The organism is Sphingobacterium sp. UBA5996 (genome assembly GCF_002429765.1).
GTDB lineage: Bacteria > Bacteroidota > Bacteroidia > Sphingobacteriales > Sphingobacteriaceae > Sphingobacterium.
The window spans coordinates 1-115,343 of the sequence record NZ_DJAS01000024.1 but is presented as its reverse complement, the minus strand read 5'-3'; the positions used below and the strand labels follow the sequence as shown (position 1 = coordinate 115,343).

Genomic DNA, 115,343 nt, shown 5'->3' with positions numbered 1-115,343 from the left:
TCAGAATTGAAATAGTCTACATATCTACTGTTAATAATGAGTTTTAAGCATTACTAACAGTAGATATGTGAAATTTTTTGATTTAATATAAGAAATGGCAAGCATGGATAATTACTGACAACAATAAAATTTGACATTTTTGCTAGGTTATATCTCGGAATGTTTAATGCTTATTTTTTTTGCGGTAGAAATAATTGATAGGGTACAAGTTAATATTATGTTATTTCTAAGTTTTATGTATAAGCAGGTTCAGTCAACATTTGAGCTATGGTTGAAAATGAATTTATAATCTAATTTTTTTGGATTGTCTTGGAAACCTCTTCGGAACATTTGCGTTGTTGACTAGTTCTGTGCCATATATTAATCGGACTTAGGCCAAATAAATACTGCTTTGAGTCTGGTTTGAATCTACCTGTTATCCGCTTGTTATACGGATATCGTACAAATTTAATGCGAATTTGTTTAAGACAAAGCACCGGAGAAAACTTAGTATTATTTAGATAGTAGATCATGCTCTTATAAAACACGAAATGGGAAGTTTTTAAACCTTAATTTCATTTGAAAGCCGGGGTAATTTGTCCGAAAAGCAAATTAAAAATACGAGGTAGTATGAATAATGTAAAAGCTACTTAAATACATCATATTTTGGAGGATATCCTTATTTTGTTTTTTCCGTAAACAAACCTCCCGTTCTCATCTTTCTTTCTTGTCAATTTTAAAGTGCCTTTGGTTCCGTTACAATATTTTAATGCATTTGCTAGAAATAATGGACGTATTGAACCTCCCAATTCTTTTTCACAAGTTTTTAAGATGTTAATGATCTAAATATTTAGGGTCTTCACAGTAGCAAGCTTTTTAAAAAATTGGTCTTGTAAGATCATAAAATGTAGGATTCACTACTGAATCGCATCATACCAATACATCTCATTCAATATCAAAAAGTTTTTAAAAGCGCATAACGATTTAGAGTTACCCAGCTTGTCGAGACCTTTAATATGGTGTAATTTGCTATTTAACAATAATTAATGTATTTTGTGTGAATAATTAATTCTTTTTGTGAAAATTATGATGATATGATGAATAGATCTCTACTTGTATTTTCTGTTTTTTTCTTGTTTCTTGTAGCTGGTTGTAAAAAGTCGGAAGAAAGTGGTGCTGATTCTAAAGCGAGTATTTTGTTTTCGGACAACAATCATGCTGTTAGAGGAAAGGTGACTTACGATTACAATTTGGATAATTGTGGACAGATTAATCTAATTACCGCAGTAAAGGAGGACAACGGTGATTACGCTGAGTTGAAGTTGACTTTACTTCAGAATGGTGCACTGGCCAAGGTGCAGTATTTAAAACAAAATTCGCCGGATGATGGTAATTATTTTGCGCCGCATCTCCAAACGGAGAAATCTTTTAAGATCAAAGATTTCAAATATGATAAAAAGGGAGGCCGTTTGTCCTTTTCCTTTGATGGGAAAGTTTTCAAAAATAATAAACCCAGTGGTGAACGTATATTGGCTGGTAAAGTAGAACTTAACTCAATTCAATACGTCCCATGTGAGGCATTGATATTTGATGTGATGACAGTTAATCCGGCTTTCAACTTTTTCGCTATTCCCGGAACCTCCAATAATTCTGTGAATACTACTGGGGGACCAGATAAGTATAAAGAGTTTGCATACAATGTTTATTCCAACGCTGGTCAGTTTCTGAGCTTGAGACTAGATCGCGATATATCAAAATTGGTGGGCCAAGAGATTGCATTTGACGAAGGAAATAAAATGTTTAATGTACGATATTGGGAATATATTGGACCTTATATGCTCTCAGAATCCTATGGTCCGATTGACAGAAATTGGAAGCGCTTTCAGACAAGAGGAAAGTTAGTTAATATCCAAAAAATGTCTGATAATCGGTATGGTAAGCCTTATTATAGTGGGTTGATCATCATGGATATATTCGATGAGGACCGCATGGTAAAACAGGCTGTTGAATTACCTTTCCATTTATCATCTTGGGTTGATTAATAACAAGGAGGGTACTGTATGAATAACAGATAGTGGGTTTTGTTGACGATTTATTGAAATTAGATCCATATCAAAAAGTATTAATTATAAAAGCCACTAAAGATGTGGCTTTTACTGTTTTCGTGATCAGTTATACAAATTGAATAACTTCCTTATGTTGAATTATAGATACATCAATTTTTGTAATTCTAAAAAAATGTTATAGAAATATATCAAGATTTTTTAGTTGTATTTCAGTAAATTATATGCTATTTTCGTTCTATATTTAATTTGTTTTTTATGAAAAGAAAATTACTATCAATCGCTGCAGCATTGTGTTTTATTGCTGGAGCCAAAGCACAGACTTCTTATGGTCTTAAGGCTGGTGTTAACTTTGCTAAATATAAGATAAGCGGAGGTAATACGACCTATACTTCGGACGCTAATACATCGTTTTATATTACTGGATTTGCAGATATGCCTGTGGCTCCAAACTTTAGCTTACAGCCTGGCGTTTCACTTCAAGGTAAAGGAGGAAAGGTTTCTGCTGGTGAGTTTGGTTTGAATGAGGATGCTAAAGATGATCTGATGTATATTGAGATTCCTTTAAATTTGGTATATTATGTTCCTACCGGAGATGCTGGAAAAGTGTTTTTTGGTGCAGGTCCTTATGCTGGGTTTGGGATTCACGCAAAAGCTAGTAAAGGAAATTATAGTGAAAGCGGAAGTTTTGGCGATGCCGGTATAAAGACCTTCGATGCTGGTTTAAATTTATTGGCTGGTTACAAACTAACAAATGGTTTCTTGATCAATGCTGGTTATGGACTAGGATTAACAAATATGTATAAAGATATCGAAGGGGTCACTTCTAAAAACCGCGTATTCTCAGTAGGTGTTGGATACCAGTTCTAATCAAAAAAATATAAACAACAAAAAAGGGCTTTCTTGCGAAAAGCCCTTTTTTGTTCAGTGATTGAAATCTATCACACTTTGATTTCTACTTCAACACCTGAAGGCAATTCAAGTTTCATCAATGCGTCAACAGTTTTAGCGTTTGATGAATAGATATCCAACAATCTTTTGTAAGCACACAATTGGAATTGCTCACGTGCTTTTTTGTTAACGTGTGGTGAACGTAATACCGTATAGATTTTTTTCTCAGTAGGCAATGGAATAGGACCACTAACAACTGCACCTGTAGGTTTTACTGTTTTTACGATTTTTTCAGCTGATTTGTCAACCAAATTGTAATCGTAAGATTTCAATTTAATTCTGATTCTTTGGCTCATTTTTATTTATTTAAAATGACTGCTAATTAGAGCTATTCACAACTAGCAATCGGTGTTTATTTAATATTTGATTAAAGAACAAAGACAAATTACAACAGTACTTCATCTTTGTTCCTCTATCTATGTTCTATATTATTCTACAGAACCTTTGATTTTACCTTTTGATTTTGCAATCACCTCTTCAGCAACGTTACGAGGAGCTTCTTCAAAGTGATCAAATTCCATTGTAGATGTTGCACGGCCTGAAGTGATTGTACGTAATTGTGTTACGTAACCGAACATCTCAGAAAGTGGAACCAATGCTTTGATTACTTGTGCACCGTTACGTGAATCCAAACCTTGCATTTGACCACGACGACGGTTTAAGTCACCCATTACATCACCCATGTTTTCTTCTGGCGTTAAAACCTCTATTTTCATAATTGGTTCCATTAACACTGGAGAACATTTAGGCAATCCTTCACGGTATGCTTGACGAGCAGCTAATTCGAAAGACAATGAATCTGAATCGACAGCGTGGAATGAACCATCAATCAAACGAACTTTCATTCCTGATAATGGGAATCCAGCTAACACACCATTTTTCATTGAAGTTTCAAATCCTTTTTGAACTGAAGGGATAAATTCTTTAGGAATTTTACCACCAACAATTTCATTAACGAATTGAAGAGGTGATTTTGTTAAATCGAAATCTTCGTCCGCTGGAGAAATAACAACTTTGATATCCGCGAATTTACCACGACCACCTGATTGTTTTTTGAATACCTCACGGTGCTCAGTAGTACCTGTGATTGACTCTTTGTATGATACTTGAGGAGCACCTTGGTTAACCTCAACTTTAAATTCACGTTTCAAACGGTCGATCAAAATCTCTAAGTGAAGCTCACCCATACCAGAGATTACTGTTTGACCAGTTTCTTCGTCAGTTTTTACAACGAACGTAGGATCCTCTTCAGCCAATTTACCAAGACCAATACCTAATCTATCTACGTCAGCTTGAGTTTTAGGCTCAATCGCCAAACCAATTACAGGCTCAGGGAAAGTCATAGACTCTAATACGATAGGGGCTTTTTCGTCACAAAGTGTATCACCAGTTTTGATGTCTTTGAAACCTACAACAGCGCCGATATCACCTGCCTCGATGAAAGGGATAGGGTTTTGTTTGTTCGCATGCATTTGGAAGATACGAGAGATACGCTCTTTGTTTCCTGAACGAGTGTTCAATACATAAGAACCAGCATCTAACTTACCAGAGTAAGCACGGATAAAACATAGACGACCTACAAATGGGTCAGTCGCAATTTTAAAACCTAAAGCTGCGAAAGGCTCGTTTACAGATGGTTTACGTGTGATTTCTTCACCAGTATCAGGATTAGTACCTTTTACAGCCTCGATATCAAGAGGTGAAGGCAACAATTCCATTACTAGATCCAACATGGTTTGAACACCTTTATTTTTGAAAGATGAACCACATACCATAGGAACGATTGCATTATCCAATACCGCTTTACGTAAAGCATCTAAGATTTCACGCTCAGTCAATGAATTTGGATCTTCGAAGAATTTCTCCATCAAAGTCTCATCATAACCAGCTACTGCTTCTAATAATTTCTCACGGTATTCAGCAACCTCGTCCACCATGTCTGCTGGAATTGGAACTTCTGTAAAAGTCATTCCTTTATCATGCTCATTCCATACGATACCACGGTTGTTAATTAAATCAACAACACCAGTGAACGTATCTTCAGCACCGATAGGTAATTGTAATGCTACAGCATCAGAGCCTAGCATTGATTTTACTTGACCAACAACTTTTAAGAAGTCAGCACCTGAACGGTCCATTTTATTAACGAAACCGATGCGAGGTACTTTGTAATTATCAGCCAATCTCCAGTTAGTCTCTGATTGAGGCTCAACACCATCAACCGCAGAGAATAAGAATACTAATCCGTCTAATACACGTAATGAACGATTTACCTCAACCGTGAAATCCACGTGTCCAGGAGTATCGATTACGTTTACTTGGTATTTATTACCACGGTATTGCCAGAAAACTGTCGTAGCAGCAGAAGTAATTGTGATACCACGCTCAGCCTCTTGCTCCATCCAGTCCATTGTTGAAGCACCTTCGTGAACCTCACCCAATTTATGGTTTACACCTGAGTAGTAAAGGATACGCTCAGTTGTTGTAGTTTTACCAGCATCGATGTGGGCAGCGATACCGATATTTCTAGTGAATTTTAAATCTCTTGCCATAATATTTTTAAGCAGCGGACCTTAATGGTCTTATGTGTTTAAATGTAATGTTAAATAAGTACACCGACCTTGATAAAAGATTATTTTTATCGGAGGTCGGTGTAATCATATTTTTTTGAATGTCTTCAAAATTAGAATCTGAAGTGTGAGAACGCTTTGTTAGCTTCCGCCATTTTGTGCGTATCTTCTTTCTTCTTAACAGCAGCACCTTCACCTTTAGAAGCTGAAATGATTTCTCCTGCTAATTTCTCGAACATTGTTTTTTCACCACGTTTGCGAGCGTATGAAATTAACCATTTCATACCTAAAGCGATTTTACGGTCTGGACGAACCTCCATAGGAACTTGGAAGTTTGCACCACCCACACGACGTGATTTAACTTCAACAGCAGGCATAACGTTGTTTAAAGCTTTTTTCCAAGCTTCTAAACCGCTTTCTTGTGTTTTTTGTTCTACTAATTCTACTGCATCGTAAAAAATAGAATAAGCGATAGATTTTTTACCATCTACCATCATATTGTTTACGAAACGTGTTACCTGAACGTCGTTAAACTTTGGATCAGGTAAAATGATTCTCTTTTTCGGTTTTGATTTTCTCATTTTTCTTTCCTCCGTTTAATTATTTCTTTTTACCTTTTGCTGGAGCTGCAGCTGCTTGTCCTGGTTTAGGACGCTTAGTTCCGTATTTTGAACGACGTTGGTTACGACCTGCTACACCTGAAGTATCTAATGCACCACGGATGATGTGGTAACGCACACCTGGTAAATCCTTAACACGACCACCGCGGATCAAAACGATCGAGTGCTCTTGTAAGTTGTGACCTTCTCCAGGGATGTAAGCGTTGACCTCTTTACCGTTTGTTAAACGTACACGAGCTACTTTACGCATTGCTGAGTTTGGTTTTTTAGGGGTAGTAGTATATACACGTGTACATACACCTCTTCGCTGTGGACATGAGTCCAACGCTGGTGACTTACTCTTATCAACCAGAGCTACTCTACCTTTTCTAACTAATTGTTGAATAGTAGGCATTTACCTGTTTTTGTTTATAAATTTTGTACCTAAATTATTTTAAGTTCGCAAAGATACTGATTCCCTTTTGAATATGAAATAGTTACTATATAATATTTAGATTATTTTTTCGAAATAGGACCTCTAATTCGTGATTACGCTGTCCTATCCCTATTCGAACCTCTTTTGTCCTGAAATATAGACAGTCATATGCTAGTAATTGGTATATCCTGAATCAACAATAATTTTGGAATAATAGCTGCTGCGGATCTGTTTTCCCTTGGTATTACACTTAATAACAGTCTTTTGCCCGAAATTATTTTTCTACTTGTTTCCAAGTATATTGCCTAGTCTGCATGTTTTTGCGTGCTGTTTGGCAAAGCATTTGATAAATACGGATAAAATTATTTAGTACAAACAGATAAAGTATTCAAGTTATGAAAATGAAAATGAAATTAATGTATGCGGTTGTATTGGCCTTGGTAACCTTTGCTTTTGTTGGATGTTCGAAAGATGATGATAATACTATGCCATCGGAGAATAAAGGGGCTCTTAAGGTTACAGTAACAACTTCTTCATCTTTCACTGTTGACGGAGGAGATGTGTCCGTATCTTGTGGGTCTGCGGGAAGCGATGCAAAGCCACAAACGTGGACCGTAAATGGGACTGCTGGAACAACAGGTCAAGTATTGTATTCGGTTGAAAAAGAATATTTTCAAGGAGGTAAAACTGCTATTTTGGAATCCCCTGCTAATTATTTGACTGCTAGTGTAAATATTTCTGCATTCACAATTAAGCAACCGTTCACACTTACCTACAAAGTTGAGCAGGGAGGGAAAGTAATTGTGGAGAAATCTCAAGAAATCAAGTCTGGTGTAACTCCTGTATCAGTCTCATTATCATATTAATATTTAGTTTTTCTGAGATGTCTCTATAAAAAAATAGGATCTTTGTTTTTTATAATACAAGTGCTGGATTTCTATTACCCTTTTGATGTCTACTATATGTTAAGTTGGTCAAACTACAGCATGAAAAATAGAAAATAAGAAAAGGGTGTTAATTTTCAAAATTAACACCCTTTTCTTTTATTAACTCAACAACGTAAAATCAATCTGCCTTTTATCCAGATCGACTTTCTTCACGCGGATCTGAACCTCATCTCCCAACTGGAATTTCTTTTTCTTCCGTTGTCCAATGATGGCATAGTTTTTCTCGTCAAGCACGTAAAAGTCATCGGTAATATCGCGCAAACGCACCATACCCTCACACTTATTCTCCTCAATCTCTACATACATACCCCATTCGGTCACGCCCGACACAATACCGGTATATTCGGTGCCAATCTGATCCTGCAAGTATTCTGCTTGTTTGTACTTGATCGATGCACGCTCTGCCTCAGCGGCTTTTTTCTCCATTTGCGAAGAATGTTCGGTCATTTTCTCGTAATGCTCTGCATTGATCTTCGTGCCGCCATCCAGATAAAACTGTAAAAGACGGTGTACCATCACATCCGGATAGCGGCGGATAGGAGAGGTGAAGTGTGTATAATAATCGAATGCCAATCCATAGTGGCTTGTTTTCTTCGTCGTATAGATTGCTTTGGCCATCGAGCGCACAGCCAATGAAGTCAGCATATTCTGCTCTTTGCTACCTTCGATCTTGGTCATTAGTGCATTCAAAGATTTGGCCGTTTCCTTATCTGTTTTGATGGTCAATTTATGGCCAAACCGCGCAGCAAATTGAGAGAAGGTAGTGAGTGTTTCTGGATTAGGTACATCGTGAAAACGGTAAACAAACGTAAGCTTGTTTTTTCCGCGCCCTTGTTTACCGATAAATTCAGCAACCTTACGATTGGCCAATAACATAAAATCTTCAATCAGTTTATGGGCATCTTTACGGACTTTGGTGTATACCCCCGTAGGTTTGCCATTTTCATCCAACGTGAATTTTACTTCTTCACTTTCAAAGGCTATTGCTCCATTTTTAAACTTCCGCTCCCGAAGAATATAAGCAAGTTCATTCAATTTCAAAATCTCCTCGCTGAAATCACCCGATCTCGTCTCGATCACCTCCTGCGCCTCTTCATAGCTAAACCGTCTATCCGAGTGAATCACTGTGCGCCCAAACCATTGATCGTGTACATTAGCTTTCTCATCCAGTTCGAAAACTGCTGAAAAACACAGCTTATCTTCATGTGGACGTAAGGAACATACACCATTGGAAAGACGCTCCGGAAGCATAGGAATAACACGGTCCACCAAATAAACCGATGTGCCGCGACTGAAGGCTTCTTTATCTAATTCTGTATCTGGCACCACAAAATGGGAAACATCAGCAATATGAACACCAATTTCATAATTGCCATTCTCCAGTTTCTGAAATGAAATTGCATCATCGAAATCTTTTGCATCTGCCGGGTCAATAGTAAAGGTCGTCACGCTTCTAAAGTCACGTCTTTTCGCAATTTCCTCGTTGCTTATTTCTTCCGAAATCTTATTGGCTTCGGCTTCCACTTTTTTCGGGAATTCCAATGGAAAACCAAAGTCGGCCAAAATCGCATTCATCTCGGTATTGTTTTCTCCTTTGGTACCCAAAACATGTTTTACCGTCCCCACAGGGTTTTTGCTTCCGCTCGGCCAGTCAATAATCGAAACCACTACTTTCTCTTTATCCTTGGCACCATTCAGGTTATCCAAGGGAATGAAGATGTCGTGCAACATCTTGCGATCGTCCGCAATGAAAAATGCAAAATTATTGGAGATACTGATGATTCCCGTAAAATCGGTCTTGGCCCTTTGCAGGATTTCAACCACTTCACCTTCTTTTTTACGGCCGCCTTTTCGTTTTTCAAAAGTATGTACCTTAACGATATCGCCGTGTAGCGCCTGCCTCAGCTTACGTGGGGCAATATAAATGTCATTTTCAAATTCGTCGTCAGGAATGACATAGGCAGAACCATCGGCAGTCATATCGACCTTCCCTGTGACATAAACTTTGAGTTGCTTCAAACTAAACTTGCCTCGCTCGACCTCAACAAAAAGTCCATTTCTAACATTATCATGTAAGATATCGGCAATAGCGACTTTGGAATCGTTATCCGTAAGGTTCAATTTTGAAGACACTTGTTTATAGTTGAGCGGCTTGTTATCTGATTTTTCGAAAATATCGACGATCAGTTGTGTCAAGACCTCTTTATATGGATTATCTTTTTTTGTTTTCATCCAATTTTTTTTCTTAATTATTATTTATTCAGTTGTATCGATCCTATACAGCCTTCGGCTTTCCGCTAACTGACTGCGCGGTAATGGATCGCGCAAAGCCAGTCTTTGGAACGCAACATGAGAGTGTCGGATAGCAAGATCGATGTTACTACAAGGTACAAAAAAAACAGCAGTTGGCACGACAATAACGAGCTAGACGGAGCATCTTCCGATAGCTGATGTATAGACACTTGAACCGACAAATAGTTTTAGATTCGTATAGCCTGATTTATTTTTTGCAATGATTGCACACGCCAAGCGCATTTACCGCTATGGCTTCGAGACTAAAGCCTTCAGGTATAGATACCTTCGGTAAAGTCATGTCTTCCAGACAGTATACAGAATTGCATACCCGGCAAATAAAATGTACGTGTTGGTCATGGTGATCATGTTCTGAACAGTTTGTCGAACACATGGCATAAGTGGCCGTACCATGTAGGTCAAAGATTTTATGGATAATCCCTTTCTCTTCAAAACTGGCCAAAACGCGGTATAATGTGACACGGTCAATATCCTTGCCCAGTAATTTTTCCAGTTCCGGCTGAGAGATAGCCGAATCTTTCCGGGAGATAATTTCAAGTACCTTCAGCCGTGGCTGGGTAACTTTTAAACTATTTCGTTTGAGAATTTCTGGATATACAGTGTTGGAATCTTCCATGGATTTTCTTCGTTAAGCCTTAGATCAAATACAAACTAAGAGAAATTTATGGTCATTTACAAGTTTTAAAAACTGTCCGACGAATTTATTCATCACATTTTTCCCCTTTTACCCTTCGCTAGATGAAACAAAAATAAATCTTTTTCACTAGTCAGCAGAAGCATTAATAAGACAAAAATACGGAATCTGATAAAATAAAGAAAACCGATAAGTTTAAGATTCGTGTCATCTTACTTATCGGTTTTAACGCTATATGGAACTATAGATACCTTATTTTCCTGCAGCTTTAGCGTGATCAGCTAAGAATGTTGCCAAACCGCTATCTGTCAATGGGTGTTTCAATAGGGAAAGGATCGCCGACAATGGACCTGTCATCACATCAGCGCCAATTTTAGCACATCCTAGAATGTGGGCACTGTGACGTACAGAAGCCGCTAATATTTGCGTTGGATAGTTGTAGTTATCGTAGATCAAACGGATATCTTCAATTAGCGCCAATCCATCTGTAGAGATATCATCCAAACGACCGATGAAAGGAGAGACATAGGTTGCACCAGCTTTAGCTGCCAATAACGCCTGACCCGCTGTGAACACCAATGTACAATTTGTTTTAATACCCTTTTTGCTGAAATATTTAATTGCTTTTACGCCATCTTTGATCATAGGAACTTTAACAACAATCTTACTGTCAAGAGCCGCCAATGCTTCTCCTTCTTTGATCATTTCCTCATAAGTAGTAGAAATAACTTCTGCACTTACGTCGCCATCAACGATCGCACAGATCGCTTTATAATGGTTGATTACGTTTTCATCACCGCTAATACCTTCTTTAGCCATTAAACTTGGATTGGTCGTTACACCGTCTAATACGCCTAAATCTTGAGCTTCTTTGATTTGTTCTAGGTTCGCTGTGTCAATAAAAAATTTCATTGTGTATAGTGTTGAATGATAATTATTTGATTATTCTATTGTTCAAAATAATAGTACAAAGTTATCGATTATATTCCACAATTGAAGCATCGATTTTCACCTATTGCATCATTATCTTTGCAAAAAAAGAATCTCTTCGGCTAATTTTTTGTTATACTTTATTATAGTATTATCTTTAACGTATGCAGGTTTTTCGTTCGCTCCATTATAGAAATTTTCGTTTACATGTTATTGGACAGGCAATTTCCCTGATGGGCACCTGGATGCAGCGCATAGCTATCAGCTGGTTAGTCTATGAAATTACGGGATCTGTATTCTGGCTCGGTTTTGTTCAGTTCATCTCCTTATTGCCTTCGCTAATCTTGTCTCCGTTTATTGGAAGTTTTGTTGATAAGCACAAAAAGTATAAATTGGTTTTGATGACCCAAATCGGTCTGATGATTCAGGCCGGTATCTTGACCTTGGTTGTCTATCTCAAGTTGGAGAACGTTTTATGGCTCTCCGCATTAGGCCTCCTCCAAGGGGTTATTAATTCCTTTGACGTTTTAGGACGACAGTCGCTGATGATGCATTTGGTTGGAGATCGTAAAGACCTGCCGAACGCCATTGCGCTCAACTCAACCATTTTCAATGGCGCGCGAATGCTGGGGCCGGCGATAGGGGGAATTTTACTGAGTACCTACGGCGAACTCGCCTGTTTTGCACTTAACTTTATTAGTTTTGTTCCTGTCATCATTACGCTATTGATGATGCGGGTCGACGAAACTCATGTTCAGCTGAGCAAGGGGAGCAATTGGGAAGGCTTGGTCGAAGGTTTTCGCTATCTCAAACGGTCGCCTCATATCTCTTCGCTGATTATCATCATGACTTTTTCTAGCCTGATTGTCATTCCTTACACGTCGTTGCTACCGGCCATAGCCAAAGAAATGTTTCACGGTGATGAACGCACCTTTTCCTGGTTCGAAAGTGCAGCTGGATTGGGAGCGATGATTGGTGCATTTAATATGGCACGTTTAAAATCTGGCACCAATTTGCGGTATCAGGTGATGGGCGCAGCGGCACTGATGGGGATCGCATTATTATTTTTGGCGCATTCAAGCTTGCTTCAGATGGCACTCGTCTATGTCATGTTGGTATCTTTTGCCATGATGATGCAAAATTCAAGCATCAATACCTATATTCAGACCCATGCCATACCGATTTACCGTGCACGCGCGATCTCTTATTACATCATGGCTTTTCAGGGGATTTTCCCGATCGGCACATTGATGATCGGTTCTCTGGCCAGCTATTGTGGCCTGAGAATAACATTATATGCGATGGGCGGGCTAGGTATTATGATAGCAGTCGTTTATTACGGTTATCTCCGATTCCACATCCAAAAACGTTTATTTAAGTTTTAGTTTTCGGGTGCGCAATTTTAGCGTGCGCTTGGCATAATCGATGACAGCACCATAGTCTGCAAAAATATCTCCACCCAATACGCCAATCACAGGATCTAGATGCATTTGTTCGTAGGCATAATTAATGGAACTTAAGTCCAATACCGCAGTATGTAGTTTGTTGATCTCCCATTCGCCAATTTTCAGGCTCGGAATTGCCAGGTTAAAGCTTTCCATTGAATTGGTACCAAGTCCTGTTGATAGTGTTTCAGATGGTTCAAGCTCCAATTGATCCTCTAAAAGATGGCCCAATTGTGTTTTATCAAATACAGTTTTAGAAGCACCTGTATCAATCACCATCTTGAATGAACGGCTATAAATTTCTACATCAACTAAAATGTGCGTGCCTTGGCCTTGTAAATCCAATAATTGAAATGGTACTGTTGTCATACCACCAAACATAGCCAAAAAATCCTTTAAAAAAGAAACTTTGCGCCGCTGGAAGCTTAAAATTGAGCTTGATGCTGCATGGTGTATCTGCACTTTCCCGCTTTTCAACGTTTTCAGGTGGGGAAGCAGGTTTACTAAAAGGAGCAAAGACAATACAGAAAAGATAAAATAGATCCTGAAGGAGAGGGGGCAGAAAGAAATAGGCTGTTATTCGCGTACAACAGCCTATTGTTTTGTCGCCTATAAGGCTTTTATTTCTTTTAATACATTATTCATATTACGGACTGCTTCCGCACTTTTGCGGAATTTTTCTTCGTCCTCTTCATCCAGATGAAGTGGTACGATCCGATCCCATCCTTTTTTATTGATGATAACGGGTACGCCAAGCGTAATATCTTCTTGGCCAAATTCACCTTCCAAATAAACGGAAGCAGTAAATAATTTCCCTTGATCACGGACAATGCTTTCAACTACTGCAGCAGTTGCCGCGCCAGGAGCATACCATGCGGATGTTCCGATTAGGCTGGTTAATGTAGCTCCTCCAACCATGGTTTTGTGGATTATTTCATTCTGCTCTTCCACTGTAAGAAAATCCGTCACAGGAATACTGTTCCACGTGGAGTGCTTAATAAGCGGAATCATCGTCGTATCGCCATGACCACCAATGACTATCGCATTGAGATCCGCAGCCGAAGCATTCAGTTTATCACTTAATTGATATTTAAATCGGGCCGAATCCAAGGTTCCACCCATACCGATGATCCTATTTTTTGGTAAACCACTTGACTTTAGTGCCAAATAAGTCATGGTATCCATTGGATTGGAAACGATGACAATGATAATATCAGGAGAATGCTTCACTAAGTTCTCCACAACCGACTTGACAATATTCGCGTTTGTACCGATTAATTCTTCACGTGTCATTCCAGGTTTACGTGGAATGCCCGACGTAATCACAGCAACAGTAGAACCTGCAGTTGAAAGATAGTCATTCGTTACCCCCTTGATTTTTGATTCAAAACCCAATAAGGCTGCGGTTTGTGCCATATCTTGTGCTTTGCCTTCTGCAAAACCTTCTTTAATATCCAATAATACAATCTCCTCTGCGACATTCCGACGGATTAAATTGTCCGCTGTAGTAGCTCCTACAGCTCCAGCACCAACAATAGTTACTTTCATATGTACTTTATTTGTTTATTTATGCGCTAATTATCCGACTAAGCCCAGGGTGCCTTTGGCAGCTTTATGCCATATAGAATATCCAGCCTATCCTCATCAGTGCTTGTCTCTTAATGCTGCATGGATATTTCCTGAACATTTATGTGGATCAAAAAATAATGCTTGAATTTAATCAATTATTGTCAGTAAACCAATGCCGGCCGTGGGAATAACTCGTTTTTTGACATAATAATATGCCAGGAATTCGTCCTGAGCAAAGAATACCCGATAACATCGTTCCAAGTGTATGACCTACGTAAGACGACCCGAAAAAACAACAGGCTTGAAAGTCATTCAAGCCTGTTGTTACTAGTGCGTAAGCCAGATCGGTCGCCTAGAACGGATAACCGATGGCTAAGTTGAACATCAAGTTGTCTTTACGCCATTTAGAACTTCCAAAGTCAATATCGCTAAATACCCAACGTTCACCTTTTGGGAGATAGGGAATACGGAATGGTATGGACATGTCGGTACGGACGATCAGGAAGGTGAAGTCGAAACGTAATCCCGCTCCACCACCAACTGCTAATTCATTTAAAAAATCCTTACTAAATTTGCCGCCCGGCTTGTTCACATCCTCTCGCTGCAACCAGACATTTCCCGCATCAATAAATGCTGCCCAATGCACAAACCCCGCTAATTTTGCTCTATATTCTGTATTTAGTTCCAATTTAATGTCACCGGTTTGATCCGCAAAGAAAAGTCCATTGCTTAGCTTTTCAGGAGCAACTGTTCCCGGACCAATAGCGCGGGCACCGAAAGCACGGATACTATTAGGCCCCCCCACATAATACTGTTTTAAATAGGGAAGGGAGCGGGAGTTGCCATAAGAATAACTCAAACCCAAACTTACCCGCGATGCAAGTTGTGAATTCTCCGATAACTTTAAATAATGTCGACCATCGCCACTGATCTTGATATATTGTGAAAAATAAGCATCAAACAATTTGAACGTTTTCCCTTTATTAAAATCTGCTCCTTTTATCAGTCCAAGTATGTTTCCCGACAGGTCCAAGTTGCCTTTGAAATAAAATGTATTTTTCAAATGCTGCTTCATGGTGTTTTGAAACGTAAAGTTGTAGTTTGGACCAATGGTAAACTGAGGGTCTATGGCATGTCGCAACGCAGGGATGGTATCCATTTGTTTTTGGTAGTTTTCCGAAATACCTTTAGGCTGAACATAAGTAATCTCCATTAAAGCGAGATCATGCTGTTTCTCTTCAGACTCTTGCCAGATATAGCCGTAATCCAACGCAATCGAATTTAGCGTATAAGCTTTGCGGCGATTTAAAAACTCATAGCGGCCTTTGATATAAGTCTTCGGAATAAAGCGCCTTGAGGGCGAAACTCTTCCAAAGGGAGACAATATGCGAGGAAAAGTCAAGGTCGCCTCTATACCGTAGCGGTAATAACTCGAATTAAGGTCGGCCGATCCTCCCGTCTGGGTTTCATAACCACCGAATACATTAAAGCTCAGTTGCTCAGCACCTTTAAATGCATTTCGTAAAGTCCAGTTGACATTCACCTCAGTACCGTTGTATACCGAAGCCATTTTTCCTAAAAGCTCCACCCGAAGGGACTTTTTGGGTAATGGGGTCAAGTAATAGTAGACATCCAGTGCGTTGGGTACTTCTTTGCTGTCGACAAAATTGTTCTTTACAAATTTCCAGCTATTGAGGTTTACCAAATGACTGATGGTCTGATTGTGGGCATTACGGTTGTATATATCGCCCGGATGAAAGAAGATATGGTTCGCAATAACAGGCTTCCTGTAAAGATGCTGACGGTCTATAAAATAATAGCTGCTATCGTACAGTTCTGCACTCCGTGTGGATCGCTGATAACCAGAGCTTGTTTCTGTATAGTTCGGAAAAATGTAAATTTTATTGATCTTGGATGGGATTTTCGCCTGCGCCGGTGTCTCTTTTTTAACCGTAACATACATATCCACCTTGTTATTCCGGTTCGAACTGTCTACCTGAACCAAGATGTAATCCGGGCTGAAATAATAATAGCCTTTATTTTTAAGATCATTATCGATGCGGTCACGTTCGTTTAAGATAACATCTAAACTGTAGTTCTTTCCTACCTGGAGAAGACTTTGATCAGAACTCGAACGAATATCTTTCCCCAACTGACTATTGCTGTCAACATCAAATTTAACAGACTGTATGCGGTAAATCAGGTTGGGCTTGGCGGTATAATTAATCGTTGCTTTTTTGTTTTCTACTAACGTATCGGATCTCACCTCCGCATTGAAGAAACCGAAATTTTCCAGACGATTGCGCAATAGATTTTCATTATACTCTCGATTGACATCACGCAACAACACGGGTTCTTCACCAATCTTCTTGAAGAATTTTTTTATGATGTTGTTCCCGACTGAATCTCCAGCCATATTATTAAAATATAGCTTGAAAGGTATCCCCACCAGTCGTTTATTCGGTTTGGGCATTAGGGCCTCTTCCAGGCGGGTTGATATCTTTTCCTTATTTTCCTTAGAAATGGTGTCCGACTCGACGATGACATTCCCCTTCACATATAAGCTTTCTCCTTCTTTCAGATTCTTGGTTGACGAGCAGGAGGCTATAAATGCAGCGAATGTTACTATTCCAACACTATACTTTAATCTAACCCGCATGATAACTCCTTTCCTCATCTTCATTTTTTATTGCTGTTGTTCTGATGGTATCTAAATTTGATTTTGGACCATTGCTTTTTGGTAATTTTTTGCTTGAGTCCAGTTGCTGTTTACGTTTCTCTTCTTCTCTTTCCTCCATACGTTTTCTGTATGCTGGACTATGTAGCATCAAACTGTCACGGATGACCGTGCGCACGCTATCACGATAGATTGAGTCGGTTTCCATGCGCTCCACATCGAAACGTTTTCTGAAACTTTTGCTATTCGTATCATAGTACTCTTTGAGTTTTTTTGAACTCATCCAGATTTCCTTAAATCTGTTGTAATCCATATTGATGATAAATCCAATACCTGTTTCTACATATTGGCCCTGAAGTGTAACCTGATATTGATTCTTTCGGTATACCCGTGCAAAATAACGGCCGTCTTGTGAAAGCTGATAATCCAATTGGATATCTCCGGCGATATTATTGGCAGTCTCTCCAGGCCGCGTGTTTCCTTCCACTTCAAAATTGGATCCAATAGTAATTTTTAAACGATCATTTAAGAGCATTTTCGATACACCTATATTCAGATCCGTGCGGGTTTGTCCAGCTCCTGTAGCATAATCCTCTTCTGAAGTTAAATTAAAATCCAGTTCTACTCCTGTAATAAGTTCGGAAGCCAAGCGGTTCAACTGACCACTTAGGAAGGAACTGATACTATTTCTCACAATAGCTTCGGTACCACCGCCACCCGAAAGACTCTCAAATGGATTGGTCGACATAAAGCGCCCCAATACAATAAGTGAAAAGACCTGCTTGTTGAGTTCAGACGGATTTTCACGTAACGTCGTCAATGCATTGTTTACCTTGCTGATTACATCTTGCGAAACAACCGAGTTGTTTTCGTCCAGGTCAATATCAAAATTCAGTTGCGGCTGGAACAATTTGTCTGTAATCTTTAGTAAGACATTGAACGGAATACGTTGCTTATACAAATTGGCATTTTCTGAACCGAGTTGCGTCGCAACAAGCTCTAAAGTCGGTGCTTTCGTCGTATATGCTGCTGTGATATTCAGCTGGGCATCCAATGGATCGCCATTCCAGGTAATGGTGCTTCCTTTTCGGAACGTAAAATCTTTCTTCACAGGGCCAAAACTAAATGAATAGCTTCCCTTGTCAACGGTAAACGTCCCAGATAAAGTTATTTTGCTACTGGCATCGATACCTGCGTTCAGCTCGGCTTCACCCTGGATGTTCAGGGCATCCTGCGAACCAGCATCCAGAAGAATCTTAAATTTAGCATCCTTATCTGTTTGAAGGTTGAGGTCCACATCGATCCCCGTTAAACGGGTGACAGTCATGGAATCTAATTTGGCAAAAACATTTGCTCTTGTTGTATCCCTCTTATCAACAAATTCAACAACCCCTTTACGATCGGCCATTCCTGGATCATCGTTTGGCATGACAAAGGTAAAATCGGTATCATCTAACACTTTGATTGTACCGTCCACGATAGGTTTATCGAGATTTCCGCGAATGCGCAGATTCGAAGTAAGATACATTTTACCATAGAACATGTCATTATCGCTTTGTGTTGAATTGAGCACTTCAAAATTGTCCGTATTGACATTGAGATTAAAATCAAAATCAGTATACGTTGTCGTGGCTATGGATCCCGTCAGCTTAGCAATATTTCCCTTTTTGTCTTCTAATGCAAATTTGGGAAAAGTAATGCCTCTTTCATCCAAATGAATTGTTTCGTTTTTTGCTTTAAAGAGTGCATTCAGCATGGCAATATTAAATTGTGCATCTTTAAAATTAACATCGCCGTTAATGAGCGGTTTAGATGGTGATCCTGTTATTTTCAATTGGCCTTCAAGATTTCCTTTCGAATCTTTAAGATATCCGAGGCTAAATGCTTGCACGGTCTGCATCGAAAGCGGCGCAATATCTAAGGTAAAATCTAAGCTTGCTTCTCCCTGGGGGGGATTCACAAAATCACCATTTAAGACAACATTGTTGCCATTCTCGCTAATACTAATATTGGCATTGTACGTGTTTTCTTTCTCATTATTAACCTTAATATTGACATTCCCAACGGTATCCTGTCCAATATAAAATTTATTGATAACAAGATCCGATACAAATACAGGGCTGCTCTCCAGGCGCGATATGGTCGCCTGACCATTAATTCCACCCCCGAGATCTACGGTTTCGCTTTCGAGCATTTTACTTAATGTCTCAATCCGGAAATTCTTGAACGCAATGTTTATCGGTGAATTGAGTACACTATCCTGCGAAGATATACTAAGCTCTTGTCCCTTATTGCTTAAGATAAATTCATTGGCCTGAATCCCTGTACGTCCAAATTTGAGCACATTGTTTGGATTTATTGTCCATTTGTCGTAATTCAGCATAAGGCCATCCTGCAGTAAACTGAAAACAAATGCCCCATTATCAACACGCATATTTGCACCCAGATGATACTGCTCTTTTTCTTTCTTGTCTTTTATCCATAATCCAAAGTCTAAGTTGTTTTGAATGACTTTGCCACTGAATACCGTATTGACAAGTTCAATATTACTTACCTTGATCTTATTGATCAATGCGGAGTAATACAGTGTACTATCCAGCGTATTGATGTCAAAAGTGACGTTATTGATTTCGGTACCATTATATATTATTTTGGGAGCATCCAACTTGGCGAGAATCGTTTTAGATTGACTGTTAAACATACCGTCCAAGGTGATGTCCGACATGGCTGTTAGTTCCGGTAAAAAATCCTTTATAAACTTCGTTCTGGTCAACTGAGCCGAAAACTCTATATTCTGTGGGTCATATTTTGGTACTTCAACAGCTTTACCGGGTTGGTAGTATACCTGCAGAATGTCCTGTATGGCATTCTGCAATTCCAGAATTTTATATTTACCAACTAGATGAGCATTTAAAAAGTTTGATTTTAGAAGCAATAAATTACGGCTGGTATCGGCTTTTGCTATAAGCGAAATGCTGTCTAAAGAATAATATGCACCACTGTAAAAGATAGATGAATTGGTAATATGTGCTTCACCGTTTAAAAAATTTGGATCCGCTGAACTAAACTTTCCGACGAGTTTACCCTGGTATTTGAACTCGTCATCCATTAACTTTAAATTCTTAAGATTGATGGTATCTACCTGAAGCTCGAAATCCACCTGTGGATATTTGGACTTCATATTCGCTGTTGCATTTAACGTCAATTGAATATTTGGATCAGGACTAACCACAGCCGCTTTGATATCTCCTTTGTCTGCGGTCAGGTTCATGTCGATATTCTGATACCGGTAACCCATGGCGTCCATTCGGTTTACTTTACCATCGAAGTTGGCTACAAGCTTCTTGGGGTCAGTACCATGGCCTTTAATCTTTCCTTCAAAAGAAAGAATGCCGAGGGTACTGTCCATTTTCATGATCTTACCAATGTCGAAATCACGAATACTGACAAAGGCATCATAGGTTGTATCGCGGCCGATCATGCCCACCTTACCATTAAACTTGGCCGTTCCCTTTTCTGTAACCAGCGAAAGATTGGTGTTAAAGGCATTCATACCGCCTTTAAATGTTCCCGTAAGGCCAATCGTATTCGGTAGCTCAATACCGCTCGGAAGTATATTTTTAGAAATTAGTTTTTCGATATCCGAACGGCCTGTCGTCAATTTCTTTAAATTAAGATCCAGTGACATTTTATCCACTTCGGGGAGCCCCCTTAACCGTAGGCTCGCTATGACACGTGTATTGGACAGGGTTTGGAAATCAATTGCTGGAATATTCAGATCATTTACCTTACCCACAACACGTCCATCGATAGCAAATTTTTTGTCCATCAAGGGTTTCATCACCTGCATAGTATCCAAAAAAGGGGCAAAATAGTAAATGTCGCGCATATCGACATGACTCTTTTTGATGTTTGCATTGACGTAGAGGAGTTCCGGTTTTTTTGCAACAATATCCAATGATGGATAGGAGACTTTTACGTAATCCCGTAGGAGCGTACGTGGAGTTTCCGCATACAGATTTTTGATTTCAGCACCAGTATTTGTATACTTAAAATCTCCCTTTAATTGTTTGATCACAAAACCCGAACGATCAGAGGCTACCAGTTCTTTCAAAGATCCACTGATTGAATCGGCACTGTAGTAAAGATCACTTAAGCTGGTTTTCATACCCGGGATCTTAATGTTAAAATAATCAAAACCCTTCATCCGCGCCTGATTGTCATCGCGGTAAGCTAAACTTGTATTATTGATCTGAATATCTTTGGCCGATACAATCCAGTTTACTTTGGTCGTATCTGCTGTAGGTTTAGCTATGCTGTTTGCTTTTTTTAGGACCTTTCCAAAGAGCACACTGTTGTCCGAACCGTCGAGGCTGATTGTTTGAATATCCACAACTTCTTTGTTGAGGTCGATCTTGTTAATGTCTGCGTGAAGATTTTCGACATAAAACTTGGTGTTCAAGAGGCTGGACTGATCTTCATAACGCACTAAGATATTGGTCAAGTCCGCGATCTGTATGCCAACATCGGGAAGCAATGTGGTTGTTTGAGCCGTTTTATCCGTAATGCCAAAGTCCTCAACAGAAGGCGCTGCGCCGTCAACCATCGGCCGCCATTGTTTGATGGTAGCACTCAGACCATCTATCTTCACTTTTGGAAGATTGAAAGCCATATTTTTTGTTAGATCAAACTTCTTAATGTTGGTATTTAGGCTGTTGAGATATACGTCAGCGCTGGTCCCAATTACATCATCGGCATAGACAATATGAAATTTATCAAATTTTACTTTATCGAGGTTGAATAGGAGTGCTGAACTGCTGTCGGCAGTTGGAGTGCTTTCTTTTTGCGATGCAAATGCTTTGACAATATAATCAAAGTTGAACGAACTGTCAGGTAATGTACGGCGAATTTTCGCGGTGATACCTTCTGCTTCTATACTTTGGATTTCAACCGTATTTTTTAGCAGTTTCAGCATATTGATATCCACAGCTATCGATTTTCCAGCAACCAATGTGTCCTTGCTTTGGTCCGCTAAATAGATGTCCTGTAAAACTAGTTTCTTAGGAAAATCGATATTGATGTAGCCGATTTTAACGGGCGTACCAATCTTGCCTTCAACATATTGAGTTACTTTTCCGGCAATATAATTCTGAACCGATGGTATTCGAATTAAAAATACAATTAGAATAGCAAGCGCAATTATTACTCCAATAATCCACAAAATTGTTTTGAAAGCAACTCGGGTAAATCTGTTCAACGTGTAATTTGATTTAAGTATCTATTAATAAAAATTAAAACGGGAAAAAGTTACATCAAATAATTGACCAAACCTGTATAGTCATATAAAGTTTTTTGTTTTTTAATTTTATGTTAATAAAAACATTAAATACCTATCAATTTGTCAAAAAATAGGTATTTAATGGGAATATATGGCTATGCTGAACGAGCTCGTTTGTCTAACATTGAAGCAATTATTCAAGCAATTTTTTATATCTCCCCCAGTTTTCAAAAACTACCCATAGCCAGATAATGAAAAGTACAGCCCAAATAATCAATCCCTGCTGACTATAGAAAATCATGTTATGGGTAAAAATACCAATGAGGATCGGGAAGATGACCAATGCACCCAACGTTCTTGTCTTTGGAAAAATAAATAGTAAACCGCCAATGAGCTCGATAATTCCAATCAGTGGCATTAGCCATTTTATAGCGTTAAAAGCCTCAAATACCTTTTTCATGTCCATATCCATTGGTGGAGCTGGCATATAATGAAAAAGTTTATCCAGGCCCGCATTAATGAATAGCAAGGCAAATAGAATACAAAGTATATTTTTTAAGATTTTCATAGCAGGCAATCTGAGTTGATTAGTTTACTGTTATTGTGGTTGGTGGATCCGTACTGTTGTCTTCGTTGTCATTGTCTTCCTTTTGACTATTGCGTTCCACAGTAATGGTACACTCTGTAAGTAATGCTGCGACTGCTCCAATCGCTGCAAAAACAGGCGCTAAGATCAAGCCTATGGCCCCAACAGTCACTGGAAAGCTCATGATTTCCTTTCCATGTTTGTCCGAAATGCTAATTTTGTTCACGTTGCCCTCAGCAATAATTTCTTTGATTTTCTGCAAAAGGTTTTCACCGTTAATCTGAAATGTTTCTTTAAATCCCATAATCGTATAATTTAAGTTCGCTATTATAAAGTTATTCATTTTTTACAGAATTAGGATAAACTTTCCGGTATTGTTCCATTCGAAGTCAATTTTAAACTACACCAGACTCTCTCGCGAAACAACCATACCTTATTCATTAAGCGCTTTTTAGAAAATCCTTGAAATGAAATTTCCGATACTAAAAGGGAAATTGACGGGGGCATATCCTTAGTAAACCCTGGATACCTCCTCCAGTCTTCACACGATCATTTGTCGTATATACTTCGGTACTCGTACGGTATTTCTTCGGTTACAACCGAAGAAGCACCGTACGAGTACCGAACAAGTACCGAACAAGTACCGAACAAGAACCGAACGAGCGCCGAAGAAAAGGCGAATTTTCTTTACGGGTCTTATACGGGGTCTTATACGGCTATAGCTTTACAGTTTTGTTTAAAAACGTAAAGGAAACATGAATGAACAAGCCTTATCAAGATTTGAATTCGAAGAAGAATTTAAAGAGAAATTAGTAGAGCTGGTGCTTTATAAAAATCTATCAGCAGAACAAACTGCAAAAAAGTACGGACTCCCCAATACGACGATCTTAATCAATTGGATTAACAATTATAAACGCAAATTAGAAAAGGGAGCCGTAACTTTAGTACCTATGGAAAAGCCAGGAACAAAAGACGTTACCGCTCTAAAAAAACGGATCAAGGATCTGGAGAAAGCTTTAGAAAAAGCCAATGTGCTAATTTACGGTCTTAACTTTATGATTGACCATGCTGAAAAGGAGAACAAAATTGCGATCCGAAAAAAAGTGGTACCAAACAATAAAGCTAATCAAAAAGCATGTGACAAGGATGGGAGTCGGTCCACTTTGTAAATTGTTTGGTAAAAGCCGACAAGCTTATTACGATCATATATGGCATCTTCACGACCATACTGATCAGGAAAATCTGGCTGTAGACATGGTTCGCCTTGTTCGCCGTGAACTACCTGGGTTAGGTGGTCACAAGCTTTATAAATGTCTATATACTCCTTTCCGAAGTAATGGAATAAATATTGGTAGAGACAAGTTATACAAGGTGCTCAAAAAACATAGATTATTGATAGACAGGAAAAAGAAGCGTGCGCCAGTAACCACGAATTCAAATCATTCCTATCTGAAATATCCTAACCTAATCAAAGAGTTAGCACCTACGCGTAGTAATGAATTATGGGTTTCAGATATTACATATATTTCAGTAGGCTATGATTTCAATTATCTTTCTCTCATAACTGATGCATACTCGAGAAAAATTATGGGCTATTGCCTTCATCCCCAGCTGACTGCTCAAGGGGCAATTAAAGCTCTGCAAATGGCACTCAAGGAAAAACCGGCCCCCAATACTCTGATTCATCATTCGGATCGAGGTGTGCAGTACTGTTCCTTCGACTATATACTAAGGTTGAAAAAAGCGGGTGTAAAAATCAGTATGACAGAAAACGGAGAGGCTTATGAAAACCCTATTGCAGAAAGAATTAATGGTATATTAAAAACAGAATTTAAACTCAAAAGGGTATTTTCTTCAAGGAGTGAAGCCCTGTTGGAAGTGACTAAAAGTATAGAATCGTATAATCATTTGCGTCCGCACATGAGTTGTGATTTTCTAACACCTGCGGTAGCACATGTAACAGATGTACCATTAATCAAGCGTTGGAAAAACTGTAGGAAAAAATATAAAAGTTTACAAAAAAACAATTAAATTCATAATATCAATTCACCCACCAAAACTGTAAAGTAAGAACCGTATTAGACCTTTTGTAAACCTTTTTCAGGAATGGACAAGGCGGTAACACCTTAAAAAAGTATAATCTAACGGCGAATTCAAGAAGAATGTGGATGTTTCAATTGGGCGGTATGCAAAAAAAAGTCCCGTGCATTACACGGGACCTGATCACCTGTATCGTTTAGGTGTTAACCTAATGTTATTAAACTTTCTTGCAGTATTTTAATCTTAGCTTCTGCGTCAGCTTTTTTGCTTTTCTCGTTTTCGACAATTTCAGGTTTTGCATTTTGTACAAATCGCTCATTAGAAAGCTTCTTGTCTACCGAAATTAGGAAACCCTTTAAGTATTCCAATTCTTTCTCAATGCGTTCACGCTCGGCATCCGCATCAACATTGTTTTCCAAAGTCACATAACATTCATCTTTGCCGGCAAGGAAACTGGCAGCACCTGCAATTTTCTCAGAGACAAAAGTCACGTCCTCCAAATTGGCAATCTTAGTGATGATAGCAATGTATTGTTTCAAGTTGATCTCAGATTGCTGATTGATCGCTAATGGCAACGCAATTTTAGGGGAGATACCTTTAGAATTACGGATATTACGAATCTCAGAAATGATCTGTTGTGCGACAGCGAAATCTTTAATAAGCTGCTCATCAAAGGCATCTGCCGTCGGATAGGGAGCGACGATAATGCAATCTTTCTCCTCTTTTATTCCGAACAATTCGTCGTGCCATAATTCTTCCGTCAGGAAAGGCATGAAAGGGTGCACCAGCGTAAGTATACGTTGAAAAAATGATTTTACCGTGTCTAAGGTTTCGCCAGAAATCGGTGAGCCGTAAGCCGGTTTTACTAATTCAAGATACCAGGCGCAAAAGTCATCCCATACTAATTTATAGGTTGTCATCAGCGCATCTGATAAACGATAATGCTTAAAGTTTTCCTCGATATCGACCAAAGACTGATTTAATCTTGCCTCAAACCAGGCAGCCGCAATTTTATCGGACGCCGAAGCTGGTGCGGCGGTGATTTCCCAGCCTTTAACCAAGCGGAAAGCATTCCAGATTTTATTGGCAAAATTCCGTCCCTGTACACAGAGTTCAACATCGAAAGGTAGGTCATTACCCGCTGGAGCAGTTAATAACATCCCCATTCTCGTCGCATCGGCACCGTATTCGTTCATCAAATCAATCGGGTCAGGTGAGTTGCCCAGCGATTTGGACATTTTGCGGCCGAGTTTGTCCCGTACAATCCCAGTAAAATAAACATTTTCAAAAGGCAATTGTCCGCGGAATTCATATCCTGAAACGATCATACGTGCTACCCAGAAAAAGATGATATCGGGGGCAGTGACCAAATCTTGGGTTGGGTAATAATAATTTATTTCTGGATTTTCTGGTTCATTGATACCATTGAAGACCGAAATTGGCCATAACCACGCTGAAAACCACGTGTCAAGGACATCTTCGTCTTGACGGAGATCTTCTGCTTGAAGATTTGCATTGCCCGACTTTTCTTGCGCTAATACCAGTGCTTCTTCAACTGTTTGTGCAACCACAAAGTCTTCGTTGCCATCGCCATAGAAATATGCCGGTATTTGATGGCCCCACCACAATTGTCTTGAGATATTCCAGTCGGTCACATTCTCCATCCAATTGCGGTAAATATTTTTGAATTTTGTCGGATGAAATTTGATGGTATCATCCATGACATTATCCAAAGCCGGTTTCGCAAGGTCTTCCATTTTAAGGAACCACTGATTGGAGATTTTGGGCTCGATCACCGCACCGGTTCGCTCTGAAGTCCCCACATTATTGGTATAATTCTCAACTTTTTCCAATAACCCCTTTTCCTCAAGCTCTTTCTCAATTTCCTTCCGGACTTTAAAACGATCCATACCAGCATAGTGTAAGCCGTTGTCGTTCAGCTTTGCTTCGTCAGTGAAGATATCCACAAACTCCAGATGGTGTTTTTTGCCGAGCGCATAGTCGTTTACATCGTGTGCTGGTGTAACTTTTAGACATCCGGTACCGAACTCCAAATCTACATATTCATCTTCAATGATGTTCACTTTTCTGCCTACGATCGGTACAATGACTTGCTTTCCTTTTAACCAGGTGTAGCGTTCATCGTTGGGATTGATACAGACCGCTGTGTCACCAAAAATTGTTTCGGGACGGGTCGTTGCAACAACAATGTATTGATCAGTACCATCAACCTGATATTTCAGGTGATATAATTTACCATTTTTCTCTTTATAAATAACTTCTTCGTCGGAAATATTTGTTTTTGCTTCCGGATCCCAATTGACCATGCGGTAGCCCCGATAAATCAATCCTTTGTTATACAGATCTACAAATACGCGGATAACAGATTGATACAACTCTGGGTCCATCGTAAAACGCGTGCGATCCCAGTCACAGGAAGCACCAAGTTTTTCCAATTGTTTCAGAATAATACCACCATATTTTTCTTTCCATTCCCAAGCATGCTTTAAGAAATCTTCGCGGGATAACGATCGTTTGTCAATTCCTTGTTCTTTCAACATAGCGACGACCTTGGCTTCAGTAGCAATGGAGGCGTGATCGGTCCCCGGTACCCAACAGGCGTTTTTCCCCTGCATACGTGCTCGGCGAATCAAAACATCTTGAATGGTATTATTTAGCATATGCCCCATGTGCAACACTCCAGTGACGTTTGGAGGAGGCATCACAATCGTGTAAGGTTCACGTTCGTCAGGGGTGGAACGGAAAAATCCGTTCGCTTTCCAATAGCTGTACCACTTTTCTTCAGCTTCTTTTGGATTATAAGTTTTCGCTATGCTCATTTTAAATTTTCTATTCAAACTTTTAAGGAACACAAAAGTAAGTATTTCTATGTTATTTTCCTTAGTTATCAGCTGATCTTGTGCGCAAACAAAAAGATGCTATCCATCACGTATCGGCAATTCATTCAAACACCATCCTGCTTTAGCAGAAGAGTTTGCTATTTACGCGGTATACTACCTCAGGGGTACTTTATAATTTTTTAATCTTTTATTCATATTACTAAGTAATTAGCCTGTATTTCATGTAAATTAATGTAAATTTGCCTGTTTTATTTTTACGCGAAAGAATGCAACGATTTGCTAAAGAGTTGAGAGCTTTAACACAGTATTTTCTATTCTGGTTAATTATCTGTTTTATAGATAGATTGATTTTTGTTACTGCTTTTTTTGAGAAAATTGGTTTTTCCAATATTACAGAGGTTTTCAGAATTTACTATCATGGCCTCAATCTGGATTTCTCTGCTGTTTCTTACATATGTGCACTACCCTTCCTTGTGTATTGTATATTAAGTTTTTTTCCAAAGCTCAAACCCAAAAGGCGGATCTTGGATGTCTATACCATTATTGTGCTGGTTTTATTTTTTGTGACAAGCTTTATCAATGTCAATATCTACCGGGAATGGGGCGACAAGATTTCCAAGCGTGCGATTGATTCTTTTTTGGCCTCACCTTCAGGAGCAGTAGCTTCGGCAGAAGCCACGCCGGTATTTCTTCCAATCGTCGGCATGGTGATCGGCATATTGTGTGGCTATTTTTTATACCGCTGGATGTTTAAAAAGGTATTCTTTTTCAATATCAAATCTCCGGTTGGTAATATCTTTAAACTGCTCGTCGGAATGTTTGTCCTTTTCACGTTTATTCGCGGCGGTTATGGGCGGGCAACATTAAACCCCAGTAAAGCTTATTATTCGGAAGATACATTTTATAATCATGCGGCAGTCAATACGCAATGGGCTTTTTTACGCGATTTCTTTGCTAAAAATACCAAACTGAAAAACCCATATAGTTACTATAGCGATCAGAAAGAGATCGCAGACAAACTACGGCCCGCCTTTCAGCATCAGCCCGATTCGGCGGTTCAGGTGCTTTCAACGACTCGTCCGAATGTGGTTTTTATTATGTTAGAAAGTTTTGTCGGAGACCTCATCCAGTCCCTCGGGGGGGAGAAGGGAATTACTCCACACATGGAAGAGTTGATCAAAGGGGGGATTTTGTTTGACCATATTTATTCTGCTGCTGATCGATCTGACAAAGGAATGGTTGCGATATTGAGTGGCTTTCCGGCGCAAGGCCCGGAAAGTATTATTAAATATATTGATAAACATGAAAATATGCCTGCAATTGGGCAAGAGCTTGATCATGCAGGTTACGAAACATCCTTTTACCACGGTGGACAAAGTGAGTTTTACAATTTTAAATCGTATATGCTGACACATGGGATAGCTAAGGTTGTGGACAATGCTAATTTTGGCTTGGATGCTGAACGTGCCTCGTGGGGGGTATATGACCATGTGGTTTTTAATCGGATGATCAACGACTTCAAAAAGGAAAAACAGCCTTTCTTTTCTACGATCTTTACCTTGGTCAATCACGAGCCATTCGATTTAAAAAACGGTTATAAATTTGGCAATGCTACCAATGCAGATAAGTTTAGAAGCACAGCATATTACACGGATTCAGTAGTGTATGACTTTATCTCAAAAGCCAAAAAAGAAGCTTGGTATAAGAATACTCTTTTTGTTATTGTAGCTGATCATGGACACCGCCTTCCTTCAGAAAAATGGGAGCTATTCCATCCTAATCGCTTTCATATTCCATTGATTTTTTTCGGAGATGTTATCAAGCCCGAGTTTCGGGGGAAAATTTTCAGCAGAATTGGCAATCAGACAGATTTGGCAGCAACGTTATTGACCCAATTGAAACTTCCAACCGAACGTTACCACTGGAGCCGGGATTTGTTTAATCCAACGACACCTCAAATTGCCTTTTATAATTCCAAAGATGCCTTTGGAGTGATTACTCCAGAACAAGCTGTTTCATTTGATAATGTGGGAAGGATAATCAACTATAGATCGAACAAGGAATATCCAGTGAGCAAAACAGATAGTTTGTTGAATATCGGTAAAGCGTATTATCAAGAGGTATATCGTGAATTTTTAAAATATTAGGACTATGAAATTAAAAGGAGTACTTGCACCGTATTTTGCTGTCGCAATTCGTTTTATCTTTCTTTTGGTCATTTATGCGTTGTTAAGATTGGGGTTTTATGGCATCAATGCCTCCTTATTTCCGCACGTCGATGCGGGTAAGCTCCTGGTGATGTTTGCCGGTGGTGTGCGTTTCGACATTGTAGCCCTGCTGTATTTAAATATTCTTTATATTGTGATGATGACTGTTCCGGGACCGTTTAAGGATAACCGGGTCTATCAGCAAGTCGCGAAATGGATCTTCGTTGTGGTCAATTCAATAGGAATAGCCTTGAACCTGATTGATTTTGCCTATTATCCCTTTACACTCAAAAGAACTACAGGTACAGTAATCGATCAATTTTCAAATGAATCAAACTTGATGAAACTGGCCTTTGATTTTTGTTTGGACTATTGGTATCTTATCGTACTATTGGCTCTTATCGTGTATGGCCTGATGAGATCCTATCAGCTTATTCAGCTGGAAAAGATCAAGAAATATAACTGGAAGTCATTTTTGATCCAAGTACCTTTGTTTCTATTGACCGCCTTTCTTTTCATTGGTGGGGTACGTGGGGGCTGGGCCCATAGCACGCGTCCCATTACGTTAAGCAATGCCGGAGATTATGTAGAAACACCAGAAGAAATGAATATTGTACTGAACACACCATTCAGTATATTGAAAACATTAAAAGCTGTAAATCTGAAACCTGTTCATTATTATTCTGACCAAGAGCTTGAGCAGTTATACAATCCCATTCATATACCAAAAGCAGACCAGCCTTTTGCAAAGAAAAATGTCGTCGTTCTGATTTTGGAGAGTTTTGCAAAAGAACATTTTGGCGAATTGAATAAAGATATCCAAGGTGGAAAATACAAAGGTTATACGCCTTTTTTGGATTCATTGATCCGCCATGCTTACACTTTTACAGATACGTATGCCAATGGGCGTAAGTCAATTGATGCACTACCATCCGTGATTACCGGAATTCCTTCGATAGGTGAACCTTTTGTACTTTCCATATACTCGGGAAATGAAACCACGAGCTTAGCAAAGCTGTTGGGTAAGAAAGGGTATGAGACGGCCTTTTTCCACGGGGCACCTAATGGCAGTATGGGCTTTTCGGCTTATATGAAATTGGCAGGCATTCAGCATTATTTTGGTAAGAATGAATATAACAATGATGCGGACTTTGATGGCATATGGGGAATCTGGGATGAACCTTTTTTGCAATTTGTCGCAAACAAGATCAATACTTTTCATCAACCATTTTTCGTCAGTTTCTTCTCATTATCCTCACATCATCCGTTTAAAGTACCCGAAAAATATCAGGGAAAATTTCCAAAAGGACCTTTGCCAGTACAAGAGCCCATTGGATATACCGATAATGCGCTGCGCGAATTTTTTGCGACAGCATCTAAAATGCCCTGGTACAAGAACACCGTCTTCGTGATTTGTGCAGACCATGCTACTGTAAGCTACCTGCCAGAATATCAAACGGCAGCAGGGGGCTTCCAAATTCCTATTATATTTTATGCACCAGGCGATAACCTAGTTGGCAAAGCGGATAAACTGGTACAGCAAATAGATATTATGCCGACGATTTTAAATTATTTGCATTATGATGAACCTTATTTTGCCTTTGGTTCGGATGCCTTCAAACCGGGTAAGGACAATTTTGTGCTCAATAACAATGCAGGGAGCTATAACCTTTATTATAAAGATTATATGATGTCCTATGATGGACTGAAAGTGACATCATTTTATGACTTAAAGAAGGACCGCTTGATGAAACAGGATCTACTGAAACAGCATCCCGCCGTACTGGATACGATGGAGACCAAAATGAAAGCATTTATTCAACAGTATAACAACCGCATGATTGAAAATAAGCTAACCTACAAAAAGTAGGCTGTCGGTTTTCTAGGTGGAAAACCTTGATCGGATGCTTCTGTCTATAATCAATAGAACCAGGTCGTAAATGATGTAGATCAAGGGTAAGGTGAAGATGACTAGCAGTATAAAGCCCCGGGATTTCTCCTCAAATGAACCGTTGATCAGATAGTTGGCCAGACTGGACCAAAACCAGCAGAAGAAATAGAAGGAGCTTGGAATAATTAGGTTTCCAATAAGCAGTGCATAGCGGTATTTGCCACCTTTGTATTTTAGATAAATACATCGGATATGTAGGTATAACAAAAATAGCGATCCGATCAGCGCAAGCAGTTCCGGGTGTACCCAAAGAATTGCTTTTGCTAACGGGGAGGTCTTCAAGCCGACTTCTATATGGAAACTCTCTTTCTTTTCTACCTGATCAATGTCCCAGTGCATGATTGAATCCGTTTTTAATTTGGAGGTTCCCAAATCCTGTGCAAGGACTTCCATGTCACCGTTTAGGTGGAGATACAGGTCAATTGGGCCAAAGGAAGACCAGTATCTGGAAGGAAATAAGAGGTAGTCAATTTCGTATCTGGTTCGGATATCGCGCCGGTCATAGCCCATATAAGCGCTGTATTGAACCTGAATATTGTTTTCGCCTTTGTGTAGCTTAGCGGTAAAATAAAATGCATCATTCAGCGAGATGCGCTTCCATTCATCGCTGTCGTAGCTGATTTCATAATAGCCATCCTTTAAACGTAAAAAAGGGAACTTCGAATCGGGCTGATCCATCCTCTTTGCTTTAATTTCTTTCTGATTGACAATGACCCGGTCCAATCCATCCATATTTAGCGCGAGAAATACGAGCGGTAATTCGATCTCTTCTTCAGCATGGATATTGTATACAATGCTGAAGTGACTACGATAGTCCGAATGATCATCAGTGCTGTCCAATAAAAGGCGGATGTCGATACGCTCATGGGTGACTTTTACCTTGCCGGCAGGGACGAGCTGTCCTGTTATGCTGTGCGGACTTCTTGGGTTTGCCATGTTGGCAAACAGTGTCGTTACAGTGAGTAATAGATATGCAGCTGTTATTAAAATTTTCATTTTGTTTGATAAGGTCTGCTTAATAATCAATTTCGCGTTTTTATAGGAGCTTTTATGTTATCAAGCCGGCTGTATATAGAGATATGCTTGATCTTTAACAAGATGAAAGTAAAAATTAAAAGGGAGAAATTAAAAAGGCGGTTTATATTCGGCTATCTCTGATTTATATTCGTTAAGTAGACCGTTTCTTTTTTGAAGGTTCTTTCTGGTCAATAAGATCAGACACTTTCAGAAAAAAAAGACCTATACCACAAAGGCATAGGTCTTTTTTATATTTCCAAACTTTATTGCGGTTTAAACACCCAACAATAAACGAGCTGGATCTTCTAATAATTGTTTTACACGTACCAAGAAGCTAACTGATTCACGACCATCAATGATGCGGTGGTCATAAGAAAGCGCGATATACATCATTGGACGGATCACCACCTGACCATTTTCAGCAATAGGACGTTGGATGATGTTGTGCATACCCAAGATTGCCGATTGTGGCGCGTTGATGATTGGCGTAGACATCATTGATCCGAATACACCACCATTGGTAATTGTAAATGTACCACCAGTCATTTCGTCGATCGTTAATTTGTTGTCACGTGCTTTACCTGCCAATGCGGCAATTGCTTTTTCGATCTGCTCCAATGACATGGCATCAGCGTTACGGATAACTGGAACTACCAATCCTTTAGGTGCAGAAACCGCGATTGAAACATCTGCGAAATCAGAATATACAATTTCGTTATCTTCAATACGTGCATTGACAGCAGGCCATTCAGCTAACGCAGTTGTTACTGCTTTTGTAAAGAATGACATAAAACCTAGACCGATACCAAATTTCTCTTTAAAAGTATCTTTATATTTGGCACGTAAATCCATGATCGGCTGCATATTGACTTCATTGAATGTTGTCAACATCGCTGTTTCGTTTTTAACGGCAACTAAGCGTTTTGCGATCGTTTTTCTTAAGGAAGATAATTTCTCACGACGTTCGTTTCTAGAACCCGCCACGGGAGCAACTGTCGCAGCTGGAGCCGCAGCAGGTTTTGCTGCTGGTGCTGCAGCTTTAGCAACGGGTTGAGCTTTTTCGGCATCTTCTTTTGTGATGCGACCTTCTTTCCCTGTTCCTTTTATTGTAGAAGGATCAATTCCTTTTTCTCTTAAGATTTTTGCAGCAGCAGGAGAAGCTGTACCAGCAGCATAGCTATCTGGATCTTCCTCTTTCGCGGCAGCCGCTGGAGCAGCAGTTGATGATGCCTCCTTAGCAGGTGCAGCAGCTGGAGCTGAATCGCCAGTAGGGGCAGCACCCTCTTCAATTGTACAAACAACAGCACCGATTTCTAAAGTATCACCTTCTTGTGCAATGATTCTTAAGATACCTGCTTTTTCAGCTGGTAATTCAAACGTTGCTTTGTCTGATTCCAGTTCGGCGATGTTTTCATCCATCTCCACATAATCGCCATCTTGTTTCAACCATTGTGATAAGGTTACCTCCGTGATTGATTCACCTACGGTTGGTACTTTAATTTCTAAGCTCATATATAATGTTCTTTATTGACAATTGCGTCCTATAGCTAGGACGCAATTGATTTTAAATTGTTTTTATTCGAATGATTTATTTAAGATTGCTGCCTGTTGAGCAACGTGTTGCTTCATATAACCTGTTGCTGTACTTCCACTTTCTTTGCGGGCAACAAAACCTGTAAATGCAATCTCAGTACCCATGAGTTTACGGCAATAATAAGACCAAGCCCCCATGTTTTCGTTTTCTTCCTGAACCCAGACAAACTCTTTTGCTTTTGTGTATTTTTTGCGGATTGCTTTCAATTGATCTGTAGGGATCGGAAACAATTGCTCGACACGAACGATAGCAACATCTTTGCGCTTATCCGCCTCTTGTTTTTCTAATAAGTCGTAGTACACTTTACCCGAACAGAACAATACGCGTTTAACATCTTTTGCTGAAACATTAACATCGTCGATTACCTCTTGGAAAACACCTTCTGTAAAGTCTTTTAAAGGCGACACCACTTTTGGATGACGCAACAATGATTTTGGTGTAAATACAATCAACGGTTTGCGGAACTCGCGTACCAGTTGACGACGCAACAAATGGAAGTAGTTTGCAGGTAAAGTACAGTTGGCTAAGATCATATTTTCATCTGCACACAGCTCCAAGAATCTTTCGATACGTGCTGAAGAGTGCTCAGGACCCTGACCTTCCATACCGTGAGGAAGCATCATAACCAATCCGTTGGAGCGTTTCCATTTCGTCTCTGCACTAGATAGATATTGATCCACAATAATTTGAGCACCATTATAAAAATCTCCGAATTGCGCTTCCCAAATGGTCAATGAATTGGGATTAGAGGATGCATAGCCATATTCAAAACCCAAAACAGCATACTCGGAAAGTAAGGAGTTATAGATGGAGAATTTATCGCCGCCTTTCACATGAGCTAAAGGAACATATTTTTCTTCTGAATCTTCAAGCGTTAATACGGCATGACGGTGTGAGAAGGTACCACGTTGCACATCTTGCCCCGAAATACGCACACGGTTACCTTGATCCAATAATGTCGCGTAAGCCATCAATTCACCCATTGCCCAATCGTATGAATCCGTATCGATCATTTTGGCACGGTCTTCAAATAAACGCGTAATCTTACGGAAGAATTTTTTGTCAGCAGGTAAGGTTGTAATTTCTTTTGCTAATTTCAAAAATAGATCCTTTGCAACTTTGGTTTTATCGGAGGTTGTTAATACTTCACCTTTTTTAGCAGGACGCAATCCTTCCCATGCCCCTTTAAACATCGGAATCTCTTCAGTCAATACCTCAACTGTTTTAGATTCCTCAAATTTAGTCTGTAGTGCAGCTTTAAATTCCTTCTCGATAGTTTTGGAATATGCTTCGTCAATACTTCCTTCGGCAATTAATTTTTTAGCATAAACTTCTTTCGGGTTGGGATGCTTATCGATAAGTTTGTACAACAATGGCTGCGTGAATTTTGGTTCATCGGCCTCATTATGTCCAAATCTTCTATAACATAATAGATCGATAAAGACGTCAGTTTTGTATTTCTGACGGTATTCTACAGCTAAATTGATGGCGTATACTACTGCTTCAGCATCATCACCGTTGACATGGAATACAGGTGAAGAAGTGATTTTTGCGACGTCGGTACAATATGTACCCGAACGGGCATCCTTATAGTTTGTTGTAAATCCGATCTGGTTGTTGATGACAATATGTACAGTACCACCAGTTTTGTAACCATCTAGTTTCGACATCTGGGTTACTTCATACACGACACCCTGGCCAGCAATTGCCGCATCACCATGGATGATGATCGGTGCGATTTTAGAAGAATCTCCTTCGTATTTAAAATCGATTTTCGAACGAACCATACCTTCTACGATTGGATCTACCGTTTCCAGATGTGAAGGGTTAGGAGCCAAACTTAGGTGGACAGATTTGCCATCGTTGGTTTTGACTTCAGAAGAGAAACCCAAGTGGTATTTTACGTCACCACCAAAGTTTACTTCGGGATCGTCGGCATAAGTCTTACCTTCAAATTCAGAAAATACTGACTTGTAAGATTTACCCATAATATTGGTCAATACATTGAGACGGCCACGGTGAGCCATACCGATAACAAATTCCTGAATACCGATTTCTGCTCCTTTTTCGATAACAGAATCTAGCGCAGGGATTAAACTTTCGGCACCTTCAAGCGAAAAACGTTTTTGACCTAAAAACTTAGTACCCAAAAAGTTTTCGAATACAACAGCATGGTTTAATTTGTTTAAGATTCTCTTTTTGGTATCTAAAGAGAATTTAGGCATGTTACGATCCGCTTCCATACGGTCCTGTAACCATTTAATTTTCTCTGGGTTACGGATATATTTGAATTCTGCACCAATGGAACGGCAGTAAGTATCCTCTACCAATTGACGGATGTCTTTTAATGTTGCTGGACCTAAGCCTACTTCAACACCGGCATTGAAAACGGTACTCATGTCTGCTTCAGCAAGACCAAACGTCTCCAATTCCTTGCCAGGATAGTATTTACGTCGCTCACGCACAGGATTTGTGTGTGTGAATAGGTGGCCACGATCGCGGTAGCCGTTAATCATGTTCAGCACGTTGATTTCTTTCAAAACGTGCTCAGGAGTAGCTTCACCTACTGAACTTGTTGTTCCACCAGCATTTTGACCGAAATCAAAACCTTCAAAGAATTTTTGCCATCCGAAATCTACCGATTGGGGATCTTGCTTGTACGATTGATATAAGCCATCGACATAAGCCGAATCAGCATTACTCAAATATGTCAGATTGTCCATTTACAATTAAAACTATGAAATTTGTCAAAGTTATGAATAAAAAAAGAGTTTCTAATACTGAAATTGAATAATTTAATCAATAAATCTATCCAATTCTTAACATTTTTAGCATGATTTTAAAGGGGATTCCGGCGTGCTAAAAAGACCTTTTCCCTCGGAATTATTTATTTCCGAAGAAGATTTATTTAACCATTATTTCATCCAGTTTTGGAAGTCCATTCGGGAAATGAATTTTGATCAATTTTTGCCAATCCAATGCCTTATTATCTTTTTCACTCGTCCCCACGCCAGCGACATGAGACCATTGTCCATATACGGTGGCAGGAGAATAGTCCAGCAGGTGCTCCTCATACCAGGAAGCTCCACGAAGCCAATTGACACCGTACTCATGGACCAAATAACTGGCGGCAATAAAGCGTGCCTGATAGGGAATGTAGCCCGTCTTCTGCAATTGAATCATCACACTGTTTACAAAATCATGCTCTGTACGGCCAGATTTCCATTTATCAAATCGTTCGTCATCGCCGTCTGTGGATGGAAAACCCTGCGGTGCACTAGTTGTAAAGCCCTGTGATTTAAAAAATATATTCGGATATTTTTTTAGCATAAACCTAAAATAATCACGCCAAAGAAGTATGTCAATAATCTTCTCAAACCGTTTGTCCTTTCTGCCTTCACCCAATTTTTTGATATTTTGATATAAAAGGATAGGGGATAAGGCGCCTGAGGCAATAAAAGGACCGAGGATGAGCGGATCCTGATCCGTCTCTGGGTAGGTTGACAATAGCGCATGCATAATACTGAGTGCCGTGTCTTCGCCTCCGAGAATGTAAATGTCGTCGACAGATTTGATCTCCTCAGCTGAATAACCTAAGTCTTTCAGTGAGGGGATTTTGGTGTCCTCTAAATGGGGGGGCGTCAGGAAGTTGGTCGGTAATGGAATCGGTTGCCGGACTAAACTTTCTCGCTCAACTTTTTTCTTGAAAACAGAAAAACCATTGGGTATATCCTTGATCGGAAATGGAAGGTCTTCTTTGTGATAAAGGGTATGACCGATGAAATGCCGGAGATTTATTTTGCTGCTCCAAAGTCCACTTTCTACTTTTTCGGAAATAGAGGTCTCCCGAAGTGCTACTTCGCGGTGGTGATAAACTTCGTGAACTTGATACTTTTGTGCGATTCTAGGGATAATATCTTCAGGCTTTCCCACATAAGTCAACAAGTCGCTACCATGGCTCTTTAATTTTTCTTTTAAAGCCGTGACGGCTTCGATAACAAAGGCCGCTCGCAGAACACCAGTGTTCAAGTTGCCAAACTGATTTCGGTCGAAATATCGCGGGTCAAAACAATAAACGGGGATAATAAATGAACTTTTCTCAGAAGCTTGATAAAAAACCTCATTGTCATGAAGTCTTAAATCATTTCGAAACCAGATCATTGTAGCCCTTTTGTCCATAGAGGTGAAGATAAATACTTTTTAGTGCAGCCTATTTTCAGAAGATTTACAAATATATAAGGATATTGTGTTCTTGAAAGTATTAATTCATGAATTGACAAAAAAAGGACAATGACGGTCGCTACGAGGCTGGCTGAGTCTTTTTTATCGAAAAAAATAAAAATTAGTGTTAAACTTATTTGACGTTTTTCTGTTCTAAAATCAGAGTAAACACAGCTTACTAGCGGGGGTAGGATCATGTTTCATGACCACTATAGTGAGAACGAATTATAAAATCGGGATGGTTTCATAGCCATAAAATAGAGCATTCGAATGAAAAAGGTTTTAATCAGCGGGCTAAATACCTATTTGGGACGACGGGCATCCTGTTATCTGCAATCCAGCGATTTTGATGTGACGGGATTAGTCCGCAACTTATCTCTTTTTAATAGAATCGTGAAAGAACAGGTTACGGCTAAGCTTTTTGAACTCGACCTCTTAAGGAAAGGTGAGGCTTATGAGAATTTTGAAATCTCAGATCTTAATTTTGGAATTTATTTTACCCAAGTCCCTTCGCTGGATAATGATATACAGCTTCAGCTTGAATTGCTCGGTCTGCGCAATTTCGTGGAGCTTTGTAAGCGGGCAGGAAATAATCGTGTTATTTACGTCGCGCGGTTAATGGACGAACATTTCTTGGAGCCTGTGCGCAATCTTCTTGAAAATTTACGTGTGCAATATACCATTGTGATTAAAAGCAGTGTGGTGGGAAAAGAGAGTGTACTGAACCGAATATTTGCTAAGCTTGCGCGACGGCAAACTATATTTTATTGGAATTGGGTGGCTTCCCTAAAGTTTAGGCCACTTCCTCTGCTTGATGTATACCGTTGGCTGCGGGAAATGCCCTGGGAAAATAATTTTATATCTGAGGTCATCTACCTTGGCGGCAATGAGGAAATGACTTTTAGAGGCTTATTTTACCATTTTCTGAACTGCTCATCCGAACGTCCCAAAAAAGAGATCGGTGTGAATAAATTCTTTGCTAAACTTCTGTTAACAAGATTGAATGATATCAATAAAGAAGATATCGATGAGTTTAGAAGAGTGCTTTATTATGAAAAGAATGTCGATAATACTACTTGGCAGAAAATACAGGCATTTGAATTTACCCCTTTGAAAACCTATGTCTGCGTAGACAACTGATGTACCGTTCCGGGGGATATCGAAACAATAGTTTTTATAGCTGTTTTTTAGATAGGTGTTTTCGTATGTTATACCGGTTTTTATCCTGTATAATCAATAATTCTGTTAAATTTGTGGATTGACGTGGTGAAACAGATTTAATATATGGGATACAATAGTTTAGAAGCATGTGTTGCGGATCTTGAAAAGCATGGGCATTTGATCCGTATCAAAGAAGAGGTTGATCCTTATCTCGAAATGGCTGCAATTCATATGCGGGTATTTGATGTTGAGGGACCGGCCTTGTATTTTGAAAATATCAAAGGTACCACATTCCCTGCGGTGTCCAATTTGTTTGGTACGTTAGAACGTTCGAAATTTATGTTTCGCGATTCGCTGGATCACTTAAAGAAATTGGTGGACGTTAAAATGAATCCTGCTGCGGTGCTGAAAAACCCTTTCCAATATATTGGTTCGTCAATGACAGCTTTAGGGGCTCTACCCTGGAAAAGGAAGTCGGGTGCTCCTATTCTTCATGGAAAGACATCCATTAGTAAACTTCCGCAGATTGTCAACTGGCCCATGGATGGTGGTGCTTTTGTGACTATGCCGCAAGTGTATACCGAAGATGTCAGCAAGCCTGGTATCATGCATGCTAATCTCGGAATGTACAGGATTCAGCTTTCTGGTAATGATTATCTACCGGATCAGGAAATTGGTTTACATTATCAGTTGCATCGTGGCATAGGGATACATCAAACAAAGGCAAATGCACTGGGTAGACCTTTAAAGGTGAGTATTTTTGTCGGTGGACCTCCTGCACATCCTTTAGCTGCTGTAATGCCATTGCCGGAAGGACTTTCTGAGATGATTTTCGCGGGCGCATTGGGGAATAGAAGATTCCGTTATTTCTATGATGATGAAGGTTTTTGTATTTCGGCAGATGCTGACTTTGTAATTACAGGTACTGTTTATCCGAATGAAAATAAGCCAGAAGGTCCATTTGGTGACCATATTGGATATTATAGCCTGACCCATCCATTCCCATTGATGAAAGTGCACAATGTGTACCATAAGAAAAATCCGATTTGGTCTTTTACGGTTGTGGGGCGTCCACCGCAGGAAGATACCAGCTTTGGCGCTTTAATCCACGAAATTACGGGAGCAGCTATTCCACAGGAGATTTCAGGCCTTCATGCTGTTAATGCTGTGGATGCCGCTGGGGTACACCCCTTGCTTTTCGCCATAGGTTCTGAACGTTATACGCCTTACCAACGTGTGGATAGACCACAGGAAATTCTAACAATAGCGAATCAAATACTCGGGAAAAACCAGCTTAGTCTTGCTAAATATTTGTTTATTTCAGCGCATGAGGATAATCCGCAACTGGATATTTATGATATTCCAGCTTTTTTGGGGCATATTCTTGAGCGAATAGACCTGACCCGTGATGTTCACTTTCAAACCAATACGACAATTGATACTTTAGACTATTCTGGAGAAGGATTAAATGCGGGCTCAAAGGTCGTCTTTGCCGCTGCCGGATCGAAGAAAAGAACCCTCGGACGTGAATTGCCGTCTCACTTTGAACTGCCGCGGCCATTCAACCAGGCGAAATTTGTGATGCCCGGTGTGATAGCGATCGATGGTCAGGCATTCTCTAGTTATGACAATGAATTGAAGATTATGGAAGAATGGTGCCATGCTGCAGCAGGCAGTTTCTGGGAGGGGTTTCCGTTGGTTGTTTTATGCGATGATGCGAACTTTACCGCCGCTTCGGTCAATAACTTTGTTTGGACAACGTTTACCAGAAGTAATCCTGCATTTGATATTTACGGGATACACAGCTTTACGGATTTTAAACATTGGGGTTGTGAAGGTCCCTTGATTATTGATGCGCGAACAAAACCCCACCATGCTCCGGCTTTGATCAAAGACGAAGCAGTGGAAAAACGTGTTGATCAGCTTGGAGCAAGGGGAAAATCACTGCATGGAATTATTTAAGAACGCCTAATGCCTATTCATTTACAATAAAATTTACAAGGAGCAACCTTAAGATGAAGACAGAAGAATTATTGAATAAAGTAAAAGAAAATGAATTACCCTTTCAGGAAGTGCTGACGCATATTGCTGATCAGTATAGCTATACGCCCAGTGCATTTCAAAATGGGACGTTGAAAAATTTAAAAGAAGAAAATCAAGGGAGTGCAAAAGTGTTCTATTTCGCCAAGCTGAATAATCTGTCTCCCGAAGATACATTGTGTCTTTTTGCCGAACATTATCAGCATGTACTCGATGATCCAGCGGGAGATAGCCATCAGAATATTCGTCAATTTAGGACAAATGGCTGGGATGGGATCTCGTTTGAGCAAGAGGTATTGGTAAAGAAATAATAGCAATCTGAAGGGGGGAAGCTCGAGATGAAATAGACGCTTGCTGTAGCGGCAGTTTCGATTGAGGTGCAAAGTCATAGAAAAAAGAAAGGGCGGTAAACTGTTGTTATCGCCCTTTTTCGCCAGATATATTGCTAACTGTTTGGCTTGCTTAAGGCTTACTTTCGCAATCTTCTTCTTTATTTCCACCAAAGTAAACCATCCAGCAAATGCCGAACTGGTCTTGAAAAGCGCTGTACAGTTCGGCGAAAAATGTTTCTCCGAGGGGCATTTCGACCAACTTTGCATCGGTAGTTAACGCATCATATAATGTCCTTGCCTCTGTCGTGCTTTCACACATGAGCATGACATAGCTGTTGTTTCCTGGAATATAGTGTTGTCCAAAAGCGGGGACAACATCAGCGCCCATCAGCATGCTATCTCCATTGATGGAAATTGCGGTATGACAGATTTTATTTTTTGCTTCGTCCGGAACTGGAGGCATTTGTGGATCAGCAGGAATATCTCCGTAGCGCATGTAACCTGGGTTCTTTGTGTTGAACACTTTTTCATAAAAATTGAAAGCTTCTTCGCAATTTCCGTTAAAATTTAAATAAGCGTGTAATTTTGCCATAATCTCTGATTTTGAATGTACATTACTTTTTGGGCTTCCTATATTCATCTTGCTATCCTATTGAAGCGATTACATGTAGCCAAGAAAGCTTTAGTAAAAATAACCTGAAACCTGCTTAAAAAACTTGCCTTAAGACAAGTTTGAAAAAAATAGCACGCTAATCAGGAAAAGGGCCAATTCCCTTGAGCAATTTCTTTGCGGATACGACTTAAAGAAGTATCAGTAATGCCCAGATAAGAGGCAATATGCTTGAGTGGTGCTTGCTGTATCAATAGGGGTTTTTCTTTCATGAGGTGAAGATAACGTGCCGTTGCCGGTTCGGTAATCATAGCGATAGCTCTATTTTTACTGTGAACAAGCTCTTTTGCCATCCAGGATCGGCCCCATTCCCTAAATCCAGGAATCTGATGAAAGAGTTCCTGAAAATCTTCGAATTTTATTTTCCAAAGACGGGTTTCCACGAGTGCCTGAATATTTTCAACCGTTGGACTGCGTTGAAAAAAGGAGGCCACTTCAATGACTATCTCCTTTTCAATGCAGAATCCGGTAGTTACTTCATTACCATTGAAATCATGTAAAAAAGAACGTGTGAGCCCGTGCTCAATCAGGTAGTAGGCATTTGAAACCTGCCCTTTGGTCAATATAAAGTCGCCCTTTTTGACGGTAATGGGCGCATGTTTTTCAATAATAGCAGTTAATTCCTCTGGTGTGAGCGCTAGCTCGCTGTAAAAGGTTCTGATTGGATCCATGTCCTGGTTATTTGATTATAAGCTCAATTTAATCATTAATGTCCATACCAAGTGCAGATCTGTTGTGTGATTATTTTAAACAAACAAGTGTTTCATTGATAATTTTGTTTGTTTTGAAAACTATTTTTAATAAAAATATAATAAAAATTAAAAATTATTATGAATTTAGTTTTTAATTGTTTTACTTTGTGTCAATAACATAATGTAAAAACGAAATCTTTAAAAAGTTCATAATATGTGTGGAATTATTGGCGCTTTTGAATTAAAGCAACCTGCAAGCTCATTGAGATCTCAAGTATTGGAAATGTCAAAACGTATTCGTCACCGTGGTCCTGACTGGTCGGGTATCTTCACTGGCGAAAAAGCTTTGTTGGCACACGAGCGATTAGCTATCGTTGATCCTAAATCGGGAAGTCAACCTTTGTACAGTCCAGATGGTCAAGTTGTACTGGCAGTTAATGGCGAGATCTATAACCACCATGAATTAAGAAATAGTCTTCCCGATTATGAATTTTCGACACAAAGTGATTCTGAGGTTGTGTTGGCTTTATACTTAGCCAAAGGGCCTTCATTTGTTGACGAATTGAATGGTATTTTTAGTTTTGCACTTTATGATTCGCGTGACGATTCATTTTTTGTTGCTCGTGACCATATGGGGATTATTCCCTTATATTATGGTAAAGATAAAGAGGGGCAGTTGTTTGTCGCATCGGAATTAAAATCACTGGAAGGTTTCTGTGAGACGATCGAACAGTTTCCTCCGGGACATTACTTGTATAGTAAAACCGGAACAGTTCCACAGCGCTGGTACCAACGCGATTGGGAAAGTTATGATACAGTAAAAGATAACGAAACTGATATCGCTGTTTTGCGCAAAGGATTGGAAGATGCGGTGCATCGTCAGTTAATGTCTGATGTGCCCTATGGTGTATTGCTTTCTGGAGGTTTGGATTCATCTGTTATTGCTGCTGTAACGAAGAAGTTTGCGTCTAAACGTATTGAGAGTGACGATCAGGAAGATGCTTGGTATCCTCAATTGCATTCATTTGCGGTAGGTTTGAAAGGTGCCCCAGATTTAATTGCGGCAAAAAAAGCTGCTGATCATATTGGCACGATACATCACGAAATTAATTTTACGATCCAGGAGGGGTTGGATGCTATCCGTGATGTAATCTATCACTTGGAAACGTATGACGTTACAACAGTCCGTGCTTCGACACCAATGTATCTATTGGCGCGTGTAATCAAATCGATGGGAATTAAAATGGTATTGTCAGGCGAAGGTTCGGATGAACTTTTTGGTGGGTATCTCTATTTTCATAAAGCACCCAATGCACAGGAATTTCACGAGGAAACTGTACGCAAGCTAAAAAAACTTTATCTATATGATTGTCTTCGCGCAAATAAATCACTCGCGGCTTGGGGGGTTGAGGGACGTGTGCCTTTCTTGGACAAAGAATTCATGGATATTGCCATGCGCATCAACCCTTCCGATAAAATGATCCGTGATGGAAGAATGGAAAAATGGGTGGTACGTAAAGCTTTTGAAGACTATCTGCCCGAGAGCATCGCTTGGCGCCAGAAAGAGCAATTTTCTGATGGTGTAGGCTACAGCTGGATCGATACATTGAAAGAGCAGGCTGAAAGTAAAGTTTCTGATCAGGAATTTGCCGAGGCTTCGACGCGCTTCCCGATAAACACACCGAAAAATAAAGAAGAGTTTTTATATCGGACAATTTTCGAATCACATTTTCCGTCAACAGCAGCAGCACAAACTGTTCCTTCAGTAAAATCTGTTGCATGTAGTACGCCCGAAGCGTTGGCATGGGATGCTTCTTTCCAGAACCTGAACGACCCTTCGGGTAGAGCGGTGGCTTCTGTGCACCAAGAGAGCTACGAAAAATCCAAAGTGGAAGCCGTGTAACTAATCAACCTTCATATCTATATTTTTAGTAAAGCCTGGAAAGTATCTTTTCAGGCTTTTTTTATTCTTTCTTTTGTCATTTCCGAGCCAAATAGAAAGATATCATTGAGCTGCTTGAAAATAATGTGTGTTTTTAAATATTCTTTAGTAATTTTCGGAAACACCAATGAGCGGAAGCTTTGGTTTTTCAAATTAATTACAGTTAACCAGAGTGCTTTCTTTTTTGGAAGATCCGATTGGAGCTAATGGAATGTACGCGAAGTGCATCACGCTTGCGGTGTCTGCTTGTCAACGGATAATTATAAAGTAACTAATAATAACATATGAAAATAGATGCAACGATACCACTCGGAATAAAATCTTTGGGATTAGCACTTCTTTTATGGAGTACTCCTCGGGTTTTTGCTCAGCAAAAGGAAGCGATGGTTTCGTCGATTGTACAGGAAGCAAATGCAAATTCGCAATTGGAAAAGTATGCATTTGAGCTGATCGACATGATTGGTCCTCGCCTTGTTGGGAGTCCGCAAATGCAACAGGCGCACGACTGGGTTGTTAGAAATTATAATTCGCTTGGAGCGCAGGCCCGTAATGAGCCTTATGGCGAATGGCGTTCTTGGGAGCGGGGCACCTCGCAAGTGACGATGACCTATCCGCGCGTAAAGTCTTTGGAAGGTACACAATTGGCTTTCAGTCCGATGACAAAGGGGAAAGGTGTCGAGGCGGAGGTGGTGACTATGCCTTTGTTTCAGTCCCAGTCCGACTTTCAGTCGTGGCTTAGAACAGTCAAAGGGAAAATTGTGCTTATTGGCATGAATCCACTGTCGGGACGTTCAGATGCCAACTGGAAGGAATCTGCTACTGCTCAAGGTTACGAAAAATACCAAACCTTAAAAAACGATCAGCTAAAAATGTGGGAGCGCAGTATGGTCTACACGGGAAGCACTCGTCGGACATTGCCTTTAGTATTGGAAGAAGCCGGTGCAGTTGGTGTCATAGATTCTTACTGGACAGAGTTGCCGGGTATCACGCGTATTTTTGATGCAAAGTCTAAACAGATTCCCGTATTTAATGTGGGATTGGAAGATTATGGTCTGTTACACCGCATGGCAGAACATGGCGTCAAACCTCGGGTGTTGCTTCAGGGAAATTCAAAAGAACTTGGAATATCAAAAACCTATAATAGTATCGCCGAGATCAAAGGTAAAGAAAAGCCCGATGAATATGTTGTACTGTCGGCACATTTAGATTCTTGGGACGGGGCCTCTGGCGCGACAGATAATGCTACCGGTGTGATTACCATGATGGAGGCCGTCCGTATTTTAAGGAAGGTTTATCCGGATAATAAAAGAACAATTTTGGTCGGGAACTGGGGGAGTGAAGAGCAGGGGCTGAACGGTTCTTCCGCATTTGTCGAGGACCATCCTGAGCTTGCAAAAAATATACAGGTGGTGTGGAACCAGGATAATGGAACCGGTCGAATCGTTCGTATCGGGGGCAGTGGTTTTGAAAAATCCTACGAATACATTCGTCGCTGGCTGCACTATCTACCTGAAGATTTTCGCAATGAAATTCAAACGAGTTTTCCCGGTATGCCAGGGACCGGCGGAAGTGATCACTCTTCTTTTGTTCAAAAAGGAATTCCGGCGTTTGGACTTTCCTCGACTTCTTGGGACTATGGTAAAGTGACCTGGCATACCAACCGTGATACTTACGATAAGATAGTATTTGATGAGGTGAAGCAAAATGCCATTATTGTTGCAATTTTGACTTACTTGGCCTGTGAAGAGCCGACATTGGTTGCACGCGACAAAATCACATTACCTATCGATAAAGATGGTAAGCCAGCAGCATGGCCAATGAATCTTCAGTCGAAAAGAACAAGCGGCAATTAGCTATGAAACAACTCATCTTAGTTTATCTATTTCTCGTATGCGGTCTTTTTTCTTTTGGACAGACTTCATTTGTCAATTTAGAAAACTACAGGACCGAGTGGCTGATCCTTCGCGAAAATGATCGATCTTTGGTGGGTATTCGAAGTTTCACATCGAATGCTGTAAAATATTACCTCACGGTAGATCCTACTACACTGCAAACGCGTGTAGTAGGCGGTCGATCGGTAAGCGTGCGCTATACTGATGCGAATCAGGTTAATAAAAGTTTAAAGGGTTCTGTATATGAAAGCTGTTTTTCCTTCGTTAGGAAAACGGAGAATAACTTACAGGATGCTGGTCTGAATTTTAGCCTTCCTAAAGAAGCGGGTATTAATTTGACAATCGATTTATGCCCTTCACATAAGCCCTTGGATAAAACTATTTTTGAAGATATTCTATTGGCGTTTAAGGGTGTCGATGGTACTTTGCCATTGGCTGTTTCTGTTTCGGGTAAATGGATGCTGAATCATGGGGCTGATCTGGAATGGCTGAAGTCGCTGGCAGGAAAAGGTATCAAGATTACCTGGATCAATCATACGTATGACCATGTCTTTAACAATCATCCACTGTCGTCCAATTTTCTGCTTTCTAAAAATACGGATCTAAGATTTGAAGTGTTGGAAAATGAAAAATTGATGCTTAAGAATGGCCTTATGCCTTCTGTGTTTTTCCGTTGTCCGGGCTTGGTTTCAGATCGCCGAATTATTGAACACTTGATATCTTATGGTCTCCTTGCCGTAGGCTCGGATGCCTGGCTGGCTAAGGGGCAACAGGCGAAGAATGGAAGTATTGTCCTGATTCACGGTAACGGAAACGAGGAGCTTGGGGTACATGACTTTATCAAATTACTCCAGACAGAATCGCAGGCAATAAAAACGAAGCATTGGACATTGTATAGTTTGTCTGAAGGCTTAGATCAAAATGAGCACTAGCCATTAAATAGCTTATTTTTTACGATCGTTTTACCTTGACGGAGTAAAATAGCATGATAAAAGCTGGGTATATCATTTGACCAGTTTTTAAGTATTAGGATGATTGCAACAATCTCCAGGCGGGTTATTAATCCTATCCAGATTGTTAATTGGAATAGGATGGTGGATTGGCCGCGGAGTAGCAATTCGATTAAAAATGCGAATAAAAAAAGTGTCCAGACCTTGGCTCCGATAGAGTGTGTTGCGATTTCTTTTTTGAACTTGATGAAGCTAATGATGTAGGTTAATGCTTCTGATCCGATCAGGGTCAAGATCAATGCGGCATTATCTTTAAAAAAATCGGGATTGCTCAGGTAGGCTGCCAGGCAGATACAGCAGAAAAATAACAGGTCCACACTTGAATCCCAGCGTCTTAACAAGGCGGTAGCGACGCCCAATCTTCGGGCAATGATACCGTCAAAAATATCACTCAATAATCCGATGATTAGGAAAGAAATAGCATACCAGTTGAAATGATCAATCTGGAGCCAGTACAAGAGGATAAGCAACGGTCCTAGAATAAGGCGAAGTAATATCAGGATAAATGGAATGTGTCTTTTCGATAGCAATGTTTACTTGGTTAAAGCAGTCTGTCTAAAGATAGTTATTGTTCGTTAAAATACAAAAAGGCCAATCAGTTGATTAGCCTTTTTGTTGTATTAAAAATCGTGACTCTTCTTGGCTTTTTTTAACTAAGAAGGGTTTTTAAGATGTTGATTAAAATAGTCAGCAATTTTTTCGTACATATGGATACGGTCTTTCCCCATCACATTGTGTTCGTGCGTAGGGTATAGAAAATAATCTACTTGCTTACCGGCTTTAATGCAGGCTTCTAAAAACTCCATGCTATTTTGCTGTACAACAACAGGGTCTTGTGCACCGTGAATAATCAATAGTCTTCCTTTCAGCTGATCGGCTTTATTGAGCAGTGATGTTAATTTATAGCCTTCTGGATTTTCCTTTGGAGTGTCCATGTAACGCTCTCCATACATCACTTCATAAAATTTCCAGTCGATGACTGGACCTCCTGCTACTGCAGCCTTGAAGATCTCGTTGTGGTGCAGCATGAAGGAAGTGGTCATGAATCCACCGAAGCTCCAGCCAAAAATACCCATCCGTTGTTGGTCAACAAAAGATTTTGATTTAAGGAATTCAATTCCTTTCATTTGATCGGCCATTTCATTTTGGCCGAGGTTGCGATGGGTAGCGGTGTAAAAATCCCGACCTCTGTAATTGGTGCCGCGATTGTCCATCGTGAAGACAATGTAACCTTGCTGGGCCATATACATGTCGAAGTAACCTGCTCCGCCTAACCATTTGTTAGACACCAACTGTGAGTGTGATCCGCCATATAAATAGTACATGACCGGGTATTTCTTGGCAGGGTCAAAATCGTTGGGATAAATGATACGTCCTGTCAACGGGTATTTTCCATCTGCAGAAGTTAACTGTACAAATTCGATTTTAGGATCATTTATTTTCCCGGTAAAAGGATTTTCAGCATTGACTAAGGTCGTTTCTTTAGCAGATTTGATGTTCTTGATCTGAACTTTATTAGGTGTTTTTAAATTGCTGTATTGATCGTAAATATATTTGCCGTCGTCACTTAAGGCAGCATGGTGCATACCAGATTCATGTGTTAACTGAATCGTCTTACCCGATTTTAGATCAACTTCGAATAACTGGCGATCCAAACCATTATTGGTTACGCCGGTATAACTTACTTTGTTGCCATCGGCCGAGAAATCGAGTAATGTTTCCATGACGATGTCTTTGTAGCCTAACTTTTTAATTAAATTACCGTTGGTATTGTATAAGTAAAGCTGATTGTAACCATCCTTGTCAGATTGATAAAGAAATTGATCTGGTTTGTTTGGTAAAAATGTTAATGGGTTTTCAGGTTCAACCCAGGTTGTTGCAGTTTCTTCAAATAATGTTTTGACCAAGGAACCGTTTTCAGCATTGTATTTGTTGACTTTAAGGTCATTTTGTCCGCGGTTAAGGAGTCCGACATAGATGTATTTTCCAGAAGGATCCCAGGTAACCATGGTTAGATACTGCTCTGAATGCTCACCGGTTTGAAGTGTCACTTTTTGTCCAGTGGTGATATTGTAAACCACCAAAGATACTTCTTCTGATTTTTGCCCTGCCATTGGGTATTTTATCCACTTGATGTCCGCAATTCTGGAGCTCCATTGTGGTAAAGGATAATTGGCTACCATAGTTTCATCTTTACGGTAGTAAAGTAGTTTGTCATTCTGATTGTTCCACCACATTCCTTTCTTGATACCAAATTCCTGACGGTGTGTGTAATCGCTTCCATTGACAATCCCTTTATTGCTGTCATCTGTTACAGCAGTAATTTTGCCATTCTTGTCAATAACTTCAATGTTGTTTTCGACTAAGTAAGCGATTTTAGAAAAGTCCGAACTTACTTCACGATTCGCACCTTTGTTGTCATTGCCGATAAAGCTTTCAATAGTTTTTGATTGAATGTTGTAAGTTACGGAGTACGTTTTATCTTTTCCTTCAACCTGAAGTAAGAGCGAATTTCCGTCATGCCATTTATATTCAAAAGGAAACATCCGAAGACTGAATGAGTCATTTGGAATAGCCGCCTTTAAAGCGGTTTCAAGGTCCGTTTTAGATGCCAGAGTTGTCTCACTCCAATTGTTTGTTGAGCTTTTCGATAATAGATTTTGGTATGATTTATCGAGATAGGAGATGGTGCTGGATTTTGGGATCCACGACGCACCAACGATCGATGTCGGTGCATAGGTGCGGGGACCAAAGACTGTTTCTTCTAAATTGAGGTTGCGTTGTGCAAAGCTGCCTAAGGAGCTTGCCAACAAGAAGAATAGCGCAATTCTTTTCATTAAACTGTAATATTTTGTGAAAGTTTATTCTCAACGGCATACGTGAACCCGTTCCGACGGTTATTTTGCGTTTTGCTCTACTCACTTCGAACGAAGAGGTCTGCTGCGGGCAAAAAAATAATGCAGAAAGAACGTATTATATTCCGTTTTATTTTAACATTTATAGGGCTAAAATTAGGGAAATAGCCCTATAAAACCTAATACAGAATTGTTGCTTTCGTAACTAAAATTGCTTGCTGCAAACCTCTACTTCTTGCTGGTTTGCTACAATTTACGTAACCATATGTTTCGGAATTGAACCAGATCACCATGATCCTGTAGCATGATCGGGCCTGGACCGTGGCTTACTTGTTTGGGCAGCCCTATATACTCTGTAGTACCCTCGATTTGGGTATTGTTTTGCACTAATACCCCATTATGTAGCACGGTTACAGTTCCTTTACAGATTAATATTCCATCTTTACTGAATTGGGGGGCTTTGTAAATAATATCATACACATGCCATTTGTCTGGCGCAATTACCTGTGCCAGTGGTGGACGCTGCTTGTAAAGACTGCCTGCTCCACCGTTCACATAAGTCGGATTGTTGTTGTTGTCCAGTACCTGAATCTCATATAGCCCTTGTAAAAAAATTCCACTATTGCCTCTTCCTTGACCCTCACCTTTGATAACTTCGGGGCTTTTCCATTCCACATGCAGTTGGAAATCGGTGAAATGTTCGTTTGTTTCAATGGCTCCAGCTCCGGGTTTTACTTCGAGTACATTATTATTCACCGTCCAGTTGGCTTGCCCTTTTTCACCTTTCCATTTACTGAGATCCTTGCCGTTAAAAAGGACAATGGCATCGCTCGGTATGCCATGATCGATTGTTATGGTTGGAGGGACAGGACTGTAATATTCCGTGTCAGTGGGTTTCATATTGGTCTGGGCATGTAGCCCTGTCGCGCCAAATAAGAGTGTTAATGCTATCGCTGAGGATAAAAAAGAGTTCATCTGTTGGGTTTTTGGTAATGGTTAAATATACAAATAATCCCTTTTGTATGGAACAATTTCCTTAGGTTTGTACATGGCAACCATTTTACAGACAGTATCACTAAAAGAAGCACGATTCTATGCACCGATAGGTTATTATGAAGAAGAACAGGTGTTAGGTAACGAATTTTTTGTCTCTATTGACGTATGTTTTCCATTTCTGAATTTGGAGACGGAGAATTTGAAAAATACGCTCAATTACGAGGAACTTTACCAAATTACCGCCAGCGTAATGCGACCTAAACGCAAATTGCTTGAATCTGCTGCGTCAGAAATATTGGATCAGATTCGAAATAGGGTATCCCATGCTGTAACGATCGAAGTCGTCATACGAAAATCAAATCCTCCCTTCGGCGGCGATCTTGCCTGCTCACAAGTCAGTCTTAACTATTTCAAGGATTAAAACCAAACTGGATCAGCCGTATGTCGCCTGAAAGATTTAGTTTTAGCAACCGTTATTTGAATGTCTTAAAAGTATACTATGAATATTTTTGATCTGGTCATTGCTGATAAAGAAAAGATCGCTTTGGAAGCGGTTTTCTTACAGGAAGAAAGTCGTCAGAAGCTTTTGCAGCTCATTAAAGAGCATCGTTATATCAAAGAGCTTGCACAATATGGTCTGCCGGTCAGCAATAAGATTTTACTGCATGGTTATTCTGGCTGTGGAAAAACCACAACGGCCAAAGCCCTGGCAACGGCGCTCGACAAACCCATTTATGTGTTGAATTTAAGCAATCTTATTTCGTCTCGTATTGGGGAGACTTCGCAACACTTGAAACAGGTCTTCGACAAAGCGGGGCGCGAAAAGGCCGTTTTGTTTTTAGACGAATTCGACCAGATTGGCAAGGCACGGATTAGTGAAGAAAAGGATGTGGGTGAAATGCGCCGCCTTGTAACTTCCATTATCCAGCTGATCGATTATTTTCCTGCTGAAGCGGTATTGGTTGCTGCTACGAATCATCCCGAGATTTTGGACACCGCCATCATTCGACGTTTTCAGCTTCGTCTGGCGTTTGAGTTACCGACCAACGGACAGTTAGATGCCTATTATGAAAATCTGTTTATGCCTTTTCCACAGTATGCTGAAGTCGTTCCTCGGCGCTATGGGATTTCTTATGCAGAGGCCAAAGATTATATTTACGATGCCGTCAAATCCTTGTTGATTGCTGCGCTAGAAAATCATGAAATTTAACGTTTTTTTTGAATACCTGTGTCGCTGTGCTTTTCTGTGTGAATGGGGAGCCTAAACCGTCATATCGTGTCTTAATGTAGACAAAATGACATTTATTTTTATTGATAAGTGTCATTTTGTCTCTAAACTAGCTGTGGTACGCAAATTGAATAATTCCTCTCAAATAGTTAGAACAAAAAAGCTTAATAATAAAACAAAAAATTAGGAGGACAAAAAAATGGCATTAATTAAATTCCCATCAAAAAGTTTAAATACTGACGCTGTAAATCCGTTTGTAAACACTGTATTTGATAATTTATTCAATGATAATTTTATTTCAGATCGTTTGGTATCTCGTGTCCCGGCGGTAAATATATCAGAAACCGAGAAATCTTTCAAAGTTGAAATGGCTGCGCCCGGATTGGATAAGTCTGATTTTAAGATCAATGTAGACAAAAATCTGATTACAATTTCGGCAGAGAAAAAGGAGGAAACTGTCAGTGAAGAAAAATTATACAGTAAAAAAGAATTCAATTATTCATCGTTCTCGCGCTCGTTTACTTTGCCGGATACGGTAGACTACAGCAGTATTGAGGCTGCGTATGAAGGAGGGATATTGATTTTGACTGTGGGCAAGAAAGAGGATGCAATTATCGCTAAGCGTTTAATTGAAGTGAAGTAATTGAGAAGAGTTGTACAGCATATCCGCTTTTGAGATGACCGAAAGAACGAGAGAAGAAGAATAAAGGAAAATAGTTTTTAGGTTTAGTTTATGTTTTAATCCCTTGGAACCTGATTTGTGTTCCAAGGGATTTTTTCTTTTGTATCAGTTTGCTGGTATTTTTACTATAGATTATTCTGTTTCCTCATATTTTTCAGCTCGAGGAATTTTGGCGAGAAAGGGCTCTAGTTCTGCTGGTAATTTTGTTAATTTCCGTTTTTGAAGGTCTAACCATGCTCCATCGACATGAACTGTGCAGCAGCGGGTTCCGTCAGAACGAAATACCTGATGCATAAATGAAAACCGGCTATTGTTTTTGTTGTATTTCGTCAATTCCACTCTGACTTGTACATATTCGTCCAGATGGATTTCTTTAAAATATAGGAGTTCTTCTCTGAATAGTATAGGGCCGATATGATATTCGGCAAATTTATCGAGAGAAAATCCCATCTTGTGCAGCATATTACTGCGGGCCTGTGCACAAATATCAGCGTAAGCAGAATGGCGCATATGTCTATTTGCATCGATCTGCGCCCAAATGATCTGACCTTCATAAAATATATTTTCCATAATCTCTAGCGATAAGTCTCTTTTTTAATAACAATTTACATATTTTTAAATAAAGCTGTAACATTTTGCATGTTTGCTATACTTATTACCTAAACTAAATTTAATAAAAAGTCGCTAGGTGAACCCATCGGAAATAGAATTTCTTAGATTAATTGATGAGAATAAAGGTATTCTCGTTAAGGTGAGCCGTATGTATATGGATGATCACGATGGGCGGCAGGACCTGTATCAGGAAATCGTATATCAATTGTGGAAATCCTACGGAACATTTAAGCGGGAGAGTAAATTTTCGACATGGATGTATCGTGTTGCTCTTAATACGGCCATGGTATTCTTAAAAAAGGAAAAGAAGCATCAGATTTACGATGCGTTGGACGAACGGCATGACGCTGCGGATGAAGGTTATGACGCTGATAAAGACGAGCAATTAAAAGTTTTCTATCAGGCAGTACAGGAACTCAATGCAATTGAAAAAGCGCTGATCTTTTTGTTTTTAGAGGGCCAAAGTCATCGGGAAATTGCAGAGAATTTGGGTATATCGGAGGTGAATGCCCGGGTGAAATTGAACCGCACAAAAGAGCGAATTCAACAGATCATTAAAAAATATAACTATGAATTTTGATGAGTTAAAGAAATCTTGGCAGGAACAGCCGACAGATGAAGATTTGCAGAATCCAAATCTCAAGTACTACAAGGAGGTGGGCAATATTATGGGCAAGCTGCGCAAGAACATCAAGCGCGAGTTTATTTCATGGTTGTGTTGTATGTGTTTTCTATTTTTGGTGCCTATATTACCCATTTATAAGATCGAAGGTTATGCAGCATTTGCCTATTATTTTTTTATCGTACAGATATCGTTATCGAGTCTTCTATATTACCGGAGGTTTTTTTACTTGGTAAAAAGTACAAAGCAGATCGAACTGTTAGCCTCTAAAGAACATTTGCTCAAAACGTATTACGATTTAAAGTATGCCGTTGAGACGTATCGTATTGCAGCCTATGTGATGATTCCACAAGCATTGTTTCTTTATCTGATCATGATCGCCCAGAACCGAACGAGTGTATGGTTTGATCGATTATATCACTTCAAGGAGACTTTTGCAGCGGATCCTAATTTTATTGTTTGGATGATCCTCTCGGCAATTGTGTCTATTGTTTTGGTTGTTGGTGTGACGGAAATTATGATTCGTTGCTATTATAGTCGTTACCTCATTCAGATCAAAGAGAAGCTGGATCAATTGGAGACGGAATAAAGACTGTCGGAGCTAAAACAGGTAAGGTTTTTGTTTGGTGTATTGGTAATAGTATTTTAAATCTATATGAAATATCAACGTCGTTTCACAGCTGGCTGTGTTTTTTGGGCATGGATATTTCGTATATTGTTATCGAAATCCAAGGTCCGTTATGTTTAATCCGACAAAGAAGTTACAGCGTAGTTCCCAGATCTTAAGTATATTGGCCAAATATGGTTTTAAAGACGCAATCGCTCGGTTGCCATGGAAAGGGTCTAGAGCGTCGGTAGATCATTCCATTGACGTTGATACAGTCAGTGTATATGCCCGTATACGTATGGCGCTTGAGGAGTTAGGTCCGGCTTTTATCAAGCTTGGACAATCTGCTTCGACTCGGGAGGGGCTGCTGCCGAAAGATTTGGTAGATGAACTTAAACGCCTGGAGGATAATGTTCCGCCTTTTGAAGTGGACATTAAATCTTATCTCGCAGAAGAACTGGCGTTGGATATTGACGCGTATTTTCAGGAGATTGTGGCCGAGCCGTTTGCTGCAGCTTCTATCGCTCAGGTGTACAGAGCAACCTTAATAGATGGTACCCAAACGGTGTTAAAGGTGCGACGCCCGGGTATCGATGAGATGATGCGCAGTGATCTGGCACTCATGCGTGATATTGCCAAAATCCTGACCATGTACAATGATGTACTGGAAAACCTTAATCTATCTTTGATTGTCGAATCTTTCTCCATGACTTTGCAGGAGGAGATGTCTTTGGCGATTGAACGACACAATATTGAGCGGTTCGCTAAAAATTTTAAGGGAAATAAAGATATAAAGGTGCCCAGGGTTTACCCCGAACTATCGTCTGATCGCGTGCTTTGCATGGAGTATCTGGATGGTTTTAAAGTTACGGATGTGGCAGAAATCAAGCGGCGGGGAATGGACGTTCAATCGCTTGTTAAGAATGGGATCAATTTGTATCTCGAACAGGTAATTATCCATGGATTCTTCCATGGCGATCCGCATCCAGGAAATATGATGGTAATGCCAGATGGGCGGATTGCCTTTTTGGATTTTGGAAATATGGGTAAATTATTGGGTATAGACCGTAGGCTGCTGGAAGAGTTTATTCAATCGGCAATATCGGAGGATGCTGTCCGGCTTGCTGACGTGATTGAAGATGTAGCTGTCGTTAGTCATATACCAGACCGCAATCAGTTTGAGCGCTCGCTTTATGAGATTTTCGATATGATCGATAATGTATCACTTGGTGATCTTAGCTTAGATTTATTGTTCAATAAATTATGGAAAATTATTGGCGACAATCGCCTGTATTTTCCGGAGTATATTTATCAGTTGATGCGGGGCATCTCCTTGATGGAGGGGATAGGCCGTCAATTATATCCTGATCTCAACATTATGGAAAGTATTAAGCCTTTTGCGCGACGGATTATGATGGAAAGGCTCTCTCCGCAGGCAATGTTCAAAAAAGGAAAATATAAAGTGGAGTCGTTTGTTCGTGATGTGGAGAAACTACCGGAAGATATGCGTGCGCTAGTACGCTTATTCCGGACAGGAAATTTTACCCTCAACCATCGTTTGATCAGCGCCCGATCTTTCAATACGATCCTAAGAAAAGGGGTCAATCGTATCGTCATTGGCATTATGTTTATGTCGCTCAATTTGCTGGGCGGAATGATCATCGTGGCTCGAGTTGAACCGAAATGGTGGGGAATCCCCGTTTTTGCCTGGATATGCTTAGGTTCGGCTTGGGTTTTTGCAGTCTATTTATTTATTGCCATGATTCGGGCAAAGGACAATGATTAGTCGAATCGAATATAGCGTTTTAGTGAAGAGGACTAGTTAGGCATGTTTCTACAGAATAAGATAGGAAATAACAATATGGAAATTAATCTAAATGGGAAAAAGGCTTTGATTGGAGCGAGTTCAACGGGTATAGGTGCCGGGATTGCTCGAGTGCTTGCCTCTTGTGGCGTATCGGTAACTTTAGCCTCCCGAAATGAGCAAAAGCTACAGCATGCCTGTGAAAGTCTAGACAGGTCTAAAGGGCAGGTACATCAATATTTACTCGTGAATTACAACGATCACGAAGCCTATAAAAAACAGATAGCACATTATTTTGAGTCGAATAACGTCGATATTTTAATCAACAATTCGAATGGGCCCCAAGCAGGAACCATAGCACAAAAGCATCTTGCTGATTATCAGGATGCTTTTGAACTCTTGTTTCAAAATCACTGCTACACGACCGGATGTGCGTTGCCCTATATGCAAGCTAACGGATATGGTCGTATTATTAATGTTTCTTCTTCTACGGTAAAGGAGCCGGTTTCTAACTTGGTATTATCCAATACCATCCGTACGGCATTGGTTAGTTGGAGTAAATCGTTGGCGGAGGATGTTGCCAAAGATGGTGTGACAGTAAACAGCATCTTGACAGGATTATTTGATACTGACCGCATACAGTCGCTAACCAATCTGGATGCACAGCGTTTGGGCATATCCTATGATGACGCGCTGCAAATACGCTTAAAACAGGTTCCGGCACAACGTTTGGGTAAACCGGAGGAATATGGCTATCTTGTCGCTTTCCTTTGCTCAACTTACGCAAGCTATCTTACCGGTGCCAATATTCCGCTGGATGGCGGTCTGCTAAAAGGTCTGTAAAAAATGATGGCTATCTGATATCAAATCGGATAGCCACCAAGTTTGTGTGATTTATTATTTTCCAATTAATTTAACACCAATTCGGTGTTTACAATGATGTCAACATCCGAAGCAACAGCTTCTACACCCGAAGGTAGTTTATCGTTGTATTTTAATCCAAAATCGTGGCGGTTAATTGTTGTTTTGGCCGTGAAGCCTGCACGTGTTTTGCCCCAAGGATCAGTAATGATTCCTCCATTTTGAGTGACCTCGAAAGTTACCTTTTTCGTTACGTCACGGATTGTTAGATCCGCTACCATTACATATTTTCCTTTTACTTTTGCATTTTTAAAACTAACAGACTTCAAGGTCATTTTAGGGAATTTTTCTGCAGCAAAGAAATCGTCAGTTTTCAAGTGGTTGTCTCGGGCAGCGACACGTGTATCGATACTGTTGACATCAATAGAAAAATTGATTTTGGCATTGTTAAAACTTGTACCTGTTGCTGTTTCAACTGTACCTTCTACTTTTGTAAATTCACCATCAACAAAGCTGATACCTAAGTGTTTTACATCAAATCTTGCATTTGTATGCGCTGGGTCTGCAGACCATTTTACTTGTGCTACAGCAACATTAATCATTAATACTGCTCCTGCCAAAACTTGGAAAAATCTATTCATCTTGTTTTCTTTTTATTTAGATAACTGAAATATGTTCAAATTGTTTGTTTGAACAAACTTCTGCAAAGTTGGTATAAACTTGTAAAGAAAAAATTGATGTAGGTCAAGAATTTCGATTCGGCTTTAATAGCTGCCTTTTTAGGCGACTAAGAAACTCTTGTGTGACGCCGAGATAGGAAGCTAATTGCATATTTGAAATCCTAGGGTAGATTTTGGGATACCTCTTGATAAAATCAAGATATCTCTCCTGAGCAGTAAATCCGATACTCGAAATGATACGATGTTGGGATGCGATCTGTGCACGCTGTGCCATTATCCTCGAAAGTTTTTCAAAGATTGGATGATCTTTGTAGAGTTTGTCTTTATCTTTTTTTGACAGGGTAAGCACGACAGCGTTTTCTAGCGCCTGGATGTTTTGTAGTGCCGGCTCCTGATAGTTGAAGCTCGCAATATCACCAATCCACCAATCTTCAATCGCAAATTGTAGGATATGTTCTATCCCGTCGGCAGTGATATAGAATGATTTAAATAGACCGCTCACCACATATGCTTCATGATGGCAAACTTCACCGGCGCGTAGAAAATAGTCTTTTTTCTTTATTTTTTTGACTTGATAACGTGAAACGATGTCATTCAGCTCGTCCTCTGTGACATCAATACGTTGTTTTACAAATTCCCTAAATTGTTCCATTTGGCTGTAAAATACAAAATTTTGTAAAGCTAATTTAACATGCGCTAAGATTCCTGTCAATAGCCAATTCAGATTAGGCGTACGATTACACTGAGATTAGCTTCATGCTCGAATAAAATTTTTGTTAAGATCTACATTTCTGTGTAATATTTATCATGTTAGCCCCTTAATTTAGCTAGTTTCATCATTAATTGGTATATTCTATAGAAATTGAAATATTTTGATTACTAAACTAGCACTGTGTCGCATGAAGTTTGTCGCTCCCAACACGCTCGAAAATGATAATGTCTTATTAAGGATCATGGAACCATCGGATTTCGATGCGCTATATCAAGTTGCCAAGGATCCACTGATCTGGGAACAGCATCCCAATAAAGACCGTTGGAAAGAAGATGTTTTCCGCCAATTTTTTGAGTCTGCTTTAGCAAGCAAATCGGCTTATTTAATCTATGACAAGAAGAATGCTGCATGTATTGGCAGTACACGATACTATGGGCTTGACGAGGTTGGAAGATCAATTTTTGTTGGATTTACGTTTTATGCGCGCGCTTATTGGGGGGTGGGCATTAATCCTTTAGTCAAAGAGATGATGTTTGACTTTGCATTCAATTTTGTAGACAGCATTTTTATGCATGTTGGTGCGGAGAATTATCGCTCACAGAAGGCCGTGGAACGCTTGGGGGCACTTAAAGTCGCCGAGCGGATGGTGAGTTTTGTAAATGAACCTGAGAGGAAGAATTTTGAATATATGCTGGAGAAATCTTCTTGGCTGCGCGCCAAGAGATAAGGTGATTATTATCCCTTGACGCCGCTAAGTATGCTCCCTATAATGACTGCTAATACGATCAATGTAATGATGATATAAAGCTTGTCCTTTTCGATTACAAATCCAAATAGTGAACCAATTACCCGTACAATAGGAGTGCAAATCAGTAAAAGGACTCCAAGCTGTATGACTTGGGGGACATTTCGGCTTAATGCGCCAGTAATGATCCCAGTAATTGTAGTGTTGGCGTTTTCCTCACCGACAAAATCGCTGTAATTTGGTACAGTTTCCTGTCCATGAACAATCAGGTAGAGGATGCCGCCGAGGACGAGAATGGAAGAAGCGATGACAACTCCTGTTCGTAAAATTTGTCCGACGAGTAGCGAGATATCTTTGTCTCCCCAATAATGTTTGGAAAATACGTGTTTCATTTTGATTATTTATTTTCCTTCTTCGTATCGATGAAGGTTCTTACACAATTAATTATGCCATTGCGTAACGTATGTTTTTTAAAATTTATGTTGGAATCCATTGAAAATCATCTCTAAGGCCACGAATGTTATGGCGACAGCGAAAATGATCCGTAAAGTCTTTGGATTCATACGTTTTAGGAGCTTAGATCCTGTAATGGCACCACCTAATACCCCTAAAATTACCGGAAATGCAATACCTGGATCCATATAGCCTCTTTGCAGATACACGACAGCAGAAGCTGCTGCGGTAACACCGATCATAAAGTTACTCGTTGTTGTACTGACTTTAAATGGAATTTTCATCATGCTATCCATTGCAAGTACTTTAAGGGATCCGGAACCAATCCCCAATAAACCGGAGATAACACCCGCCACACCCATCAATGAAAAGCCTCCCACAATATTGGTTAGCTTGTAGGGAATTAATTTTCCCTCCACTGGATACGTACTGTTTAGCTTTAGTTTTTCAGCTAAAGGGGAACCTCCAGCGTGTGCGTGCTCATTTTTTTTACGCACAGTCATGGCTGCCGAGAAGATTAGTACAAAACCAAAGATTATGGCGATGGTATTCGTCGGCATATAAATAGCGATAACAGCTCCAATGACCGCCCCAATAGTGGTAGCGATTTCTAAAAACATACCTAGCCGGATATTGGTAATGCCTTCCTTGACATAAGCTGTTGCGGCACCGGAAGAAGTGGCTATGGAAGCAAGCAATGCTGCTCCAATGGCATAACGAATATCAACATGAAAAAAGAGTGTCAATAAAGGTATCACAACGACCCCTCCGCCTAAGCCTGTCAGCGATCCTAATAGCCCTGCTACAAACGCACCTAGGAGAAGGATGATTGTAAACGTGAGAATAGTCATAAATATATTATTTGTTTTGATCCTTACAACACAAATTGTTTTAAGGAAGGTAATTTGTTTCAAAATTAAGGGCTTTTTATCGCTTTTTAAACATAAAAGCCGCAAGAGATACAATTGTTACATCGATACTGCCTCAGCAATTGGCATGTGTTGTGGCCTTGTCGCTTAGTGTAGTATCGATGGCGCTCATTGATCGAAGTAAATTCTATACAAGCTATAGACAACACTATTCGGCTATTGTTTGCTGTATCTTTTCTTTTCTATTGAAGATATCATAGATGATCGGAAAAACCAGCAAGGTCAATATAGTTGCTGAGATTAATCCGCCAATGATCACGATTGCCAGCGGTTTTTGTGATTCCGAACCGATACCGGTAGATAGTGCAGCTGGTAAGAGTCCTATAGAAGCCATCAATGCTGTCATAACCACAGGTCTTGTTCGCGATTTTACACCTTTATAGATCGATTGGTCATTCGGTAGTCCATCTTTCTTATTCTGATGGAATTCTGAAATCAGGATTACTCCATTCTGGATACAAATACCAAATAATGCAATCATTCCTACGCCTGCCGATATCCCAAAATTCATACCTGTAACGTGCAAAGCTATAATTCCACCAATCAGAGCAAAGGGAACGTTGGCTAATACGAGCAGAGAGTCTTTGATATTACCAAACAGAATGAACAGTAAGAAGAAGATAACGACCAGACTGATCGGAACCACCTGAGCTAAACGGTGTGTAGCACGTTGCTGATTTTCAAATTGCCCAGTCCAGCCAATGGAATACCCTTCAGGCAGCTTTATTTTACTGACTTTTTGCTGTGCTTCGGCAATGGTGCTTCCTAAGTCACGGTCACGGATGGAAAATTTGATGCCGATATAGCGTTTGATGTTGTCGCGATAGATAAAAGCAGCACCATTATCTTTTTCAATGGTGGCAATACTTTTAAGTGGAATTAATGTGCCATCACCACAGGGAACCATCAGCTGCGCAATATCTTTTTCTGTTTTCCGGTATTCGGGAGCGTAGCGCAGACGAATATTGAACTTACGTTCGCCATCGTACAAGATGGAGGCTGTTTTTCCTCCGAAGGCCATTTCGAGTACCGCCTGTGCATCGGCGGGCAGAACGTTAAACGCTGCCATACGTGTTCGATCCAATACCACGCTCACTTCGGGCTGGCCAATATTGAGAATAATACCTGGCTCTTTAATTCCTTGTATACCTTTTACTTGTGCATAAACTTCTTTTGCAAGACGGTCTAGAGTCGTTAAGTCGTCGCCAAAAATCTTAATTCCGTTTTCAGCTTTGAAACCAGCAACTGCCTCAGCAACATTATCCGAAATAGGTTGTGAATAGTTGTAGGTAATACCTTGATATTGTTTGAGTTTGTGATCCATCTCATCAATCAGCTGATCCATTGTGATTTTGCGCGTCCATTCTTCTTTGGGTTTTAGCGCTACGGCAAACTGAACAAAACCAAACCCGTTAGGATCTGTACCATCGTTGCTCCGTCCAGTTTGGGAGAGCACACCAGTGACCTCAGGGAAGGTTTCCAACGTACTTTTTAATAGTTTGGTTGTTTTAACCGATTCACGTAAAGAAGTACTCATAGGCATCTCAGCAGTAACCCAAAGGGATCCTTCGTTTAATGTTGGTAAAAATTCTGTTCCTAAAAATTTTGCAGAAAACAAGACTACCGCCAATAAAGTAATTGCGAGGATCATGCTCAGACGTTTGTTTCTAAAGGTGAAACCAAATCCTTTAGCAACGACCCTATTCCAGAATTCCACAAAGGGATTGTGGCGCTCGCGCACATTTTTATTGAGCAGAATATGTGATAAAGCAGGAACGAGCGTTAAGGTAAAAAGCAGCGCTCCCAATAAGGCAAAACCTAGGGTAAAGGCTAGTGGCGCAAACATCTTTCCTTCAACTTTCTGGAAGGAGAATATAGGAATCAATGAGGTAATGATAATCAGTTTGGAAAAAAAGATGGCTTTACCCAATCCCGTTCCTGTCTGTTTGATCCAGCCTGCTTTGGCCATCTTGTTGAATTTTTCCATGCCAAGTTTGTGTGCCTTATGATCCAGCATGACAAATATCCCTTCCACCATAACCACGGCACCGTCGATAATAATACCGAAGTCTACCGCGCCTAAAGAAAGCAGGTTGGCACTCATGCCGGCCAGTTTAAGGCATAGAAAGGCAAAAAGTAAGGCGAGAGGTATGATTATGGAAACGATAACCGTGGTGCGCCAGTCTGCCATAAAGAGCAGTACCATCAAGGTGACAAGCACAATACCTTCGATCAAGTTATGCATAACGGTATGTGTTGTAAAATCCATGAGGTTGTCACGGTCATAGAAAGTTTGCATCTTGACGTCTTTGGGGAGGATTTTGTTGTTAAGCTCATCTATTTTCGCTTTTACAGCAGTCAATACCTCTCTTGGATTTTCACCTTTGCGCATTACGATGGTTCCTGCTACTACATCATCATTCTTACCAAAACCGGCTTGGCCGACGCGAGGCATCGCGCTTTCTTTCACTTCAGCCACATTCTTGACGAATACAGGATTTCCCTTTTGATTTATTACGGTGATGTTTTCGATATCATTGATTGAGTTGACTAGACCAATACCTCGTACAACGTAGGATTGACCGCTTTTTTCGATAACATCTCCACCCACATTCAGGTTACTTTTGCTCACGGCATCAAATACCTGTAAAGGTGTCAGGTTAAATTTGTCGAGCTTTATGGGGTCTGTACTGATTTCGTAAACCAAATCTTGTCCGCCAAAAACATTGATATCGGCTACACCGGGGACACCCCGCAGCGCCCGGTCAATAACCCATGTCTGTAAAGTAAGAAGGTCGCGTGAATTGCGTTGATCGCTGTGTAATGTATAGCGGAAAATTTCTCCAGTAGGACCGTAAGGGGGCTGTACATCCGGATCGACATCGTCTGGTAGGCTCACGGATCGCAGGAGGTTATTGACTTGGTTGCGGGCAAAAGTATCGTCGACACCATCATCAAAGATGATTTTGACAATGGAGAGGCCAAACATGGTCGTGCTACGTATACTCGTTTTCTTTTGTACCGGGCTCATGCCCAATTCAATCGGTGTAGTCACAAAACGTTCGACTTCCTCTGCACTCCGACCATTCCATTGGGTAATGATGGTTATCTGTGTATTGGTAACATCCGGAAATGCCTCAATGGGCATACTTTTAAAACTGATAAAACCAGAAATAGCCAAGATAGCCACCCAAATAAAGGTAAAGGCTTTATTTTTTATGGAAAAGGCAATGATATTCTTAATGAATTTGTTCATTCGTGTAAATGCTAAGGCAGATTAATTATTCAGTGCTCTATAGATCAAAAGTTTATTGTTTACAACAACTTTCTCTCCTTCCTGTAGTCCCGTAGACATATAGGTTGTTTCTTCGTTTTGCTTTATCGGCAGGATTTCACGAATCTTGATGTCATTTGGAGATTTGTAAACCAATACGAAATATTTGTTTTGATCAAAAATGACTGCGTCCGAAGGAACAGCTAGCGCCTGGGTGTTGGATCGATGTGCTACTTTAATGGTGGCCTTACTTTCTGGAATAAGTAGTCCATCTTTATTGTCGAGTACCACACGGGCCTGCATAGCATTGGTCTGTGGGTCGATAATCTTAAAAATTTTGTCGATACTACCTTGAAATTTTTTGTCCGGGTAACTCAGCGTTGACACCACGGCAGGCATGCCCATACTAATCTTTTCAATATCTGTTTCGTTGACATTCAGGATGGCCCATACATCTTTTGTATTGGCCACATCGAAGATGTTGTCGCTTCGGTCACTCCGCAGTTGCATATCCTTGTTGATATTTTTTTGTACGATGTATCCATCGATTGGCGATACCACCGAATATATATTGCCGCGTCGGACATTATAGATCTGACTGACTGCTTCAGAGCGGCGGAGCTGCTCTTTGGCTTTCGTTAACTGTCCTTTTGCTTCCAGCATGTCCTTATCTGTACTCAGTTTACCTGTATACATGTCTTCCGCTACACGGTAGTTTTTTTCGGCAAGCAATACATCTGTTTTGGCATCCGAAAGATCTTTCTGTATGCCCGCAACTTCTGTACTTCTGATTGTGGCCAATACCTGACCTTTGTGTACATAATCGCCCAAGGACGCATTCACGGATACCACATTACCGCCAACGAGAGGGAAGATATCGATGTAATTGTTCTGATCAGCAGATATTTTACCAAAGAAATTGAGTTCTTCGCTCACATTTTCTTTTTTAACCGTTGCAAAACTGGTCGATTTTAGCATCGTCTCACTCATTTCGAAACCTTTGCCAACGGCTGTATTATCCGTTTCTTTATGATTTTTGCAAGAGTAGAGTAGCACTACAGCCACTGTGGCTATGAGAAGTTGTTTATTTGACATGAGTTGAGTTGAATATAGATGTTTGCGCCAGGTAGTTTAATTGTTCGGCATTGAGAATAATTTCCTTTTTCATATCATATAGCTTCAGCATGGATATGCGGTAGCTATCCATAAAATCAGTGAATTCCACGAGGGAGATGTTACCTTTTCTGAAATTGTTAAATACGCCATCATAGACCACTGCAATGTCGTGGAGGTCGTCAGGTGTAATGGTAAAATACTGATTGTATTGGTTTTCCCAGGACAGGTAATTGGAACGGATCTGTGATTCGAGCTGCTGCCGTTGGACTTCAATATTTTTCTTTGCTTCTTCTTCGGCGTATTTTGCTTTGATTACATTTCCTTTATTTTGTTTCCATAGCGGGAGTGGAATTTCTGCCGTTAAGTTAATTTCATTGCGAAAAGCACCTGAATTTTGACTATAGGCAAGCCCAAGATTGATGTCAGGCGTATTTAACGATTGTTGCCATGTTGTAAATAACTGTGCGCTTTCCGAGGTTTTTAATGCAAATTGATAATCAGCATTGTTTTCCAACGCCAATTGGAAGATTTTTTCCAAAGGCATTGTTGGTTTTATGGCAAGTTCCTGATCTGCTTCTTGATCGGTTAGGTTCGGTAGTACGTCTTCCTGACTGGAGATGAGTACACGTAATTGTTGTTGTAAGTTAATGCTATTGTTGATCGCAGTTGTTTTTTCATTATTGAGATCGATAGCCATTGTTTGAAGGCGAACTTGATCTTTTAATGAAATGTTTCCTTTCTTACCTTGTTCTTTGTATGCCGTTAGTAGACTATTTAGATAGTCAAGCTGAATTTTGATATCTGCCAATTTATGCTGTTCAAAGTAAAGGGAATAGAAAGTTGTACGGAGTTGTGCGCGAAGACTGGCCAGCAGTTGACTGAATTGTAGTTTGGCAAGTTCGACATTCGATTTGGCGAATTCTACTTGATTTTTCTTTTTTCCACCGAGATAGATCAATTGGGATATACTGGCTTCTTTAGAAGGACCCGCGTGGAATACCTTTTTATTCTGTGGATCATAGGCGTTAACATTCATTTCCAGCTTTGGCAGCTCCCATATTTTAGCTTGTATGACGTCTGCCTCGGCCTGACTGATGTCATATTGTTGGGCAAGTAGAGAAAGATTGCTCTGTACAAATGCTGCTTCGCATTCTCGAAGCGTCATTTGTTGTCCGGCGATATCGCCTTGCTTTTTTATAAGTGTACTTTCATCCATACGCACATAATCTGTTCGCGGCGGTCTCTGCTGGGCAAATGCTATACCATTGAAAAGCAATAAAAATAAGAGAGGTGTCTTTGTCATTTGTTTCAAAACTGATGAAACAAAATAACTGGTCGAAAATTAAAGACGCCTTAAGAAATGCTTAAAAAAAGCTTAAAAAGGAAGTTTCTATCGATACTGTTTTTACTCGGGAGCTTGTAATTTAAATAGTAACACGAAGGTATGCTTGCCATGCTTTTTATTGGCTTGGTATTCAATTGTCGCATGATGCGATTGCACGATGCGCTGAACAATGCGCAGCCCCAATCCAGATCCTGTTGTCTCACTAGCATTTTCTCCGCGGCTGAATGCATCAAAAATTCGCTTTTGGTCGCTGGTACTCAAGGCGGGCCCCGTATTACTAACAAGCACTTTTAGTTCTTGTGCTGATTCTATCAATGTGACTTTTACCTCCCTGTTGTCTGAATAGAGCGCAGCATTCTTAAATAAATTTACAAAAGCGATTTCAATCAATTGAGCGGAACAAAAAATGCTGAGTTTGGGGTCTTCAGTTCCGCTAATTGAAAAATCCAGTTGAAGGTCGGGGAATACTTTGGCTACTTTTTCATAGGCCATAAATATAATTTCATCGATTCGCTCTTCTTTATACGTCATTTTTAAACGTTCCGAATCAAATTTTGAAAGAAGCATCAGCGAATCTGTGACTTCTGAGAGGTGCAATGTTTCTTTGGATATGTTGCGTAATACCTGCCTCACCTCTTCACTTAACTGGTTCTGATGGTACAGGTTTTCAAGTTGAAAAGACATTCGTGCAAGTGGTGTTCGTAATTCGTGGGAAGCGCTGGAATTAAATTCTTTCTGCGATTCGAAAGCAGTAGAAAGTCGTAATAACATCGTGTTAAATGCTCGGGTTAGTACAGTAATTTCGTCGGTATTTCCTGTGTACTCAACAGGTTTAGTGAGTCTGCTGGCATTAATCTGCGTAATATTGTCTTTTAATTTATCGAGCGGGACCAACAGCCGTTGGATCAGATTATAGCTGAATACCCACACTAAAGCCGCACTCAGGATAAATAGTATCGTGAGGACAAGCGCTAGATGGTCCATTTTTTCATTTCCGGAATAATCCTGTGCTTTTACGATAATATAGTAGGGGGATCCATTAATGCGATAATATTTGGCAAATGTCTCATATTGGTCTTGGTTGTAGAAGATCTGCTTTTCATGATCGAGCCGATTAACAATTGACGCGCTCCAGGTAACGGTTTGGTCCTTGACAGTGCTAAAGACCAATTGTTTGTTTTTGTCGAGAATGATAACATCTTCGTAGAATAAACCATCTTCATCGTCGTGAAAGTAATTTTTATAGGACTGTCTATTGAAATAGGGGTTGCTGGCGATGTAATGAGATATATTATCCAATTTATCGATCAGCCGCTGGCGGAATTGATCTTTACGAAAGTCGAAACTAGCATAATAGATAATTAACATTGCTACTCCAAAAAGGACGGAAAATGCGATGCTGAAACTAATGGCTATTTTCTTCTTCAAATTCATTTGTCTGCCGATAGAAAATAGCCAAATCCAGGTCGTGTATGGATAAGTTTATTCGGATGATTCTTATCAATTTTCTTGCGTAAAAAGTTGATGTATACTTCTATTGTATTCTGTGTTGTCTGAAATTGATTCTGCCACACTTCTTCGGAAATATGCTGCTTTGATAACGTTCGGCCCTTTGCCTGTGCTAAGATAAGTAACAGCTGAAATTCCTTTTGAGTGAGATTAATCTCTTCATTGGCACGTAGTACGCGAGCTTCATCTGGATAAATAACCAGATCATCTATGATTAAGGTTTTTGTATCACTGCTGTCACTGTGTTGTTGCCTGCGTAACAGGGAATAGATTCGCATTAAAAGTTCATCTAAAACGAATGGTTTGACCAGGTAATCGTCGGCTGCCCGAAGAAACGCTTCTTTCTTGTCGTCTATATCATCATAAGCTGAAAGGATAATAATTGGTGTAAAAGCATCATGGCGTCTTATTTTTTTACAGATTTCCAAGCCATTGATTTTTGGAACGTTAATATCCAATAGAAAAAAACCATATTTCTTTTGGTGCGTTTTGGCCAAAAATTCAATTCCATCAAAGGCTTGATCGCAGGAAAAGCCTTGGTTTAATAAAAACGATCGAATCTCCTTCGAGAGTACCTTGTCGTCTTCGAGTAGCAAAATATCTACCATACGTCCATCTATTGTCTTTCGTAAAAATAAACAAATTTTTGCCATCCTATCAAAAAGATATTTCATGATACCTCCATTTAGTAACATAAGAATTACACGAAGAAATATGAAAGGAAAGGAAATCTAAGTAGATTCAATTCGAAATTATAAATAAGTATTATGGAAAGCAGAAGAGAGTTCCTGAGAAAAACTTTGCTATTTTCGGGAGCAGCAGGTATTGCCAGTTTTATGCCTCGTTCAATCCAAAGAGCCTTTGCGATAGATCCTGAGATGGGAAGTACTTTTTTGGATGCCGAGCATATCGTTATCCTTATGCAGGAAAATCGGTCTTTCGATCATACGCTTGGGACGCTTTCAGGAGTTCGTGGTTTCAATGATCCACGGTCAATCCGCTTACCGAACGGTTTGCCCGTATGGTATCAAACGGATAAGAATGGAAAGATCTATGCACCCTTTCGATTAAATCTAACAGAGAGTAAAGTAACTTGGATGGGTTCTCTTCCGCACAGTAGGGCGAGCCAAGTGGATGCCTTTAACCACGGACGCTACGATCAGTGGCTGTTGTCCAAGCAGTCGGGCAATAAGGAATATGCGACTATGCCGTTAACATTGGGGTATTTTACTCGTGAGGATCTACCTTTTCATTATGCTTTGGCGGATGCATTTACCGTGTGTGATCAGAATTTCTGTTCAGGCATGACAAGCACCACGCCGAACCGTTCCTTTTTTTGGACGGGGAAGATTACAGAAATGAAAGATGGCTTGCAAAAGGCAAATATTAGGAACGACGATTTTGCGTACGGTAAAATGACTTGGGAAACTTTCCCGGAATTGCTTGAGAAGGATGGAATTACCTGGCGTTTTTATCAAAATGAGACAAGTTGTGGCGGAGGATTTGCTGGGAAAGAAAGGGCATGGTTGTCAAATTTCGGATGTAATTTACTAGAGTTCTTTCAGGCTTATCACGTTAAATTTAAGGAAAGCTATATCAGAAATCTGGAAAAACAGGTGCGTGATTTACCCGTGCAGATTTCGAACTTGGAAGAAAAGTCTGCTGGCTCTGAGGAACAAGCCGAAAAAATCCGTGCTGATATCCGAAAAAAAAGCGAGGTATTGGAGCGAGCTGAGAAGGAACTCAAAGCATATAATCCGGACAATTATAAAGCGTTAGGTGATTTTGCTAAATCATTGAATGAAAGAGCTTTTACGGTAAACAAGGGCGACAATAATTACAGGTCGCTTGATACCTTGCATTTTAAGTGGAAAGGAAAAAAGGGTACGCTGGAAGTTCCGAAAGGGGACGTTCTTTATCAATTCAGGAAGGATGTTGATACCGGTAGATTGCCAGCCGTATCCTGGCTGGCTGGTCCGCAAAATTTTTCGGATCATCCGAGTGCTCCCTGGTACGGAGCTTGGTATGTATCCGAAGTTTTGGAAATTTTAACGAAAAAACCTGAAATCTGGAAAAAAACAATTTTTATCATTACTTATGATGAAAACGATGGTTATTATGATCACGTAAAGCCATTTGTTGTTCCTGATTTGACTAAAAAAGACACCGGGGCATGCTCTGCTGGTATTGATACGGAGGTGGAAATGGTACGTTTAGAAAATGAGCTGAAGCAGGGGATTGCTAAAAAGCAAGCGCGTGAAGGAGCTGTGGGCTTAGGTTTTCGTGTGCCCATGTATATTGTTTCGCCCTGGTCGCGGGGAGGTAAGGTGTGTTCTCAGGTATTTGATCATACATCTACTTTGCAGTTTTTGGAATACTTTTTCAATAAAAAGCTGAACAAGAATATGCATTTGGAAAACATCAGTGCATGGCGTCGAACGATCTGTGGTAATTTGACTGCAGCCTTTACACCTTTTACAGAGCAAAAAGAACAGATCACTTTCCTAGACCGCAATCAGCACATTGAAACGATCTATAAGGCACAATTTAAGGATAATCCGCGAGCTTTTGTGGCAGTCAATGATCGTGAACTTGCGAAGAGAAAGGTCTGGATCCCAGAATTTGACCGTATACAGGAGCGTGGGATTCGTAAATCCTTAAATTTGCCTTATGCGCATGAAGCAGTTGGCTATGTGGAAGATGGACAGTTTTGTCTCGTGATGACTGTAGACAACAAGCTGTTTGGAAAAAGAACTGCAGGCACGGCTTTCAATGTGTATAGCCCGCTGGCCTATCGTGATGACCAAGGACAAAGCGAAACCTATCGTAACTGGAATTTTGCGGTGAAGGCCGGTGATCGTTTGGAATACCAATGGGACCTAGCAAAGTTTGAAGGAGATCGTTATGCTTTCGAACTGCATGGACCAAATGGTTTTTATCGTAAATTTTCCGGGGAGAAGGGGACAGCAGCAATACAAGCCGCGGTAGCTCCGGAGCTTAAGGCCCTGACACAGGTAGCTACAGGAAAATTACAGCTGAAACTAAAAAACAATAGTGACCAGCGCGTAACAATAGCTGTTGAAACCCTCAACTATAAAAAATATGCCACAACAAAAGAAATCGCCCCGGCCGAGGAAGTTATATTGATCCTGGATATTGAAAAACAAGGTAATTGGTATGATATTGCTATAAAGCTTAATGGAGACAATAATCCAATTATTCAGCTCGCCGGGCGCTTGGAAACAGGGACAGAAAGTACAACTGATCCCTTATTAGCATAAATTATTCTTTCTTCTGCTGCTTAGCGATGTTGCGGAGAACTGTATGTTTGGGTCTTGACCATTTGGGTCTTTCTCCAAGATCGTGATAAATTGCCATTTCTTTTGCGATGGTTTCGGGCTGATTTTTTTTCTCAAACGGCTGCTGTGTAACCAGACCTAATGCTTTAAATAGGTCGAGGTCTTCGTTGCCGTCGGGATTGGGTGTGGTGAGTAGTTTATCGCCCGAGAAAATCGAATTGGCTCCTGCGAAAAAGCACAAAGCTTGTCCCTCCTTACTCATATAGGTGCGCCCTGCCGATAGGCGGACTTGGGTTTTGGGCAATAAAATGCGCGCCGTAGCAACCATTCGTACCATTTCCCAGATGGATGCGGTTTCCATTGCCTCCATTGGTGTACCCATTACAGGCACTAATGCATTGATCGGCACCGATTCGGGCTGCGGAATGAGTGACGCCAGCGTAATCAACATTTTGGCACGATCTGCAATAGTTTCGCCCATTCCAATGATGCCGCCACTACAGACTGTGATATTTGTTTTGCGGACATTTTCGATCGTTTTTAAGCGATCATCGTAACTTCTGGTCGAGATAATTTCTTGATAGTAATCGGAAGAAGAATCGAGATTGTGGTTGTAGGCATACAATCCAGCTTCAGACAAACGTTGTGCCTGGTTTTCGGTCAACATTCCGAGCGTACAACAGACTTCCATGTCAAGTTTGTTTAGGGTACGAACCATATCAAGTACACGGTCAAACTCATGACCATCCTTCACATTGCGCCAGGCGGCTCCCATGCAGATCCGTGAACTGCCACGAGCCTTGGCAGCCAAGGCTTGCTCTTTGACCTGATCAACGCTCATCAAGCTCTCTGCCTTAACATGTGTATGGTAACGTGCGGCTTGGGGACAGTAAGCGCAGTCTTCGGGACATCCACCTGTTTTTATTGAAATCAATGTGGATACCTGCACTTTATTGGGGTCATGATATTTTCTATGTGTTTTTGCAGCTTCATATAGAAGCTCCATCAACGGTTTGTTGTATAGCGCGACAACTTCTTCTTGCGTCCATTTTCGTTTTGATTCCATGTTATCCATAAGTTTTGTTATAAAATCGGGTCTAATTCCTTTAGTCATGTTGCGACATCCTATTTAAAGATGTTTTTTTATCTTGGTTACAAAGATTATAGATTAAATTTTAACTTTGATCGTCCGAAATAAACATAATGAGTAGTCCGGTTGGTATAGCTTTTCATTCTATTATTAAGATTGACCGTCGCAAGGATGACGCTGTCTATCTACAGATCGTGTATCAGTTTATCAATGCAGTTAAACGGAATCTTTTAGAGGATGGAGATTTGTTGCCTGGAAGCCGAAAGATTGCAGATGAATTGAAAGTGCACCGAAAAACTATCGTAGCCGCATTTGCTGAATTGCAGGAGCAGGGCTGGGTGGACATTGTACCCAATCGAGGTACTTTTGTGAAAAATCCCGAACGTATCGACGCTTCGACATCGACCATGGGTGCCTTTAGGCAGCCACCTAGTTTTGCACCTTATTCTTTCCGAAGGGAGCTGATATTGGATATGCCTAAGTTAGAAGCTTCAGAGAAGTATTATTTTACGGATGGCACACCAGATTACAGTATTATTAGTGCTGAGGAACTGGTACGTTTTTACGCATCAATGGTTAAACGCAAAAAGAAAAGTGATGACTTTCCAACCACTACGGAGGGGAATCTGTTTTTTAGGGATCAGTTAAGTTATTATTTGAACTTGACTAGGGGATTTCATCTTTCCCGGAACTTCTTGTTGCCAATTGCCAGCCGTGAGCAAATCTTTTCCATTTTATCCCGATTATTAATTCGGCGTGACGACGTTGTGCTGGTGGAGAATTTAAGTTATTTTCTTCCCAATATGATACTTAGTCAAGCAGGAGCCAAACTGAAAACCGTTCCGGTAGATGCGGATGGTATGATTATAGGTAGGATCGGCGATCAATTTAAGCCCGGCGAGATCAGATGTGTTTATCTCAACTCCAGATGTCAGTATCCAACGACGGTTAACCTTTCCGAAAAACGGAAAATTCAATTGTTACAACTGGCCGAGCAGTACGATTTTATCATTATTGAGGATGATGTAGATTTCGAGTCATCCTTTTTTAAAACAAAAGGGGAATCGCTTTTTCGGAAAAATGCAGGCAACCGGGTGATTTATACCGGTGCTTTCGGAAGTTTCTTTGCTCCAGGTTTCCAAATGAATTTTTTGATCGCGCCTCAGGATCTGCTAGATGAAGGTAAAAAATATCTGAATATCTTCGGGAAGCCGAATTTTATGATTGAGAAAACATTGGGTGAAATTATCCATCAGGGTGATATCTTTCGTTATCAGCGTAAATTTCAGAAAGTTATTGCAGAGCGCAAAGAGTTGTTTGGAGTGTTGTTGCGGCGTTATTTTGAAGATGAAGTTACTTTCACAGTTCCAGAGGCTGGACTGGCTTTTTGGGTACAGTTCAAATCTGTTTTTTCTTTGACTGTATTACAAGAAAAGGCGCGAGGCAGGGGATTATTAATTCCAAGCAATTGTCTATATCAAAATAGGATGGTTACTGCATTGCGATTGGGTTTTGCTCATTTAGACGAGCAGCGTATGTCGGATGCAATTTATTTGTTAAGGTCGGCCTATGGTGACTTGATGGACACTAACTCATGAAATTTACAAAACATGTGTGCAGCCAATGTTTACTTTTGATGGCCTTTTAGCTGGTATACTCCAGTCTGGATAAGCACGAAATTCGCGTTTGCTTATTCGGCAGTCATTTTGAGGATGTAAAGAAAAAGCCCAGCAAAGAATGTCTGGGCTTTGAGATTATATAAGGGGAATAATACTTGCTTAAAAAGTGAAGACCTAGTCTTCATCGGTGATAATATCATCACCATCCAATTCGAAGCCTTCTCCAAGGAAGGTACGTTCTAGTTCGAATAAATCTGAATCTTTAATCATTTTATTTTATTTTGATATTCAAATTTATCACCCTTATTTAAGCTTATCATCAATATAAAATGAAGTTTTTGTTAAGGGTTATTATATTTTTTTGAGTACGACATCCAATTTTTCTGCCTGGATAATTCTGCTGAAAAACTCTTTTAAATCAAAGTATTCTTCAGGCATAAACAGAGGTTTGTTTAATTGGGTAGCAGATTCGATCACTAAAACATCGGGGGCCGCATTGTTGATTTTGAAGATATATCTTGCCGCGCGTTCTGGAAGAGCCATACTGATGTTTTTTAACTTATCTGCTATGGAGTAGGAATACCCTTTTGGCAGTTTTATTTCCATATAACTTTCTTCTTGGATTAAAGAACCAAAGTCAATTGGGTAATTTCTCTCTGTTAGATTGAAAGGATTTTTAGACATTTTGGTATCAATATAAGGATTGAATAGAAGTTGATCATATTGCAAGGTTGCAAAATTTTTAATCTCAATTTCAAACTCCTCAGTTAATGGTTTATCAAGTGACTCCCGATTAGATACTTTAAAACTGTTGATTTTGATGCGATTGTTTTCTTCGTCTATTTTTTCATAGAATTCTTCTTCAGAATTGCTTCCTTGAAGACGCTCTCGCATTTTGGACGCACCATAACCATTCCGTGATGTTATCCATTTTCCTTTTAGTTCACCATTTTCAGATAGTTCGCCGTAGAAAAAGTTGCTGTAGGTGGAAGGAAGGTTTGCATCGAGTTTTACCCAGTCGGATTCACCTTCAAGGGGAATCGATCTTCCATGGTAGTTGACACATTTCATCGGAATATTTCCGAACATTTCATAGGGAGAGGTGGCATCCAGCAGGTAGTAATTTTCACCTATTTTTACTTGTGCAATCACATGGTTGAACTCCGATATTGCGGGGGCATAAAGTCCGGCATATCCATTGTCGCGCGTAGATAAGATCACAGGATTGGCCTCTATTTTCGCGTATCGTAAAGCATTGACAAGTCCGAGGTTGATATCCGCACTATTGCCTGTTCTCTTTTCAATGGCTTCTTTAATGTTTTTTGCATAAATTGAATGTTGATTGTTCCATTTTATTTGTTTTTGAAAATAGGAATACAATCGTGCCGCTTTTTCTAGGTCATCTTGTGCATTTTGTAATATAGGGTCGATAAAATCTTTCAATGCACCTTTTCGCTTTACCTGCCCACCAAAGCTTTCACTTTGTACCAGTTTATCTCTGACATTTTCCCAAGTGAGCGAGAAGTCTTTTGTTGTTCCCATTGGAACACTGTATCGGCCGAGTTCGAAGAAAATAATTGATCTAAAGTTTTTGGAAGAAGTCATATAATCTTCGGCATGGAAAGCTGGGATATTTTCCATGGTATAGATGGTTTTACTTCCTAAGATTTCCCCAACTTCAGAATATAGACCTGTATTGTAATTTTCTACTTTTCTGTTACTGACGGCCAGCCCACCTTTTAGATTGGCTTTGTAATGACAGATTTCGGGAATGCGAGTAACGTATTGACTATAAAGTTTCGGAAGGTCTTCCTGAAATTCCCAAGAATTTAGGTTAAAGATGAATGGAGACTCCGTACGATAGCGGTATTCAATAATTGTACCTTCTTGAACCTGTGGAATAGCTGCTTTCGTTATTGCATAGTTTTCTGAGGAGTTTTCGTAAAATATATTTGCTTTGGTCATCTCTGTTTCTACAATTTTGTCACCAACAAGATGATAGGATGATCCCTTGATGTCCATAAGAACTTCCCGTTCATTTCCACTTTTGTATAATGGAATGCTGAAGTTTGCATAATTATAGGCTTCCTTGTTTAAGATTTTAATGCGTACATGTTTGAAAAACTCAACAACTAGACCCTTATTCTTGTTGTAGTTGACTTCTGCAGAGCCATATTCACGTAAGACAAAGGCATTTGCGGCCGTGTCTATTTTGTCCATAGTAATGGCAAAATCCTCCTTTTTTATTTTACCGAATGAAAAATCTTGTGCTTGTACGTATAAACAGCTAAGCACGAGCAGGCCAGTTAAAAAACTTTTCATAAAAAATGACTGTATGGTTAATAATTATAGCGCTAAAGTAGGAAATAATTTTAAATCAAAATCACTTTGTTGATTAATTTGGTGTAAAAATTAATGCATTGATCAGTTTAGACTGTTTTTGTGTTTAGGAAATAAGTTCTACGTATTTACATCGTGAATTCGAAGGTTAATGTAACATATCGGTAATCTTCTCCATTCCATTTGGGACCTGAGAGTATAATTTCCTTGGCTTTGGCATCAAGGTACTCGTTTGCACTTTGGAGAATACTGATATTCGTTGGAAATCCACCCTTATCAATATAGAAGCTTATGCGTACGGTGCCTTCATAACGGCTTTTGGCTGTTTTTTTCTTGATATAATTGTTGAATGATCTCCAGCCCCATACGGGTTCAGCACTTTTTGATTTGCGTGAAGACATCGTGGTGACGACAACTTCATCCAGCGAATTGCTGGAGGGCTGCAATCTGATTGTGGTATTTTTACTGCGGCGCATATTCACTGCGACGGTATTGTAACCTAGGGCCACGATGTCGACGAGTGAATCCACCGAGCTTGGTTGGATGGTCGCCTGTCCCTGCGCATCAGTGTTGGTTGCCAATTTACTATTGGGTTGAATGATGGTGACCCCTGAAAGAGGTAAGCCCGTTTCTTTGTCGCGAACGGTGAGTTGAAGGGGTATACCGCCTTGTTGTACTGACGAAATCCCCGCAGCTTTGCCAGCAAGTGTACTGTTTAAACTTGAGTTTCCTCGCATCATCATCGTTTGAGAGGCCTCTTTTTTCTTTGCTATGGGTGTATAGCTAATCACGGTCGCACTGTCTTGAGGTCTTAATCCAAATACAGGGCGATCACTATTAAGACGTCCTTCCATTTCTTCCAGTGATTTTACACGTAGGGAGGGTTCGCGCGATAAAATCGTGACCTCCTCTTGTGGATGTTGTTCACGAAAACGGGGGCTGTTGTTATCTGCCAATTGTGGCGAACGATCTTGCGGTTCGATATTTGACTTGATATCATCTGTGGCCGTGGTAGAATCCTCTCCCATAACCGTTGTTTTTGGCTTATCCTGAGTAACGTTTACGTCAGCAGTACGTTTTGTCTCAGATCTATTTTTTTCCTGCTGCCAGAAAAGTACAAGACATACCCCCAAAACGATTACTGTAGAAGCGGCGATGGCTAGTCTTTTCCAGTCCAATATTTTAATTTTAGCAACCTTATCCCTTTTTGCACGTTGGCTAATCTGCTGATTGATTGCTGCAATTACGGTTTTATTTTGATCCATCTCTATACCCATCAGCATATCCGCCAACATGGGGTCACGCTGTGCCTCACGCTCAAGCGCGTACATCTCCGTAGGAGATAGTTCACCGTTGACGTATTTCTTTAAGTATGCTATGTCGTAATTACTGTTGCTCATTCCAAGCCTCCATGCAATTTTTTAAATTCCGTTTCCCATTTTGGATATAACTCTTTACTTCATTCAAGCTATAACCGGTAGATTCACTGATCTCTTTGTAACATTTTTCCTCTAAAAAGAAAAGTCTGACCGACTGTTGCTGTTTTTCTGGCAATTTGTCCAGACAGCCTTCCATGGCCGTTAACTGCTCTTCTTTTTCATCATATTGTTCATACTGATGCAGGTCTCCCGGAAATTTCACAAATTCATCCAAAGAAACTTGAGATTTGTTTTTTTGAGACCTCAAATACATCAGACAATGGTTTTTGCTTAATACATAGAGCCATCTTTGAAAATCTTTGATTTCCTGCTTGTTGACTTTATATATTAATTCCTCAAAGATATTCATGACCGCATCTTTACTCAATTCGGAATCTTGGAGATACCTTAAGCAAACATAATATACCATTTCGGTATGTCGCTGGTATAGATCGCCCAATACCTGGAGATCCATAGACTCCTGATAGCGCAACAAGAGCTCATGGTCTTGTGGTGTATCTATTTTTGACGACTTGAATGCGGACATTATATAGTCTAAAAGTATTTTTTTTTTCTGGTTTATGGAAATTTAATATTTCGTGCATCCCTTGGCAAAAAAATGAATGCTATGAGAACAATACTTTTTGTGATAGGCTTGTTGCTATCCTTCGGTGGGTACGCCAAGCAGGGATATGAAGTCAGCGGTAAGGTGGTCGATGCATATACAGGAATTGCTCTTGCCGGGGTGCAGGTAAGCAATGCCGTAACCAAAGAGCAGCGTCTGACGGATGATAAAGGAAATTATCGCATCCAGGTCCAGGATGGTAAAAATACCTTGATTTTTAGTTATATCGGATATCTCGAGCAACGGATCGCGGTCAACCATCGGTCAAAGGTTGATGTGGCCTTGGTGCAGCAAAACAATACACTCGATGAAGTTGTGGTGACCGGATATGAGCGCAAAGTGAAGCGCCAGACGGCACCGATGATGCATGTTAATTCAGCTTTGTCGGGACAAGTGTCAAGTTTGTATATCAGAGGGACGGCATACATGCCTAATCAAAACCAGGAATCTTATCGGAAGGTAAAGGAAAATAAGTTTATCAATCCGCTTAAAGAACCTTTATCAACGTTTGCAGCGGATGTTGATGCCGCCTCTTATAGTAATGTACGTCGTTTTATCAATTCGGGAAGTTTGCCTGAAAAAGATGCGGTACGCGTTGAAGAGATGATCAATTATTTTCAGTATGAGGTATCTGGTCCTAATAATGGTGAGCCCGTAAATATTGTCACTGAATTGACGAAGGCACCCTGGAATACTGCGCATCAACTTATGCGTGTAACGTTAAAAGCAAAAGATATGCCTACGGCAAAGCTTAAAGCTTCCAATCTGGTGTTTTTGATTGATGTTTCTGGATCGATGATGGGGCCGGGGCGTCTGCCCTTAGTAAAAGCTTCGTTGAAGATGTTGGTTGATCAGCTTCGTGATATAGACCATGTGGCTATTGTGACTTATGCCGGATCGGCAGGGGTAAAATTGGAAAGTACGCCTGGAGACGAAAAGATGAAAATAAAATCGGCTATTGAAGAGCTGGAAGCAGGCGGAAGTACTGCTGGTGCAGCGGGAATTAAGAAGGCTTACGAAATTGCCAAGCAGCAATTTATCAAAGGTGGAAACAACCGGATTATTTTGGCCAGTGACGGTGATTTTAATGTTGGAGACCACAGTGACGAATCGATGGAAGAATTGATTGCGAAAGAAAGTAAATCAGGCATTTTCCTTACGGTATTTGGTTATGGCATGGGGAATCTTAAGGATAGTAAGATGGAAATCCTTGCGGACAAAGGTCATGGAAATTACGCTTATATCGATAATATTTCGGAAGCACGAAAGGCGATGGTGACCGAATTTGGCGGAACGTTGTTTACTGTTGCTAAAGATGTAAAGATTCAGGTCGAATTCAATCCAAGGTACGTGCAAGCCTATCGCTTGGTAGGGTACGAAAATCGTATGCTGGAGGCCGAGGATTTCAATAATGATCAAAAGATGGGCGGTGATATGGGCGTAGGCCACATGGTGACAGCCTTGTATGAAATTGTACCTGTCGGTGTTGAGTCGGGAATGGTCGGAACGGTAGATCCATTAAAATATCAGCAGCATGCAAGTCCGGCAACTGGAAGGAGAAATGCTGAACTGGCAACAGTTAAATTTCGGTATAAGGAGCCTGAAGGGGAGAAAAGTAAGTTGCAGCAAAAGGTGGTAGGAACTGCGGTAACGGAGTTGAACAATGTGAGTGAAGATTTACGTTTTGCAACTGCGGTAGCGGAACTTGGTTTACTACTTCGTGATTCTGATTTTAAGCAAAAGGCCGATTTTGACCAGCTGATCGTGCGTGCAAAAGCTTCCAAAGGAAAAGATGAGGAAGGTTATCGTGCTGAATTTATCCGTATGGCTGAAAATGCGCGGGACTTGTCGAGATCGAAGGAATAATTAGGATAAGCTTATCCAAAAGTATTTTCAGCAGCGACAACCGAAAGTCTGCTGCTGAAAATTGTTTAGTTTTGAGGATTATAGGCAAAAAAGTGAATAAAATCTATATTTTTAAGCCATAAATAAAAGGAACGTATTTTGCTCCTGCGATTGGTGCTACATGCTATTCTGCTCGGGTGATGAATGGGGTGGATTGTTTTGGTGAATAGAGGTAATTTGTCAAGGAATCGGCCCGGCTGTCGATGGTGAGGCAAATACGAGAATAAAAAATAATAGATAAATGAAAAATTTCTTCTTGTGCTTTCTTTTGGCGATTGGTATTGTAATACCTACAATAGCCCAAAATGCGGGTTTGAATAAACAGCAAACGATGGCCTATATTAACAAGCTGTATAAAGTTGCTTATCATTATAAGGATACAAAAATTGATACGGTGACGGTAGATGGGAAAGTGCTGACAGTCTTTCTTTCCAGTGGCCAGCATTTTCGAAGTGATATTGCGAAATCAGATGTACTTGTCATTGCCAGGGTAAAATCAGGTCATCAAATTCGATTCAAGTCGTCGCCAAGCACGGATGAAATTTTGTGGGCTATCCAAACAGAAGATGATGCCAAGCGTCTGAAAAATGCGCTGGAGCATCTGATTAAAATTGTAAAAACGGAGAAAAAGACAGATCCTTTCAGTAGTTAAGTACTTTAGAAGTGTTCTGGTCTGATGAATACTAGAATGTTCGGCAAGTTATGCGCTTGCCGAACTGAATAGAGAAAGTAGTAGGGCTTGTACATGGATATGTGTTGAGGATTGCTGAGGGGGTAACCAAATGCCTACTAGATATAAAGACGATTGGCTTCATGGCCGAAATTGATGTGGCTGTTGAAACCATTGATTGTAAATTACATCGTTAATACGAACGTAAGGTGTTTACATAAATTCAGTATTAAAATGGTGTTATCTTATTGTAATTAAGTGATATAGTTTATAATGCTTAGATTTCACAATAAAAGCAGACCCGATGAAAGATCTGCTTGAATTGATATGTATTAGAAGTTGGCTGCTACGTTAAATAAGTATTAAGGTCAATAGTGGAATTAGGGCGACCATAGAAAACATCACTGTAGTACGCTTTTGCAGATATAAACTTATAGATAAGATCAATTCGCTGTTTTCGCAGCTTTCTATTTTGCCACCATTAAATAGCGAAGAGGGCTTGATTTCTACAACTTTTCCTAGCTCATCTTCAATTTGCCATGCGGTCATCCACCTATTTTTAGGGCTCCATGTGTATTTTTTATTGATCAGGCTAATGGTAGCTTTACTCTTCCAGGAATTGTATTCAATATCACCGATCAGCTCATTGTTTTGATTTCGAATCTCTGTGTATGGATTAAAAAGCCCTTTATTTATGAAGCGATACTTGTCTTTATGGATAGAAACATGCGCATCTAGATTCCAATCAATAGATTCCAGGCTACCGATCACAGCATCATTACAATAGAGGGTAGACTTTGTTCCGAATAAATTATTTTTCCAGTTATAAATTGATTTCTTTTCCATGACTGTGTATGCTTATATGTTGATTTTAATTTATTAGTAGCCGATCAGCTCATTATGTTACAGCGTGTGGAAATATTTTTTGCGGAAGTCTTTTGTGGAAGCATTCATAAGGCTTAGTATAGGAGAAGTACACGAAAAAATCCCTATTTTTACCAAAAAAATCACATCGAATTGACACATCAGGAAAAGTCGAGCCAGATTAGGAGAGAAATAAATCAGTCTTATCAGGAGCTTAAAGGAATATACCCCATATTAAAACGCCAGAACAGCATTGGGCTGCTGATATTTGCTATCGCAATCCTAGCGATTCTGCTTGTATCGATGGGGTGGTACCGCGCAGTTGTACCGACTTGGTTAATGATTGTTAGCAATGCATTTTTTATGGGCGTATTGCACGAGATAGAGCATGATCTAATCCACTGGCTATATTTTAAAAAACAAAGAGGTATTCATCATTTTATGCTTTTTAGTGTTTGGATTTTGAGGCCACTGACTGTCAATCCTTGGATTCGCAGAACTTTGCACCATCATCACCATAAATTTTCAGGTACGTTGCACGATGTTGAAGAGCGTAGTGTGACAAATGGTGAACGTTGGTCAATTAAACGTCTGTTGACAACACCTGATGTTGTATTGGGAGGACTCTTTCGCCTTTATCGGATGTTTAGCGATATGGATGAGGAAGTAAAAAATGGAAATCTAAAATTGGAGACTTCTTCAAAACTAAAAAGAATTATGTTTTTGAGCATTGTTCCCGTAACGATTTTTGCACATGTGGTTTTATATTTCTATTTCGCAGATTTGCTAATGGTCTGGTTGAATACATTGTTCAGGTTAGATTTGAGTTTTCCACAGTATGTTGATAACATGTTAATAAGTTTTCATGGGTTAATTTATGTTATTCTTTTACCAAACTTATTACGTCAATTTTGTTTACATTTTATTACATCAAATATGCATTACTTTGGTGATGTTGAGGCGGGCAATGTCATGGAGCAGACACAGGTACTGACAGTGTGGTGGACGTTTCCGATGCAATTATTCTGTTTCTTTTTCGGCTGGACCCACAGCATTCATCATTTTGTTGTTAACGAAACCTTTTACGTACGGCATATTGGACGTAATGCAGCTCAGGATATCTTACGTCGGTATGGAGTTCGTTTTAATGATTTGGGGACATTTAGGAGGGCAAACCGTTTTCGTGAACTTTCCAACAAAGAAATTTAGTGCTTTCCTCTAATTCTTTTTACGGTAGGTTTTAAAATTTCCATGTTGTCGGTAAACAAGTGCTCCCTCTTCGCAATAGTTCGATAAGTAAACAGAAAACTTGTTGCTCTCATTCTTATCAACACCCAATTGAATCAATACATCAGAAACACGTCTTTCTGTGTCAAAAAAATCGGAATGATACACGAGATTATCTAATTTTTTGCTCAGAGTGATTCGCTCTCGCGCCTCTGGAGGTAGCGAATATGGCGATTTGAATACAATGTCGTGCTGAAAAAAGAGTGCTGGTTGAATTTCGAGACTGCGGCATAGGGTTAAAAAATTTGTGAACGTTAGGTCTTTACCCTTTTCAATACCATTAAGTGTTCCTGTTGAAATGCCCGTTATATGGGATAGATCGCGCAATGAGTAATATAAATCATTTCGTTTTGCTCTAAAGCGTAACCCAATTGTTTCAAGTAATACTTTGTCTTCGTCCGTCATATAACGAATTGAATGACAATTTGCGCAAAATATCGTTTATTTTTTTGATTAAAAATTTGTATTTGGTTTATTTTAATGTTATGTTTGTTACAATAGCCTTTTATAAGTGGGAAAGAGATTTATTTTAGCGTAATCGAAGAATGTGTAATAGCAGAAATTCTTTAAATTAATAAACGGACCTTACATCACCTTCCCCATATTAACGAGTATGGTACATTGTTACCTTATCGCTAGGGGATAGAAAAACTAATCATATAAAAGAAACTATCGGTTTATCCTCGTCGTCTCCTGCGGGTGCGTTGTGGTGCTTTAAGATAGTTGTCTAGCATTTAATCACGATGGCCAATTGTTGGTCCAGCCAACTGGGTATCTACCGTGTATGAAAAAAACAATTTCCCAGCTTCGGTTTCAAGGAATCCGTCAAATTCTGTCGAAGCTGTGGAAGTTGTATAGTAGTGGAAGTTGTTTATTATTTTCCACTCATAAAATAATATATGATATAAAATACGATCAATAGGCATACCGCGATAATAAGTGTGCGCTTGATGTTTTTGCCGGCTGGTAAATCATCCTTTTCTTCTACGGCCACTTCTGGTAGTTTCTCCTCCTGTTTGTGGTCGCTATTTTCGGGCGTATTATACTTATTTTCCATAATTAAAAATGTTAATTTACATAACTAGAACAGTGCTGAGCGATAAATTGTTGGGGTTGGCTTATAATTTTAATTGGATAATAACTTCTTTATGAGAGGCTATTTTGCATTTGAAACAAATAAAGGCGATAAAACATTGTGTTTTTTTGCAGTATTTACATACATTGCAGGTACATTGAACACAACACCCTAAATAATCTCTGAGCACTGCTTTTACAGATGATTGTGCGTTAAATGAAGTCTATAAAAAATAATTGAGCACTAAATGAAAAGAAGAAATCTTATTGGAACATTGGTAGCTGGATGTATGATGTTGGCTATTACTCCAACATTTGCGCAACAAAAAGCTGCAAAAAAGGAAATCGGTCTACAGTTATACTCTGTACGTGAAGAAATTGGGAAGAACCCAAATTTCGACCAGATTCTGCAAAAAATCGCTGCATTAGGCTATACTGGAGTGGAAGCTGCGGGATATAAAGATGGCAAATTATATAATTTGAGTCCACAGGAGTTTAAAGCAAAAGTGGAAAAGGCGGGAATGAAGGTGATTTCATCACACGCTACGAAGACTTTGTCAGAAAAAGAGCTATCGTCTGGAGACTTTAGCGAATCTTTAAAATGGTGGGATGAGTGTATCGCTACGCACAAAGCTGCGGGGATGAAATACATTGTTACGCCTTGGATGGAGGTCCCTAAAACACTTAAAGATCTGGAAACACAATGTCGCTATCTGGATGCGGTGGGTGCTAAATGCCGCCAGCAGGGAATTGTATATGGATATCACAACCACTCACACGAATTTAAAAAAGTGGAAGATAAAGTGATGTACGATTATATGATAGAGCATACAAATCCCGAGCATGTATTTTTCGAAATGGACGTATATTGGGCAGTAATGGGGGAGGTTAGTCCTGTGGATTATTTCAATAAATATGCGGGTAGATTTAAAGCATTACATATTAAAGATCATCGTGAAATTGGTCAAAGCGGTATGGTGGGGTTTGATGCTATTTTTAACAATTCAAAAGCGGCAGGATTACAATATATCTTTGTTGAGTTAGAAGAAACTCGTAATGATATTTACACTGGTCTACAGCAAAGTATCGATTATTTGAAAAAAGCTCCTTTTGTTAAGGCAAGCTATTTAAAATAGGAAATGTCGGGAGAAAATTGACGCTGTTTCGACAATAATCCGTTTGATAGATTTATTATTTTTCGGTAACTTGAGAATAATAAAAAGGGATTTTTTATTCAATTAAATTGGATTATATGAAACGGATTATTGTTGCTACAGATTACGCTGAGGAGGCAGAGCATGCCTTAAAATTTATTATGGAAGTCTTTGCTGGAAAAGAGTATGAACTCATTTTATTTTCCCTTCAAAATCCTTCCATTCATGCGATGAACGCTCGGCTTTCTCCCGATTCTATGTTTAAAATATTTGAACATCAAAGTAAGATTCTACAACATAAGGCAGATGCTATTACCGCTGAGAGCGGTGTTTTGGCTATTCCATATCTTGCTGCAGGTCTATTTTACGATCAGATGACCAAATGTATCGAAGAGACGGGGGCCGATTTGTTAGTGATGGGTATGGCTAAACGTTCTTTTGATCAGGATATGCTTGGTAATACAACGACTGCAGCTATCAGCAAATTAAAAATACCGATCCTTTCTATTCCGCTCGGCGCAAAATTTACAGGGCTTCAGCATATTCTTTTTGCTTGTGATGTCGTTCGTGGTGTGCAAAAGGAAATTTTAGAAAAAGTGAAGGATTTTGCGAGTGATTTTGGGGCAGTACTGGAGGTACTCAATATTCGTAAGACCGTTGAGCAGCTGAATGAGGAAAAAGGAAAAGAGACACGGGAAACCATCAACGATGTGATGGGAATTGTAAGTTATTATTATAAAAATGTAACTTCCAATGAGGTGGTAAAAGCCATTCGTGACGAAGTTAAAGAAAGCAATACAGACCTGCTGGTTATGATTCCTTATAAGTATGGTTTTTGGAGTTCATTGACCCATCGAAGTAAGACTCGTATGATGGCGTCGGGGTTGGATATTCCATTACTGACGATTTCGATTTAATCTTTTTAACACCATTGTCCCTGCAGAACTAAGTTCAAAGGGCCTTATTTTAGTTTAGTATGTTATAGAATTGGCAATATTTTGTCCCAAATCTGCTGGTAAACTCTATTATCTCGAATAATTCCCTTATCCAGATCATAATAATTTGGTGATTCAAAACTACCTCCCCTACGACGTTCTATTAGAAATATATTGAGGACAATCTTTGAACCGCCCCCTTTCAACGGGGTTATCAAAAAATTTGTAATTATTTTTTCACCTTCTTTATTGCTAAGCAGCTTCTTGTTTTCAAAGTACGCACTGGTCTGAACGAATCCAGAGGATCGATCCAGTTGTGAAATAAAATGCCCGCCATCTTGAAACGCTTGTATGATTTTGGTATACGCCGAATCGCTTGCGATTGGGACAGTTTTTGTACGTTCAGGGTTTTGGGCCAACAGAGAGCTGGAAAGGAAGAATACTTGAGCGATCGCCAGCAGAGCGAATTGGATTAAGCGTTTCATATGAAATCTTTATTGTTTAAGCTATAATTTAGCCATTTATTTTAAATAATAGCTGTTAATAGTATAACCTTAGTTTATTTAATTCTTATTCCTAGTATCTTTAGGCTTCGCTCTTCCTGATCGAGCGTTGCAATATTGGGTAAATTAGCCCATTCCTCGAATCCCATTTTTTCAAACAACGCGATGCTGGCAAGATTGTGCGCGAAGATAAATCCCAACAGGGTATGTACGCCTAAACCTGGGGCTTTATCCATGCAGTGCTGGAGAATCTGTTTACCTAGACCCCGGCCTCTTTGCTGTTCGTCCAAATAGATGCTGATTTCTACTGTGGCATCATAAGCCGGACGACCATAGAACGATTGGAAACTGACCCATCCAAGGAGTTGATTATTTTGATCTTCCACCATCCATAATGGTCTTTTTGAAGCGTTGTGTTCGTCAAACCATTTTTGTCTACTCGCAACAGATACAGGTTCTGTATCTGCTGTGACCATACGAGAGGCAATTGTTGAATTGTATATTTCTACGATGTATGGTAAATCCTGTTGTTCGGCGTTGCGAAATTTTAATTGATGCATGGATTTTACTGTTTAATTGCTATTCACTGTTGTTTTTTGCTCTAATGTCCAAGTTAGAAAGTCAGTCATGATGTCGTCCCAATGCGGTTTTTTGTAATCGGGTCTACCATCATTCTGAACTTCAAAATAATTATGCTCCAGATTGTAATATCGTTTTATCGTCAGGTTGTTTTTGTGATTTCTTATAAAATATAGTGGTACTAGATCATTTAATTCAGCTACAATGTCTTCTGTGCCGAAGACCAGATAGATTGGGTATTCAAATCCCAATAGCTCATCAATAGCAGGTTGTGAAAATGACTTCCAGGAGCGCAAATTGGGATTGTTTTTTAATTTTTCAGGGGTGTTGGCATCTTTATAAAACGCATAGGTTTGTTCAATTTTTTGAGAGGCTTGTTGCCAGGTAATTTTTCCATTTTGGACATCGCGCTTTGCTTGCCGTATATCTTGGTCTATACGTCCAAACAAATTTGTGCCCGATAAACCCAGTTTGCTGACTTTTTTATATTTATTGGCTAGTTTGGCGGCTACATGTCCACCTTGGGAATGTCCAAATATTGTTAATTGCGAATTATCTACCCAAGGTTGTTTGCTCAGGTAATCTAATACGGAAACTGCTCGATTCACATAATTATATAGATAATCTGCTTCTTGATAAGCTCTACTAGGGATATTTTTATCTTTAGAGTCGCCATAATACCAATAGGAATCATTAAGCTGCGATTCGTCCACAATAACAGGGGTCTCTGGCATGGAAATAACGACGAGATGGTACGACTTAATTATATCCTGGTAGTTAAAGTTGGTTAGTCCACCCCCAAAAAGACTTAAACCTTCTTTTTTATAATTAAAGTATAGTGGTATGGGCAAGGAGCCCTGACAAAACAAAAATAGAGGCTTTTTGCTTTTTGGAGCTGGATCAATGACTAAAAAATCAATTTTACTGTTTGGAGTTTCAAGTGTAAAAACAGTTGACTCATTGTTGATAACGCTTGTTTTCTGTCCGAAGGCAGCCTGTGACATTAATAATGAACAGATAAAAAAAATGAATTTCATGAAGATCAGCTATCTAGTATACTTGTTATTGCCAAACTTATATAAATTGAATTTTATATCCAATAGCATAATATTCATTTAGGAGTGATTTGCATGTAAATAGAATCTCTCGGAAAGGGGCTGGAGAAGACGTCTTTGTTGTTATATGTGACCACTGGCTCTAATTTTATTTTTGCATGCGGTGATATTGTATCATCTCATTGAATTTTTGGTTTAGCTGTTATAATCTCTTTGATCTTATATCGGCCCTATATCACTTATCATCGGTGGTAAAATCGGATTTGAATTATCCAATAGTTAGGTTATCTTGCTTATAATGCATTTTATCTAGGTCAAAATACAGTTCGTCGAGATTTTTTCTAGATAATCTCTGATATAAATACTTTTGGCCAATATTAACTTTTATCATTCTAAATGAAGAAGCTATTTATTTTATTTTTGGGCGGTCTTTTCCTAGTCTCATGTAAGAATCAAGGAATCGAAGCTGATGCATTAAACAGGGACGAGTATTACATACCATTGGGTGAAAGTATTAAAGTCGCAGATTCTCTGCATTATTTTATTTTAGGAGATGCTAATAAAAAGGCGTCTACTAAATCCAAGATTGGAAATACCAATGCCACTTTAAAAAAGGAAATTCTATCGGAAAATGGGACGCCATTAATGCGTGTTTTTAATTACGGGAAGGGGGGATTTATCATTTTGGCTGCAGATCGTCGGGCTAATCCGGTATTAGCATATTCCGATGAGACAAACTTTCCCTCCGATACTATACCAGCCGCAACGGAAGCATGGTTATATGAAAATAAACTTCAGATAGAAGAGTTAAAATCATGCACAAGAGAAAATGTGAATGGAGAAAACCTTTTGAAAAAGGGGAATTATGTCAAGCTTTTAGGAGGGGAAGTTCCAACAGTTAATGTAAAAAGAGCATCTATTGAAAAAGTCGCTGGATTTTTCCCTCCGGCAGGAGGATGTGAACCAACGGGATTTGAAAAAGGTCCACTTTTGCAGACAACTTGGAATCAATCTGGCGGCTATAACAATTTAATGCCTGATATGTCTTGTACCCCTTACTCTTGTAATGGAAAAGCGTATACAGGCTGTGTAGCTACAGCAATGTCCCAGGTGATGAGATATCATCAATATCCTGCTTCATATAATTATAGTATTATGCCAAATGCAGTTTCAAGTTATTTAGATGTTTCATCAGGAGCTAATGAAATCTCTAAGTTAATGAGAGACGTAGCCAATTCTGTAGATTCACAACCGGATTGTGATGGCACAGGTGCTGCTTCTAATCTAAATGATATTCTATACGCCTTAGAAAATACTTTCGGCTATTCAGTCACAGCGACAGCAACTGACTTTAATTATAATACCGTAAAAAGTGAAATTCAAGCCAATCGTCCAGTAATCTTAAGTGGATATAAGGATAAAAGTGGATTTATTTTTCATACATTTAAAGGAGGCCATGTCTGGGTAGCAGATGGTGTTCGTGGTGGTACAAGCTGTGGTGAGCAAAATCCTGATGGTACATGGACAGGTGGTGCTTCCTTCCTTCCTGTACTTTCATATGAACTGGGGTTGGGGAGGTTCAAACAATGGATGGTTTGGGTTCGCTAGTGCTGATGCAGGCGGAGGTTATAATTTCCAATATAAAAGAGGTATGGTTTATTCAATTAAAAAATAACGACAATATGTACAAATTAGGATTACTATTGATACTATTTACTTTATTTTCTTGTGAAAAGAAGGAGGAAAAATGTTGTATGAATGTTGAGAGCCAAGTATTATTAAACTTGACTAACGAAGATAGTAACAATATTTTTGAGTTAAACGAAGGGGCAAAAGGGCTCAATGATCTGGATTTATATTATGTTGATAAATCAGGCAATCGGGAAATTCAAAACCATTCTAATCTTGATATCCCCAAAAATATGCAAATTATCGATTGGGAAGTGCTTAAACAGAAAATATTAAAAGTCTTTGGAAATCTTACACCTCAAAGTGATGGTTATGCTGAAAGTATATTAGTGGTAAAGGGATACTTGGAAGTTTCAATAAAATTAAAAATAGAAAGCACTGATTCCTATAAAGGTTATTCACAATTATTGGTGAATGGAAAGGAGATTTCAAAAGGTCAACTTGGACGTCCTATTTCTGTTAAATTAACTCCGTTGTCGGAATAGGACTTCCCAAAATTAAATTTCATAGTTAGGGTTTTAGGTAAACCACCATTAGTTTATTTAATGGTGGTTTTTTATTTTTTGTAGAATAATGCCATTTTATAACCTTAATTAGTTTACTGTCTTCTGTACCAAAGAGCAGAAAAATGAAACTATGGATTGTCATACGTGTTTTTACACCAAAACACAATAAAGTAATATACAAGCAATATCAAAAAGGTAAACAGAATTTATTTACAAATCCGCTATACGACATTAAAGCATAAACATACTCGTTTCCAATTTCTATCAAACTAGCTAAGTTGACTGAATACGGGAAACAATAAAATAAATCGTCTTTCATAGTTAGGTATTATAATGAGCCGCCATTAGTTTATTTAATGGTGGCTTTTTTTATTATATAATGTATAATTGAGTTTTTAACCTTTTTAATAATTTAATAAATATGTATGTGCTAAAAAATGATATCGTGTAGATCGAGTGTTTCGTATGGGTCAAAATTGAATTGGTCGAGATAATTTATTTTTTTGGAAAATATGATATAGCTTTTCAGAAGTTTAGCCAAATACAAAACTACATGAAAAGAAATTTGACCAAAATCCTAGCTTTTTTGCTTACGTTGATTTTCAACGTTTCTTCAATTTTTGCTCAAGGAGTTGAAGAAAATACCGATATGAGGAACTTCCTCAATAATATGTTTTCTACTCTAGATAAAACTAAAGTACCAGACGGACTATTAAGAGACTTTTCATTCGAACTTGTTGATTTGGATAAGTATTCAGGTACTCTTTTAAATAAGGATAATTTTATAGATAGGCCAACTTATGAAATGTTCCTTCGTACTATAAAATCAGCTTCAGTTTCTTCCGCTCCATTTGGAGATGTTGAAACTATCATGTTAAATCAAGGTAACGCTGGAACAAATACTACCGTTTCGTTAAGTGCCGCTGCATACCGCTATTCCTTTATAAAGGCAAATGCAAAAAATGATCAATTGATAAATTATGCAAATGGTAAGGTTTCCGATAATGTTAAAAATGGTGTTTGGCAAAATCCTTATTCCAGTGGATATGCTTTGGGTTTTGCTCCACATGATAGTATTTTTAATGCTGAATCTCTTACATATAAACTGAATTCAAATGTGTGGTTTTCAAATTTATCCTATTCAAAGATTGAGATTGATCCAGGTGATGGTGGAGGTTATAGGCAAATTACTTTAGGAGGAAGCCTAACTGCGAATTATCCATCATCGGGTAGAAAAGAGGTGAAAATGAGAGTTACACTCACAGGTGGAAATCAATTGCTATCACATTCTAATATCCAGGTACTTTTACCAACAGCTGCGGCTAGCGCATTTGGTATTGGTTCAACATATTCTTATGCCACTACAAAAGTTGGTGCCGCATATAATGGAGTAAGTACATCGGCGGAAGTGTACACAATTTGTCGAGTTAATAATATAATAAAGAAACCACTTATTGTCGTGGAAGGATTTGATCCCCGTGTTCTTAGTGTTTTAGTAGAAAAGGACCCAGATACCAAATTGAAGGGTAAAGGGGTCGTAAGCGTTGAAAGTTTTATGAAAGTACTTAAACGCACTTATGAAGGTGATCGTATTCTAGATGAATATGATATAGTTTATGTTGATTTTGTAAATAGTGATGAATACATTCAAGCCAATGCAAATACACTTAAGGAGGTAATACTTTGGGTTAATCAACAAAAACAACAGAATAATAGCTCCGAACCTAATATTGTTATGGGACAAAGTATGGGTGGGCTAATTGCACGGTACGCCCTGAAAAAAATGGAGCTAGCTAATATTGCTCATAAGACCTCTATATATGTTAGCCATGATGCACCACATCTTGGAGCAAATGTCCCTTTGGGAGTTCTTTATGGTGTATATGCCATCAATTCGTTCTTAGATAATAAATCAATCATAAATGCAATTACAAACCAACTTGACGCGAACGACTATATACAAATGGTGAAACGTGTTATGCATAGCAATGCTGCGCGACAAATGTTAGTAAACTATATTGACTTTGGAGGAAATTTAAATAATACTGACCATAATAATTGGCAACAAGAATTGGCGTCACTTGGTTTTCCAAATGGAGATGCTAATGGATCTTTTAGAATGCTTTCTATTGTTAATGGTAGTTATGTGAGTAATTCCATAAATCCATATTTTGTTGATGCGAATGTAAATGCTAATTCTCCCTTGCTAGACTTCACTCCTGGACTCAATGGGATTGTCCTTGGGGTTTTATTGCAAGATATATGGGCTGGTTTATTGACAATTCTTCCCGGTAAAACAACTTTACAAGTTAAAATGCAAATGCTTCCCGGTATATCTGTCGGTACTAAAATTTCTGATTTTCAGATTAAATACGTTAAAAAATTTCTTTGGACTGTACCAATTACCCGGACAATTTTCTCTTTTCAAAGAAATATGCCAAGCGGATTACTTTTTGATACCTATCCAAGTTCAGTATATTCAATTAACAACCAAGCAAATTTGGGACAAGGTTCCGGTTCTGCGATAACTCCGATTCTATTAAAGTATGGATATGATGTGAAAATTGCACCTAATATTCCCTTCCTTCCAGCTTCTAGTGCTCTCGCTGTGGGATTTGGCACTCAACCCCTAACTGCAGCAATGTTTACTAATAAACCAGTAAGTACAAATACCCCGTTTGGTGGGAATGTTTTTTATAATGATATGGTTTCCAATGGTCATATTGACTTTGGAATGGAAGAAGCAAGATGGTTATTAGCCCAGTTAAGATATTCAATTGCAGGACCGAGATTGGGAAAAACAGGATCTCAATATTCTGTAATTAATCCTGGGACTGCAAGCATTACATGGAGTACCTCAAATTCAAGTATTGCTACTATTAATTCGTCTGGTGTTCTTACGGTTACAGGCAAGGGAATAATTGATATTACCGCTAATGTGAATGGTACACAACTTACCACTCGAGTTGCTGTTGGAACCCCTCGCTTTGTGCTAGCGGATGTGGTTCGAAAACCTGGTTTTTATACAATAAAAGCAAACTGTATTGATACAGAGCCGGGGTATGCCGATTTTATCATGGAGAATAAAAATATTGTTGTTTATCAATGGGGTGTTAAGAATGAAGATGGCCCTATAGAATGGTTTGATTCGCAGTCTCCAGAAGTTAAACTTGGTACTACGGAAGATAATGATAATACCACCATCTATTTAAAAGTGAGGGATGCAAATGGAAATGAGAGCGCTCCTGTTTTTGTTCGAATTACCGGTTATGATGTGTGGAATCTTCTGTTTAACAGTTGGATAGTAAATAATAAAGGGGAAGTTTTTACTTCAACAGGAATCAAGGTGACGTATAATAATGCCACAATGGCAATTATTAGAAGGAATGCAACTGGAGAGTATGCTAATGCTAGGTGGAATCCATTAGCAGCCGTAATTGTCAACGATGAAGGAAGTCAAAGAGGTATCCTTTGGTCACCTAATGGATATATCAAAGATATTTTACCTCCCGAAGAACTCGAAAGGATAAAAGCATTTCCGAATAACCAAGTGCTGGTTTATAGGTTGATGTTGCTAAATTATCAGGAACAGATTATTCAAAAAACGCCATTTACGGTTGTTTATAAAGAGAATTACCCGAATTAACTTATTAAAAATGAGACTATACAATATGTTTTTTAAATCTATATTGGTGTTGATGAGTTTATTGACTATCGCATGTAAAAAAGAGAAACAACAAGAGGAATTGAGTTCTTCAACATTCAAATGTGAAGTTAACGGTGTTCGATATATGGATAAAACGCCAATCTTTTCGCCGCCAGGAGCTGCACGTTTTCCTTGGTTTGGTTACTATTACCTAAATGACCGTGAAAATTATAAATATTTAATCTTTCAAACTTTCCCTAAACTGGAGAATGCAAATTCGGATGTGGCGGCTAAGTATTACAATTTAGAGATCTATTGCCCTTTGGATACTGAGTTACAGGTAAACAAGGAATATCTATTTGAGGCTATTCCTGGTGAAGATTACCTTATGCCTGTCAATTATGAGATAAAGTATAGAGATAAACAAAAAGCATATTCTATTATTTCGGCAAATGGTGATTTAAATAATAATTGCTTTGGAACAGGGAAAATGGTCATTAAATCTATTGATATGGACAAAATGGAAGTTAGAGGCATACTGGAACTTATAATTCCTTCACCCATTGTATCGGAAAACAAAAAGTTGCTAACGATTAAAGGTGAATTCCTAACGACACTTAACAAAAATCATTGATATGAAAAGTTTACGAAAAATCAAAACGTATTTGTTTTTAGCATTCTTGTTGGGACTTGTTACCATCGGATGTAGGAAAGATATTAAATCTATCGAAATGGAGAAAACACAGTCACGTGCCGAAGTAAGGCAGGACAGTTTGGAAACTCTTTATAAAATGCAGTCTAATGCAGATCTGATGTTATCAGATCGAATTATCTTAAAGAATTCAGTATATGTTCTGGATATGTCTGAGAAGGAAGCAAGCGAACTTCACATTTCTCCAGAACTATATCATAAATATGTGGAAGCAGTGAAGGGTATGAACTATTTAAATGATAATAATTCAACTGACAAAGTCAAATAATTAATCAAATCAAATCAATGAAAACTACCAATTATTTAAAGTTAATGTCATTGGCGTTGCTGTTCGTCTCCTGCCAGAAAAATGACATCTCAGATTCACAAACTTCTGACCAAGAGAAAAAAGCGGCATCTTATTCTGTCCTCTATACAGATCAGCAGTTGATAAACTGGAAAGAGACAGGGAATCCATTTTTGGAGAGCGAACATAAAAATTCTAAAACTACACTCATTGATAAGAATATTCCATCTCAGGGCGGTGTGTTTGAACCAATTCCAATTGGGACTAAAGCTTTTGGGGTTCATCCTTATCAGAATCGTTTCTGGTCTATGATCAGGTTAAAGGTTGGACTTACACTAGTTACACAGGCTGATTATGAGTTAAAACAAAATCTCACTGATGCTATATCCCAAATTCAGGCAGAAACCAATATCAGGTTCTATAATTCCCTTTATGATTTAGACGAAGATCCAGTTTATCATTTCAAATATCCTAATGTGCATATAAGCAAAGCCACCGGGAATAAAAAAGGATCTTCTTATATTGGTCTTCAGGGAGGAGAACAAAATATTTATTTACCTGAGGGTTCTACTGTTGCGTTTATTAAAAGAGCTTTAGTTAATGTTGCTGGTATGTATAATGAACAACAGAGAAATGATCGTGATACTTACGTAAACATTAATACGAATAACGTTCACCCGGATAACAGATATCATTTTGATAAAATTACTACCAATTACTATTCAATTGGATCGTTTGATTTTAATTCTATTACTTTAGCAGGATCAACAGAGTTCTCTAATAATGGCAGTAATAGTATCTGGAAAAAAGATGGCTCTACTATAAATATTAATCAAACTCTATCAAATACGGATAGAGCTTTTATAAACTATTTCTATCTTCCTTACATTGCTAGAACAGACAATTATAGACAGTTAGACGACGTGGTGTATGATGGAAATAATGTCCAGCTTACTCCGACCCAAAGACAGCAATTACAAGATTATCTCAATAATTATGCACCTTATCCAGGTGATGCTTATATTATTACTCAGCAACCTTTTTAATAAAATTGAACAAAGTTCCTCTCTGTCAATGGGAGGAACTTTGTATTTCAAGGTATACCTCAAATAGTAATTATATCACTTTTTATTCTTAATGAATTTTAAGCCAAAATTTTTAAACGTATTCGGCATAGCTGGAATATTGTTTTTTATTTCTTGTCAAAAAGAAAACGTTTCTCCTAATTTAGAAAAAGTTTGGAAACAAAATATTAGAACAATCGCTGATGCAAAGAGCATTGCACTTCAATATTATACTGGAGGTGCAAAGTCTAAGGCAAGTACAAAATCCAATACGGAAGGTAAACCGACGATTAATGAGGTACAGGTTCTGACATCAGATATGCTGAATTCTTCTGGTCTATCTTATGCTAAAACCAAGAGTAGTTCCAGTGGAGATACATTATTATATTATGTTGATTTTTCCGATGAAAAGGGAGGTATGATTGTATCGAGAAATACAAAGTGTGAACCGGTACTTACTATTTTTGATGAAGGGGACTTTTCATTCCAAAATGTTCTGCAAAATACGGATACAAACTTGGGAGCACTTTCATTTATATTGTCAGCAGTAGACTATAATAATTCTCCGCAATCTTTTAGTATTGATCAACCGGAAATGCCAGATGACGGTAGTGGAGGTGGGGGTGGCGGTGGATATGTCCCTGTTACGTTAGTTGATGAAGTTCTTCCTAAGGTACGGGTAGAATGGAGCCAATCTCAAGATCCGTTCAATAGATATACACCAAGTAATTATCCTGCCGGATGTGTAGCTATAGCTGTAGCACAAGCTTTCACTGTAACTAGGCATGTTGGTTCCTTTAATGGTGTAGTTCTGAATTATAATGATCTGATTCAATTTCGGGATTTTACATTCAGAAATTTATTTCCAAGTCAAGCAGATATTGCTGGCCAGTTTGTGAGGCAAATCGGGGCTGCTGTCGGTATGGATTATGATGCTTCCGGTAGTGGGGCTAAAACATCTGATGGAGTAAAATTATTCAGTAACTTTGGTTTGATGAACGTCAATACTAACAAAGCCAATATCAGAAGCACGCTAAAAAATTATTCAAATGGGATTATCATTATTAGCTCAAGGACTAAAAAGCCGTTTCTAGGAATTCCAAGAGGTGACGGACATGCATATATCGCTGATGGGTACCGATTATATTCGAATGGATCTGATCTTATTCACGTCAATTATGGCTGGGGCCCCGGTAACGGTAATCTAAATGGTTATTATCTTACTGTTCTTTCATCACCGCATTTTACAGCTGATGCGCCAAGTAGCTTTCCCCATGATTGGGAATTCTATTGCATTTATAAATAAATATTAAAAAATGAAAAACATTTCGATTCTATCCTGTTTATTTATCATGGTCACTTTTGTTCTAGCAATAATTTCTTGTGACGATAAAGTAGGATATGCCGATGCCCCTAATTTTAGTTCTGGACCTTTCATTGTAAAGAAGGAAGGACTTGATTCAACATTTGTATCAAAAAATAATGTTGAATGGCAATTCTTGGATCTAACAATTGATGGGAAACAATTATTATTAAATGACAAGTCCATAGAAACGGATACTAAAAAGTCTCCGGCCGGTGTCGATAATATTTACCTTATTAAGGGCGAGTGGTTTTCGATGGAAAAATTAGATAATAAAAGAATTCAGATTTCTATTGGGAGCAATGAAAAGAATGAATTAAGAACTTTGGATTTTACAATCCATAATGGCAATGGTTTTCGTAAAATTTCCATTAAACAAGAGGCTAAATAATTTAAATTAAGGAGTCGAACTAGATCGGCTCCTTTTTAATGCGATTAAACATGAGATTTATACTAAGTTCTATAATATTAGTGTTTCTTTTCTTTTCGTGTAAAAAAGATGATCCTGTTGAACCTCCAAAAATTAAATACGATCATACGATTATTGTCGTCATGGAAGCTAACAATAATTTAAGACAATACGCGCTTGATAATATTAATGATATGGAAATAGCAGCTAATTCGTTTAAAAACGCTGCCGTTTTAGTTTATCTCCGTTCAAATAATGATGAAGCGATTCTTCTTCGAGTGAAATTTGATGAGGACTTAAAAGTAATAGCTAGTGATACGATAAAGAAGTATACCATTTCAAGTAGTAGTCCACAACAATTGAATATGGCAATCAATGATAGCAAGGAATTTTTCCCTGCAGAAAGCTATGGTTTAATTTTGTGGTCTCATGCGACCTCATGGGCACCACCTATTTCAAAACGGATAGAAACACGTTCCTTTGGAGAAGATCAAGGAAAACAGATGGATATTATTGATTTGAAAAATTCAATTCCATCAGGATTCGAATACATTATATTTGACGCGTGCAACATGGCAAGTATAGAAGTTCTTTGGGAATTTAAGGAAAAGACGAAATATATTATTGCATCTCCAACAGAAGTATTAGCAAGTGGCTTTCCTTATAGAAAAGTATTACCTTATCTTGCCTCTAAGGAGCCTGATTTAATAAATGTTGCAAATCAGTATTTTGAACATTATAGTTCTTATACAGGTCAAATGCAATCTGCATCTGTTACATTGCTTAACACAGCAGAACTTTCTAAACTTTCAAGTTTATGTGCTGATCTATATTTAAAAAATAAGTCGGTTGGTATACCAATTAGGGTTAATGTCCAAAGATTAGATTACACAGCGGATTTTCCAGTGCCTGCATTTGATTTTGTAAATTATCTGGAGGTAAATTTTCCTCTTTCGGAGCTTGATCCTATTAAAAAGCAGATGGAGAAAACGATTATTTATAAGAACGCTACAGATCAATTTTTAGGAAAGCCAATTAAGGCTTTTTCTGGGTTCACCTGTTTTATTCCAGAATCTGAGGATTTTTATTTAAACTATTATCGTACCCTTAATTGGTATAAAGATAGTGGTACTAATGTGTTATTTTAGCTCTTTAGATCTTCTCTTTGGTGGATGACCTTTTAAGAGAAGATCTAAATACAATTTATAACGTAAAAGTTCCTTTCAAAGATGTTCTACCTCCATTTTCATTTGGGATGGTGAATTCTATTATTCCAGAACCTTTAGCATTGCTTGGGTTGCCTCCATCATCAAAATGTGTGAACATGATGTAACCTGTCCCATAATAATAGATTTTATCATTATCAGAGTATCGAATAAATGCATTGTCCCAATCTTCAAAATATCTGTTTCCCTTTTCAATTTGGATTCTTTCTTTTCCAGGATTTGGCTTTATCTCATATTTCTTGTTTAAAACAACTCCTCCGTTTACGGGACAATAGATGGTAATATCAAATCCTTTGGGATTTTCACCTTTTGTATATGGAGAGGCAGATAATGTGAAGTTTTCCTTATACTGCTGATACGAATCAGTTGGTGGGGGATTGTAAGTTAGAAATGGGCTATTAGGTGCTCCAGGTGTTAGAATTATATGTCTTGCATCTACATAAGTAATCCCATCTTTCTGTATTTCCAGTTTATTTGAACTAGGTAAGAGATTACCGTTTTTGTCGCAAGAATATAGTCCAATGGAAATGATTGTTAAAAATAATATTATCGTCCTCATAATTATAATGTTTTGATTGTCAGTTATACGGTTTGAACCTACATAATGCTACAGTTATTAATTATTTGATTATTTATTAGTTTTTATGAATGACTTTGTATGGCAAAAAGTATTTATTGTGGATTATTTTGTCGAGGATTTTCCTAAGGTTATATGGGTCAAAATCAAGTTGGTCGAGAAAATTTTGTGGATCGTAAATGTTTCAATATTATTATTCTGTAAAAGTATTTTGATAATCGCTTATCAATTTGGAACTTCTAAGAAGTTTTCGATGAAATTCTGGGTGAAATATCTAGGTATTAAATGTCTGATTATTTTTTAACCTTAATAAACACTATTATGATTAGGAAAACACTTAATTTGAAAACTCTATCATTATTGATGATAGCTTTACTTTTGTCTTGCAGTAAGGACAAGATAGCTGACCAACCGAAACATATTCAAGAAATAGCGAAAAAGGCTAAAGGTGAATTTATTACCCTAGAGTCTGGGGCAACGGTTGAAAAACGTGGTGAGAATTATTTTATAGAAGGTGACATCTTACTGACACCTAGTCAATTTGAATTGATAAAAACGAATAATTCTTTTGAAGCGGTTGCCAAAGAAGATTTGGATCAACCTTATCAAAACGCGTCACCGGCATCTTCGGGTAGATTATTTAAAACTAATCCCAATACCAAAAGTGTTGGTGTTCACCCAAATGAAAATAGAATGTGGGCTATGGTAAGATATACTGTAAATTCCAATGTCAGCGCTGGAGCAAGGTTAGCCATTAGTGCCGCCATTCAACACATTGAATCAACAACAAATATAAGGTTTTACAATGCAACAGGCCAGCCGACTTATGATTCTCAATGGGGATTTTATTATCCCTACATCGAATTCTTTCATGGTACTTCCACTAATCCTAGTGCTTGGAATGCAGAAGGAAATTGGTCGACTGTTGGGAGATGGGATGCCGTTAAGAATCCAGCGACACAGGGTCGGGGAGATGCTGGTCAATGGTTAAGCCTGCAGCAGGATGAATCAATGGGACCTTTTTTGCCTCCTTTTTCAGTTCCGATGGGTGTTGTGGCACACGAAATTATGCATGCTATTGGTTTATACCACGAGCATACTAGACCTAATCGCGACAATACCATTACTGTTCATCCTGATAGATGTAGGTTAACGGGTAATGATTATAAAACGAATTTTGATAAGCGAACAGGGAATTATTTTATGTTTGGAAGTAGTGTTGATCTAAATTCAATTATGATGTATGGTATGACCGATTTCGCTAAAGATGCTAATTTTCCTGTGATTACATTAAATGCAGGGGGGACTTATCCTGTTAATAGAACTGCGCTATCAGATTTGGATAGGTCGTATGCTAACTATTTCTATTTACCATATATAGCTAGATCAGATGTTTATAGAGAATTGGCTCCAACTGTTTATAAATCTGATAATACTGTAATGACTGCTCAAGAAAGATCGAGTTTGCAAGCATATTTGAACAATGGCAATCCTAATCCACCAAATTGTTGTAGGTTAACAAATAATCATACAAATTTATAATAAAAGAAACCCGTATTTTCCATACGGGTTTCTTTTTATCTTTTGTATTTGATACTTACCACAGGATCACTTTTTCCATTCCGAATAATCATTTCGGAGTTATTCAGAATTTCACAATTCAAGGAAACATAAGAGTTTTCCTGTCCTTTATCGTTTGGTATTTTTAAAAATAGTGAATCCTTCTTTTTAATAAATCCTTTGTATATTGAAGATGGAGTATTTATCTCAATATTTGCATTTATGCCATTATATTCATAAGCTCCAAACATAGTATCTGCATCTACTTTATAATCAGTATAAAGACGAAGAATATTGCCATTTGGAAGTTCTTTCCAATCTTCATTTCCCTTTTTTATTGCAGTTTCTTTCCATGTATATTGGTTACTATACATTGGAGGGTCTATAATAGGAGGCTCAATTTCATTTTCTTTACAAGATTCGTTAAAAATAAAAAATACTGATAAAAGAAGTAATTTAAATGAATTTCTCATATTTTTATTCGTTTGATTAGTAATTATTTAAACGATTATTGTCTAAATAATGCTACACCTAGAGGCATTCTCTGTGTTTGGTAAATCTTTGATCGAGTAAAAAACTACTTTGATATAGTTCAACTCTGAGTTCGTCGAGAATATTTTCGATTGTTTTTAATAAAATATATACTTACTGCGATAACTGAACCTTTAAAAATCAAAATGAAACCAAAAAGAATTGACCTCTTCCCAAAAAACTGGAGTATTTAAAAGTAGGGAATTCGGACTTGAATTACTAATTTTAAAAGGGAGGAAAAACGATGAAAAAATCAAAGTTTAAAGAAGCACAGATCGCCTTTGCGATCAAACAGTCCGAGACAGGTGTCTATTTCGGTGATACTGGTCCAGTGATTTCGGTGATATTGGGCCAATTATTTCGCTAGTCATTGGGTCACTTTCCGATTACAATAATATACAATTGCGATTATGATTCCAATTTCTTTTTTCTTCTGTAAGATTCGCCTTCCAGCAGCACTCTATGTGAAGAGAAAGTGACCCGATCTAGGATAGCATCAGCAATCGTGCTTTCGCCAATCAGCCCATGCCATTTTTCTACAGGTATCTGTGTAGCCATGATCAGTGAAGCGCTGTTGTAGCGATCTTCTATAATATCCAATAAAGCTGTTCTTGCCTGCTGATCTATCGGGGTAAGACCAAAGTCATCTAGTATGAGCAATTCTGCTCTTTCAATTCTTTTGAGCAACTTATGATAGGTACCGTCCAATCGCGCTATTTTCACCATATCAAAGAACCTTCCTGTGTTGAGGTAAAGTGTTTTGAAAAGCATCTGACAGGCTTTAACACCTATACACTGAGCGAGGAAGCTTTTTCCTGACCCAGCAGGCCCTGTCAGAATAACATTCTCCCGACGATTTATAAAGCCTAGTGAAAGCAATCTTTCGAACATATTGCGATCTAATCCTCTGGAAGGTGTGTAATCAATGTCTGTAGCTGCTGCCTTTTCCTTGAAACAGGCTTTTTGAATAAGATTATCAATGTTCTTATTCTGCCTGGCTTCCCATTCAGCATCAATTATCGTCGCCATAAAGTCATCCACGCTCATCTCACGATAAAGGTTTTCATTCACGCTGGATCTATAGAGTTCAGCCATTGTCGTCATTCGCATTTTGCGCATCTTTTCGATTGTTGTGTTTTCGTTCATATTACTTTTATATGTTTTGGTATTATTTATAGATTGATGCATCCCGCAAGTTTTCATGCATAGGGATGCTGAAGATTGCCTGAGGTTCTTCCTGTAGTGTGTCAAGTCCATTTTTCAGGATATTGGATATGGTTTGATAGGATGCCCAATGATGTAAAAGCGCTCTTTTGCAAGCATTATTCAATCGTGTAGCACCATATGCATTTGCATATGAGAGTATTCCTTGTGCTTGTTTGTATGCCAGTTCAGGGTAATTGTACTGCGCAATAAGCCTTCGAATATATTCCTGGGTAGAGGCACCGATAGCCGAAGCCTGCTGCTCAAAGTATAACGGATTCCAATCGTTGTAAACCTGATGGGAAGAAGGCATGTGATCTCCCCGGGTAGTATAGGATCCTGGCCGGAACGATCGCTGATGTTTAGCTATCCGCTGAAAGTTATAGAAGACCTCCACTGTCTCTTTATTATACTGAACTTCTACATGATGGCCGATATAGCGATGGGGAACGCTGTAATAGTTCCTGTCCACACTTAGGTAGATATGGGATATTTTCTGCACTTTTGCACGCCTGAAGTACCTCAGATTATATGTTGATATAGGCAGCGGACCCAGATATTTTTTTTCCAGATCAATAAACTGACTCCGTCTAGTAGCACCTCCGTGTGAAAACAGGTAATCATTGTAACGTACCAACTGTTCGGCAATTGCAGCATTAAGATCATTCAGACTAAAGAAGGTTTGATTGTGCAAAGGATAAAAGATACGCTGGTATACCAATGTAACACTGCGCTCTACCAATGCCTTATCCTGAGGGTGGTAAGGGCGGGCAGGATCCACTACACAGCCGTAAAAAAGAGCAAAGTCCGCAAGGGTTTTGTTGATTTCCGGTGCGTATTTAGAGCCTTTGCTCACGGCCGACTTTAGGTTATCAGAGACTATAGCCTGGGGTACTCCACCTGACCATCTTAGACAGCTATCCAAGCAATCGATAAAGTCTTCACGTTTCTGGCTGGCTACCGCTTTGACAAAAGTATATTGGCTGCATGGATATACAGCAACAAAGATCTCCACGGGGATAGCTTCGCCTGTCTCACGGTCCACATAATGCATTTTCTTGCCAGTGAAGTCTACAAAAAGCTTCTGGGCTGCCTTATGCTCGAGCTTTCCTGATGCTTTTACCTTTCCTTTCCAATGCCTGTAATGTGTTGTAAACTGCGTATAACGGTAGCCATTCGGATACTCTAGCAGGTAATTTTGCCAGATAGTATGCAGGGTGGCACCTGGACGTTTCAGCTCTTTCTGAATGTTACTGAACTGCGAAGATAAGGCTTCATAACGTTCTTTTTCAGTTTGATCTTCTTCGGTAAAAAGATCGTGAAGCTTAGCGTCTTCCATCGACAAAAGCTCACGGTACTCCAGTTCCAGTCCATTAAAACGTCGCATGTAACTGTCTACCGTTTTACGGTTGATGTTCATCATTTCGGCAACCTTACGGTTGCTGAGTCCTTTTTCCTTAAGAAGGATAAGTGTTCTAAGTTCCATTTTATCTTTCCGTTGTCCTGCCATACTGCTGTGATAAGTTTATACAGCAGCAACTTAGGCAGTTTAAAGGAAAGTGGCCCAATGACCTCCGTTTTCAACAGAGAAATGGCCCGACGACCTCCGAAATTAAGGAGATTTTTTGGCCCAGTGACTTCCGAAATAATTGGGTATTATAGCCGAATTGAATGGCCCGTTGACCTCCGTTATAGACAACAGGTACCCGTGTGGAAAAAGTCTGCAGAAAAATGGGTATCAGGGAAGCTACCTTCTACAACTGGAATAAGAAATACGGTGGCTGGGGGTATTGGAGCTGCGTAAGCTCCGGCAATTGGAAGAAGAAAATGCACAGCTGAAAAAGCTCGTGGCCGATCTTAGGACAAACGGATGCTCCAGGATGTATTAAAAAAAAGTTTTAAAGCCTTCGCAGCGTAGAAGCATGGTTACCGGATTTATTTCTGATTATCGAATTTCCCTACGCACAGCGTGCGAGATATCTCTGCCGAGCACGTCAGTTTGGTATTATAAACACCATAGATCAGATGACAGTCCATTACGCCTTCGCATAAAAAGCATTGCTGAATCACGTGTCCGTTACGGAATAGAGTGAATCGTCGTTCTTTTGAAACGTGAAGGCCGGCGGGATAATACAAAACGGATTTATCGAATTTATAAGGAAGAAGGCTTAGATCTACTGGTGAAAAGGCCTAGACGCTGCCATGCCGCTGCTCATCGATCCGAGAGACCGGTTTTTTCCAATTTACATGACTGCTGGAATATGGACTTTGTCGCTGATGCGCTGTTCGATGGCAGGAAAATCCGCTACTTAACTATAGTGGATAACTATAGCCGTAAATGCATGGCTATTGAGGTTGGGTAGAGGCTTAAAGGAAATGACGTTGTTTCTGTTTTGGAAGAGCTCCGACTATTCCAACAGGCAATACCCAGAAAAATCCAAGGGGATAACGGATCGGAATTGCGGAGCAATCATGAACACCAAATAAAAACAAACACAGGTGAATAATTTATTTCCAAGGAGGTCGATAGATGGGCATATGAGCATCAGGTGAAATTGGTTTTCTCCAGACCGGGAAAACCAACAGATAATCCGTATATTGAGTCATTCATTGGAAGTTTTCGGGACGAGTGCCTAAATACGCATTGGTTCCTGTCATTGGAAGATGCGAAGGAAAAAATTGAAATCTGGATGGAAGAGTACAACACCTTCAGACTCCACAGCTTTTTAGGGGATTTGACTCCTGAAATGTTTATAAAAAAAAAGAAAACAGCAGAATTTTCTACTTTAGAAGACGCCTAAATATCGAGAGAGGTCATTGATCAGGGAGGTATAGTACTGACTAAAATTTATAACCAATCAAAATATGTTTATTAAACCTTAGTGTTAAATATTCTCGTCGAACAGCAATTTGACCTTGACAAACTTTTGAAATACCACAATATTTTAAAATGTAATGATTTGATATCTCTAAGCTTACCAAAAAAGCTGAATATTTTTTTTAATTCCTTTATTTAGAGGTTGTTATTTTTTACGAAAATTATTCTTGTGTCATGTTATGTATCGATTATCTTTCTTTAAGATCTTTCTTTATTATATTTAGTAAATTTTTGACTACATATTGAATAAAAAGATATTAGTAAGTAAACCAATATTACATGAGAAGTGAAGTTATTTGGGGGAAATGGTATACGCCTTTCGTAAGGGTGATCGTGCATATAATTTTTTGGATGTTAGTCTTTTTTACGTATTATTTTACTTATAGAAGGCTAGGAGGGAACTATATCTGGATTTTAGTAGCAAAAGAACTTTTTGTCACTACATCCTTGTTCTATTCCGGTATTTGGCTTATTTCAAAATGGATAGAAAAAAGAAAAGTACTTCCCCTCATAATATTTATAATCCTATCATATATCTGGTGGTTAAATATTACTTATTTTGCATGTGACTTTCTTACTGACTTTGAATTAAAGGAAGGTAGTGGCATTTATAAGTATGTGAAATTCTTTACCAGTGATGGATATTTCGGTATTTATCAACTTAAAAAATTTCCTGGTGCATTTCCTGATTTTTTAACCCTTGTATCCCTACCATTAACACCAAAATTGGTTAAGCATCTTATTGTTCAAGGCAACAAGATGCTCTTATTAGAAAAGAACCAAGCAGAACTCGAACTTGAGAAAGCAAATTTAGAATTAAAGACTACTAATCTTGAATTAGATAAAGCAAATCTGGAACGAGATAACCTTAAGATGGAACTAGAAATTCTTAAATCTCAGATCTCTCCCCATTTTTTATTTAATACGTTAAATAGCATATATAGGCTTGCTGAAAAAGGAGAACCCAGTACTCCTAATACCATAATGAAACTGTCTAATATGTTACGGTATTTGCTTTATCAGACCAATGATGATAAAATATTCATCGCAAAAGAAATTCAGTTTTTAAATGATTATCTGGACCTTATCCAGATCAGATTTGGTAATGACATAAATCTGAATTTTAATATAGAAAAGATAAAGGAACCTTATCGAATAGTCCCATTAATGCTATTGCCTTTTATCGAAAATGCTATCAAACATGGACCAGAAAGAAGCAGAGCAGATGCATGGATTGACGTTTCATTAACAATTGATGCCGGTGTATTGAAATTCGTAGTTGCTAATGGAGTAAATAAAAGCAGTATTGAACCACCAAAAGGCGGCATTGGATTGAAAAATGTTAATAGGAGACTGGAACTTCGATATATGGATAGATATAAATTAGACATATCTGATAATCTGAATAGTTACACTGTCGTACTTGAAATTGAATTGTAATAAATCTTGAAAAATGATTAAATGTATTGTAATTGATGATGAACAACTGGCACAGGAAATACTCGTGTCTCATTTAGAGAAAATTCCCGATATAGAAATTGTGGGAGTATTTAATAATGCATTTGATGCAATGAAAGTGTTAAGATCAAACGAAATAAATCTGGTATTCTGTGATATTCAAATGCCTGATTTGGATGGTGTTAATTTTCTTAAAAGCCTTAAAAATCCTCCTTTATTTGTATTTGTTACTGGTGATCCATCACATGCTATCGAAGGATATCAATTAAATGTCTTAGATTATATACTTAAGCCATTTGGCGTAGATCGTCTTTTGCAGACTATAGAAAAAGCCCAGGCGTACTTAAACCTGGAGAAGGGAACCAAACCGGAACTGAACTTTCTTATAATTAAAGATAGGTCAAATATTATCATTACACCTTACGATGAAGTATATTCAATCAAGGCAGATAAGGATTACGTATGGGTTGAAACATTGGAAAAAACGTACCATGTGTGGAAAAAACTAATGGAAATGGAAGAATCCTTGGTCAATGCAAAGCAGTTTATCCGAGTGCACAAATCTTACATCATTAATCTAGATTATGCTAAGCAAGTTGAAGGTAATATAATAAAAATGAGAGGCAGTTTGGACGATGTGCCAATTGGTGGTCAATATAAAGCAGAATTGTTTAAACGTTTGGGATTAACGGGAGGTTAATAGCTTTTTAACATTCAGTTCTCTTGAACTCACAATTTAAGATCTTAACAAGGAAATGGTAAATTACCATTTCCTGTTCTCTTTGTTTGGTGAAGAAAATTCTATTCAAAAGCATGTGTGTTAGAGAGCTAATTATTCTTACGTTCATCATTTGAAAATCTTTATTCTTATTGCATTTCTCTGCAACTAAAGTCATTTGGGCCTTATATTCATTGAGTATCGAGCAATAATTAGTGTTTTCTATTTTCATAAATGAAGAGATTTCATCCTTCTTTTCCCGGAAATTTTTATCCAGTTTGTACTTTAATTTTGGTACAGTGTCAAATTCCTTAAGAAAACTGTCTCTCCATAAATTAAGCAATGATATTTGTTCAGCAATTGTATAATTGAATGCTGAAAGAAGATTCTTCGTCATTCCTAATGCCAGCTTCCATCTAAGGCTTTCACCTTCACGTTTAATATAGGGTAATAATTTGGTAATCGTTTCACTCTCTAAGTGGAATATAGATTCGCAATTTTCAATGTTTGAGAAACCATAACGTTCAAGTTCCCGTTCATAAGTATCAAGCATGAACTTTGAAATGCGGCGACTTTTAATTAATGGCTCCAAAATATTGTTGATACTTTTCGAGACTATTAAAAATGTACTTTCCAATTCTCCATTTAATTGAAATCGTACGCGCAGGTGCGGTTCTGGATCGGCATATCTCATATAAAACCATTTTTGAATTTTATCATGTTGCTTTAGCCCTTGAACTATCCGTTGCAATTCTTCTTGAATTATCCTATCGCTTTCTCTTTCACCACAATAAATTTTGAGATATAGCCATTCGCTTCCCGGAACAAATGTTCGCTTAATATTACTTTCGGATTGAATAGTCAGGGAAGAGGAACCTCTAATGGAATTTCCAATAATTGGAATAATCACTTCATTGGACAATACTTCGCCGTCAGAATTAATAACCGGGCTACTAAATTCATCATAAATATTTTCAATTAGCCTTAGACCCTTATGATTCAATTCTTTTAAAAAGATCTGTTTCCCAATTTCGTTACCTAGATCAATTAAAACTTCGTTGTCTCCATTGGCGATTAAAACTTTTGTAGGAAGCTGGTATTTTTTTATAAAATATTCGATTTTTTCATTAGCATCCCTAAGATTCAAAGTCCTAAATTCTATATGTGGGATATGCCATTCGGCACGGGAAAGAATAACATGCTTATAGCATATTCTGGGAAAGAAATTTTTTTTTGTATTTGGATTCCAATCCCAAGAAATTTTAATGGAATTTTCCTGTTGTTGAACATCACATAAAAATCTATAAATAGTCATTCCATAATGGAAGTTATGCGCGCTGCTGAGTCTAGGAAGTATGCGTTTATTTAGATTATTTGATCTTAAAATTACCTTTCCGTTTACTATTTTTAAATATATATCACTTAATGGTATTTTATGATCCTTATCAACGGCAGCTTGACCAATAATAGGAATTTCATATTCGTATAAACTTGGCCTTGCAAGAATGTTTCCGGCATTGGATTTAGGATAAAATACGATCTCTGCCAGAATAGTTTCATTTAATTGGTTTTGTTCTTCTCGTGCAAGCTTTAAAAGTTTGGTCTTTAGTGTCTCATCAAGATATGAAAAACGGGTGAGCAACGGTAACGACGATGAGCCTCCACAACCTTTTAAATGAAATCTGAAATCCTTAATATCAGATTTTGTTTCTAATAGGTTTCCGAATATATATAAGCCAAGGGGTAACTTGTTTTTTTCTGAATTATTCTTCATCCCAAATATCTCAAAGTCTTTTTCTTTCAGTTCTATTGAACGTTTACTATAATCTGGCTTTTCAGAATACTTTTCTACAATTGATTCAACAAATTCAGAATAATCGGGGATATTGTTTGTTTGACTGCCAGTTAGTCCATTTAGCAGTGGGAGTTCTCTTTCTAAAATTGAGGCTTGAGTACCATATCCAATGCCTTGTTCAAAATCTAAAGCCTCCATCAAGGGGATTTCCTGATCTCCATATCGTGAGTAAAATTTCTTTGTGAAAAGTTGTAGGTCGTCAGCTTTTTTATTATGATTTAAATGTATTAATTCGAATATCTCGCGTATTATAATTGAAATTTCAATATCATTTAGATTGCCTTCGGTCATTTTTCTCATTGAATCCACTTGGAACAAATTTTTGGGATCTTTGTGAAATAAACTCGAAAAAGCTTCCTTGATAATACATTTCGATGAGCTGATTCCCTCTGACTCACTGTTAGCTAAAATTTCAGAAAGTTCAATAATACTATTATAAAAATTTGTTCCCTTAGATATATTAAGGGCTCTATTGAAAAAATGATCTAAGCTATCAACTGTAGTAATAGGATCAGTTTCTGGTATGAGAATTTTATGCTCAATTAGCTCAAATATAAATTTTCTAGCCTGAACTTCTGTTACCCCAAACTGTCCGATAAAATTTACTATTTGTTTGATTGTTTGCCCGTTGCTGGCATTGGCAATAACTGTTTTAATTAAAATGTTCGAGTTAATCCTGGACCAGTTAAATTTTCTATCAGAAAAATGCTCTGTATATTCGATGTATGAGAAGTTGTCACCATTATTGACGAGCGTTGAATTTGGATAAAAGATTATATTCTCAATCGTAATTTCATCGTTTAATAAAAGTTTATTTATGATTTCCTGGCTCGCATAATCCAAGCGGTATTTAGAAAGAAACTTGTTGTTTAAAACAAGCTTGGTTTTGGAACTTGAAATATCCCCAAGAGAAATAGATGAAAATTTACCAAATGGAGTAGGACGGTTAGACATTCTACTGATGTATTTATATATTGACGGCAATATATTCCTAGTTTCCTGTGTAAAAGGTTTGTTTAATAATGTTTCTAATTGATTGAAAAGGTCTTGACTGGCTATAGCAATTGCATCAAGCAACTGTGGATCTTTGAAAAATTCAACGATAAAATCCCAAAATTCCAATTCAGTCTTGCAATTATTCACTCTATCGAAAAAGCTAATTGGCAATCTTGGGTTTCTAATTATAAAGAAATCTGCAGGTTTAACAAGCCTATACATTAGTTACCTTAATATTTTTTAAAATTTTGTCTATACATTTATTGAAATCTTCGAAAGAAATCGGCTTCAATAGTTCATGTATTTCCCCATTGGGAATTTCTCCATTATAGTGGCTTATTGGTGTAGCAGAAATTATAACAAAAATTGGGGACTCTGGAAATTTTGAATAATTGAAATCATTTTTATCTCCATAAGGTATAACTAAATCAAGGAAAATTATTGTAGGAGAACAAATTCTCAGTAGACTTTGGATTTCTGATTGCTCTTTAGCAGTTCCCATAAGGATTAGATCATTCCTACGACTAATATAGTCTTGTAGCATCTCAATCGCTAATGCTTCATCTTCAATAAGTATACATGAAAAACCATTCTCCATCATGTTAAATTTTAATAAATAATCATTTATGAATAGGAAGTTGTCATTGTGACTGTACCAGTTTGTTCAGTCTCGTCAAAAATTCCTTTACCTGTACTATTTGAATAATCCGCACTTCCGATAATTTCCTTTTCAATTTTTAAAAATTGTTCAATTTCTGAATTAGATAGTTCCATAATTTTTATTGTTTAGTGACTATTATTTTTCACTAAAATCTGCCTTCTATACACTCGAAAAAAATATTCTCGTCAAACTCTTGTTTGACCATTATGAACGACCTATTTTACCCTATTTTTTTGTTTTAAGGGCTTTAAGGGCATATTTTTATGTTTTTTCGAGTTTGTCGAGTAATTCTATTGTTTGGTATAGGTGAAAATTGAGTTTGACGAGAAAAGTTGGTTCGCACCCCTTAATGTGTTATAATAATTGACAATGAAATTGAAGCGGACTACTTCATCATATAGAATCTTATATCCATGTCCCTTAAGATCATAGTGATCGGAAAGAGTTAATCCCCAATGAAGGCGTTCTAGCGCCCTTAATTAAGTATTTACTGGAGTCGAAGATGGATAGCGAGCTGGGAAGTCACCTTCAGGAAGATAAAGCGTCTGGACAATCCAACCTCTATACGATTTTAGTATGATGAGCAGGTGCGTAAGACAATCTATACCACTAATCCTATTGATGGAATGGACCGTCAGATCCGAAAAGTAACGAGTTCTAAATGTGCATTCAATGCTGAGAATGCTTTTATGAAGCTGATTTTTCTGATAATAAAACACATCTCTAAGAAGTGGAGAAAGTCAGTGTATAACTGGGGCTTGAACATATCCCAACTTTACATTAAAATTGGGGATAGGCTCAAACTTGATAGAGGCTTTTAGATTTTTTGTAATTATCCAATGACACAGTTTGAGTTAAACTCCCTCCATAGAGGGGCTATTAATCCTTTTGGAAGAGATTAAATAAAGTTAGATAACAAGACGTATTCGCTCGTTGTCTAACTTTATAAATATGGATTTTTAGGTATTTCAATTAATTTGTATCCATCATTCTTTAAAGATTCCCGCAATTCAACTTCGGGAAGGGTTTTAAAAATTATAATGCTTAAAGACTGACTTGGTATTATGCCAAAATTTGATAAAAATCCCTAAGTCCTTTTTTGAATAGAATTTTTCTGAACTTCCTCTCAGACCTTACTGCCGGAATTTTTTCACTTCCGGGGAACCAGAAATTTGGATTGAAATTTTTGATCGCTACCATAGGTAGATTAATACCGGCTGCAAATTTTTCCATTTCCCTTTCTGATACCTTATAAACAAAATTACCAACTGCTTCATAAGAAAAGCGGTTTTTCCATATCTTATTTACTAAACCATATTTTATCTTTTCTAAAACATTGTTCATAAATAACAAGAAAGGCATTTTCATGATCGGATCTTGTGGCTCGATTATAACAATTCCCTTTTTTGCTACTCGGATCATTTCATAAAGTGCAGCATAAGGTCGTGGAAAATGATGATAAGTTTCTTTACATAAAATATAGTCTATGCTATTATTTTCAAAGGAGAGATTTTCTGCATTTTCAGCGGAGTATTGCTCAACAATGCCAATCTCTTTAGATACGGCAAGAAATTCATCGCTTATATCGGAGGCAATTACGTTTTGGACGCCATTTTCAATTAAATAGTTCGCATCGTGCCCGTAAGCATCACCTACGGTTAGCCAAGATGCATTCTTATATGTTGTAATAGGTTTGACACATTCAAAAAACTGATTCTGCAACCAATGGTTTATGGTTCCTTTATATGTCTTTATTCCATTTAACAAAGCTATCTTCTGTTCTTTTTCGGGGAAGAGATTTGTATACCAATTGGAATGTTCATTGTAACTATCTTCTTGAAATGATTTCTCCTTCATACTAGTATTTTTCACTTTATAGACTTTTTAGTGAGCCACATTGACGGAATAAAATACAATTACAATTTAGAGGTGTAATCTCCCCTAAAAATAG

Annotated in this window: 93 protein-coding genes and 2 pseudogenes; 44 read left to right on the top strand and 51 right to left on the bottom strand. The window is 38.8% G+C overall.

Features of this window, described 5'->3' with window-relative positions; translation table 11 throughout:
- Window positions 1–1,073 precede the first annotated feature (1,073 nt).
- Together B3E00_RS18900 and B3E00_RS18895 are read left to right on the top strand one after the other, a co-directional pair.
- Window positions 1,074–2,021 carry a hypothetical protein gene (locus tag B3E00_RS18900; RefSeq protein ID WP_293939676.1) on the top strand — a complete coding sequence of 316 codons (948 nt, stop codon included), beginning with the start codon at window positions 1,074–1,076 and terminating at the stop codon, window positions 2,019–2,021.
- A 279-nt stretch (window positions 2,022–2,300) separates the two neighbouring features.
- On the top strand, window positions 2,301–2,912 hold the full coding sequence (locus tag B3E00_RS18895) for a porin family protein (RefSeq protein ID WP_293939675.1): 612 nt from the start codon (window positions 2,301–2,303) through the stop codon (window positions 2,910–2,912).
- A gap of 71 nt (window positions 2,913–2,983) precedes the next feature.
- Here the strand turns inward: B3E00_RS18895 and rpsJ are convergent, their stop codons facing one another.
- The 4 genes from rpsJ to rpsL all read right to left on the bottom strand — a co-directional run bounded on the left by rpsJ (window position 2,984) and on the right by rpsL (window position 6,577).
- The gene (gene rpsJ, locus B3E00_RS18890; RefSeq protein WP_028070501.1) at window positions 2,984–3,289 is read right to left on the bottom strand and encodes a 30S ribosomal protein S10; all 306 of its coding nucleotides are present in this window, start codon (window positions 3,287–3,289) and stop codon (window positions 2,984–2,986) included.
- Between the two features lie 132 nt (window positions 3,290–3,421).
- Window positions 3,422–5,545 carry an elongation factor G gene (gene fusA / locus B3E00_RS18885; protein WP_209581590.1) on the bottom strand — a complete coding sequence of 708 codons (2,124 nt, stop codon included), beginning with the start codon at window positions 5,543–5,545 and terminating at the stop codon, window positions 3,422–3,424.
- A 131-nt stretch (window positions 5,546–5,676) separates the two neighbouring features.
- The gene (gene rpsG / locus B3E00_RS18880) at window positions 5,677–6,144 is read right to left on the bottom strand and encodes a 30S ribosomal protein S7 (RefSeq protein WP_046671863.1); all 468 of its coding nucleotides are present in this window, start codon (window positions 6,142–6,144) and stop codon (window positions 5,677–5,679) included.
- 19 nt (window positions 6,145–6,163) lie between these two features.
- Window positions 6,164–6,577, bottom strand: coding sequence for a 30S ribosomal protein S12 (rpsL, locus tag B3E00_RS18875; protein WP_002993550.1), 414 nt, complete (start codon window positions 6,575–6,577; stop codon window positions 6,164–6,166).
- A gap of 416 nt (window positions 6,578–6,993) precedes the next feature.
- Between rpsL and B3E00_RS18870 the strand changes: the two genes are divergently transcribed.
- Window positions 6,994–7,464, top strand: coding sequence for a hypothetical protein (locus B3E00_RS18870; protein ID WP_209581606.1), 471 nt, complete (start codon window positions 6,994–6,996; stop codon window positions 7,462–7,464).
- Window positions 7,465–7,644: 180 nt separating this feature from the next.
- On the opposite strand, the gene rnr is transcribed toward B3E00_RS18870, so the two are convergent.
- From rnr to fsa, 3 genes are all read right to left on the bottom strand, one after another.
- Window positions 7,645–9,777: a ribonuclease R gene (gene rnr / locus B3E00_RS18865; RefSeq protein WP_293939673.1), complete on the bottom strand. Its 2,133-nt coding sequence runs from the start codon at window positions 9,775–9,777 to the stop codon at window positions 7,645–7,647.
- 268 nt (window positions 9,778–10,045) lie between these two features.
- On the bottom strand, window positions 10,046–10,474 hold the full coding sequence (locus B3E00_RS18860; protein WP_209581612.1) for a Fur family transcriptional regulator: 429 nt from the start codon (window positions 10,472–10,474) through the stop codon (window positions 10,046–10,048).
- Window positions 10,475–10,744: 270 nt separating this feature from the next.
- Window positions 10,745–11,404, bottom strand: a complete 660-nt coding sequence (gene fsa / locus B3E00_RS18855; RefSeq protein ID WP_293939671.1) for a fructose-6-phosphate aldolase — start codon at window positions 11,402–11,404, stop codon at window positions 10,745–10,747.
- Between the two features lie 182 nt (window positions 11,405–11,586).
- Between fsa and B3E00_RS18850 the strand changes: the two genes are divergently transcribed.
- The gene (locus B3E00_RS18850; protein WP_293939669.1) at window positions 11,587–12,807 is read left to right on the top strand and encodes an MFS transporter; all 1,221 of its coding nucleotides are present in this window, start codon (window positions 11,587–11,589) and stop codon (window positions 12,805–12,807) included.
- Here the strand turns inward: B3E00_RS18850 and B3E00_RS18845 are convergent.
- The 6 genes from B3E00_RS18845 to B3E00_RS18820 form a co-directional block, all read right to left on the bottom strand.
- The gene (locus B3E00_RS18845) at window positions 12,793–13,236 is read right to left on the bottom strand and encodes an aspartyl protease family protein (RefSeq protein WP_209581618.1); all 444 of its coding nucleotides are present in this window, start codon (window positions 13,234–13,236) and stop codon (window positions 12,793–12,795) included. The two genes, B3E00_RS18850 and B3E00_RS18845, sit on opposite strands and share 15 nt — an antisense overlap.
- Window positions 13,237–13,476: 240 nt before the next feature.
- Entirely contained in the window at window positions 13,477–14,415 is a 939-nt protein-coding gene (locus B3E00_RS18840) for a malate dehydrogenase (RefSeq protein ID WP_209581619.1), read from the bottom strand.
- A gap of 373 nt (window positions 14,416–14,788) precedes the next feature.
- A complete protein-coding gene (locus tag B3E00_RS18835; RefSeq protein WP_209581620.1) occupies window positions 14,789–17,119 on the bottom strand; it encodes a BamA/TamA family outer membrane protein in 2,331 nt (776 codons plus the stop codon).
- Window positions 17,085–22,370, bottom strand: coding sequence for a translocation/assembly module TamB domain-containing protein (locus B3E00_RS18830; RefSeq protein ID WP_209581621.1), 5,286 nt, complete (start codon window positions 22,368–22,370; stop codon window positions 17,085–17,087). The genes B3E00_RS18835 and B3E00_RS18830 overlap by 35 nt, the downstream gene beginning before the upstream one ends.
- Window positions 22,371–22,584: 214 nt before the next feature.
- A complete protein-coding gene (locus tag B3E00_RS18825) occupies window positions 22,585–22,959 on the bottom strand; it encodes a MauE/DoxX family redox-associated membrane protein (RefSeq protein ID WP_209581623.1) in 375 nt (124 codons plus the stop codon).
- 19 nt (window positions 22,960–22,978) lie between these two features.
- Window positions 22,979–23,320 carry a DUF4342 domain-containing protein gene (locus tag B3E00_RS18820; RefSeq protein WP_293882223.1) on the bottom strand — a complete coding sequence of 114 codons (342 nt, stop codon included), beginning with the start codon at window positions 23,318–23,320 and terminating at the stop codon, window positions 22,979–22,981.
- A 412-nt stretch (window positions 23,321–23,732) separates the two neighbouring features.
- Between B3E00_RS18820 and B3E00_RS18815 the strand changes: the two genes are divergently transcribed.
- Entirely contained in the window at window positions 23,733–24,146 is a 414-nt protein-coding gene (locus B3E00_RS18815) for a hypothetical protein (RefSeq protein WP_293939665.1), read from the top strand.
- Entirely contained in the window at window positions 24,043–25,008 is a 966-nt protein-coding gene (locus B3E00_RS18810) for an IS3 family transposase (protein WP_293939664.1), read from the top strand. The genes B3E00_RS18815 and B3E00_RS18810 overlap by 104 nt, the downstream gene beginning before the upstream one ends.
- Before the next feature lie 212 nt (window positions 25,009–25,220).
- On the opposite strand, the gene B3E00_RS18805 is transcribed toward B3E00_RS18810, so the two are convergent.
- Window positions 25,221–27,857, bottom strand: coding sequence for a valine--tRNA ligase (locus B3E00_RS18805; RefSeq protein ID WP_293939663.1), 2,637 nt, complete (start codon window positions 27,855–27,857; stop codon window positions 25,221–25,223).
- Between the two features lie 287 nt (window positions 27,858–28,144).
- Between B3E00_RS18805 and B3E00_RS18800 the strand changes: the two genes are divergently transcribed.
- Together B3E00_RS18800 and B3E00_RS18795 are read left to right on the top strand one after the other, a co-directional pair.
- Complete coding sequence (locus B3E00_RS18800; protein ID WP_293882227.1) at window positions 28,145–30,025, top strand: LTA synthase family protein; 1,881 nt, start codon at window positions 28,145–28,147, stop codon at window positions 30,023–30,025.
- 4 nt (window positions 30,026–30,029) lie between these two features.
- Entirely contained in the window at window positions 30,030–31,955 is a 1,926-nt protein-coding gene (locus B3E00_RS18795) for an LTA synthase family protein (protein ID WP_293939662.1), read from the top strand.
- A 12-nt stretch (window positions 31,956–31,967) separates the two neighbouring features.
- On the opposite strand, the gene B3E00_RS18790 is transcribed toward B3E00_RS18795, so the two are convergent.
- The 4 genes from B3E00_RS18790 to B3E00_RS18775 form a co-directional block, all read right to left on the bottom strand.
- Window positions 31,968–33,032: a hypothetical protein gene (locus B3E00_RS18790; RefSeq protein WP_293882231.1), complete on the bottom strand. Its 1,065-nt coding sequence runs from the start codon at window positions 33,030–33,032 to the stop codon at window positions 31,968–31,970.
- Window positions 33,033–33,326: 294 nt separating this feature from the next.
- Complete coding sequence (odhB, locus tag B3E00_RS18785) at window positions 33,327–34,565, bottom strand: 2-oxoglutarate dehydrogenase complex dihydrolipoyllysine-residue succinyltransferase (RefSeq protein WP_293882233.1); 1,239 nt, start codon at window positions 34,563–34,565, stop codon at window positions 33,327–33,329.
- Window positions 34,566–34,628: 63 nt separating this feature from the next.
- The gene (locus B3E00_RS18780; RefSeq protein ID WP_293939661.1) at window positions 34,629–37,370 is read right to left on the bottom strand and encodes a 2-oxoglutarate dehydrogenase E1 component; all 2,742 of its coding nucleotides are present in this window, start codon (window positions 37,368–37,370) and stop codon (window positions 34,629–34,631) included.
- A gap of 181 nt (window positions 37,371–37,551) precedes the next feature.
- Entirely contained in the window at window positions 37,552–38,826 is a 1,275-nt protein-coding gene (locus B3E00_RS18775; RefSeq protein ID WP_209578966.1) for a deoxyribodipyrimidine photo-lyase, read from the bottom strand.
- Window positions 38,827–39,138: 312 nt separating this feature from the next.
- On the opposite strand from B3E00_RS18775, the gene B3E00_RS18770 reads away from it, so the two are divergent.
- From B3E00_RS18770 to B3E00_RS18760, 3 genes are all read left to right on the top strand, one after another.
- Window positions 39,139–40,008 carry a hypothetical protein gene (locus tag B3E00_RS18770; RefSeq protein ID WP_293939659.1) on the top strand — a complete coding sequence of 290 codons (870 nt, stop codon included), beginning with the start codon at window positions 39,139–39,141 and terminating at the stop codon, window positions 40,006–40,008.
- Between the two features lie 144 nt (window positions 40,009–40,152).
- Window positions 40,153–41,991, top strand: coding sequence for a UbiD family decarboxylase (locus B3E00_RS18765; protein WP_293888909.1), 1,839 nt, complete (start codon window positions 40,153–40,155; stop codon window positions 41,989–41,991).
- 53 nt (window positions 41,992–42,044) lie between these two features.
- Window positions 42,045–42,380 (top strand): HopJ type III effector protein, encoded by a 336-nt coding sequence (locus tag B3E00_RS18760; RefSeq protein ID WP_293939658.1) that lies wholly within the window; start codon window positions 42,045–42,047, stop codon window positions 42,378–42,380.
- Window positions 42,381–42,531: 151 nt separating this feature from the next.
- On the opposite strand, the gene B3E00_RS18755 is transcribed toward B3E00_RS18760, so the two are convergent.
- Both B3E00_RS18755 and B3E00_RS18750 read right to left on the bottom strand, forming a co-directional pair.
- Window positions 42,532–42,993 carry a VOC family protein gene (locus B3E00_RS18755; RefSeq protein ID WP_293939656.1) on the bottom strand — a complete coding sequence of 154 codons (462 nt, stop codon included), beginning with the start codon at window positions 42,991–42,993 and terminating at the stop codon, window positions 42,532–42,534.
- Between the two features lie 161 nt (window positions 42,994–43,154).
- The gene (locus tag B3E00_RS18750) at window positions 43,155–43,742 is read right to left on the bottom strand and encodes a Crp/Fnr family transcriptional regulator (protein ID WP_293882247.1); all 588 of its coding nucleotides are present in this window, start codon (window positions 43,740–43,742) and stop codon (window positions 43,155–43,157) included.
- A 235-nt stretch (window positions 43,743–43,977) separates the two neighbouring features.
- Between B3E00_RS18750 and asnB the strand changes: the two genes are divergently transcribed.
- The 3 genes from asnB (at window position 43,978) to B3E00_RS18735 (ending at window position 48,529) form a co-directional block, all read left to right on the top strand.
- Window positions 43,978–45,666, top strand: coding sequence for an asparagine synthase B (gene asnB, locus B3E00_RS18745; protein ID WP_209578960.1), 1,689 nt, complete (start codon window positions 43,978–43,980; stop codon window positions 45,664–45,666).
- A 323-nt stretch (window positions 45,667–45,989) separates the two neighbouring features.
- A complete protein-coding gene (locus B3E00_RS18740) occupies window positions 45,990–47,558 on the top strand; it encodes a M20/M25/M40 family metallo-hydrolase (protein WP_293939654.1) in 1,569 nt (522 codons plus the stop codon).
- Between the two features lie 2 nt (window positions 47,559–47,560).
- Entirely contained in the window at window positions 47,561–48,529 is a 969-nt protein-coding gene (locus B3E00_RS18735; RefSeq protein WP_293939653.1) for a polysaccharide deacetylase, read from the top strand.
- Here the strand turns inward: B3E00_RS18735 and B3E00_RS18730 are convergent.
- The 3 genes from B3E00_RS18730 to B3E00_RS18720 all read right to left on the bottom strand — a co-directional run bounded on the left by B3E00_RS18730 (window position 48,526) and on the right by B3E00_RS18720 (window position 52,437).
- Entirely contained in the window at window positions 48,526–49,137 is a 612-nt protein-coding gene (locus tag B3E00_RS18730) for a CDP-alcohol phosphatidyltransferase family protein (RefSeq protein ID WP_293882255.1), read from the bottom strand. The genes B3E00_RS18735 and B3E00_RS18730 overlap by 4 nt on opposite strands.
- Before the next feature lie 123 nt (window positions 49,138–49,260).
- A complete protein-coding gene (locus B3E00_RS18725; RefSeq protein WP_293882257.1) occupies window positions 49,261–51,444 on the bottom strand; it encodes a S9 family peptidase in 2,184 nt (727 codons plus the stop codon).
- A gap of 264 nt (window positions 51,445–51,708) precedes the next feature.
- A complete protein-coding gene (locus B3E00_RS18720) occupies window positions 51,709–52,437 on the bottom strand; it encodes a 3-keto-disaccharide hydrolase (RefSeq protein WP_209578955.1) in 729 nt (242 codons plus the stop codon).
- 73 nt (window positions 52,438–52,510) lie between these two features.
- On the opposite strand from B3E00_RS18720, the gene B3E00_RS18715 reads away from it, so the two are divergent.
- The 3 genes from B3E00_RS18715 to B3E00_RS18705 all read left to right on the top strand — a co-directional run bounded on the left by B3E00_RS18715 (window position 52,511) and on the right by B3E00_RS18705 (window position 54,329).
- Window positions 52,511–52,879, top strand: coding sequence for a dihydroneopterin aldolase (locus B3E00_RS18715; protein WP_293882260.1), 369 nt, complete (start codon window positions 52,511–52,513; stop codon window positions 52,877–52,879).
- A 78-nt stretch (window positions 52,880–52,957) separates the two neighbouring features.
- Window positions 52,958–53,668 (top strand): AAA family ATPase, encoded by a 711-nt coding sequence (locus B3E00_RS18710; protein ID WP_293882262.1) that lies wholly within the window; start codon window positions 52,958–52,960, stop codon window positions 53,666–53,668.
- Between the two features lie 217 nt (window positions 53,669–53,885).
- Window positions 53,886–54,329: an Hsp20/alpha crystallin family protein gene (locus tag B3E00_RS18705; RefSeq protein ID WP_293882264.1), complete on the top strand. Its 444-nt coding sequence runs from the start codon at window positions 53,886–53,888 to the stop codon at window positions 54,327–54,329.
- A 171-nt stretch (window positions 54,330–54,500) separates the two neighbouring features.
- On the opposite strand, the gene B3E00_RS18700 is transcribed toward B3E00_RS18705, so the two are convergent.
- A complete protein-coding gene (locus tag B3E00_RS18700; protein ID WP_293882266.1) occupies window positions 54,501–54,938 on the bottom strand; it encodes an acyl-CoA thioesterase in 438 nt (145 codons plus the stop codon).
- A gap of 118 nt (window positions 54,939–55,056) precedes the next feature.
- Here B3E00_RS18700 and B3E00_RS18695 point away from each other — a divergent pair, with 118 nt between their 5' ends.
- The 4 genes from B3E00_RS18695 (at window position 55,057) to B3E00_RS18680 (ending at window position 58,856) form a co-directional block, all read left to right on the top strand.
- Window positions 55,057–55,560, top strand: coding sequence for an RNA polymerase sigma factor (locus B3E00_RS18695; RefSeq protein WP_293882268.1), 504 nt, complete (start codon window positions 55,057–55,059; stop codon window positions 55,558–55,560).
- Window positions 55,550–56,191, top strand: coding sequence for a hypothetical protein (locus tag B3E00_RS18690; RefSeq protein WP_293882270.1), 642 nt, complete (start codon window positions 55,550–55,552; stop codon window positions 56,189–56,191). Before B3E00_RS18695 ends, B3E00_RS18690 begins: the two co-directional genes overlap by 11 nt.
- Window positions 56,192–56,342: 151 nt before the next feature.
- Window positions 56,343–57,995: an ABC1 kinase family protein gene (locus tag B3E00_RS18685; protein WP_293882272.1), complete on the top strand. Its 1,653-nt coding sequence runs from the start codon at window positions 56,343–56,345 to the stop codon at window positions 57,993–57,995.
- A gap of 75 nt (window positions 57,996–58,070) precedes the next feature.
- Window positions 58,071–58,856 carry an SDR family oxidoreductase gene (locus tag B3E00_RS18680; RefSeq protein WP_209578947.1) on the top strand — a complete coding sequence of 262 codons (786 nt, stop codon included), beginning with the start codon at window positions 58,071–58,073 and terminating at the stop codon, window positions 58,854–58,856.
- Window positions 58,857–58,921: 65 nt separating this feature from the next.
- Here the strand turns inward: B3E00_RS18680 and B3E00_RS18675 are convergent, their stop codons facing one another.
- Complete coding sequence (locus B3E00_RS18675) at window positions 58,922–59,515, bottom strand: YceI family protein (RefSeq protein WP_293882275.1); 594 nt, start codon at window positions 59,513–59,515, stop codon at window positions 58,922–58,924.
- Window positions 59,516–59,618: 103 nt separating this feature from the next.
- On the bottom strand, window positions 59,619–60,206 hold the full coding sequence (locus tag B3E00_RS18670) for a Crp/Fnr family transcriptional regulator (protein WP_209578945.1): 588 nt from the start codon (window positions 60,204–60,206) through the stop codon (window positions 59,619–59,621).
- 247 nt (window positions 60,207–60,453) lie between these two features.
- Between B3E00_RS18670 and B3E00_RS18665 the strand changes: the two genes are divergently transcribed.
- Entirely contained in the window at window positions 60,454–60,993 is a 540-nt protein-coding gene (locus tag B3E00_RS18665; protein WP_293882278.1) for a GNAT family N-acetyltransferase, read from the top strand.
- Window positions 60,994–61,001: 8 nt separating this feature from the next.
- Here the strand turns inward: B3E00_RS18665 and B3E00_RS18660 are convergent, their stop codons facing one another.
- The 7 genes from B3E00_RS18660 to B3E00_RS18630 form a co-directional block, all read right to left on the bottom strand.
- Window positions 61,002–61,403, bottom strand: coding sequence for a DUF1634 domain-containing protein (locus B3E00_RS18660; protein WP_293882280.1), 402 nt, complete (start codon window positions 61,401–61,403; stop codon window positions 61,002–61,004).
- Between the two features lie 78 nt (window positions 61,404–61,481).
- Window positions 61,482–62,315, bottom strand: coding sequence for a sulfite exporter TauE/SafE family protein (locus tag B3E00_RS18655; RefSeq protein ID WP_209578942.1), 834 nt, complete (start codon window positions 62,313–62,315; stop codon window positions 61,482–61,484).
- A gap of 226 nt (window positions 62,316–62,541) precedes the next feature.
- A complete protein-coding gene (locus B3E00_RS18650; protein ID WP_293888923.1) occupies window positions 62,542–65,649 on the bottom strand; it encodes an efflux RND transporter permease subunit in 3,108 nt (1,035 codons plus the stop codon).
- Window positions 65,650–65,670: 21 nt separating this feature from the next.
- Window positions 65,671–66,762, bottom strand: a complete 1,092-nt coding sequence (locus B3E00_RS18645; protein ID WP_293882285.1) for an efflux RND transporter periplasmic adaptor subunit — start codon at window positions 66,760–66,762, stop codon at window positions 65,671–65,673.
- A complete protein-coding gene (locus B3E00_RS18640) occupies window positions 66,752–68,086 on the bottom strand; it encodes a TolC family protein (protein ID WP_293939651.1) in 1,335 nt (444 codons plus the stop codon). Before B3E00_RS18640 ends, B3E00_RS18645 begins: the two co-directional genes overlap by 11 nt.
- Before the next feature lie 102 nt (window positions 68,087–68,188).
- A complete protein-coding gene (locus B3E00_RS18635) occupies window positions 68,189–69,562 on the bottom strand; it encodes a HAMP domain-containing sensor histidine kinase (protein ID WP_293882289.1) in 1,374 nt (457 codons plus the stop codon).
- The gene (locus B3E00_RS18630) at window positions 69,559–70,290 is read right to left on the bottom strand and encodes a response regulator transcription factor (protein ID WP_293882291.1); all 732 of its coding nucleotides are present in this window, start codon (window positions 70,288–70,290) and stop codon (window positions 69,559–69,561) included. Before B3E00_RS18630 ends, B3E00_RS18635 begins: the two co-directional genes overlap by 4 nt.
- 114 nt (window positions 70,291–70,404) lie before the next feature.
- Between B3E00_RS18630 and B3E00_RS18625 the strand changes: the two genes are divergently transcribed.
- The gene (locus tag B3E00_RS18625) at window positions 70,405–72,918 is read left to right on the top strand and encodes a phosphocholine-specific phospholipase C (RefSeq protein ID WP_293882293.1); all 2,514 of its coding nucleotides are present in this window, start codon (window positions 70,405–70,407) and stop codon (window positions 72,916–72,918) included.
- Between the two features lies 1 nt (window position 72,919).
- Here the strand turns inward: B3E00_RS18625 and bioB are convergent, their stop codons facing one another.
- Window positions 72,920–74,011, bottom strand: coding sequence for a biotin synthase BioB (gene bioB, locus B3E00_RS18620; RefSeq protein WP_293882350.1), 1,092 nt, complete (start codon window positions 74,009–74,011; stop codon window positions 72,920–72,922).
- Between the two features lie 128 nt (window positions 74,012–74,139).
- Between bioB and B3E00_RS18615 the strand changes: the two genes are divergently transcribed.
- On the top strand, window positions 74,140–75,624 hold the full coding sequence (locus B3E00_RS18615; RefSeq protein WP_293882295.1) for a PLP-dependent aminotransferase family protein: 1,485 nt from the start codon (window positions 74,140–74,142) through the stop codon (window positions 75,622–75,624).
- Between the two features lie 372 nt (window positions 75,625–75,996).
- On the opposite strand, the gene B3E00_RS18610 is transcribed toward B3E00_RS18615, so the two are convergent.
- The 3 genes from B3E00_RS18610 to B3E00_RS18600 form a co-directional block, all read right to left on the bottom strand.
- A complete protein-coding gene (locus B3E00_RS18610) occupies window positions 75,997–77,967 on the bottom strand; it encodes a transglutaminase domain-containing protein (protein WP_293939650.1) in 1,971 nt (656 codons plus the stop codon).
- Window positions 77,968–78,113: 146 nt separating this feature from the next.
- Entirely contained in the window at window positions 78,114–79,385 is a 1,272-nt protein-coding gene (locus tag B3E00_RS18605) for a TonB family protein (RefSeq protein ID WP_293882299.1), read from the bottom strand.
- A complete protein-coding gene (locus B3E00_RS18600) occupies window positions 79,372–79,950 on the bottom strand; it encodes an RNA polymerase sigma factor (RefSeq protein ID WP_293882301.1) in 579 nt (192 codons plus the stop codon). The genes B3E00_RS18605 and B3E00_RS18600 overlap by 14 nt, the downstream gene beginning before the upstream one ends.
- 81 nt (window positions 79,951–80,031) lie before the next feature.
- On the opposite strand from B3E00_RS18600, the gene B3E00_RS18595 reads away from it, so the two are divergent.
- Together B3E00_RS18595 and B3E00_RS18590 are read left to right on the top strand one after the other, a co-directional pair.
- A complete protein-coding gene (locus B3E00_RS18595) occupies window positions 80,032–81,894 on the top strand; it encodes a vWA domain-containing protein (RefSeq protein ID WP_293888933.1) in 1,863 nt (620 codons plus the stop codon).
- 280 nt (window positions 81,895–82,174) lie between these two features.
- Complete coding sequence (locus B3E00_RS18590) at window positions 82,175–82,585, top strand: hypothetical protein (RefSeq protein WP_293882305.1); 411 nt, start codon at window positions 82,175–82,177, stop codon at window positions 82,583–82,585.
- A 369-nt stretch (window positions 82,586–82,954) separates the two neighbouring features.
- Here B3E00_RS18590 and B3E00_RS18585 read toward each other — a convergent pair whose 3' ends face one another.
- A complete protein-coding gene (locus tag B3E00_RS18585; protein WP_293882307.1) occupies window positions 82,955–83,449 on the bottom strand; it encodes a hypothetical protein in 495 nt (164 codons plus the stop codon).
- Between the two features lie 171 nt (window positions 83,450–83,620).
- Here B3E00_RS18585 and B3E00_RS18580 point away from each other — a divergent pair, with 171 nt between their 5' ends.
- Window positions 83,621–84,676, top strand: a complete 1,056-nt coding sequence (locus B3E00_RS18580; RefSeq protein ID WP_293882309.1) for a fatty acid desaturase — start codon at window positions 83,621–83,623, stop codon at window positions 84,674–84,676.
- A 9-nt stretch (window positions 84,677–84,685) separates the two neighbouring features.
- Here B3E00_RS18580 and B3E00_RS18575 read toward each other — a convergent pair whose 3' ends face one another.
- Together B3E00_RS18575 and B3E00_RS18570 are read right to left on the bottom strand one after the other, a co-directional pair.
- A complete protein-coding gene (locus tag B3E00_RS18575) occupies window positions 84,686–85,159 on the bottom strand; it encodes a helix-turn-helix domain-containing protein (protein ID WP_293882311.1) in 474 nt (157 codons plus the stop codon).
- Window positions 85,160–85,628: 469 nt separating this feature from the next.
- Window positions 85,629–85,811: a hypothetical protein gene (locus tag B3E00_RS18570; RefSeq protein WP_293882313.1), complete on the bottom strand. Its 183-nt coding sequence runs from the start codon at window positions 85,809–85,811 to the stop codon at window positions 85,629–85,631.
- A 265-nt stretch (window positions 85,812–86,076) separates the two neighbouring features.
- Here B3E00_RS18570 and B3E00_RS18565 point away from each other — a divergent pair, with 265 nt between their 5' ends.
- Both B3E00_RS18565 and B3E00_RS18560 read left to right on the top strand, forming a co-directional pair.
- Entirely contained in the window at window positions 86,077–86,964 is an 888-nt protein-coding gene (locus B3E00_RS18565) for a sugar phosphate isomerase/epimerase family protein (RefSeq protein WP_293882315.1), read from the top strand.
- Window positions 86,965–87,080: 116 nt separating this feature from the next.
- Window positions 87,081–87,899 carry a universal stress protein gene (locus B3E00_RS18560; RefSeq protein WP_293882317.1) on the top strand — a complete coding sequence of 273 codons (819 nt, stop codon included), beginning with the start codon at window positions 87,081–87,083 and terminating at the stop codon, window positions 87,897–87,899.
- A 62-nt stretch (window positions 87,900–87,961) separates the two neighbouring features.
- Here the strand turns inward: B3E00_RS18560 and B3E00_RS18555 are convergent, their stop codons facing one another.
- From B3E00_RS18555 to B3E00_RS18545, 3 genes are all read right to left on the bottom strand, one after another.
- Entirely contained in the window at window positions 87,962–88,402 is a 441-nt protein-coding gene (locus tag B3E00_RS18555) for a hypothetical protein (protein WP_293882319.1), read from the bottom strand.
- 74 nt (window positions 88,403–88,476) lie between these two features.
- Window positions 88,477–88,980: a GNAT family N-acetyltransferase gene (locus tag B3E00_RS18550; RefSeq protein WP_293882321.1), complete on the bottom strand. Its 504-nt coding sequence runs from the start codon at window positions 88,978–88,980 to the stop codon at window positions 88,477–88,479.
- A 12-nt stretch (window positions 88,981–88,992) separates the two neighbouring features.
- Complete coding sequence (locus B3E00_RS18545; RefSeq protein ID WP_293882323.1) at window positions 88,993–90,036, bottom strand: alpha/beta hydrolase; 1,044 nt, start codon at window positions 90,034–90,036, stop codon at window positions 88,993–88,995.
- A 414-nt stretch (window positions 90,037–90,450) separates the two neighbouring features.
- On the opposite strand from B3E00_RS18545, the gene B3E00_RS18540 reads away from it, so the two are divergent.
- The 9 genes from B3E00_RS18540 (at window position 90,451) to B3E00_RS18500 (ending at window position 100,877) form a co-directional block, all read left to right on the top strand.
- Window positions 90,451–91,662 (top strand): C10 family peptidase, encoded by a 1,212-nt coding sequence (locus B3E00_RS18540; protein ID WP_293882325.1) that lies wholly within the window; start codon window positions 90,451–90,453, stop codon window positions 91,660–91,662.
- Window positions 91,641–92,228: a hypothetical protein gene (locus B3E00_RS18535; protein ID WP_293882326.1), complete on the top strand. Its 588-nt coding sequence runs from the start codon at window positions 91,641–91,643 to the stop codon at window positions 92,226–92,228. The genes B3E00_RS18540 and B3E00_RS18535 overlap by 22 nt, the downstream gene beginning before the upstream one ends.
- A gap of 574 nt (window positions 92,229–92,802) precedes the next feature.
- Entirely contained in the window at window positions 92,803–95,895 is a 3,093-nt protein-coding gene (locus B3E00_RS18530) for a hypothetical protein (protein WP_293939649.1), read from the top strand.
- Window positions 95,896–95,905: 10 nt separating this feature from the next.
- A complete protein-coding gene (locus B3E00_RS18525) occupies window positions 95,906–96,529 on the top strand; it encodes a hypothetical protein (protein WP_293882330.1) in 624 nt (207 codons plus the stop codon).
- A gap of 1 nt (window position 96,530) precedes the next feature.
- Window positions 96,531–96,875, top strand: coding sequence for a hypothetical protein (locus B3E00_RS18520; protein ID WP_293882332.1), 345 nt, complete (start codon window positions 96,531–96,533; stop codon window positions 96,873–96,875).
- 17 nt (window positions 96,876–96,892) lie between these two features.
- Window positions 96,893–97,939 (top strand): M12 family metallopeptidase, encoded by a 1,047-nt coding sequence (locus B3E00_RS18515; RefSeq protein ID WP_293882334.1) that lies wholly within the window; start codon window positions 96,893–96,895, stop codon window positions 97,937–97,939.
- A gap of 91 nt (window positions 97,940–98,030) precedes the next feature.
- Window positions 98,031–99,263 carry a C10 family peptidase gene (locus B3E00_RS18510; RefSeq protein WP_293882336.1) on the top strand — a complete coding sequence of 411 codons (1,233 nt, stop codon included), beginning with the start codon at window positions 98,031–98,033 and terminating at the stop codon, window positions 99,261–99,263.
- A gap of 10 nt (window positions 99,264–99,273) precedes the next feature.
- Window positions 99,274–99,711 (top strand): hypothetical protein, encoded by a 438-nt coding sequence (locus tag B3E00_RS18505; RefSeq protein WP_293882338.1) that lies wholly within the window; start codon window positions 99,274–99,276, stop codon window positions 99,709–99,711.
- Between the two features lie 50 nt (window positions 99,712–99,761).
- Window positions 99,762–100,877: a clostripain-related cysteine peptidase gene (locus B3E00_RS18500; RefSeq protein ID WP_293882340.1), complete on the top strand. Its 1,116-nt coding sequence runs from the start codon at window positions 99,762–99,764 to the stop codon at window positions 100,875–100,877.
- A gap of 55 nt (window positions 100,878–100,932) precedes the next feature.
- Here B3E00_RS18500 and B3E00_RS18495 read toward each other — a convergent pair whose 3' ends face one another.
- The gene (locus tag B3E00_RS18495) at window positions 100,933–101,514 is read right to left on the bottom strand and encodes a hypothetical protein (protein ID WP_293939648.1); all 582 of its coding nucleotides are present in this window, start codon (window positions 101,512–101,514) and stop codon (window positions 100,933–100,935) included.
- 339 nt (window positions 101,515–101,853) lie between these two features.
- Between B3E00_RS18495 and B3E00_RS18490 the strand changes: the two genes are divergently transcribed.
- A complete protein-coding gene (locus B3E00_RS18490; protein WP_293882344.1) occupies window positions 101,854–103,074 on the top strand; it encodes a M12 family metallopeptidase in 1,221 nt (406 codons plus the stop codon).
- 35 nt (window positions 103,075–103,109) lie between these two features.
- On the opposite strand, the gene B3E00_RS18485 is transcribed toward B3E00_RS18490, so the two are convergent.
- Entirely contained in the window at window positions 103,110–103,565 is a 456-nt protein-coding gene (locus B3E00_RS18485) for a hypothetical protein (protein ID WP_293882346.1), read from the bottom strand.
- Between the two features lie 302 nt (window positions 103,566–103,867).
- Between B3E00_RS18485 and B3E00_RS18480 the strand changes: the two genes are divergently transcribed.
- Window positions 103,868–103,990: a hypothetical protein gene (locus B3E00_RS18480; protein ID WP_293882348.1), complete on the top strand. Its 123-nt coding sequence runs from the start codon at window positions 103,868–103,870 to the stop codon at window positions 103,988–103,990.
- 41 nt (window positions 103,991–104,031) lie between these two features.
- On the opposite strand, the gene istB is transcribed toward B3E00_RS18480, so the two are convergent.
- Window positions 104,032–104,769 (bottom strand): IS21-like element helper ATPase IstB, encoded by a 738-nt coding sequence (gene istB / locus B3E00_RS18475; RefSeq protein WP_293939646.1) that lies wholly within the window; start codon window positions 104,767–104,769, stop codon window positions 104,032–104,034.
- A 22-nt stretch (window positions 104,770–104,791) separates the two neighbouring features.
- The gene (gene istA, locus B3E00_RS18470) at window positions 104,792–106,336 is read right to left on the bottom strand and encodes an IS21 family transposase (RefSeq protein WP_293939644.1); all 1,545 of its coding nucleotides are present in this window, start codon (window positions 106,334–106,336) and stop codon (window positions 104,792–104,794) included.
- Between the two features lie 188 nt (window positions 106,337–106,524).
- Here istA and B3E00_RS18460 point away from each other — a divergent pair.
- The 3 genes and pseudogenes from B3E00_RS18460 to B3E00_RS18450 form a co-directional block, all read left to right on the top strand.
- Window positions 106,525–107,627 (top strand): annotated as a pseudogene (locus B3E00_RS18460) (IS3 family transposase); the annotation flags it as partial.
- A 356-nt stretch (window positions 107,628–107,983) separates the two neighbouring features.
- Window positions 107,984–109,144: a sensor histidine kinase gene (locus B3E00_RS18455; RefSeq protein ID WP_293939642.1), complete on the top strand. Its 1,161-nt coding sequence runs from the start codon at window positions 107,984–107,986 to the stop codon at window positions 109,142–109,144.
- Between the two features lie 13 nt (window positions 109,145–109,157).
- Complete coding sequence (locus B3E00_RS18450; RefSeq protein ID WP_293939640.1) at window positions 109,158–109,862, top strand: LytR/AlgR family response regulator transcription factor; 705 nt, start codon at window positions 109,158–109,160, stop codon at window positions 109,860–109,862.
- Between the two features lie 7 nt (window positions 109,863–109,869).
- Here the strand turns inward: B3E00_RS18450 and B3E00_RS18445 are convergent, their stop codons facing one another.
- The 3 genes from B3E00_RS18445 to B3E00_RS18435 are packed head-to-tail and all read right to left on the bottom strand — an operon-like array spanning window position 109,870 to window position 113,505.
- Window positions 109,870–112,953 carry a lantibiotic dehydratase gene (locus B3E00_RS18445; protein ID WP_293939638.1) on the bottom strand — a complete coding sequence of 1,028 codons (3,084 nt, stop codon included), beginning with the start codon at window positions 112,951–112,953 and terminating at the stop codon, window positions 109,870–109,872.
- Window positions 112,946–113,332 (bottom strand): hypothetical protein, encoded by a 387-nt coding sequence (locus B3E00_RS18440; RefSeq protein WP_293939636.1) that lies wholly within the window; start codon window positions 113,330–113,332, stop codon window positions 112,946–112,948. Before B3E00_RS18440 ends, B3E00_RS18445 begins: the two co-directional genes overlap by 8 nt.
- Window positions 113,333–113,355: 23 nt before the next feature.
- A complete protein-coding gene (locus tag B3E00_RS18435) occupies window positions 113,356–113,505 on the bottom strand; it encodes a hypothetical protein (RefSeq protein ID WP_293939635.1) in 150 nt (49 codons plus the stop codon).
- Between the two features lie 462 nt (window positions 113,506–113,967).
- On the opposite strand from B3E00_RS18435, the pseudogene B3E00_RS22260 reads away from it, so the two are divergent.
- Window positions 113,968–114,213 (top strand): annotated as a pseudogene (locus B3E00_RS22260) (transposase); the annotation flags it as partial.
- 241 nt (window positions 114,214–114,454) lie between these two features.
- Here the strand turns inward: B3E00_RS22260 and B3E00_RS18430 are convergent.
- Window positions 114,455–115,249 carry a class I SAM-dependent methyltransferase gene (locus B3E00_RS18430; protein ID WP_293939633.1) on the bottom strand — a complete coding sequence of 265 codons (795 nt, stop codon included), beginning with the start codon at window positions 115,247–115,249 and terminating at the stop codon, window positions 114,455–114,457.
- Between the last annotated feature and the right edge of the window lie 94 nt (window positions 115,250–115,343).

Coding starts and splice junctions, on each gene's coding strand:
- B3E00_RS18900 (WP_293939676.1), top strand. CDS start 1,074: ATGATGAATAGATCTCTACTTGTATTTTCTGTTTTTTTCTTGTTTCTT.
- B3E00_RS18895 (WP_293939675.1), top strand. CDS start 2,301: ATGAAAAGAAAATTACTATCAATCGCTGCAGCATTGTGTTTTATTGCT.
- rpsJ (WP_028070501.1), bottom strand. CDS start 3,289: ATGAGCCAAAGAATCAGAATTAAATTGAAATCTTACGATTACAATTTG.
- fusA (WP_209581590.1), bottom strand. CDS start 5,545: ATGGCAAGAGATTTAAAATTCACTAGAAATATCGGTATCGCTGCCCAC.
- rpsG (WP_046671863.1), bottom strand. CDS start 6,144: ATGAGAAAATCAAAACCGAAAAAGAGAATCATTTTACCTGATCCAAAG.
- rpsL (WP_002993550.1), bottom strand. CDS start 6,577: ATGCCTACTATTCAACAATTAGTTAGAAAAGGTAGAGTAGCTCTGGTT.
- B3E00_RS18870 (WP_209581606.1), top strand. CDS start 6,994: ATGAAAATGAAAATGAAATTAATGTATGCGGTTGTATTGGCCTTGGTA.
- rnr (WP_293939673.1), bottom strand. CDS start 9,777: ATGAAAACAAAAAAAGATAATCCATATAAAGAGGTCTTGACACAACTG.
- B3E00_RS18860 (WP_209581612.1), bottom strand. CDS start 10,474: ATGGAAGATTCCAACACTGTATATCCAGAAATTCTCAAACGAAATAGT.
- fsa (WP_293939671.1), bottom strand. CDS start 11,404: ATGAAATTTTTTATTGACACAGCGAACCTAGAACAAATCAAAGAAGCT.
- B3E00_RS18850 (WP_293939669.1), top strand. CDS start 11,587: ATGCAGGTTTTTCGTTCGCTCCATTATAGAAATTTTCGTTTACATGTT.
- B3E00_RS18845 (WP_209581618.1), bottom strand. CDS start 13,236: ATGACAACAGTACCATTTCAATTATTGGATTTACAAGGCCAAGGCACG.
- B3E00_RS18840 (WP_209581619.1), bottom strand. CDS start 14,415: ATGAAAGTAACTATTGTTGGTGCTGGAGCTGTAGGAGCTACTACAGCG.
- B3E00_RS18835 (WP_209581620.1), bottom strand. CDS start 17,119: ATGAAGATGAGGAAAGGAGTTATCATGCGGGTTAGATTAAAGTATAGT.
- B3E00_RS18825 (WP_209581623.1), bottom strand. CDS start 22,959: ATGAAAATCTTAAAAAATATACTTTGTATTCTATTTGCCTTGCTATTC.
- B3E00_RS18820 (WP_293882223.1), bottom strand. CDS start 23,320: ATGAATAACTTTATAATAGCGAACTTAAATTATACGATTATGGGATTT.
- B3E00_RS18815 (WP_293939665.1), top strand. CDS start 23,733: ATGAATGAACAAGCCTTATCAAGATTTGAATTCGAAGAAGAATTTAAA.
- B3E00_RS18810 (WP_293939664.1), top strand. CDS start 24,043: ATGCTGAAAAGGAGAACAAAATTGCGATCCGAAAAAAAGTGGTACCAA.
- B3E00_RS18805 (WP_293939663.1), bottom strand. CDS start 27,857: ATGAGCATAGCGAAAACTTATAATCCAAAAGAAGCTGAAGAAAAGTGG.
- B3E00_RS18800 (WP_293882227.1), top strand. CDS start 28,145: ATGCAACGATTTGCTAAAGAGTTGAGAGCTTTAACACAGTATTTTCTA.
- B3E00_RS18795 (WP_293939662.1), top strand. CDS start 30,030: ATGAAATTAAAAGGAGTACTTGCACCGTATTTTGCTGTCGCAATTCGT.
- B3E00_RS18790 (WP_293882231.1), bottom strand. CDS start 33,032: ATGAAAATTTTAATAACAGCTGCATATCTATTACTCACTGTAACGACA.
- odhB (WP_293882233.1), bottom strand. CDS start 34,565: ATGAGCTTAGAAATTAAAGTACCAACCGTAGGTGAATCAATCACGGAG.
- B3E00_RS18780 (WP_293939661.1), bottom strand. CDS start 37,370: ATGGACAATCTGACATATTTGAGTAATGCTGATTCGGCTTATGTCGAT.
- B3E00_RS18775 (WP_209578966.1), bottom strand. CDS start 38,826: ATGGACAAAAGGGCTACAATGATCTGGTTTCGAAATGATTTAAGACTT.
- B3E00_RS18770 (WP_293939659.1), top strand. CDS start 39,139: ATGAAAAAGGTTTTAATCAGCGGGCTAAATACCTATTTGGGACGACGG.
- B3E00_RS18765 (WP_293888909.1), top strand. CDS start 40,153: ATGGGATACAATAGTTTAGAAGCATGTGTTGCGGATCTTGAAAAGCAT.
- B3E00_RS18760 (WP_293939658.1), top strand. CDS start 42,045: ATGAAGACAGAAGAATTATTGAATAAAGTAAAAGAAAATGAATTACCC.
- B3E00_RS18755 (WP_293939656.1), bottom strand. CDS start 42,993: ATGGCAAAATTACACGCTTATTTAAATTTTAACGGAAATTGCGAAGAA.
- B3E00_RS18750 (WP_293882247.1), bottom strand. CDS start 43,742: ATGGATCCAATCAGAACCTTTTACAGCGAGCTAGCGCTCACACCAGAG.
- asnB (WP_209578960.1), top strand. CDS start 43,978: ATGTGTGGAATTATTGGCGCTTTTGAATTAAAGCAACCTGCAAGCTCA.
- B3E00_RS18740 (WP_293939654.1), top strand. CDS start 45,990: ATGAAAATAGATGCAACGATACCACTCGGAATAAAATCTTTGGGATTA.
- B3E00_RS18735 (WP_293939653.1), top strand. CDS start 47,561: ATGAAACAACTCATCTTAGTTTATCTATTTCTCGTATGCGGTCTTTTT.
- B3E00_RS18725 (WP_293882257.1), bottom strand. CDS start 51,444: ATGAAAAGAATTGCGCTATTCTTCTTGTTGGCAAGCTCCTTAGGCAGC.
- B3E00_RS18720 (WP_209578955.1), bottom strand. CDS start 52,437: ATGAACTCTTTTTTATCCTCAGCGATAGCATTAACACTCTTATTTGGC.
- B3E00_RS18715 (WP_293882260.1), top strand. CDS start 52,511: ATGGCAACCATTTTACAGACAGTATCACTAAAAGAAGCACGATTCTAT.
- B3E00_RS18710 (WP_293882262.1), top strand. CDS start 52,958: ATGAATATTTTTGATCTGGTCATTGCTGATAAAGAAAAGATCGCTTTG.
- B3E00_RS18705 (WP_293882264.1), top strand. CDS start 53,886: ATGGCATTAATTAAATTCCCATCAAAAAGTTTAAATACTGACGCTGTA.
- B3E00_RS18700 (WP_293882266.1), bottom strand. CDS start 54,938: ATGGAAAATATATTTTATGAAGGTCAGATCATTTGGGCGCAGATCGAT.
- B3E00_RS18690 (WP_293882270.1), top strand. CDS start 55,550: ATGAATTTTGATGAGTTAAAGAAATCTTGGCAGGAACAGCCGACAGAT.
- B3E00_RS18685 (WP_293882272.1), top strand. CDS start 56,343: ATGTTTAATCCGACAAAGAAGTTACAGCGTAGTTCCCAGATCTTAAGT.
- B3E00_RS18680 (WP_209578947.1), top strand. CDS start 58,071: ATGGAAATTAATCTAAATGGGAAAAAGGCTTTGATTGGAGCGAGTTCA.
- B3E00_RS18675 (WP_293882275.1), bottom strand. CDS start 59,515: ATGAATAGATTTTTCCAAGTTTTGGCAGGAGCAGTATTAATGATTAAT.
- B3E00_RS18670 (WP_209578945.1), bottom strand. CDS start 60,206: ATGGAACAATTTAGGGAATTTGTAAAACAACGTATTGATGTCACAGAG.
- B3E00_RS18665 (WP_293882278.1), top strand. CDS start 60,454: ATGAAGTTTGTCGCTCCCAACACGCTCGAAAATGATAATGTCTTATTA.
- B3E00_RS18660 (WP_293882280.1), bottom strand. CDS start 61,403: ATGAAACACGTATTTTCCAAACATTATTGGGGAGACAAAGATATCTCG.
- B3E00_RS18655 (WP_209578942.1), bottom strand. CDS start 62,315: ATGACTATTCTCACGTTTACAATCATCCTTCTCCTAGGTGCGTTTGTA.
- B3E00_RS18650 (WP_293888923.1), bottom strand. CDS start 65,649: ATGAACAAATTCATTAAGAATATCATTGCCTTTTCCATAAAAAATAAA.
- B3E00_RS18645 (WP_293882285.1), bottom strand. CDS start 66,762: ATGTCAAATAAACAACTTCTCATAGCCACAGTGGCTGTAGTGCTACTC.
- B3E00_RS18640 (WP_293939651.1), bottom strand. CDS start 68,086: ATGACAAAGACACCTCTCTTATTTTTATTGCTTTTCAATGGTATAGCA.
- B3E00_RS18635 (WP_293882289.1), bottom strand. CDS start 69,562: ATGAATTTGAAGAAGAAAATAGCCATTAGTTTCAGCATCGCATTTTCC.
- B3E00_RS18630 (WP_293882291.1), bottom strand. CDS start 70,290: ATGGCAAAAATTTGTTTATTTTTACGAAAGACAATAGATGGACGTATG.
- B3E00_RS18625 (WP_293882293.1), top strand. CDS start 70,405: ATGGAAAGCAGAAGAGAGTTCCTGAGAAAAACTTTGCTATTTTCGGGA.
- bioB (WP_293882350.1), bottom strand. CDS start 74,011: ATGGATAACATGGAATCAAAACGAAAATGGACGCAAGAAGAAGTTGTC.
- B3E00_RS18615 (WP_293882295.1), top strand. CDS start 74,140: ATGAGTAGTCCGGTTGGTATAGCTTTTCATTCTATTATTAAGATTGAC.
- B3E00_RS18610 (WP_293939650.1), bottom strand. CDS start 77,967: ATGAAAAGTTTTTTAACTGGCCTGCTCGTGCTTAGCTGTTTATACGTA.
- B3E00_RS18605 (WP_293882299.1), bottom strand. CDS start 79,385: ATGAGCAACAGTAATTACGACATAGCATACTTAAAGAAATACGTCAAC.
- B3E00_RS18600 (WP_293882301.1), bottom strand. CDS start 79,950: ATGTCCGCATTCAAGTCGTCAAAAATAGATACACCACAAGACCATGAG.
- B3E00_RS18595 (WP_293888933.1), top strand. CDS start 80,032: ATGAGAACAATACTTTTTGTGATAGGCTTGTTGCTATCCTTCGGTGGG.
- B3E00_RS18590 (WP_293882305.1), top strand. CDS start 82,175: ATGAAAAATTTCTTCTTGTGCTTTCTTTTGGCGATTGGTATTGTAATA.
- B3E00_RS18585 (WP_293882307.1), bottom strand. CDS start 83,449: ATGGAAAAGAAATCAATTTATAACTGGAAAAATAATTTATTCGGAACA.
- B3E00_RS18575 (WP_293882311.1), bottom strand. CDS start 85,159: ATGACGGACGAAGACAAAGTATTACTTGAAACAATTGGGTTACGCTTT.
- B3E00_RS18570 (WP_293882313.1), bottom strand. CDS start 85,811: ATGGAAAATAAGTATAATACGCCCGAAAATAGCGACCACAAACAGGAG.
- B3E00_RS18565 (WP_293882315.1), top strand. CDS start 86,077: ATGAAAAGAAGAAATCTTATTGGAACATTGGTAGCTGGATGTATGATG.
- B3E00_RS18560 (WP_293882317.1), top strand. CDS start 87,081: ATGAAACGGATTATTGTTGCTACAGATTACGCTGAGGAGGCAGAGCAT.
- B3E00_RS18555 (WP_293882319.1), bottom strand. CDS start 88,402: ATGAAACGCTTAATCCAATTCGCTCTGCTGGCGATCGCTCAAGTATTC.
- B3E00_RS18550 (WP_293882321.1), bottom strand. CDS start 88,980: ATGCATCAATTAAAATTTCGCAACGCCGAACAACAGGATTTACCATAC.
- B3E00_RS18545 (WP_293882323.1), bottom strand. CDS start 90,036: ATGAAATTCATTTTTTTTATCTGTTCATTATTAATGTCACAGGCTGCC.
- B3E00_RS18540 (WP_293882325.1), top strand. CDS start 90,451: ATGAAGAAGCTATTTATTTTATTTTTGGGCGGTCTTTTCCTAGTCTCA.
- B3E00_RS18535 (WP_293882326.1), top strand. CDS start 91,641: ATGGATGGTTTGGGTTCGCTAGTGCTGATGCAGGCGGAGGTTATAATT.
- B3E00_RS18530 (WP_293939649.1), top strand. CDS start 92,803: ATGAAAAGAAATTTGACCAAAATCCTAGCTTTTTTGCTTACGTTGATT.
- B3E00_RS18525 (WP_293882330.1), top strand. CDS start 95,906: ATGAGACTATACAATATGTTTTTTAAATCTATATTGGTGTTGATGAGT.
- B3E00_RS18520 (WP_293882332.1), top strand. CDS start 96,531: ATGAAAAGTTTACGAAAAATCAAAACGTATTTGTTTTTAGCATTCTTG.
- B3E00_RS18515 (WP_293882334.1), top strand. CDS start 96,893: ATGAAAACTACCAATTATTTAAAGTTAATGTCATTGGCGTTGCTGTTC.
- B3E00_RS18510 (WP_293882336.1), top strand. CDS start 98,031: ATGAATTTTAAGCCAAAATTTTTAAACGTATTCGGCATAGCTGGAATA.
- B3E00_RS18505 (WP_293882338.1), top strand. CDS start 99,274: ATGAAAAACATTTCGATTCTATCCTGTTTATTTATCATGGTCACTTTT.
- B3E00_RS18500 (WP_293882340.1), top strand. CDS start 99,762: ATGAGATTTATACTAAGTTCTATAATATTAGTGTTTCTTTTCTTTTCG.
- B3E00_RS18495 (WP_293939648.1), bottom strand. CDS start 101,514: ATGAGGACGATAATATTATTTTTAACAATCATTTCCATTGGACTATAT.
- B3E00_RS18490 (WP_293882344.1), top strand. CDS start 101,854: ATGATTAGGAAAACACTTAATTTGAAAACTCTATCATTATTGATGATA.
- B3E00_RS18485 (WP_293882346.1), bottom strand. CDS start 103,565: ATGAGAAATTCATTTAAATTACTTCTTTTATCAGTATTTTTTATTTTT.
- B3E00_RS18480 (WP_293882348.1), top strand. CDS start 103,868: ATGAAAAAATCAAAGTTTAAAGAAGCACAGATCGCCTTTGCGATCAAA.
- istB (WP_293939646.1), bottom strand. CDS start 104,769: ATGAACGAAAACACAACAATCGAAAAGATGCGCAAAATGCGAATGACG.
- istA (WP_293939644.1), bottom strand. CDS start 106,336: ATGGCAGGACAACGGAAAGATAAAATGGAACTTAGAACACTTATCCTT.
- B3E00_RS18455 (WP_293939642.1), top strand. CDS start 107,984: ATGAGAAGTGAAGTTATTTGGGGGAAATGGTATACGCCTTTCGTAAGG.
- B3E00_RS18450 (WP_293939640.1), top strand. CDS start 109,158: ATGATTAAATGTATTGTAATTGATGATGAACAACTGGCACAGGAAATA.
- B3E00_RS18445 (WP_293939638.1), bottom strand. CDS start 112,953: ATGTATAGGCTTGTTAAACCTGCAGATTTCTTTATAATTAGAAACCCA.
- B3E00_RS18440 (WP_293939636.1), bottom strand. CDS start 113,332: ATGATGGAGAATGGTTTTTCATGTATACTTATTGAAGATGAAGCATTA.
- B3E00_RS18435 (WP_293939635.1), bottom strand. CDS start 113,505: ATGGAACTATCTAATTCAGAAATTGAACAATTTTTAAAAATTGAAAAG.
- B3E00_RS18430 (WP_293939633.1), bottom strand. CDS start 115,249: ATGAAGGAGAAATCATTTCAAGAAGATAGTTACAATGAACATTCCAAT.